Consider the following 113,475-nt stretch of genomic DNA (forward strand, 5'->3'; position numbering starts at 1 on the left):
AGGTCCGCCCTGGTTTCACGTGAAACAGAAACGCGCTGAATCAGACCTGCATGCCTAACCCCCAGGCCAGCAGCGTCGGCGCGCACTGAAAGGCTCGGCGAATGCATAGGAAGACAACATGTGGGAACGGCGAGAGCGAGAGATCAACGCTACGCATCCTGCCTTCGACAGAATAGTCACAGGTTTCCGTGCGCTTGAGGCCATGGATCGAGGGTTCATAAGCGAAACCACACCAGAAAGTAGGAGGTTGCCCTCACCGGCAGGCCCACTGTGCGAGGCATCGGACGCGTGGCGTGGAGCATTTCGGCCGAGGCCCCGCAGGACGCCTGTACAGCTTCTATCCGCCTTGCAAGGATGCCTCGGATGTCCAAGGCCCGCACCGGCGCCGTATCTCGTCAAGAGAAGTGGGGGAATGAAGACAAGACCTGTGGCCCTGCCATTCTCCCTAGGGAACCTCTTGTGCTACTGCGCCGTGGCCTACCTCTTGAGCGCATTTCTGCTAATACGCGACTGGCTGCGGCCAGTACTTTGTCTGGGACCGAGGCCACGCAGCACGTCGGTTCTCCTAACGGATTCGAAGGTTGTACTATGAGCTCCTGCGTGGCTGGAAGCCAAATCCTGGTGGGCAGTGGACACGAACAATCCCTCGCGACAGAACCGGCGAAGGCCCTTGATGTCCCCGCACTACGGATCGCACGGTTGCAGATGTGCCTAGCGTCTTTCTTCATCCTATCGTGGAAGGCGTGGACTTAGCGGCTTGCCGACCACGGCTGCATCAACGGGAACGGGAACTGTTTCACGTGAAACACGCGGCGATGTTTCACGTGAAACGGAGGTCAATGAACCGCACACGGAGCTGGAGCCGCTCAGCGGCCTCTCCTCAGCATTTCCGTCGCAAAACCTCTATGCCAACAGGCCTTCGGCCACGTGGAAGCATCATCCGCAGACTGGGCGACTACGGATCCGACGACCAAGGGTAGCGTCCTCAGCATCCGCTGGATAAGCAAGAAGTAGCATTCATTTTCTGCTTCCGTAGGAGGCGCGCACCTGGCACCGTAGGAGCTCCTTGACTGCCACGATGTCCTGTCTGGGCTCAGACTCGATCAAACCACTCCACAGCACTAGGCCTTCACAGCACTAGGTCTTCGGGAGGTGCAAGCCGTCCCGGACGCCGCTTGCCCGGAAGGACTTTGAAGTCCGGTATGAGGTCGCACTCTCGGTTCATGGCGATGGTCAGGCATTCCCCCGATGGATTGTAGCTTCGTCCTTGTCATGTCGAGGGGGCAGGTGGGCCTCTTCGCGGTCAAGAGCGCGCCAACAAGTATCCTGAAGCTGGCCGCCGACCAGTTCCTGTGGCCCCGCTTGGGGAGGAGATCATGGCTTTGTCCACAGTCTTATCCACAAGCCGCCCGACAGCTTATCCACACACTTATCCACACCTCTCCTGCTCTGTCAGGTTTGATGTTGGCGTCCGGGCTCCAGACTAAAACGCCGCAGCAGGTATCGTTACGTCGCATGTGGCAAGCTGCGCGCGACAGTTAGGACCGGGGTGCGCTGATACCTCGCAGGGGAGTAGCCGATTATCACGCTTTTCCAGTTGCTTTTCGGCGCCTAACCTGCATCCGCGGAGGTCGGCCGGTGTTTCACGTGAAACAAGACGGGGAAACGAGTAGCGCGAACACTTCGGGAGCAGAAGTGCAAGGGCAGCGGCTGGGATCGAAGCATTGTCCCTCGACTCACACATCGCTGGTTATACCCAAACTTCTCCACATTGTTATCCACAGGGATATCCACCGGTGAGATCGCCCACGTGCGGAGCGCCTGTTCGTTGATCCGGTAACTCAGAAGCGCGGTCCGCCAGCCGCCTCCGTCCTACGATGACATTCCTTAGCCCACATCAGGGCCCCCGGCTAGCTCGTCGCGTTCTAGTCGCTGCCTCATGAAGCCCCTGCTGGACTTGGGTCAGGAATGAGAAGCGTACTAACTCCGCGGACGCCGCCGCCACTCACCGTACAACGTTCTTACCTCACTTCTCCATGCGCTGTCAGGCTCGCAGCTGGCTACGGCGGTAAATAGGTCACGATGGAGCGGAGAACACAATGCCTACGGCCTCGCCAATCATGTGCGCGCGTGAGCGCACGTCCTTCGGAGAAGTAGGGCGAGATGCAGGGTTAGCGTCGTCTCCGCCGTTGAGCGATTGTCGCCCCCACAGTGATCAGCCCGGCAGCCGGCCTTAACTCTCTGGGTGTTTAGGGGACAAATAGATCTTGGGGGAGACGAGGGGCCAGCCAGGGGATGATCAAGCATTGCGATGGAAAAGAGCACTACAATCGCAGATAGCCGACAGACAAAACCCGTGTTGGAGCCGACAGTGCCGATATTGCTGAACGGACCCTGGCTGGTAAGCAACCGCACGGTTATGGGAAGGAGCATGCTCAGCAGGAGCTGTTTCACGTGAAACACTGCGCTCGACCAACGAAACAGAAATCGCAAGGCACCTTGTTTCACGTGAAACATAAGGCCGCCTTCCCGATGGTTCTGCAGACTCGTGACCCAGCGTTCGACAGGAGTCACAACCTGAGCGTCGATACTGCGACGGTGTTGAAGGCACCAGAAGTGTGATCGAGTCCGACAGAACGGCCCAGCAGTGGCGCTGCGCATTTCGGATACGGAAGACAACGGACTGGCCGACTACTTGCATCCACGAGACGCGAAACTGCCGGTGATAATGGGTCAACCAATGACTTGGGAGGCTACCCATGGGACTGCCAAAAGCCACGCCCTAAGTGCGAAGCCCATACAAGACCCCTTCCTGCTTCATGCCCTCCTCGTAAGGGTTGCGGCCCCATAGCTACCCTATAGAGCCCTCCCATACGGCCGTAACCAGCGAAGTGCGCAGGAGTCAGATGTTGCCTCCCCGCGAGCGAATAGACCGTAGGAGCGCCCGGTGCACCAGGGCGCGCTGCCGTGCGTGAGGGCGGAGTCCGCGGCAGGCAGCACCTACTGTGACCAAATCGGGGAATGCTCCCACCTCACCCAAACACGCGCTATCCCAGGAAGCGGATCCACTTCCCTCTATTCGCGCCTGCGCATTCTTGATAACCGAAAGCGACGGTGGGGCATTCAACGGGGGGGATTCAGTCGGCAAATTCCTTTTCGATTTCCTTCGCACGACGACTACCCGCACTGGTTTCACGTGAAACCATGGCAGCTGGACGTTTACGGGTTTCGCCAACGACAACAAAGCCGGGGGATCGGCGCAGAATGCAGCGCTGTCTGCTGCATTCTGAGAGCACTCATAACTGAATAGGGGATACGGGCGGTCGGAACAAGAAACGGGCAGGGGTGAAGTCAGTAGGGCTAGCCGCAAGGGTGGCGCCGTATGCAGCTCCAAGGCCCTCCGCTGCAATACGACCGTTCATCCGGCCCTGGTGTCGTAGCGCCACGGAAGGCTGTAGGCCAACTTCCAACGACCCGATTCCAAATTTAGGAGGCATTCGCCCTTCCAAGACGGCCGCCGGCACCACGAGACGGGACGATCCGGATGCTACAAGCAAAAATCGGCTTCACCAGGATGGACGTAGAAGCCCACCAAGAAAAGAAAAGGCCCGATTCGCGATGAATCGGGCCTTTCGCTGCTGGATCAGTTGGTCGAACCAGGGGCAAGTACATCCATGATTCGGTTCAAATCCTCAACGCTGGCAAACTCAATGCTGACTTTGCCCTTCCTGACACCAAGGGAAATCTTGACGTTGGTATCAAGGCGGTCGGAGAGCGACGATGCGAGATAGTCCAGACGCTCATGCCGGGCACCGGGCCGCGGAATGTTGTTCTTCGCTGGCTTGGCAGGATCCTGATAAAGAGTCACTGCCTCCTCCGTGGCGCGGACAGACATTCCTTCGGCAACAATCTTCTGCGCAAGACGCTCCATGGCGGCAGCATCGGGAAGAGACAATAGAGCCCGGGCGTGGCCTGCGGAGAGCACACCGGCAGCAACACGCCGCTGCACCAGCGGGGGGAGCTTCAACAGTCGAAGCGTGTTGGACACCTGGGGACGGGAACGCCCGATGCGGTCCGCCAACTGCTCGTGGGTGGTACCGAAGTCCTCCAGGAGCTGCTGGTAAGCAGCAGCCTCTTCGAGAGGATTCAGCTGGCTGCGGTGTAGGTTCTCGAGCAGTGCATCCCGGAGGAGATCGTCATCCGTCGTGTCGCGGATAATGGCAGGGATGGTGTCCAACCCCGCTGCCTGCACGGCGCGCCACCGGCGCTCACCCATGACGAGCTCGTACGGCTCATTATCGTTTTCGGTTGATGTCCGAACAACAATTGGCTGGAGGACACCGATCTCACGCACGGAGTGCACCAGCTCAGCCATGTCGTCTTCATCAAAGACATTCCGGGGCTGTTTGCGGTTCGGATGGATGTCGGACACCGGGATCTCCGCGAACCGCGCACCGGGAACTTCCACCAACTCAACACCGGAGTCCGCCCGTGTGTCCGCAGTGCCGGTCCTGGCCGGCTCTATGCTGTCCACGGCCGTATCCTCCGTCACCTCGGGGGCAGCCGCTGCTTCCACGACAGGGGAGGGTTCAGGCTTCTCATTCGAGCCCGCAGAAGCCTTCCTGGCAGGAGTCTTCTTCGTCGGCGTCTCATCAGCTGCAGGAGCGGACTTCTTAGCGTTACTACTCTTGTCCGAATCCGTCTTGGCAGAAGCTGCCTTGGCTGCAGACGGCCGCGCCCCAAGGGTAGCGGCGTCCTTGTCGCCTACCGTGACGTCGTCAGCTGCAGGTTGTTCCAAAGGCTCGGTCTTCTTCCGGCCCTCCGGAAAGAACAGGTCCACAGGTCGGGAAACCGCGCCACCGTTGCCGGCCCCATTGGTTGCAGCGGAACTCGGAATCAGCGCGCCAAGACCGCGGCCTAGGCCCCGTCGCTTCTCGCTCATGGGTAAATCCCTCCAGTGGTAGAGCCCCGGACCAGCCAGGCTCCGTGCGTTGCGGTATTGAAGATTTTAGCGTTCGGCTATTTCGGCAGCGGCTTCCAGGTAGGACAGTGCACCACTCGAGGACGGATCGTAGGTCATGACCGTCTGCTGGTAGCTGGGGGCCTCTGAAATGCGCACCGACCGCGGCACCACGGCCGAGAGAACCTGATCGGGGAAGTGCTGCCGTACCTCCGCTGCGACTTGTGCCGCAAGATTGGTGCGGCCGTCATACATCGTCAGAAGGATGGTGGAAACAACGAGGTCCGCATTGAGGTGCTTCTGGATCATCTCGATGTTCTTGAGGAGCTGGCTCAGGCCTTCCAAGGCGTAGTACTCGCACTGGATGGGGATCAGTACTTCACTGGCTGCGCAGAAAGCATTGACTGTCAGCAGACCCAGGCTGGGAGGGCAGTCAATGAACACGTAATCCAGTCGCTCTTCACCGTTCTTCTCGCGGGTCTTCGCGTAGACATCAATGGCGCGGCGCAACCGCTGTTCCCGGGCCACGAGCGACACCAGTTCGATCTCGGCACCTGCAAGGTGGATGGTGGCCGGGGCGCAGATGAGTTTGCCTATGTCCGGGCAGGGGGCAACAACATCGGCCAGCGGTACGTCATTGATCAAAACATCGTAGATGCTGTCCACATCGGCATGGTGTTCGATGCCCAACGCGGTGGAAGCGTTGCCCTGCGGGTCGATATCGATAACCAGGACGTTCAGTCCAGCCGCCGCCAAAGCCGCGGCAATGTTCACGGTAGTGGTGGTCTTGCCGACGCCACCCTTTTGATTTGAAACAGTGAAGATCCGGGTCTTTTCGGGCCGGGGCAGCTGGCGGCCCATCAGTCGTTCACGGCGTTTCGTTTCGTGGGCAAGCTCGCGCGCGATGGGACTTGAGTCATCAATGGCATCAATAACGTTCGAACGACCACCCGCGGTTGTTTCACGTGAAACTGCACCGGTGGAAGGCGCTGAACCAACCGCTTTAGGGTGATTTCCACCCCGACCGGGAGCCATAGCGGTGCCCGCCAACCCCGACCCAGCGACAGAACGTGCCGACCCCAAAGACACAAACGGTGGGATCCGTTGTGCGGAGGCTTCACTACTGGTCACTGGGGCACGCTCACTCTCGTTCAGCCAATTTTGCTGCCGTTGTCTAGCCTAACCGCTCCGGCCTGCTGACAGCCGTCAGCAGGCCCGCATTAGGACTTCTTTTGGGACTTGTTCACCACGATGCGGACCACCGTGGTGGGCTCCTCCAGGAGATGGTCGCCGACGGTCAGCACGGAGGTCTCGACACCACCCAGTTTGCGGATGGTCTTGGCCGCCTTTTCGATCTCCTCGCCCGCACTCCGGCCCTTGATGGCCACCACTTCACCGTGGCCCCCAAGAAGCGGGATGGTCAGGCCGGCAAGGTTGGTCAACGCGGATACGGCCCGGGCCGTCACCACGTCGGCCTCCACCTGTCCTACCGCCAGCTCAGCCCGCGTGCGCATCACCGTGACATTGTCCAGGCCGAGGTCATCGACCACTTCCTGGAGCCAGATCACGCGGCGCTCCAACGGTTCAATGAGCGTCAGCTCAAGGTCGGGACGGGCGATGGCAAGGCAAAGCCCCGGCAGTCCGGCGCCGCTTCCGACGTCGGCAACGTGGCTTCCCTGGGCAATCTCACTTTCGATGACAGCACAATTGAGCACGTGGCGACTCCACAGGCGTGGAACCTCACGCGGCCCAATCAGGCCGCGCTCCGTCCCGGACGTGGCCAGGTGCTCCACGTAGCGCTTGGCCAGTTCCAGGCGGTCGCCGAAGATCTTCTCAGCAGCGCGAAGCTCTGCTGCCGTGATGTCAACCATGGTTATCGGGTCAGCATTCTCTAGTCTGCGGAAACAACAATGTGGCGTCCGGCGCCTTCGCCCTCGGACTCACTCACGAGGCCGAGGTCGGCCACGGCGTCGTGCACGATCTTGCGTTCGTAAGCGCTCATCGGTTCCAGCGCCACAGACTTGCCGGTTTCCTTGACAGACGCTGCCGCATCTTCGGCGATCTTCTGCAAATGGCCGGTGCGTTCCTGCCGATAGCCATTAATGTCCAGGACAAGCCGGGAACGGTTCTCTGTGGCGGACAGGACAGCCAGCCGGGTGAGCTCCTGGAGGGCCTCGAGGACCTCACCGTCTTCGCCAACCAGGCCTTCAAGCCCTTCGGATTCCTCTTCGGCAACAATGGAGATATACGTCCGGCCGTTGCGAACCTCAATGTCGATGTCGCCATCGATGTCGGCGATGTCCAGCAGTTCCTCCAGGTAGTCTGCGGCCACCTCCCCCTCTTCCTCGAGGCGGCTGGCGGCAGAGCCCTTGGGGGACGAAGCATCCTGGTTCACGGACTCGTCCTGATCTTCGATCTCTTCAGAGAAGGCGTGCTCAGTGCTCTCGGCTGACATTACTTCTTCTTCCTGTTCTTGCGCTGGGGCTGGACGCGCTGTCCCTTGATCTCAACTGCGGAGGAGCCGGCGGCGTCGACTGCGTCATCCCGCTTGCCGGTGAGGACGGACAAGGCCGGCAGGCCCTTTGCGGCACGGCGCTCGGCGAGGGCCTTGGCTGCGGGGGATCCCGGCGTCGGCATGCGGCGGATCACGAAGAACTGCTGGCCCATGGTCCAGAGGTTGGTGGTGGTCCAGTAGATGAGGACACCGATGGGGAAGTTGATGCCGCCCACGCCAAAGACAAGCGGCAGGATGTACAGCATCATTTTCTGCTGGCGCATGAACGGGCTGGCCATGGCCTCTTCAGACATGTTCTTGGCCATGATCTGCTTCTGCGTGATGAACTGCGAGGCGGTCATAGCCAGGATCATCACGATCGAAAGGATCCACACAGCAACCTGGTTGCCGCCGCCGCCATGCAACAGGGATGCTGAGAGTGGGGCGCCGAAAATGCTGGACTCATCGAACTGCACCACCTGCTCGTGGCTCATGGCACCGATGCCTGCACCAGTCTGGCGCGCTGCAGTGATGCCTGACAACACCTGGAACAGGGCGAAGAAGAACGGCATCTGGATCAGCATGGGAAGGCAGGCCGAGAACGGGTTGGTCCCGTGCTTCTTGTACATGGCCATCTGTTCCTGGGCCATGGCCTGTCGGGACAGCTGGTCGGTCTTGCCCTTGTACTTGTCCTGGAGCTTCTTCAGGTCGGGCTGCAGGAGCTGCATGCCGCGCTGCGCCTTGATCTGCTTCACGAATACCGGAATCAGGGCTGCACGGATCACCAGCACCAGTCCGATGATGGACAAGGTCCAGGTCCAGCCGTTCGCAGCAGGCATCCCGATGGCGCTCAGGCCATCGTGGAATCCGATCATGATGATGGAAACCAGCCACTTGAACGGGGCCATGATTGTTCCAAAGAAGTCCATACTTATCCCTATTCGTCAGGCCGCACTGCGGCCTTCTTCATCAGTCCGAGCAACCAGGTACCGGTCCGGATTGTTCAGCACAACAATTGTGGGGGTCTGGCCTGCTGGCCATTCCCTGCGGCCGGCGGGGACGTGGTCCACTCCGCCGGCGTTCCATGGATGGCAGTGGCCAAGGCGCCGGGCCGCGAGCCAGCTCCCCTTGACGGCACCATGGACGGTGACCGCTTCAAGGGCATAGGCCGAGCATGAAGGGAAGAATCGGCAGACCTGCCCGTACAAGGGAGAAACCACCTTGCGGTAGGCCATCAGTAGAAGGATGAGGATGGTCCGGGGCAGGTTCCAGAGGAAGCTGCCGACGGCGGCGGCCAGGCTGCGGAAAAGGGCGACGACGGCGGTGGCGTTAGGCACGCGTTGTCCCCTCCTGTTTTGTACCGGCCGAACCTGTCGCGGCAGCCCGTGGAGGGCGGCCTGCCAGCCGGTTCAGCGTAGATTCCAGTGCAGCGTTGTAGTCCGACAGCAGCTGATCCCAACTGGCCGACGCGGACGCCGGAAGCGCCCGAACCACGATAGCCAGTCCCGTACGGTGCTCGCGCAACGAGGCAGCAGCTGCTTCTCTCAGTCTCCTCTTAACGAGGTTCCTGACCACAGCGTTCCCTACACTCTTGGAAACAATGAACCCGATCCGGCTGGGTTCGTCGGCAGCAATGGCTGCCGCATATAACACTACGTTCCGGCGCCCATTGCGGACACCGGAACGTACAGTTGTTGAAAAATCGGTTGAGGTCCTCAAGCGGTTGCGGGCGGCCAGCACCTTAAACTCGCAAAGGGATGTCTACCGACAAGCCAGTTATTTAGGCCGACAGTTCGGTGCGGCCCTTGCCACGACGGGCTGCCAAGATAGCACGGCCGGCACGGGTACGCATACGAAGGCGGAAGCCGTGCTTCTTGGCTCGACGGCGGTTATTCGGCTGAAAAGTCCGCTTGCTCACGTTAGTTACTCCAGTGGATCAAAGGTGCGCCCACCCGATCAGTATGGGGAAGAACTGGCCGACGCTAAGTTTTGTATATGCACGCTTCCCCCGGCTGCCCTGACGCACTGCGCCTGGGGAGTTCAGATGGGGCCAAAAAGCGGACACAAAGGACTTCACAACGTTAGGGCAATTTGCGGCTCCGAGTCAAACCGGAAGGGTCCTCCCCAGCTGTGCCCAGCTGTGCCTAAGTATCCCCAACAGCCTGTGGATGAAGTGGCTCACAGGGGCGTTTGAAGAACCACACCAGTGTAATTATCCACAGCCGGATCCCCAGCTATCTTCTAGGCTTTTCATCCCCTAGAGTGTCCCAGTAGCCGATTATCCACGCACTGTGCATAACCCTGTGGATTAAATGGGGCCAGCACCCTGGTTCCGGACTTGGGCTGCAGGCAATGCAGGCAAAGCAAGTTTTGAGGGAACCGATTGATGACAGTAGACGAAGCCAACCACGCCAATACTGTCGGAAGTTCCTGGCGCCGGGTTGTAAGCCTGCTGGAACAGGACCACCGCGTATCACCACGCCAGAGGGGCTTTGTCATCCTCGCCCAGGCACAGGGCCTCATTGGTTCCACCCTCCTGGTTGCCGTCCCCAACGAACTCACCAGGGAAGTGCTGCAGACCCAGGTCAAGGACGCCCTGGATGATGCCCTGCACAACGTCTTCTCCGAGGACATCCGCTGCGCCATCGACGTCGATACCGACCTGGTTCCCATCCACGAAGAGCCCGAGCCCGTCGTCGAACCGGCTTACGCACCCGACCAGCTGATCGAGCAGAAGCCGCAGCCAATGCTGCCCAGCACTTCGCACGAATTCGGCCGGCTGAACCCTAAGTACGTCTTCGATACCTTCGTGATCGGTTCCTCGAACCGCTTTGCGCACGCCGCCGCCGTCGCGGTAGCCGAAGCGCCGGCCAAGGCCTACAACCCACTGTTCATCTACGGTGACTCCGGACTGGGCAAGACCCACCTCCTGCACGCGATCGGCCACTACGCCCGGCGGCTCTACAGCGGAATCCGTGTCCGCTACGTCAACTCCGAAGAATTCACCAACGACTTCATCAACTCAATCCGGGACGACGAGGGCGCCAGCTTCAAGACCACGTACCGGAATGTGGACGTGCTGCTCATTGATGACATCCAGTTCCTGGCCGGCAAGGACCGGACGCTGGAGGAGTTCTTCCACACGTTCAACTCGCTGCACAACAACAACAAGCAGGTGGTCATCACCTCGGACCAGCCGCCCAAGCTGCTGGCGGGGTTCGAGGACCGCATGAAGTCCCGGTTCGAGTGGGGCCTGCTGACGGACATCCAGCCGCCGGAACTCGAAACCCGTATCGCCATCCTCCGCAAGAAGGCACTGAGCGAGGGCCTGTCGGCGCCGGATGATGCCCTGGAGTACATCGCTTCCAAGATTTCCAGCAACATCCGGGAGCTTGAAGGCGCATTGATCCGGGTGACGGCCTTCGCAAGCCTGAACCGCCAGCCCGTGGACGTAGCCCTTGCGGAAATGGTCCTGAAGGACCTGATCACCGACGACGGCGCGCAGGAGATCACGTCCGCCCAGATCCTCCAGCAGACGGCCGACTACTTCAAACTCAGCATGGAAGAACTGTGCAGCAAGTCCCGGACCCGGACGCTGGTTACGGCACGGCAGATCGCCATGTACCTCTGCCGGGAACTGACTGACATGTCGCTTCCCAAGATCGGACAGGAACTTGGCGGCCGCGACCACACCACGGTGATCCACGCCGACCGCAAGATCCGCGAGCTGATGGCCGAGCGCCGTGTGATCTACAACCAGGTGACAGAGCTGACCAACCGGATCAAGCAGCAACAACGCGACTCCTGAATCCACATCGAGCCCGCTGCTCTATACCTTATTAACAGGGGCATGTGGATAAGGCTGTGGATAGTTAAGGGGACAAGCGCGGTTAATGGGCTTAAAACCCTTAAGGCGTCTGTGGATCGTTAAAAACAGGCCTTGGCGTTGTCCCCATCCACACCCTGTTTAAAACCCAGTTAACGCACACTCCGTGAACAGGTCTTAACCGCGGAACGGCGGGGCAGGACCAGGTTATCCACAGTTTCCACAGCAGTTATTAACACTACGAATCCCAAAAAATTGAATTCCCTCAAACAACAAGATCGATGCGGGTGTCCGACGAGGGGGCCTTCCGGCCCCAAAGCGGGCCGGACCGGATCATGGGGGATGGGTTAATCCCGGATCTTCCGGCTAAGCTGTCAGCAGCGCTCCCATCCCTGGGTTTTTGTGTGGTTTCGGTCCGAACGGACCATGCACCAGCCAGGGTGCGCCCAACTTCTTCCGGAGTTTCCCCTCGAGATTCCCTGGTTTACATGGCAGCAGCAATGAAAGGCGGCACCCTTCCGTGAAGTTCAGAGTCGATCGGGACGTCCTGGCAGAAGCCGTCACCTGGACAGCCCGTTCGTTGTCTCCGCGGCCGCCAGTGCCTGTCCTCTCCGGCCTGCTTTTGAAGGCCGAAGCAGGCACAGTCAGCCTGTCCAGCTTTGACTATGAGACCTCCGCAAGGCTTGAAATTACGGCGGACATCAGGGACGAAGGAACCATCCTGGTTTCGGGCCGGCTGCTCGCCGATATCTGCCGCAGCCTGCCGTCAGCACCTGTCGACGTCGAAACGGACGGCAACAAAGTCACGCTTACCTGCCGCCGAAGCAGCTTCCACCTGGCAACGATGCCGGAAGCCGAATACCCCCCGCTCCCTGCCCTGCCGGCCATCAGCGGAACTGTTCCGGGCGATGCTTTTGCGCAGGCCGTTTCTCAGGTCATCATCGCGGCCAGCAAGGACGACACCCTTCCCATCCTCACGGGTGTGCGGATGGAGATCGAAGACGACCTGATCACGCTTCTGGCCACCGACCGCTACCGGCTCGCCATGCGGGAAGTACCCTGGAAGCCGGTGACCCCCGGCATCTCCACCAGTGCCCTGGTCAAGGCAAAAACCCTCAACGAGGTTGCCAAGACACTGGGCAACAGCGGTGACATCAACCTGGCCCTGTCCGACGACGACAGCCGGCTGATCGGATTCGAAAGCGGTGGCCGCACCACCACGTCGCTGCTGGTGGACGGCGACTACCCGAAGATCCGTTCGTTGTTCCCGGAGTCCACCCCCATCCACGCCACGGTCCAGACACAGGAACTGGTGGAAGCCGTCCGCCGTGTCTCGCTCGTTGCCGAACGCAACACCCCGGTCCGGCTCGCCTTCACCGCGGGCCTCCTGAACCTGGATGCCGGCACCGGCGAAGACGCGCAGGCGTCCGAAGAGCTTGAAGCCCAGCTTTCCGGTGAGGACATCACGGTCGCCTTCAACCCGCATTACCTGATCGAAGGCCTCAGCGTCATCGAGACCAAGTTCGTCCGTTTCTCCTTCACCACGGCACCCAAGCCCGCCATGATCACGGCGCAGGCGGATGCCGATGGTGAGGACCAGGATGACTACCGCTACCTGGTGATGCCCGTTCGCCTTCCCAACTAATCCCCATCAGCTCCCAGCCTTCGCAAGCTCAGGCAGGGCCCCTCGCCGATGGGGCCCCATTCACCGCCAACCCCGTTCCTCCCACTAGCGCAGAAAAGAGTTCCACATGCACATTGGACTGATCGGCCTCGGCAAAATGGGATTCAACATGCGCGAACGACTGCGCAACGGTGGCGTGGAGGTGACCGGCTACGACCGGAACCCCGACGTCACTGACGCCGCCAGCGTCGATGACCTGATAGCCGCTGTCCCGGCGCCGAGGATTATCTGGGTCATGGTCCCGTCAGGGGCCATCACGGACGCCGTTATTACCGAACTCAGCGAAAAACTGGAGCCGGGTGACCTGATCATCGACGGCGGAAACTCCCGGTTCACGGAAGACCAGAAGCACGGCGAAGTGCTTGCCGCCAAGGGGATCCGTTTCGCGGACTGCGGTGTTTCGGGCGGCGTATGGGGTCTCCAGAACGGTTATGGCCTGATGGCCGGCGGCGATGCCGCCGACATTGAACGCGCCCTGCCGGTCTTTGATGCGCTGCGCCCCGAAGGTGAACGCGCCGACAGCTTTGTGCACGTAGGTGGCATCGGCGCAGGCCACTACGCCAAGATGGTTCACAACGGCATCGAGTACGGCCTGATGCAGGCCTATGCCGAGGGTTACGAACTGCTGGCTGCCAAGGACATCGTCACCGACCTTCCCGGCACGTTCCGGGCCTGGCAGAAGGGAACCGTGGTCCGCTCGTGGCTGCTGGACCTCATGGTTAAGGCCCTTGACGAGGATCCGGGACTGTCCTCGATCGACGATTACGTGGAAGATTCGGGCGAGGGCCGCTGGACGGTGGAGGAGGCCATTGCCAACGCCGTCCCCGCTCCGGCAATTACCGCCGCGCTGTTCGCCCGGTTCGCCTCCCGGGAAGACACCTCTCCGGCCATGAAGATGGTTTCCGCGCTGCGCCACCAGTTTGGCGGCCACGCAACCCGTCCCGCCAAGTAGCACCCACCGGGAACCAATAGCGTTCCCAGAATTGCCGAAAACCGCGTGTATCTGGAACACCTTTCTCTGACCGACTTCCGCAGTTACGCCCAGGTTGACCTCGCGCTGGGCCCTGGCGTTACCGTCCTGGTGGGATACAACGGCATCGGCAAGACCAACCTGATGGAAGCGATTGGTTACCTGGCCACGCTCAGCTCGCACAGGGTGAGCTCAGATGCGCCGCTGCTAAGGTTCGGCACCGAGCGCGCCCTGGTGCGTGCCCGGCTGGTCCGCGGCACGCAGGTCACTGTGCTGGAGCTGGAAATCAACGCCGGCCGGGCCAACCGTGGCCGCATCAACCGCAGCAACCCGGTGCGGGCCCGGGATCTGCTCGGCATCTGCCAGACCGTTCTTTTTGCGCCGGAGGACCTGGCATTGGTCAAGGGCGATCCGGCCAACCGCCGCCGGTTCCTGGATGAGCTGCTGGCAAGCCTTATCCCGCACCATGCCGCCACGCGCAGTGACTACGACCGCGTGCTGAAACAGCGCAATGCCCTCCTGAAGTCGGCTCGGGCCGGAAAGTTCACCGCCGCGCATGAATCGACCCTTGACGTCTGGGACCAGCACATGGCGCGGGCCGGAGCAGAGTTGTTGCATGCCCGGCTTGAGCTGGTGGAACGCCTCCGTCCGCACCTTGCCCGGGCCTACGCCGAGCTCACGGACGCAACCAAGCCCGCTGACGCCACCTACCGTTCAACGCTCCAGAACCAGATGGACGACGACGGCGTCCCGGCCGGAGGCATTCAGGGTGCCCCAGCGGGAACTGCTTCGGGCGGCGCGGATGACCTGCGCCTTCTGTCGGTGGACCAGCTCACGGAACGGTATGTCCAGGCCTTTGCGGAGTCACGGAAAAAAGAACTGGAACGGGGCATATCGCTCGTCGGTCCGCATCGTGACGAACTGGAGCTGATGCTGGGCCAGGCGCCGGCCAAGGGGTATGCCTCGCACGGGGAAACATGGTCCATGTGCCTGTCCCTCCGCCTGGCCTCGTACTATGTGATGCTGGACGATGCCCGGACCGGCGGTTCGGCTCCCATCCTCATCCTGGACGACGTTTTTGCTGAGCTGGATGTCCAGCGGCGGCGTAAACTTGCGGCAATAGTCTCCGGCGCGGAACAGGTCCTGGTGACCGCCGCCGTCGACGCCGACATTCCGGAAGAGCTGTCCGGGCGGCGGGTGAAGGTCATCCCGGGAGGTATCGATGAGCAGTGACCAGGGCGGCGGGCCCCAGCCCGGCCGCGAGCCTGACAACATCGATGCCCCCCAGGCCGCGCTGAACAGGATGCGCGAAGCCGCCGCTGCACGCGGCGAAGTGCGCCGCAAGGTGGCCCGGCCGGGTTCGCAAAAGGCGAAGGGCAGCATCCGTGACACCCGCGGCTTCAGCCAGTTCCACGCCACGGGCCGCGACCCCCTGGGCCTTGGAAAGGTTGTTGGCCGGCTGGTGGCGGAGCGCGGCTGGACTTCACCGGTGGCCGTCGGTTCCGTCATGGCGGAGTGGGCCACGCTGGTGGGACCGGAAATCTCAGCCCACTGCACGCCCGAAAGCTTTACTGACACCACGCTCCATGTGCGGTGCGATTCCACGGCCTGGGCCACCCAGCTTCGACTTTTGAGCAGCAGCCTCCTCGAGAAATTCCGCCGGGAACTCGGCGACGGTGTGGTGACCAGCATCCAGGTGCTTGGTCCCTCAGCGCCCAGCTGGCGCAAGGGTGGACGCAGCGTCAACGGCCGCGGGCCGCGGGACACGTACGGATAGCCGGGACGGCAGCTCTTGAAACTGCGTCCGAGGGCGTGTAGGGCGCTGTAAGGACCGAAGCGTGTATAGGCACCCGAAGGGGGTACCGCTGGGCCGCCCTAGGCGGGGCCAAGTGCCTTGCAGAGCCATATTCCGCCACCGGCGAAGGCCCTGGAATGCGGGGATATGGGCCTGTTCGCGGTAGAATTGGGGCAGATAACTGGGCGCGGATGAAACGTTGACATCAGTCCGTTCTCCGCGCGCTTTCCGCGTGCGGAGCGTGGATCTCCAACCGTCAGCAAGTCACCGGCGCCATAAGTTTGTGCCTGTTGGCGGGTGGCTTTTCCCTGGGGAAGAGAAACCGGCCGGCCATCATCGAGAACAGAGGAGTCGCAGCGCCTGTGGCTAACGACAATACAGATATTCTGGCAGCAGATACCGCAGTCGAGGATGGCCGCACCCCTGACACCCCGGCCGCGCCAAGCACCCAAAGGGAATACGGGGCCAGCGACATCACTGTGCTGGAAGGCCTGGAAGCTGTCCGCAAGCGTCCCGGCATGTACATCGGTTCCACGGGCCCCCGCGGCCTTCACCACCTGGTCTATGAAGTGGTGGACAACTCGGTGGACGAGGCACTGGCCGGCTACTGCAGCCACATCGAGGTAGTCCTGCAGGCTGACGGCGGCGTGAAGGTCGTGGACGACGGCCGCGGCATTCCTGTGGATATGCACCCTACCGAGCACAAGCCCACCGTCGAGGTGGTTATGACCATCCTGCACGCCGGCGGTAAGTTCGGCGGCGGCGGATACGCGGTCTCCGGTGGCCTGCACGGTGTGGGCATCTCCGTTGTCAACGCCCTCTCGAGCCGGGTGGACACCGAAGTGCGGCGCCAGGGGCACGTTTGGCGGATGTCGTTTGCCGACGGCGGCAAGCCCCAGGGCAGCCTGGTCAAGGGTGAAGAGACCGACGCCACCGGCACCACCCAGACCTTTTACCCCGATCCGGCGATCTTTGAGAGCACGGAATTCGATTTCGAGACGCTGCGCGCCCGTTTCCAGCAGATGGCTTTCCTGAACAAGGGCCTGCGGATCACGCTGACGGATGAGCGCGACGCGGCCACCGACGAGGCAGACGCCGATCTCGACCTCGACGAGCTCGTTACCGAGGGTGAGGTCAAGGCCGAGCACCGCACTGTGGTGTACCAGTACAACGAAGGCCTGCTGGATTACGTCAAGCACCTGAACTCGGGCAAGAAGGTTGAGGTTGTCCACGAGGACGTCATTGCCTTCGAAACCGAGGACACCGAACGCCGCATAGCCCTGGAAATGGCCATGCAGTGGACCAGCGCGTACTCCGAGAGCGTGCACACCTACGCCAACACCATCAACACCCATGAGGGCGGCACCCACGAAGAAGGTTTCCGGGCTGCCCTGACGTCCCTCATCAACCGGTACGCCCGGGAAAAGGGCATCATCAAGGAGAAGGACGACAACCTCACCGGTGATGACATCCGCGAGGGCCTCACGGCTGTCATCTCCGTTAAGCTTGCAGAGCCCCAGTTTGAAGGCCAGACCAAGACCAAGCTGGGCAACTCCGAGGTCAAGGGCTTCGTCCAGCGGGTGGTCACCGACGGCCTTGGCGACTGGCTGGAGCGCAATCCAGGCCCGGCCCGCGATGTTATCCGCAAAGCCATTTCCGCCGCCCAGGCCCGGATGGCGGCACGGAAGGCCCGGGACAACGCCCGGCGCAAGAGCCCGCTGGAATCCTTCGGCATGCCGGGCAAGCTTTCCGACTGCTCCTCCAAGGACCCGGAAAAGTGCGAGGTCTACATTGTGGAGGGCGACTCCGCCGGTGGTTCCGCCAAGCGCGGCCGCAACCCGGAAACCCAGGCCATCCTGCCACTGCGCGGCAAGATCCTGAACGTGGAGCGTGCCCGCCTGGACAAAGCCCTGGGCAACGCTGAAGTCCAGTCGATGATCACGGCCTTCGGCACCGGCATTGGCGAGGACTTTGACCTCGCCAAGCTGCGCTATCACAAGATTGTCCTCATGGCGGACGCCGATGTGGATGGCCAGCACATCACCACCCTGCTGATGACCCTGCTGTTCCGTTACATGCGGCCCCTGATCGAGCACGGCTACGTGTACCTGGCACAGCCCCCGCTGTACCGGATCAAATGGTCCAACGCCCCCCATGACTACGTCTACAGCGACCGTGAACGCGACGCCAAGCTGGTGGCGGGACAGGCTGCCGGGCGCCGCATCCCCAAGGACAACGGCATCCAGCGCTACAAGGGCCTGGGCGAGATGGACTACACCGAACTGTGGGATACCACCATGGATCCTGATCACCGCACGCTGCTGCAGGTGACCATGGATGACGCCCTTGCCGCCGACCAGATCTTCTCCGTCCTCATGGGCGAAGACGTGGAATCACGCCGCAACTTCATCCAGCAGAACGCCAAGGACGTCAGGTTCCTGGACATCTAAGGACCCGCTCCAAAGTATTCGGAACCAGACATATACCTGAAACGGAAATTAAAGAATGAGCGACGAAACCCCCGAGATTCCCGCCCCCGAGGCCGGAACTCCGGACACCGTTCTTGAAGGCGACGTGCTGATCGACCGCGTGGAACAGGTGGACCTGCAGACGGAAATGCAGCGTTCCTACCTGGATTACGCCATGGCCGTCATCGTGGGCCGTGCCCTTCCGGACGTCCGTGACGGCCTTAAGCCCGTGCACCGCCGGGTGCTGTACGCGATGTTCGACGGCGGCTACCGGCCTGACCGGTCCTTCAACAAATGCGCCCGCGTGGTGGGCGAGGTCATGGGCCAGTACCACCCGCATGGTGACACCGCCATCTACGACGCCCTGGTGCGCCTTATCCAGGACTGGACCATGCGTTACCCGCTGGCGCTGGGTCAGGGCAACTTCGGCTCGCCCGGCAACGACGGCGCAGCGGCACCCCGGTATACCGAAACCAAGATGGCCCCGCTGGCCATGGAAATGGTCCGGGACATCGACGAGGAAACGGTCGATTTCCAGGACAACTACGATGGCAAGAACCAGGAACCCACCATCCTTCCGGCCAGGTTCCCCAACCTGCTGGTGAACGGATCCTCCGGCATCGCCGTCGGCATGGCCACCAACATCCCGCCGCACAACCTCCGCGAAGTAGCCGACGGCGTGCAGTGGTACCTGGCCAACCCCGGCGCCACCCGCGAGGAACTCCTCGAGGAACTGCTCGTGCGGGTCAAGGGTCCCGATTTCCCCACCGGTGCCACCATCCTGGGCCACAAGGGAATCGAGGACGCCTACCGGACCGGCCGTGGTTCGGTCACCATGCGGGCAGTGGTTGCCGTGGAGGAACTGCAGGGCCGCACCTGCCTGGTGGTCACGGAGCTTCCGTACCAGGCCAACCCGGACAACCTTGCCATCAAGATCGCCGAACTGGTCAAGGACGGCAAAATCTCCGGCATCGCCGACCTCCGCGACGAGACGTCGGGACGTACCGGCCAGCGGCTGGTCATTGTGCTGAAGCGTGACGCAGTGCCCAAGGTGGTGCTGAACAACCTCTACAAGCACACCGAACTGCAGAGCAACTTCTCCGCCAACATGCTGGCCATCGTTGACGGTGTGCCGCGGACCCTGAGCCTCGATGCGTTCATCCGCCACTGGGTGACGCACCAGATGGACGTCATTGCGCGCCGCACCCGGTACCGCCTGCGCAAAGCGGAGGAAGAAGCCCATATCCTCCGTGCCCTCCTGAAGGCACTGGATATGCTCGACGAGGTCATCGCCCTCATCCGCGCGTCCAACACCACCGAAGCTGCCCGCGACGGGCTGATGGAACTGCTGGACATTGATGAGCTGCAGGCCCGGGCCATCCTGGACATGCAACTGCGCCGCCTGGCCGCACTGGAACGCCAGAAGATCCAGGACCGGCATTCCGAACTCGAGGCCCTGATCGAGGAGTACAACGCGATCCTGGGTTCCGAGCAGCGACAGCGCGAGATCATCAGCGTCGAGCTCGGCGAAATCGTGGACAAGCACGGCGATGACCGGCGGACCAAGATCCTCATGGGCTACGACGGTGACATGTCCATGGAGGACCTGATCCCCGAAGAGGAGATGGTAGTCACCATCACACGTGGCGGCTACGTGAAGCGCACCCGCAGCGACAACTACCGGTCGCAGCAACGCGGCGGCAAGGGCATCAAGGGCGCCCAGCTCCGCGGTGACGACGTGGTGGAACACTTCTTCGTAACCACCACCCACCACTGGCTGCTGTTCTTCACCAACCTTGGCCGCGTCTACCGTGCCAAGGCATACGAGCTCATGGAAGCAGGCCGGGACGCCAAGGGCCAGCACGTGGCCAACCTGTTGGCGTTCCAGCCGGATGAGCACATTGCCCAGGTCCTGGACCTGAAGGACTACCAGCAGGCGCCCTACCTGGTGCTGGCCACCAAGAGGGGCCTGGTGAAAAAGACCAGGCTGGAGGACTACGACACCAATCGTTCGGCCGGCGTGATCGCGATCAACCTGCGCGACGGTGATGAACTGGTCTCCGCCCAACTTGTTTCGGAAACCGACGACCTCTTCCTGGTGTCCCGGAAGGGCCAGTCGATCCGCTTCACCGCCACCGATGACGCGCTGCGCCCCATGGGACGCGCCACATCGGGTGTTACCGGCATGAAGTTCCGCGAGGACGACGAACTGCTGGCCGCCGACGTTGTCACCGACGGTTCCTTCGTGTTCATCGTGACCGAGGGCGGCTATGCCAAGCGCACGGCTGTGGAGGAATACCGCCTGCAGGGCCGGGGCGGCCTGGGCATCAAGGTGGGCAAGTACCAGGAAGAACGCGGGCACCTGGTAGGGGCACTCATTGTCCAGGAGGAGGATGAAGTCCTGGTGGTCATGGAGGGCGGCAAGGTTGTCCGGTCCTCGGTTGCCGGTGTTCCTGCCAAGGGCCGTGACACCATGGGCGTCATCTTCGCCAAGCCGGACAAGAATGACCGGATCATTGAGGTGGCACGCAACAGTGAACGCGGTCTTGAGGACGAGGAATCTTCCGGAGATGACGTAACGTTGGCTGAAGATGGCGGGACCGCTGGGGAATCCGCCGCGCCAGCAATGGCAGAAGAATCACCGGCCGTTGAGTCAGAGGACGCCTCGGGCGACGCTGAGCCGAACGAAGACAACACGGAGGTAACGAGTGAGTAATTCCGACTCATTTCCCAAGCCGAACAGTACTGTTCCCGACGGGAACCGGCCTTCCGGGGCACCCCGGGTAAACGCCCCCGTACGTCCGCAGCAGCGGCCGGCAGCTCCTGCCGGGGCTCCAGGCCAGCGCCCCGCTGCGCCGGGCCAGCGCCCGCAGCAGGGCGACCGCCCCGCCCAGCCCGGCCAGCGTCCCTTCCAGGGCCAGCAGGGACAGCAGGGTCAGCGCCCGGCACCGGCGGGACAACGTCCTGGACAGGGGGCTCCGGGCCAGGGAACGCCCGGCCTGGTGAAGCCGGCGCCCAAGGCGAAGGTCCGGCGCGCCCGGCTGCTGATCAGCAAGGTGGACCCGTGGTCTGTCCTGAAGATGGCATTCCTGCTCTCCGTGGCCTTGGGAATCGTCACGGTGGTTGCCGCCATTGTCCTCTGGACTGTCCTGGACCTGACCGGGATCTTCGACCAGGTGGACAGCCTGCTTGGTACGCTCGCCGGCTCCGAAAGCGGCGGCTTCGAACTGAAGAAGGTGGCCTCGCTGGGACAGGTGGCCTCGTTCGCCACCATCATTGCCGTGGTCAACGTTGTCCTGCTGACGGCGCTGTCCATGCTGTCTGCCGTCCTTTACAACATTTCCGCCACCCTCGTGGGCGGCATAGGCGTTACCCTCACCGACGATTAGGAAACCATTTCCGCCGGCCGCAAACCGGTGGAAAGGCCCGATTTGAGATCGGGCCGGGATGTGCTGTAAAGTCATGTCTCGGCCCGATGAGGCATCGGGGCGTATAGCTCAGGCGGTTAGAGCGCTTCGCTGATAACGAAGAGGTCCCAGGTTCAAGTCCTGGTACGCCCACGGAACCTGTGCAGGTTTCGAACAAAGGCTTGGTCCGGATTTATCCGGAGCTTGGCTGGAACGGGGAGCATGTGAAGAAGTTGCTTGTACTGGCAGCCGCGATCGCAGGCGTCCTGGTCTACCGGAAAGCACAGGAATCCGAAGCCCGGAAAACAGTCTGGAGCAAGTCAACCGATACGGTGGACTAGCACGGACACCCACTCCCGGGGCCTGTCAGGGGCTCCGCGGTTCTAGGGTATGATGGACGGGTTGCTTCTTATGGGGGCATGGCGCAATTGGTAGCGCACCTGCTTTGCAAGCAGGGGGTTCGGGGTTCGAGTCCCCGTGCCTCCACCATAAGGAAGTCCCGGTCAGCGGAAACGCCGGCCGGGACTTTTCGCTTTCCATCTCCGTTAAGGACGAGCTTCAGGGGTGCGCCATGAACTTCTTCTTCGCTGCCCTGGGCGTCCTGGGTGTCGCCTCGTCCGGCCCTTTGATTGCAGCCACGCTCGGTGCCACCAGCGTCAGTGCCCTGGCCATTGCCTTTTGGCGCAACGCTATCGGAGCAGCCGTCATGGCCACCCCCACCCTGGTTCGTGAACCCCGCCAGTTCGGCCGGATAACCCGCCGTGAATTCCGCTGGTCGTCCCTGGCTGCCGTCGCCCTTGCACTGCACTTTGCCTGCTTCATCACCTCCCTGCAGCTCACCTCCGTAGCCGCCGCCACAGCCCTGGTTTGCCTTCAGTCAGCATGGATCGCGGTCTTCCAGCTCTTCCGCGGCACCCGCCACCGCTGGCAGGTCCTGGCCGGGCTGGGCATCGCCTTTGGCGGCGTCGTTGTCATCACCGGCTTTGACCTGGGCACCTCACCGCAGGCCCTCACGGGAGACCTGCTGGCGGTGGCCGGCGGTGCGCTGGCGGGCCTGTATACCTTGGCCGGGGGCAAGGCGCGGCAGAGCATGACCACGGGGACCTACACCACGCTCTGCTACGGGATGTGCGCCGCCCTGGTTGCCGTACTGGCCCTGTTCGCCGGCCAGCCGCTGGCCGGGTTCGAGCCCGCAGGATGGCTGGGCATCGCTGCCATTACCGTCTGCGCGCAACTGGTGGGACATACCGCGTTCAACCATCTGTTGGCCACCATGAGCCCGCTCGTGGTCTCCATGATCATCCTTCTGGAGATCCCCGGGGCTGCGCTGCTGGCGGCCGTGTTCCTGCACGAGACCCTGCCTGGCGGCACCTACGCCGGGCTCGGTCTGATCCTGGCCGGGCTCGCCGTCGTGGTCCTTGGCCAGCGGAACGCCGGCAGGCGCGGAAGGGCACCCAAGGATGAGCCGCCGTCGGAACGCCTCGCCGAGCTCGGAACCGACTAAGGCTATTGCCCGCCGCGGCGCGTGGGCTGGGCTGTGTTGACCGTGTGGATGGCCCTGAGGAGCTTGGCCGGGAAATACACCGAGAAGAAGACCACCATGGGGGCCTTCAAGGCCATCTTCCTGACATTGTGGGCCTTGTAGGTGCGGTCAAAACGGGTGACGTAGTAGCGGTAGTCGCGGGGAGAGTCTTCCAGCCGCCGCGCGGACATCCCCGACACCATTTGAGGCCAGTAGCGCACCGGAAGCTCATGGTCGGCCAGATGCAGGGACAAATCGATGTCCTCGTGCATCTCGTCCTTCTCATCCCGGCACGTTTCGGAGCGAATGGTTTCCCAGGCAGTGGCGCGCAGGGCCATATTGGAGCCGAACAGGAAGTGGTACTGGTGCTTGGCCAGCTTGAGCATCAGCTGGCGCATTTTGTCGTCGGCCTTGAGCCCAAAGCGGCGCATGGGCATGTCGTAGTAGACCACAGGTCCGGTGGCCGCCTGGACGGACGGGTCCGCGAAGGCCTTCTGCACCTGCTCCACCCAGTCGGGCTCCACGATGGAGTCCGCGTCGATACGCCCCAGGATGTCCCCCGTGGCACTGTCCAATCCGAAGTTACGTGTGGGGATGAGTCCCTGCTCCCGGTCCTGGCTGAGCAGGATGATGGGGCTTTCCGGATACTCGAGCTGCATCTGGCGGACGATGTCAGCGGTCCGGTCCTTGGAAAGGTTGTCCACCACAATGATCTCGTGGGCCGGAACAGACTGGTAGATGGCCGCGATGAGGCACTGCCTGATCACGCTCTCCTCGTTGTATGCGGGGATGACGATGGACACGCGGAGCTGTACGGCTGCGTCGTTCACGGCATCCCCAGAGGATTGATTGGCTGGCATCACTACAAATCTAGCATCCGGGCTCTGGCCTGCCCCCAGCGGTGGCTCGGTGCCGCGCTGCGCTCCGGAGAATGTGGACGGCCCGGCAGGAGGGTTTGCGGATGGCGTGGAGAGCGGTACGCAAAAGGGGCCCCGTCGTGAAACGGAGCCCCTTCGAGTGCTGGCGAAAACTAGGCCTGGCTGCTGCCCTTGTCGTCCCCCGCGTCCGTCTTGGCGTCGTTGGCTGCGCTCTTTGCCCCCTCGGCGGCATCTGCGGCCACGTGCTTGGCTTTTTCAGCGGCGTCCGCTGTCTTTTCCTTGACCGCATCCGCTGCGTCGCCGGCTTTGTCCGCAGCGGCACCCGTGGCAGATCCGGTGGCAGAAGCAGCGCTGCCGGTGCTGTCCGCGTTGCTTTCCTTGACATCGCTGACGGTGGTGGCGGGAACCGGAGCAGGAGTGGGCGTGACCGGTGAGGGCGTCTTCCAAGGGTCCTCCACCGGCTTGGATGCCTTCCATGCGGCAACACCCGCGGCCACGGCAGCAGCAACAACTCCGAAGACCAGCCATCCGCGCTTCTTGGGCTTCTCAGGCTGGGCGAGCTGAACGTCTACTGCCCGGCTGGCGCCTGCTGCGGCTGCCTTCAGCTGCGTACCGGTTGCCTGGGCCTGTTCCTGGATGGCGTGAATGATTCCCACGTCGCCCAGCTTCTGTGCCACGGCATCCACACGTGCCGGGGTGTTTTCCAGCGTGCGGTGAACTGCGCCGGAGGCCACGCCGATCTGGTCCGACAGCTTGGGCAGGTATTCCACCACTACGCGGTCGCGGGCATTCAGGACAACAGGTGTGGCCTTGTCCAAAGCCTCGTGCAGCCTGGGCGAAGCGCCGTCGACAACGTCATTGATCCTAGGGGCCAACTGGGCCAGACCGTCCTGGATCCGGGGAGTCACGGTGGCAACACCGTCAGCCAGGCTGTGCGCGGCCGTCTTCAGACCCTCCTGGATCTTGGGAGATGCGGTATCCAGGCCATGCTGGAGGCGGGGAACAGCCCAATCCACGGCAGCTTCCACCCGGGGGGCCGCCCAATCCTTGGCGTTTTCCACCGCACTGGTGACCGACTGCTCAAGGTCACGGGCAATACGATCCGATTTCTTCACAACTACCTCCCGATTAATGTGACGGTTCTGTCGCTAGCCTACGTGCCCAGATCACCACGGGCTATTCACTCTGCGGATTTTAGGGCGATTTCACCGAGCGCGGAACTGTGCCCGCAGCCGTGGCCGCCCATAACGGGCGTGGAAGAATGGGGCCTATGACTGCCATCGCAACTGCAAAAGCAACCATCCACACCAGCCTCGGCGACATCGTGGTTAACCTCTTCGGCAACCACGCGCCCAAGACTGTGAAGAACTTCGTTGGCCTTGCCACCGGCGAGCAGGCCTGGACCCACCCGGAAACCGGCGAGGACAAGACCGGCACCCCGCTCTACAACGGAACCATCTTCCACCGCATCATCAAGGACTTCATGATCCAGGCGGGCGATCCCCTGGGCCGCGGAACCGGCGGCCCCGGCTACCGCTTCGACGACGAAATCCACCCGGAACTGAGCTTCAACCAGCCCTACAAGCTGGCCATGGCCAACGCGGGCATCCAGATGGGGAAGGGCACCAACGGTTCACAGTTCTTCATCACCACCATCCCCACCGACTGGCTCCAGGGCAAGCACACCATCTTCGGTGAAGTGGCCGACGACGAATCCAAGAAGGTTGTCGACGCCATCGAGGGTGTGCGCACGGGTATGGGAGACCGCCCGGTTGAAGACGTGACCATCAACAGCATCGACATCGAACAGCTGTAACGCTCCACCATGAGTTACGGAATTCCGTCGGCCGAGCCGTCCGCCCAGGTTCCGGTCTGCCCCCGGCATCCGGACCGGCCGTCCTACGTGCGCTGCCAGCGCTGCGGGCGCCCGGCCTGCCCCGACTGCCAGCGGGCGGCCGCCGTCGGATTCCAATGCGTTGACTGCGTCAACGAAACAAAACGTACGACGCCGGAGGTGCGGACCGTCTATGGCGGTGCCGTTGCCACTGGCAGGCCATTGGTAACGTTCGGCATCATCGCAGCGTGCGCGGTGCTGTACGTGCTGCAGTGGCTGGTTCCCAATGACCTGATCTACCAGAGCCTCGGCTTTGCCAACGTATACGCGGAGCCCCGCTGGGGTGAGTTTGAACCCTGGCGGATGGTCACTTCCGCCTTCCTGCACTCGCAGGGCTTCATCCTGCACATCGCCCTGAACATGTACATGCTCTGGGTGTTCGGACAGGCCCTGGAGCCGCTTCTGGGACGCATACGCTTCCTGGTGCTCTACCTTGTTTCGGCATTCGGCGGCTCTGTGGGCTATTTGCTCCTGACACCCCTGTATATGCCGGGTCAGCCGTTGTATGGCGTAGTGGGCGCCTCGGGAGCAATCTTCGGACTCTTTGGCGCGATGCTTCTCATTCAGCGCCACCGCGGCGGGGACACGCGCCAGCTGTGGGTGCTGATCGCCATCAACGGTGTCATCGGCTTCCTGATCCCCCAGATTGCCTGGCAGGCCCACCTGGGCGGCCTCGTGGCCGGCGGCCTGTGTGCTGCGGTCTTCGCCTACACCCCTCGTAGCCGCCGGCAGGGTCTGATCCAGGCTCTTGGTGTGGCAGCAGTGCTGGCGCTGCTCATAGCGGTGAGCTGGGTCCGCGTGACGCTATAGCCCGCCGGCGCCTGTAGTTACCGATGCCCCCGACACCTTGCGGTGTCGGGGGCATCGTCGTTTTTCCACAGCGTTTATCCACAGTGTTGGTAACTTACACGGCTGTAGTTCACAGCATCGCCTCGCCATTCCCGGCCCCAGCGGGCCTTCGGGTGGAAGCTGGCGCTCGTTCTCCACATCTGTGGATAACCTGTGGGGATATCGCTGTGTGTAAGTGGATAAGCAGGGACGTTTTCCCGCCTTTTGTGGATACGGGGATGCAAAACGACGTCCAACGGCTGGTTTCACGGTTCCGCCTGCATGTTATCGACACCCTTATACACAGTGTTAATAACTGACAGATGTGTAGTTCGAACGCTGGAAGTCCCACAGGAGTAGGCTGCAGCGCCGGCAAAAGGACGATTTCCACGGCTTTACCCACAGTTGTGGATAACTTGTGGGTATTGCGATGTTGGTAAGTGGATAAGTTGGCCCGCCGCCCGCGCGACTCCTGCCTATGATGGTTGCCTGCCAAGCCTTCCAAGCGACAAGGATCCCCGTGGGCGTCACCGAGCACCTGTACCTGGACAAACAGCATCCGGCCCTTTGGAAGGCGATCAGCGGCCTGGGCCTCAAGGTGCAGGAAGCAGCAGAGGAAGCCGGAATCGGACCCGGCCTGTTGGAACTCCTCAACGTCCGGATTTCGGAGCTTAACGGCTGCGCCTACTGCCTCGACCTCCACGTGCGAAAGGCAGTCGAGGCAGGGGAAAGCGCGCAGCGGCTGGCGGTCCTGCCGGCATGGCGGGACACCGCACTCTTCACGGGCAAGGAGCGCGCAGCTCTGGCACTGGTGGAGAGCATCACGGAGCTCCCGGACCAGGAGTCACGCGAGCATGCCGAGGCCGCCGCGCGGGAGTGCCTGACGGCAGAGGAGTTTTCAGCGGTGAGTTGGGTTGCGGTGACCATGAACGCGTTCAACCGGGTCTCCATCACCAGCCACCACCCCGTGAAGCGGGACCGCTGACAGCGTCCCAAATCGCAAGCAGGAAGTTCACGCAGTCCGTCCTGACGTTTATCCACAGGTATTCCACACTGTTAATAACGGCATCTGCCCGACCGTTTAACTGGATCGGCATTGCCCGGCCAGTCAAACGCTCCGTTTTAAGCCCCCTGATGAGCTTTTCCACACTGTGGATAACTTTCCCAACAGTTGGGGATAACCGCATTCATACCGGGAACGTACTATCCGGACCAGATGCCGGACGATCCACGGCGGTGGCTGCCCAGAAGGTGGGTATCCACCATTCCCACAGCCTCCATCAGGGCAAACATGGTGGTGGGTCCCACAAAGGAAAAGCCGCGCTTCCGCAATGCCTTGGATAAGGCAACCGACTCCCTGGACTGGGTGGGGATCTCGGCAGCCACCCTCGGCCGCGGGGTGCTGTCCGGGGCGAAGCCCCATACAAAGTCCACCAGCCCGCCGTCGTTCCTTAACTCCAGCGTGGCTTGGGCATTCCTGATCGTGGCAAGGATCTTCAGCCGGTTCCTGATGATGCCCGGATCCTGCATTAGCCGCTCCACGTCCGTGCTGCCAAAGAGCGCCACAGCTTCCGGATCGAACGCTGCGAAGGCGGCACGGAACGCGGGACGCTTCCGCAGGATGGTGGCCCATGAAAGTCCTGCCTGGAAGCCCTCCAGGCAGATGCGCTCGTACAGGCCCTGCTCGTCAGTGACGGGCAGGCCCCATTCCTGGTCGTAGTAGTTCCGCATGAGCGGATCCGAGGCAGCCCACGCCGGGCGGGCCAGGCCGTCCTCGCCGATGATTACTCCGGCGGAATCGGGAGCCAGTGCAGTTCTCCTTGGAAGGTCCGCGGCTAGGAGCGCCAGCGGGTGGTCATCAGGAAGCCCACGATCGCGATGCCAAAGCCGGCCACGATGTTCCACGATTCCCAGGCCTGCACCGGGAAGCGGCCCTCACTGATGTAGAAGGTAATGATCCAGAAGAGGCCAATAATCATGAGGCCAAACATGACCGGCTTGAACCACACGGGGTTGGGCTTGTAGGCCTGGGGGGAAGCCGGTTGGGCGGTGCTGGCGGTCTTCTTGCGAGGCTTTGACTCGGGCACTGGCTCTCCTTGGCGGGCTGGGCAAGCTCGGCGGTCCGGGCTTGGTATCCTGCAAGAAGGAAATTGCCAGCGGTCTGCGCGATCTTGGTCAAATCTGGATTCTTACTAGCAGCCAATTCTAGCCGCAGTTGATGGGCAGCCTGTGCCCAGGGCAGACGCCCGGAGGAGAACGCGTGGTATTGCAGGAGAAGGCGGGGCCCGCCACTGCGCCCGCGTCCCGCCGTGCCCTGCTGCCTGGCATCATCCAGGTGCTGGGTGAGCTGTTGATAACCGCCGGCGTCATTCTCCTCCTCTTCGTCGCGTGGCAGCTGTGGTGGACCAACGTCGAGTCCGACGCCAAGCAGAGCCAGGTCATCAAGGAATTTGCCCAGGACCTCAGCAGCGCCGTTCCCTCGCCAGCAGCCCCCTCCGCACCGCCGGCCGCAGCTGAAGATTTCGGCAAACCCGTGGTGGGTACCGCCCCCGGCCATGCAGGAACGATCGGCATCATGTACATCCCGCGGTTCGGCCCCGGCTACACCCGCCCCATTGTCCAGGGAACCAGCCAGGACGTCCTGGACACCCTGGGCCTTGGCCACTACAGCAACACGGCCATGCCCGGAGCCGTGGGCAACTTTGCCGTCGCGGGGCACCGGCAGACGCACGGCGCGGTGCTGGACAACATCCACACACTGGTGCCCGGTGACAGGATCTATGTCCAGACCAAGGACGGCTATTACGTCTACGTTTTCCGGAACAACCAGATTGTGATGCCCTCCCGCACGGATGTCCTGGAGTCGGTCCCAACCAAGCCCGGCGCCACGCCCACCGAAGGCTACCTCACCATGACCAGCTGCAATCCCCGCTTCGGCGCGGAAGAACGCATCATCGCCTATGCCCTGCTGGACAGCTGGCGTCCGGCTGCTGCCGGGCCGCCGGCCGAGATCGCGGCGCAGGTCGCAGCAGCCACCGGAAGGAGCTGACCGTGTACGCCTGGATTTTCCGCCACCTCCCCGGACCGCTCTGGCTCAGGATCATCATTTCGCTGGCACTGGTCTTCATTGCCCTGGTATTGATGGTCCAGTTCCTGTTCCCCTGGATGTCCCATTTCACCCAATTCACCGACTCGACGATTGGTTCCACAGACCAGCCATGACCACAACCAAGATCCTTGTAGTGGATAACTACGACAGCTTTGTCTACACCCTGGTGGGCTACCTCCAGGAGCTCGGCGCCGAAACCACGGTTGTCCGCAACGACGACGTTACGCTGGCGGAGGCAATTGAACTTGCCGGTACCCGTGACGGCGTCCTCATCTCTCCCGGCCCCGGCAATCCTGCCGAGGCCGGCATCTGCATCGAGCTGATCAAATGGTGCGGTGAAAACAGCGTGCCCATGTTCGGCGTATGCCTGGGCCACCAGGCACTGGCCGAGGCCTTCGGCGGGAAGGTGACCCACGCCCCTGAACTCATGCACGGCAAGACGTCCCAGGTGGAGCACATCGGCACCAGCGTTTTCGCCGGGCTCCCCTCCCCCGTCACGGCCACCCGCTACCACTCACTGGCCGCGGTCCGGGAGTCCATTCCCGATGTCCTGGAAGTCACCGCGCAAACCGCGTCCGGTGTGGTCATGGGCCTGCAGCACCGGACGGCTCCGCTCTGCGGTGTGCAGTTCCATCCCGAATCGGTCCTTACCGAAGGCGGATACCAGATGCTGGGCAACTGGCTGGAATCGCTGGGCATGAAGGGCGCAGCGGCGCGGGCGGCGAAACTGAGCCCCCTCATCCAGCACTAGACGTCAGTAAGGCTGCCGGCGGCGCCTCAGCGGACCAGGAAGACGTCAGCCCTTCTTGGTGGGCGTCGGCGTCGGCTTCGGTGTGGCCGTGGGCGTCGGAGTTTCCGTGGGAGACGGCGGTGGTGGTGGCGGCGGCGCCTTGGCCACAACGATGGTGATGGTCTTTCCCTGGACGACGGCGGTATTGGCGGGGTCGCTCTGGTCGGTGACCCTGCCCGGCTCCACCTGCGAGTTTTCCGCCTCGACCACCGAAGGCACCAGGCCAAGCTCCTTCAGGGCCGCCTCCGCCTCTTCACGGGCCAGGCTCCGCAATTCCGGGACCACCACCTTGCCGGTGGAAACGATGAGCTCCACGCTGGTGCCCACGCCAACACTCTGGCCCGGTGCCGGATTAGAGGTGATGACGATCCCGGCCGGGACGGTGGCGCTGTTGGCCGTGCTGGTGGTCGGCGCACCAGCAAGTCCCGCCTGGCGCAGGATGTCCCGAGCGGCAGCTTCAGTCTTGCCGGGAAGGCTGTCCGGGACTTTCACCGAACTGGGGCCCTCGGAGATGTTGAGGATGACGTCCGCCCCCGGATCGAGTGAACCGCCCGCCGCAGGATCAGTCCCGATGGCGGTTCCCTTGGGCACCGTATCGTTTGCCGCCCGCGCAATCCTGGGGCGCAGTCCGGCGTCGTACAGTACCTGAAGCGCCGCGCTCTCCGTCATGGAGGCGACGGCGGGTATTGGGACTTTCGGTGCAGCGGGGGCCGGCCGGTTGACCGTTTGGTAAAGCCACAGGCCGCCGCCCGCGAGTACCAGCAGGGTGAAGATCACCAGGGTGGCGATCCAGGCACGACGGCGGGACTTCTGCCGCGTGCTCGGCTCACGTTCCGGAGGGAAGCCAAGCGGGAGCGGCGCAGCCGCGCTATACCCGTTCGGCCTGTATTCCTCCGGCCCGTCCTCGCCCGCAAGTTCCAGCGGAACGCTGGGTCCGCCGTCGCCATGGACCGTGGTTGCTGCAAGGCGGCCGGTGGGTGCGTCATCAAGGAAGCTTGCCCCTGTTGCGGCGAAGGCCTCGGTGGGCGGGGACGCTTGGGGAACGTGGTCGTTGGGATCAGTGGGAGCCTCGGACGCCGGCACGGCAGGGACAGGCACGCCGGCCTTCGCAGCCCTTAGGGCACGCCGGAAGGCTGCTGCATCCTGGAACCTGTCATCCCGGTTCTTCTGCAGCGCTTTGGCGAGGACGGTGTCCAGGGCCGGCGAAACCTTCGGGTTCAGGCTGCTGGCAGGCTCCGGAATTTCGCGCACGTGCTGGTAGGCGACTGACACGGGGCTGTCTCCGACGAACGGAGGACGCGCCGTCAGCATTTCATAGAGCAGGCAGGCGGCGGAGTAAAGGTCACTCCGGGCATCGACGGATTCGCCGCGCGCCTGCTCGGGTGACAGGTATTGCGCCGTTCCCACCACTGCCTGGGTCTGGGTCATGGTGGCCGAGGAATCGGCGATGGCGCGCGCAATGCCAAAGTCCATCACCTTCACCGAATTGGTGCCCGGGCAGTACATCACGTTGGCCGGCTTGATGTCCCGGTGGACGATTCCGGCCTTATGGCTGTACTCGAGCGCGCCCAGGACACCCAGGCAGTAATCGATGGCCTGGTCAATGCCGACCTCATTGGCGCGGATCAGCTCGCGGAGGGTCCTGCCCTCGACGTATTCCATCACGATGTAGGGCACCCGGACGTCTTCGCCAGTGCCTTCATGGACCAGGTGTTCACCAGTATCGAAGATGGCCACGATGGAAGGATGATTCAGGGCGGCGACGGCCTGGGCCTCCCGCTTGAACCGTGCCTGGAACTGCGGGTCCCGGGCCATGTCCGGCCGGAGCAGCTTGATGGCAACTGTCCTGCCCAGGCGGGTATCGGTTCCGCGGTAGACATCCGCCATGCCACCGCGGCCAATGAGGCTGCCCAGCTCGTAGCGGCCGCTCAGGACACGCCGGTTATCCACCGGCAGGCTGTCCTCCCGGTGCAACGGTGTGCGTGGTGACTCATTCACTGGTTGTCCCGACGATTACGGCACGCAGGTTGCGGGCGTTCCGGCCGTTTGGCCGGCCGCGCAGGTGGCCAGGGGCGAGATGGGGGTGGGACCCGCAACGGGCGACGACGTGGTGGGGGTAGGCGTCGGCTTCGGTGCCGTGGTGGTGGGGGCCGGCGATGGAGCGGTTGCATAGATCACAGTGATGAGAGTGCCTTTGGGCACGGCCCCGGTGGGATTCAGTTCCACCACTGTTCCGGGCGCATCCGTAGCGCTCTCCTGCGGAAGGACTGTCACCTGGAGCCCCAGGTTCGCAAGGGCAGTCTGGACCTGGCGGTAATCCTTGCCAAGGTAGGCGGCAGGTATCACGTTTACCGTGTCCTGCGTGGGCGCAGTGGTGGGCGTGGGCGTCGGTGTGCTGCGTGTCTGCGTGGGCGTGGCCGACGGGGTCCGGGTGGGTGTCGCCGATGAGGGGGCCGCGCTGCTGGTGGTGGTGCCCGAGGTGGGGTTGCCGGACGGCGAGAACAGGCCCATCTGGTTCAGCAGGAAACCCACCAGCGCAAACAGGAGCAGCAGGATCAGGGCCACCAGGGGCCATGTCCATGGACTGCGTCCCTTGCGCCGGGGCTCATCGGAGGGCCCGTCGTCGTACGTTTCCTCCTCCTGGTCCCAGTTCCGTTCGGCGGCCAGCGCGTTGGCGCGGGCCAATGGGCCCTTGGGCGCGTCCCCTTCGGCGGCGGCGCCTGCGGCCATGCCGGCGGCAGCACCGGCCGCCCCGGCACCGATTACCGGCAGGGCGGACGTTGCGGTGGGGGTGGAATCATGCTGGGTGCCAATGACGCCGGTGGGGGCAGTGGCGGTGTCAACGGGTGCCGTGATGGGCCCGGTGTCGGCGTCGAAAAGAAGCATTCCGGGCACAGCGGCGCGTGCTGCGCTGATGTCACCGTTGCGGATCGCCTCCGCTGCTTCGGCCAACTTGATGGCATTTGCCGGGCGGTCCTTGGGGTCCTTGGCCAGCATGGACATCAGGAGGGCCCGGACGGGGGCCGGCAGGCTTTCCGAAAGGGGAGGCGGAGCATCGTTCACCTGTGCCAGGGCGATGGCGATCTGGGATTCACCGGAGAACGGACGGTGCCCGCTGAGGCACTCGTAGCCGATGACACCGAGCGAGTAGATGTCCGAGGATCCCGTGGCGGTCTGGCCGGTGGCCTGCTCGGGTGCCAGGTACTGCGCGGTTCCCATGACCTGGCCGGTCTGGGTGAGGGGCACCTGGTCGGCGAGGCGCGCGATACCGAAGTCCGTGACCTTGACCCGGCCGTCAGGGGTGATCAGGAGGTTGCCTGGCTTGACGTCGCGGTGGACCAGGCCCTGCGCGTGGGCAACGGCCAGCGCGCGGGCGGTTTGCGCGATGATCGACAGCGTCCGGTCCGGTGACAGCACCTGTTCGTGCTCGATGATGCTGCTCAGCGGCTGGCCGGGGACCAGTTCCATGACCAGGTACGCCGATCCCTCTTCTTCGCCGTAGTCGAATACGTTGGCTATCCCCACGTGGTTCAGCAGGGCAGTGTGCCGGGCCTCCGCACGGAAGCGCTGGAGGAATCCGGGGTCCCCCGTGTACTCCTCCTTCAGCACCTTGATGGCGACGATGCGGCCCAGGACGAGGTCTTTGGCTTTCCAGACTTCCCCCATGCCGCCGATCGCAATCCGCGTGGTCAGCTGGAATCTGCCGCCGAGGGTGATTCCGGTTGTAGGCCTCACTTATTCAACACCGCCTCAAAAATCTTCTTTGCGTTAGGACTGGTCAGCTGTGCGCCGGTGGTGATGTTCACGCCTTCCATGACGATCGTGACACTCACCTGCGGGTTGTTTGCGGGGGCGAAGCCGGTGAACCAGGAGTTATTGGTTCCGTTCCCCAGCTCCGCGGTTCCTGTCTTGCCGGCCACCTGGACGCCGGGGACCGCTGCACCCTTGGCAATGCCCTCGCTGACCGCGCTTGCCATCCACTCCGTAATCTGGCCGGCGATCTGCGGGGTGGTGGAGGTGCGCAGCTGCTGCGGCTGCGGTTCGTCGATGACCCGAAGGTCCGGGGAGCGCAAAGTCTTGATGAGGTTGGGCTGCATCTGCTTTCCGCCGTTGGCGATGGCGGAGGTCATCATATTGATCTGCAGCGGCGTGGCGCGGACATCCTTCTGGCCGATTGCCGACTGCGCCAGGCCGGGCCCGTCCAGGTTCTCGGGGAACCCGTTGCCCAGCGCGTGGCCCAGCTTCAGCTGGTCACCGACGTCCTCGCCGAAGCCGAACTTCCTGGCCTGCTCGGCGATGGCATCGCGGCCAAGATCCAGCGCGATGCTGGCGAAGGGAGTGTTGCAGGACTGCTGGAGCGCGAAGGCGAAGCTGGCAGTGTCCCTGGTGTAGCAGTTGCCGCCCGCGTAGTTGGGCAGCTTGTACTGGATGCCCGGGAAGGGCATTTCGGCAGGATTGGGGAGTTGGCTGTCCTTGTTGTACTTCCCCGAAGCAAGCGCGGCGGCCGTGTCCACGAGCTTGAAGACGGAGCCCGGTGCCAGCTGTTCCCCTGTGGGACCGCTGACGTTCTGGTTCAGGTTAATGCCTGGAATCTTGACCAGTTCGTTGATGTTGGCCCGTTCGGCGGCAGCGTCCTGCGTGGCCACTGAGTTGGGGTTGTAGGAAGGCTTGGACGCCATGGCCAGGATGGCACCAGTTTTGGGATTGGTCACCACAATGGAGCCGCGCTGGCCGTCCGGAATCAGGCTGTAGGCCAGCTGCTGGACCTGGGGATCGATGGTGAGCTCCACTGACGCGCCCTTGGGCTGGTTGCCAAGGAAGAGCTGGCCCACCCGGTCCAGGAAGAGCTGGTCGGAGTTGCCCGCGAGTTCGGCGCCCATGGTTTGCTCCAGCCCGGTGGCACCGTAGTTCTTGGAGAAGTAGCCGGTGAGGCCGGCATAGAGCTCGGGCTGGGTATAGGTGCGCTGGAACTTGCAGGTCTCCGAACCGGTTTCCACCGACTCGGCGATGGGGGTGCCGCCAACGATGATGGCTCCGCGGTCGTTGCAGTAGTTCTGCAGGATGGCGCGCTGGTTCAGGGGGTTGGTCTTGAGGTCGTCGGCGCCCACCACCTGCACATAACTGATGGCACCGAACAGCAGCGCAAACATGGCCACGGCGGCCACCCATGAGTGCCGGATTGCCTGGTTCATGCCTGCTTCACCGCCTCGGTAGGAGTGTCAATGCCAGTTGCTGCTGCCGCGCCGGCCGGCGGGAGCGGGGTGGTGTCCACCGGGCCGCGGGCTGCATGGGAAATCATCAGGAGGAGCCCCACGATGATCCAGTTGGCCAGGAGGGAAGATCCGCCTGCTGCGAGGAACGGCGTGGTGAGCCCTGTCAAAGGAATGAGCCGGGTGACACCGCCAATGACCACGAAGCACTGAAGGGCCACCGCAAAGGACAGGCCACAGGCGAGCAGCTTGCCGAACGCATCGCGGGTACCCAGTGCGGCGCGGAATCCGCGGGTGACCAGCAGCAGGTACAGCAGGACGACGGCGAACAGGCCGATCAGTCCCAGTTCCTCGCCCAGGGACGCGATGATCATGTCGCTGTTGGCGAAGGGGACCAGGTCCGGGCGTCCCTGGCCAAGGCCGGTGCCCACCAGGCCGCCGTTGGCCATGCCGAAGAGGCCTTCGATGACCTGCCGGCTGCCGTTTTCATAGACGTCGGGGGAGAAGGCGTTGAGCCAGCCGTAGACGCGCTGCTGGACGTGGGAGAACACCTGGGCCGCCACGAAACCGCCGCCGAGGATCAGGGCCAGGCCGATGACCACCCAGCTGATCCTGCTGGTGGCCACGTAGATCATGACAATGAACAGCCCGAAGAACAACAGGGAGGAACCAAGGTCGCGCTGGAAGATCAGGACCCCGATGCTGACCAGCCAGGCCGTAATCATGGGGCCCATGTCCTTGAACCGGGGAAACTGCAGGGGGCCAATCTTGCGGCCGGCGAGCAGGATGAGGTCGCGGTTGGAGGAAAGATACCCGGCGAAGAATATGGCGAGGGTAATCTTTGCTACTTCGCCCGGCTGGAACGTCATGGGGCCGAACCTGATCCACACCCGTGCGCCCAGGATTTCCCCGGCGCTGATCCCCGGCACAAGGGGCAGGATCAGGAGCAGGGCCGACGCAGCCAGCGAAATGAAGGTGAACCGGCGCAGGACGCGGTGGTCCTTGAGGAAGAACACGACGGTGATGGCCACAGCCATGGCGATCAGGGTCCACCGGAGCTGGTTGTTGCCAGTATCCTCGCCCGGAGCGTCGAGGCGGTGGATCATCGCCAGGCCCAGGCCATTCAGGGCAACCACAATCGGAAGAATTACCGGATCGGCATATTTGGCACGGAAGCGCAGGACACCGTGGAACACCAGGGCGGCCACCGCCAACAGGCTGGACTGGAACCAGAAGTCCGAATCGAAGGCCTTCTCCTGGTCCACGCCCACCAGCATGTTGGCGCCGATGCCGACGGCAAGTGCCATCAGCAGGAGCGCAAGTTCAACGTTCCGGCGGGGCTTGGGCAAAGTGCTTACCTGGCTCATTTCGCCGCCTCGCAGGTGATAGTCGGAGTGGGGGAAGGAGAAGCTCCCGATGGTGCAGGTGAAGGCGCTGGCGCCGGGGCGTCCGATGCGGGCGGCGGCGGAGCGGCTTCGCTGGCCGGTGGTGCTGCACTTGCTGAGGGTGCTGTGCTTCCTGAGGGGCCGGCCGACGGCTTGGGGCATTCGTCCTCGGGCGAGGTGGTTCCTGTGAGCTCCAGGTTCTTGACGATCCGCTGGGCGTCGTAGAGATCGTTGGCAGGAACGGTCTGGCGCACCCGCTGCTGCGAGAACGGCGGGAGCGAGTCCATGCGGATCTCCGTCACGGTTTCAAGCGAGGACAGCTGGATGGGGCCGAGTCTCTGGGACACCCCGTTGTAGATGGCAACACGGGAATCGAACTCGCCCACGTAGTAGCGGGTCTGGGTCCAGGCGTACCCAAGCCATAGGCCAACGGCCACGACAACCAGGACGGCGGCTGCGACGGACCAGGCCACCCAGCGGCGGGGACGCAGCACCGGCAGGGTGTCCTCCGGCTCGCCGGCCGGTTCCGCCTTGTGCGTGAGGAGGGTGGCTGCCCGCCGTGCGACGGTACGCCCTGCCACGGTTGGAATGGAGCCGGATTCGGCTGCGGCAGCAGCGGCACCCACGAGTTCATGCGGGCGGGAGGCGAGTTCTTCGCGGAGGACTTCCGCCGAAAGATGCTCACCGAGGTGGGGGTCGGTGCTGCCGGGATCAGGAGAACCGGTTTCCCCCTCCTTGGCGCCGCCGTCAACCGGCTCCTTTTCCGGGCCCGGGTGTTGCCCGGCATTTTCCGGGTCGGAACCGGCTTTGGCGGCTTCCTTCCCGTCCCCGGGGATGGAGGATGCGGCTGTGGCGGGGCCGGCGGCACCCGCTGCCGCGGCAGCGGACTTGCTGCCCTGCACCGGCGGAACGATTTCGACGGCGGCAGTACTGACGTCGTCGGGCGTTTCCTCCACGATGTCCACCATGACCACGGTGACGTTGTCCGGGGAACCGGCCTCAAGGGTCAGCTGGACAAGGGTTTCGGCGCACTCGTGCAGGTTGTGGGTTTCCCGGACCGTCCGCTCCACGGCGTGGGCGGCAACGTAGTTCAGCCCGTCCGAGCACAGCAGCCAGCGGTCGCCCGGGCGGGCGTCGAGGGTGTCCAGATCGAGTTCGGGGCTGGCATCGACGTCCCCCAGGACACGCATGAGGACATTCTTGTGGGGGTGCGTTTCCGCTTCCTCCGGCCGGAGCCGGCCTTCGTCGATAAGCCGCTGGACGAAGGTGTGGTCCACGCTGACCTGCTTGTATTCGCCGTCGCGGAGCCGGTAGGCGCGTGAATCGCCGATGTGCGCGAAGTGCAGCTTGCCGTCAGCCAGCAGGAGCGCCGTCACGGTGGTGCCCATGCCCGCCAGCTTGGGATTGATGTGCACCAGTTCGGAGAGCAGTGAGTTGGCGGTCTGGATTTCATCGGCCAGGATCGTCCCGGCTTCGTCGCCGTGGTCCGGACTGTCGAGGTGGATCATGTCCAGGACGGTTGCGGCTGAGGCAACGTCGCCACCCGCGTGCCCTCCCATGCCGTCCGCGACGACGGCGAGGTGGCGTCCGGCGTAGGCGGAATCGTCGTTCTTGGAGCGGATCCGACCGACGTCGGACCGCGCCGCAAAGCGCATGATGAGGGGCCGCTGCCCCGGGCTGGAGCCGGTTGCGGAGTTTTCAGCCTCGGCCACGGTTACGGCCTCAATTCAATGACCGTCTTGCCGATTCTCACGGGTACCCCTGCCTCGACGGGCAGGGCACGGGTAAGTTGCTGGTCTCCCAGGTAGGTTCCGTTGGTGGAGCCAAGATCCTCGATGAACCAGCGGCTGCCCTGGGGGAAGAGCCTGGCGTGGCGGCCGGAGGCGTAGTCGTCCTCCAGCACCAGGGTGGCTTCCTGGGCGCGTCCCAGCAGGATGGGGCTGGCTGCCAGCGGCAGGGTCCTGCCCTTGAGCGGTCCTTCGACCACTACCAGTTGCCGGGCCTGCTGCTTGACGGGCTGCTGGTTCTCTGCGAGTTCCGGGTTCCGGCGGACCTGGCGGGCGGTCGGGACGCCCGAGGCGGCTTTCCGGCCCAGCATGAGATCCCGGCGCATGGCGGAGACGATGCTGAAGATGAGCACCCAAAGGAGCAGCAGGAAGCCGAACCGCAGCGCGGTGATGGTCAGGTCGCTCATGCGTGGCCACCCGGGTTGGCAGGAAGCAGGCGGAAGATGATCTTTGTCCGTCCCATCGTGATGGTGGATCCGTCTGTGAGTTCGGTGCTGCCGGAGACCTTTTGGCCGTTGACGTAGCTGCCGTTGGTGGACCCCAGGTCCACGGCGCTGGTTACGCCGTTGGCGGTGCGGATTTCCAGGTGGCGCCGCGATACGCCGGTGTCCTCGATGTGGATATCGGCCTCGGATGACCGGCCCAGGACGATGGACGGGGCGTTCAGCGAATAGCGCTGGCCCTCAATGTCCAGGACGGGCTGCAGCCGCACGGGCGCACGGTTGGGTGCTGCCGGAACGTTCGGCCTGGGCTGGTTCGCGCCGGAGCCCTGGGATTTCTCGGTGGAGGAGGCAATTTCGAAATCGCCGGGGCGAAGTGCAGTCTCGCGGCGGAAGGAAATCCGGACGGGCCCCTGGAGGATGTAGCCCTGGCTCCGGACGTGGTTGATGACCACATCGCAGAGTTCTTCGGCCAGCGGCGTGCCCCACTCCTGGGCGCGTCCGAAGTCGTCGTCGCTGAGCTGGACGTCAAAGACGTTGGGGACCAAAGTCCGTCCGGCCGCAACGGTGATCGCTTTGTGGTCCACCTCGCGGCGGAGCCTGCTGGCGATCTCCACAGGTTCGACCTGGGCTTTGGAACCGGTGGAGAAGACACCGCGGACGGCCTTTTCAATGCCACGTTCAACCTTGTCCAGCAGACCCATGGTTCTTCTCCTTTCCCCCCGGGTTCCGGGGCAGTAGTTGTTGCTGGCCAGCTCCTGCAGGGCGGTCCGGCACTGCGCGGCGTGCCCGCCGGCAGCGGCCACTCCTACACCCGATACTACTGGCCACCCCTGCGAATGACCTTAATCCACAACGGCCGGGCGCCGGCAAAAGTTCAGATGCGGCCCTGCCCGCCGTTCACTTGCCTGGGCTCCGGGGGTCAGTTTTGGGCCGGTAATCCGGCTCCTCTGAGCCGCTGTTCCGGGCGTGTGGAAGGGGCAAAGTGGGCCAATTGGTAATTTGCGGCATCTGTCCGTTATGCTTGATCTCGCTGCTTTTACGAGGCGCGGAACGGGAAACCGGACCGGTCGAGTGGAAGAAGTTGCGCGCGAGTGGCGGAACGGCAGACGCGCTGGCTTCAGGTGCCAGTGTCCGAAAGGGCGTGGGGGTTCAAATCCCCCCTCGCGCACGCAATTGGAACAGCCCCGGTCTTAGGATCGGGGCTCTTCTGTTTAATCTCTGACCGCTGGTCCTGGGCTTGTTCGCGAATCCTGGCCTTGAAGGTTCGGATCCGCGAACAAGCTTAGGTTTTGCCTTGCTGCTCCGGCACGAGGGTTACGGGCGCGCCGAAGCCTTGAACCGGCGTCGTGAGTTGGCCAGGTGGCTGCGCATGGCGGCCGCCGCGGCAGCCTGGTCACCGTCCGCGATCGCGTCCCGGATGGAGCGGTGCTCCAGCACTACCTGCTCGAAGTGGTCGCGGGCGTACTGTTCGGCGCCGGTCATCAGGCGGGTGCGCGGCATGGAGATCATGGTCTGCCCCAGGGCAGCGAGGCAGTCGGAGTAGTAGGGGTTGCCGGACGCCGCCGCCACAGCCCGGTGGAACTCAAAATCCGACTTCATGGCATGGGCGGGATGGTCCGCGCTGTCCCTGAAGGCGTCCAGCGCCGCGGTGACGGCCCGCAACTGCCGGTCAGTGCGGTTCTGCGCGGCCAGTGCGGCAGCTTCCGTTTCCACTCCCATCCGGAAGGCCAGCAGGTGCAGCCTGTCTTCGGTGCTGGCCACCGGACGGCCGCCCGCCACCCCAGGTGGCCCGTCCGTGGGGGGAGTGAGGGCGAAGCTGCCGCGCCCGCGCTCGGTCTCGACAAGCCCCTCAGCCTGGAGCCGGGTGAGGGCGGCGCGGACCACCGTACGGCTGACGCCAAAATCGCTGATGAGCGTGTTCTCGCTGGGCAGCTTCTCGCCCGGCTGGATCACGCCGTCGACGATGCGGTTGCGAAGGTCAGCGGCAAGGTCCGCGGTGAGGTTCCGGCTCATGGCTCAAGATTACGCGCCGAACTCCACGGTCTCGGTGGTCCAGGCGCGGGCCTGCTCGCTGAGAGTGACGCCGAGTCCGGGGCGGTCCGGGACGATCATGCGGCCGTCCTTGGTCTCCAGCCGCTCGTTGAACAAGGGATCCAGCCAGTCGAAGTGCTCCACCCAGGGTTCGCGGGGGTAAGCCGCCGCGAGGTGGAGGTGGATCTCCATGGCGAAATGCGGGGCCAGGCCCAGCCCGCGTTCGTCCGCGAGGGCGGCCAAGCGCAGGAATTGGGTGATGCCGCCCACCCGAGGGGCGTCCGGCTGGATGATGTCGCAACCGTTGGCGTTCATGAGGCCCTTGTGCTCAGCGACGGAGGCGAGCATCTCGCCGGTGGCAATGGGCGTGTCGAGGACCTGAGCCAGGTGGGCATGGCCTTCGAAGTCGTAGGCGTCCAGCGGCTCCTCGATCCAGACCAGGTCGAATTCCTCGAGCCGGCGTCCCATCCGCAGGGCGGTGGCGCGGTCCCACTGCTGGTTGGCGTCCACCATGAGCGGAACGTCCCAGCCGATGTGTTCGCGGATCCCGGCTACGCGTCGCAGGTCCTCTTTGCTGTCCGGGAGGCCCACCTTGATCTTGATGCCTCCGATGCCTTCCTCGATCGACTGGGTGGCCCGTGCCTTTACCTCGTCGAGGGTGGCGTTCAGGAACCCGCCGGACGTGTTGTACGTCCGCACTGAGTCGCGGTAGGAGCCAAGGAACTTCGCCAGCGGCAGCCCGGCGCGCTTTGCCTTGAGGTCGTACAAAGCAATGTCGACGGCGGCGAGGGCCTGGGTGGCGACACCGGAGCGGCCCACCGAGGCGCCCGCCCAGAGCAGCTTGGTGTAAATCTTCGCGATGTCATTGGGGTCCTCGCCAATGAGGCCGGCGGCGACCTCCTTGGCATGGGCGTACTGAGCGGGGCCGCCTGCACGCTTGGAGTAGCTGAAACCGATGCCGGAGTGCCCCAGCTCCGTGGTGATTTCCGCGAACAGGAAGACCACCTCGGTCATCGGCTTCTGCCGGCCGGTGAAGACCTTGGCGTCGCTGATGGGAACGGCCAGGGGAAGGCGGGCGGTGGACAGCTTGACGTGCCGGATCAGATCGACGGTGCTCATGAGTTACTCCTGGAAGCGGGGGACTGGGCTCCTTCGCCCACGCTCTTAGGATATAAGTGCAGTACTTGTATTACAAGTGCGTACAGGCGGTGTGCTGCTTAACTCCTGGAAGGAGAACTGGAATAGCCGCGTCCTGTTGCGCCGTTGTCGAATGCATGAAGGCAATTACCTACAGTGAATACGGAAGCCCGGACATCCTCGAATTGACCGATGTGCCCCTGCCCAAGGTGGGGCCGGGCATGGTCCTGGTCAAAGTGAAGGCGGCCGCTGTCAATCCGGTGGACTGGAAGATCATGGCCGGCTACCTGGACGCGGTCATGGACCTGCAGTTTCCCGCGATTCCCGGATGGGATGTGGCGGGGGTTGTCGAGTCCGTGGGTATCGACGCCCGGCAGTTCCAGCCCGGCGACGAGGTCATTGCCTACGGCCGCAAGGACTATGTCCATGGCGGAAGTTTCGCCGAGTACATCGCCTTGCCGGAAAGACTGCTGGCCCGCAAGCCCGCCTCGCTTGGCTGGAACGAATCAGCGGGGCTTCCGTTGGCCGGGCTGACGGCGTACCAGGTCCTGAACCGCCTGGGCCTCACGTCCGGTGAGACTGTCCTTATCCACGGCGGCGCCGGCGGGGTGGGGTCGCTGGGAATCCAGCTCGCGGTGGCACGGGGTGCGAAGGTTATTGCTACGGCCTCTGAGAAGAACCATGAATTCCTCCGCTCCCTGGGCGCCCAGCCGGTTGCCTATGGGGGCGGGGGCCTTGCTGACCGCGTACGGGCGCTGCGTCCCGGCGGTGTGGAAGTGGTTGCCGATTTCGCCGGGGGCAATCTCGACGCGACCCTGGCGGTACTGGCCGAAGGTGGAAGGCACGCATCCATCGCCGACAGCGAGGTGGAGGAGCAGGGCGGCACCTGGATTTGGGTCAGTCCGGTCGGAGCCGATCTCCAGGAACTCGCCGAACTGGTGGACCAGCGGAACATTCGGGTGGAGGTTGCCAAGGTTCTCCCGTTGGCCCAGTCCGCGGAGGCTTTCCGCCTGAACATGGAGGGGCATACCCGGGGCAAAATTGTGGTGGCCGTGGACGCCTGATTCGGGCCTTCCGGTCTCCTACGTCCGCAGCGCGCCCAAGCCGGCGATCAGGGCATCAAGCCCCAGGCTGAAGGCGGTGTCGGCAGGCCGGCCACGCTCCTGGCCGGCCGCCGAACTGCGGACCGCGGCGGAGAAGTTGGGGGTGGACCCGGCCATGGAGCCGGAATCGAAGATGTCCTCAGGGGCGGTGACGTCGTACGCCGACCCAAAGATAAAGGACTCCAGTGCCACGATGGCGGGGATGATGCGTTCCTGGGGGAACCCGGCGTCGAGGAACCCCTTGCTGACGGTTTCGTACATGGCAAGGGTCTGCGGTGCGTCCGTCACGGGCAGGACGGCGATCACGGGGATCAGCGGAGTGTGCTCGGCGAAGACATCCCGGTAGCTCCATGCCCAGGCCCGGACGGCGTCCTCCCAGCTCCCGCTGCCGAAACCCGAGAGGTCCACCAGGGACATCAGGTGGTCCTCGACCAGGAGCAATACGTCCTGCTTCGAGGCAACGTGGTTGTAAAGGGCGGAAGGCGCCACCTCCAGCACCTTTGCCAGCGCGGCCATGGTCAACCCGTCGTAGCCCTTGCGGCTGATCAGTTCCAGTGCGGCTGCCGTAATTCCGGCCTTGTCCAGTACCGCCGCAGACGGTCGGCCTGCCCGCCTCCTCTGTGCTCCGCCGTTGCTGGCGGAGCGTCCCTGTGCGGCTGATACTGCCGGCATTGCTGCCCTTTCGTCGATGTCCCCTGCATTATTCCATCCGGCTCTTCCGCTCCCGGCAGGCACCGGCTATAGTTCTAATAAATGAATGGCATTCATTTAATGTCCCCGTCACTGAGGGACGCAGAGAGGACATCATGCTGAACCTGAACCGAGACGTCGTGGTCGTCGGAGCCGGGCCGTCCGGACTCACCGCCGCCCGTGAACTGCAGAAAGCCGGCCTCACCGTCGCCGTGCTGGAGGCCCGAGACCGCGTGGGCGGCCGCACGTGGACCGATACCGTGGACGGCGCCATGCTCGAAATCGGCGGCCAATGGGTTTCCCCGGACCAGACCGCCCTCCTGGACCTGCTCCAGGAGCTGAAGCTTGAAACCTACCCGCGCTACCGCGACGGCGAGTCCATCTACGTCGGCGCGGACGGCGCACCGGTGCGCTACACCGGCGACACCTTCCCGGTGGACCCGGATACCGCCGTCGAAATGGACCGCCTGGTGGCCCTGCTGGACGGCCTGGCTGCGGAAATCGGTCCGACTGAGCCATGGGCGCATCCCAAGGCGCGGGAACTGGACACCATTTCCTTCCACCACTGGCTGCGGCAGAACTCCGCGAACGAGGAAGCCTGCAGGAACATCGGGCTCTTCATTGCCGGTGGCATGCTCACCAAACCCGCCCATGCCTTCTCCGCCCTGCAGGCCGTCCTGATGGCGGCTTCCGCGGGTTCGTTCACCAACCTGACGGACGAGGATTTCATCCTGGACCGCCGCGTGGTGGGCGGGATGCAGCAGGTCTCGCTGCTGCAGGCGCAGGAGCTGGGCGACGACGTAATCCTCGACTCCCCGGTGCGCACCATCAACTGGGAACCTGATTCTGACGGCGGCTACCGCGTCTCCGTTATATCGGACCGCGCCACGGTCAATGCCCGGTTTGTCATCATGGCTGTACCGCCGAACCTCTACTCCCGGGTCTCCTTCAACCCGCCGCTGCCGCGCCGCCAGCACCAGATGCACCAGCACCAGTCCCTGGGCCTGGTCATCAAGGTGCACGCCGTCTACAGCACGCCCTTCTGGCGGGACAAGGGACTCTCCGGCACCTGCTTCGGCGCTGATGCCCTGGTCCAGGAGGTCTACGACAACACCAACCACGGCGACCCGCGCGGCACCCTGGTGGGCTTCGTGTCGGACGAGAAGGCGGACGCCGTCTTTGAGCTCAGCACCGAAGAACGCAAAAAGGCGATCCTGGAATCGATTGCCGGCTACCTCGGCGACGAGGCCCTGGCCCCGGAGGTGTACTACGAGTCCGATTGGGGCTCCGAGGAATGGACCCGCGGCGCCTACGCTTCCAGCTACGATTTGGGCGGACTGCACCGCTACGGCAAGGACCAGCACACGCCGGTGGGCCCCATCTACTGGTCGTCCTCCGACCTTGCCGCCGAGGGCTACCAGCACGTGGACGGCGCCATTCGGATGGGCCGCATCACCGCTGCCCGCATCGCCGAGGTCGCGAAGGTGCCGGTAACCGCCGGCTGGTAAATAAGCATGCTTACTAATAGGCTGGCGGCGGGGAGCGTCCCCGACTTTCGACGAACGAGGTGAGGCATGACTGACGCCCAGAGCATCAGCAAGGTTACTGACATCATCAACGATTCCAAGATCGGGATGGTCACCACCATCAACGAAGAAGGCGCCCTCGTCAGCCGGCCGCTGGCCGTCCAGGAAGTTAAGGACGACGGCGACATGTGGTTCTTCACGGGCCTTGGCACGTCCCAGGTTGCGCATGTCCGGGCTGATCCGCGTGTCAACGTCGCCTTTGGCAAGAACACCGAGTGGGTGTCCGTGGCCGGAACCGCCGAGGTGGTCACGGACCGGGCCAAGATCCATGAACTGTGGAACCAGGCGGTTGAAGCCTGGTTCCCCGACGGCCCGGAGACCCCCGAGGTGTGCCTGCTGCGCATCGATTCGGACTCTGCCGAGTACTGGACCAGCCCGGGCGGCACGGCCGCCACGGTACTGCAGTGGGTGAAGGCAAAGGTCACCAACAGCCGGATGAGTGTTGGCGAAAGCGGCACCGTGGAGTTGTAGGGCCGGATATCGAACGGGGCGGGGCGGCTAAGGCTGCTCCGCCCCTTTCAGCGCCGCGAGTACTGCCGGCAGCAGCACATTGTTGCGCCCCCACACCGGATCAAGGATTTCCACATACCAGGAGTCCGCGAGCAGGAGGGCCAGGGCATCGTTGGTCTCATCCGCCCAGTCCCGAATCTGATCCTCCTCCACCGGGTTTTCACTGGAGCCGAGCACCGTGGTGATCTCCGGTCCGGCGAGCGTCACGGGAATGGCAGCGCTGCTTGCTTCGCCGGGTGCATGGGCCACGGTCACCAGTTCTGTGCGGGTGGACAGCGCCAGTAAGCTGCCTGCCGTGCCCGCGCTGCAGAAGCCGGTCACGTACTGCCGCTGTGCAGCATTGCCCGCCCGGATTCCCGGCTGGGACTCCTTGGTGAACAGTCCATTCCGGTTCAGTTCCGCCAGGGCCGCGGCGATCGGCTTGGTCTCCTCGTCGGAGCCGGCGGCAAAATGGCCCGGCTGGTACGAACTCCCGCCCTCCAGCCAGCGGGCCGTCAGTTCGCCGGCGGCCTCCAGGGTGGTGGCCTGGCGCCAGACTCCGCGGTCCTCCAACAGCCGGCCGTACTGATCGTGGACAGGCACTTCTTCAGGCTTCATCCTCGGATGCTATCGCCGGGCCTCCGTGCCGAACCAACGCCCGCGACACAGCAGTTAACGTCAGCGCGCCGGTTCAGCGGGCACTCCGGCGGGAATCCCGGCTGCCCGTTCCGCTGCAGCCAGGGATGCTGCCAGGCTTCCGACGGCGTCCGGGTAACCCTTGTGCGTGGCAATCCGCAGCTGGTCGGCGGTCCGCATCGCCTTAATGAGGGCGGACGTTTCCGGCAGCCGGACGTCGGTCAGTGCCGGGTAGTCGATGCTGCACGCCGGGTCCAGTTCGTAGCCCCGCCACCGGCGCAGAAGTTCGTCGTGCCGGACCCCGGCAGCTTCGTGGGCAGAAAGCCGCTGCCGCTCTTCGCTGCGGGCGGCGCGCCAGGCCAGGAACCGTGGGCTGCCGCGGTAGGCGGCGACACCCGACGCAGCAGCCGCCCCGGCCAGGACCAGTCCCGCCCACGGCGATACCAGGGCGGGGATCAACAATGCGGGAAGGGCCACGCAGGAACCAAGGAAGAGATCCCAGAACAGCTGGTCCCCACCGTCCGGTGCGCTGCTTGTGGGCGCGCTGCCTGTGGCAGCCAGGGCCCGGCGTCGTACAACAAAGACGGTGGCGGCCACGCTGGCCACCAGCACGGGGGCGCACAGCAGGACCGCCCACGCACCTTGGAGCAGTCCGTGCATCAAGGACTCCACCACGACTGACATCCTGCGCCTCCAGCATCCAATGGAAGGACCAGATCCGGCCGGCGAGCCTGGGCTGGTCCTTCCATTGGACCGTCTTCCGGGCAGAGCGTCAATGGCGGCCAAAAGGGGGAAGCGGGGTATGCCACGGACCTGCGGTTGGGCGGTAGCGTGAAGGCATGCGACTCAAGATGTGCAGCATCCACGTCCAGGACCCCGCCGCGGCCCACGCCTTCTACACGGGCACGCTGGGCTTTGACACGCTCATGGCCATGCCGGAGTACAACCTCTACATCGTCAAGGACCCGGGAGCGGACGACAGCAGCTCAGCAGGCCTTCTCCTTGAACCCAGTGACAATCCGATCGGGGCGGACTACATGAACGCCGTTCGCGAGGCGGGGCTTCCCGCGATCGTCTTCGGGGTTCCCGATGTGCAGGCGGAGTACGAGCGGCTCATGGCCGCCGGAGTCAGTTTCAAGACTCCGCCCACCACGGACCCGTTCGGGACCAGTGCGGTGTTTGACGACGGCTGCGGCAACTACATCCAGATCCACCAGGACTGACGGCTATTTAGCCTGTGCCCGGTCCTTCTTGGCCTGCTTCTTCGCGGCCTCGTCCTTGACCCGCTGTGCCTCGGCGCGGACGGACGCGTGCGTGGCGCGTTCGGTGACCAGCCACTGCGGCGGAGCCTGCAGCAGCGCGGTGATTTCCGCCGTCGTGAGCGCTTCCTCCACGCCGCCGCGGGCCAGGCCGCTGATGGACACGTTCAGCTTCTGAGCCACCACGGGGCGGGGGTGCGGGCCGTTGCGGCGGAGCTCCGCCAGCCATTCCGGTGGGTTGGCCTGAAGTTCGGCGAACTCCTCGCGGCTGATGGTTGAATCCTGGAACTCCTGCGGCGTGGCCGGGAGATAGATGCCAAGTTTCTTGGCAACGGTGGCCGGCTTCATGGACTGGGAGTTTGCAGAGGTCATGCTTCAAGGGTATCCGGGCGGCGGGTACTGTGAAGACGTGCCCGCCGACAATGCCCCCACGCCTGACGCCCCCGCCACCCCTGACGAGGCGGCCCCACGGGTGCTTCGCATAGCGTATGTAGCCGGGGTCACCCCGGGCAAATGGATCCGCCGCTGGGAAGAGCGGATGCCCCATATTCCCCTTGAAGCATTTATGGTCGACGACGGCGCGCAGCTTGGGACGCTCCGGGAGGGGCAGGCGGACATGGCGTTCGTCCGCCTGCCCATCGAGCGGGACGGCCTCAGCGCCATACCCCTCTATGAGGAGCAGCCCGTAGTCGCGGCACCGAAGGGCCACGAGATTTCCGTATTCGAGGAAGTGGCCCTCGCCGACCTGGAGCAGGAAGCGTTCCTCGACGTTGCCGCCCTGGGCGGGCCCGAGGCGGCGCTCCAGGTGGTTGCCGCCGGCGCCGGCCTGGTGATCCTGCCCATGTCGGTGGTCCGCCACTTCAACGTCAAAGACACGGTGGCGCGCAGGCTCAGCGGGGCGGACGGAACCGAAATCGCGCTGGCATGGCCCACCGAGGCAACGGATGAAGTGCTGGAGGAATTCATCGGCATCGTACGTGGCCGCACCGCCCAGAGCTCGCGCCAGCCGTCAGCGCAGCCTGAAAAGGTGAAGAAGGAACCCAAGCCTGACCGCCGGGGCACCGGTGCAAAGAAGGCGCCCAAGGTGGCCCAGCGCTATGCGCCCAACCCTGACAAGGGCCGCGGCCGCGGCTCACGCAAGAAGGGTAAACGCTAGCCGGGGCTGGCTGGCGGCCACTTTAGGCCTGACAGCAGCAAAGCCGGTCCGCAGGGTGCGGATCCGGCTTTGCCATGGTGCGTGGTTACCCACGCGGTTTAGGTGTTTTGGACGTTGTCTTTGGCGTCGGTGGCGCGGTCCTTGACGTCGGCTGCGGCCGTTTGGCCTTCGGCTTTGACGTTTTGGGCGGCGTCGGTGGCGGTGGCCTTGACGTTTTCCATGGCTTCCTGGGCTGGTTCCTTCAGGTCCTGGGCCATGTTCTTGGCGGCGTCGGTGACCTGGGTGGCCAGGGGCTGGGCTGCGGTTTTGAGTTGGTCCGCGGCTTCGCGTTCCTTCTGGCTTGCCGGGATCAGCGAGGAGACCAGCATGCCGGCGCCGAACGCGATCAGCCCGGCGGCCAGGGGGTTGCCGGCGGTTTTGGCTTTGACTTGGTCCGGGGCTGCGGAGACGGCCTGGCCGGCGTCGCTGAGTTTGGCCGAGACGGTGTCCTGTGCCTGGTGCAGGCTGTCGCCGGCGGAGTGCATGGCGTTGGTGGTGTGCCCGGCGCCGGTGGAGGTGGTGTCGTGGACCTTGGTGGTGGCGGTGTCTGCTGCTCCCATGATTTTCTCCTTCACCCCGGTCACGGCGTCTTTTACTTTGTCGGTCTGGCGGTGGACGATGTTGGACGGGGTGACTTTGTCCGCTACGGCGTCCACGTTGGTGCCCAGCCGTGCCCGGGTGGCTTCTATGTCTGCGCGGATGACGTCAGGGTTTTCGCTCATCGGTTTACCTCACCTGGTTTTAGGGTTGGGGGAATTTCTGAGAGGGTTTCCCCGGTTTGGGGCATGCCCTTGATCTGCTTGAGTTCCTTGCGGCCGATGGAGGCCAGGACCGCGGCGATGATGGCCCAGACCACCGCGACGATCAGCGCGGACCAGCCCAGGGGCATGATGGCGCCGAGGGCCCACATCAGGGCCAGGGACAGGAAGAGCAGGACGAAGTGGCCGCCCACGCCGGCGCCGGCGAGCATGCCGGCGCCTTTCCCTGCCCGGGAGGTGGATTGCTTGAGTTCGGCCTTGGCCAGTTCCACTTCCTGACGCATCAGGGTGGACAGGTCCCGGGTCACATCCCCCAGCAATTCACCCAGGGATGCGTTGTCGGCTTTCATATGCGCCTCACTCGGCGGCATCTCCGGAATCTGGCTACTCATCACAGACCACCCGTGCCGCGGCGGCCGGTGCCGGAGGTGCCTTCGCTGCCGAACGGCTCGTCGTCGTTGTAGACGCCGTTTTCGGCCCGGTAGGGGTCGTCATCAAACCGAAGCGGTGTCTCCTCGGCGGTACCTGAGGGCAGGGTGCTGGTGGAAACCGGGGCACCGCTGCCTACAGTCGGCTCAGCAAAGAGATCATCGGTTCCGGCGGCGTACACCGTCTCCTGGTGCAGTGGCGCTACCGGCGGTGACTGCACGGCGCGGTGCTGGCCCAAACCCTGCTGGCCTGAAGCCTTGACCTGCCCCTGTGATTCGGGGGCGCCTGCGGTGAGGCCGCGGGTGAGGCGTCCGGCCAGGACGCCGGCGCCGGCGGCGAGGAGCAGGAACGTTCCGGGCCGGTTGCGGGCGAACCGCTGGACCTCATTGAGGAGGTCACCCGGCTCCCGGTTCTCCAGCCAGGACGCCATGGAGGAGGTCCTATCGGCTGCCTGCCGGATGAGGTCGCTGGCCATGCCCTGCTGGTCAGGTGCGCTGGCCATGCTGTGCAGCTGGCCGGAAATGTTCCGGATGCCCTCGGCGGCCTTCTGCTGCTGCGTGCCGGCCTGGCTGGTCAGGCCCGACTTCGCCTGGTGGAGCAGGTCCTGGGCGTTGGCCTTGGCCTCGTGGGCCACGTTCGCGGCCTCGCCCTTGGCCGTCTGGGCAACTCCCTGGGCGGCAGATGCAGCTTCACCGGCAACGTTGGAAGCCTCCTCCTTCGCCGCCTGCGTCTTGGAGGTGTCGGTTGAGGACCCCGTGTAGGAGGCCTGGCCGGGCGCTGCCTCGGTTGCGCCGTAAGGATCGACGACGGCCGGGTCGGCAGTGGTGCGCGGAGTCTGGGGCCATTGGTTCTCTGTCATCATCACTCTCTTTCAGAAAGGGTTAGCTGGCGAACAAGAACCAGCAGTGCTGGCAACTTAGTAAGCAAGGTTACTAATTAGATACTAAGCACACTTCCCATTTGGATTGCAAGGGGTGGCCCCCTGCCGTTTGAAGTCAGGAGCGCCCGATGTGGGGCCGGCAGGGCGGATGGATAGTAAGCCTACTTGCGAATAGGTTGCTAAGCATGCTTATTGTAGGAGTGTAGCGACGCAGGGTGACCAGCACTTCGCCACCTACAGGAAGGCCGCGGCCGATGACCAGCAATCTCGATCCGGACGCCCGGAGCAGCTACCGCCTTATCACTTTGGCGGCGCGGCTGATCCAGCGGCGCCAGGACGATGCACTGGCCCCCCTTGGCCTCACCCGTGCCGCTGTTATTGCACTGGAAGGCCTGATGGGGGGCCCACTGAACCAGGAACAGCTCGCCGACGCGATCAGGGTCCAAAGCCAGACGCTGGGCCGGGTCCTCACGAGGCTTGAAGCCACCGGACTCATCACCAGGATGCGCCACGCTTCGGACCGAAGGCAGCTGAAGGTGGAGCTCACCGATGCCGGCGTTGCCGCCGTTGAAGCCGCACGGAAGGCAGAGGTCAACGCTTATCCGGATGACCCGGAGATTGCCTGGAATGTACTCCGGGAGGAGCTGACGAAGTTTGTCCGCGCAGTACCACCGGTCCGCGATACAGGCGTTGTCCCGTTTGCGCCGCCCGAACACCGGGCCGGGCACGGGCACGCGCACCGGCCGCAGGCCGGGCGGTCAGGCGGCGCGCGGAGCTGGGACCAGCCCCGCCAGAACTGAACTCCTTGCCGGACCGCGGTCCGGCCGGAATCATCAGCAGGAAAAAGCAGTGGCCGGACCTTTCGGACCGGCCACTGCTTCTACTCAACTCTTGTCTTCCTGCTCTTCCTCCAGCAGCCCCCGCTGCGCCAGGTCGGCGGCATCGGCTGCCTCCGGGGGCAAGGGATCCGTTGCCGGGGGAACGTCGTCCGGCGCATAATCAGCCAAGCCCGCCGCAACCCGCTCCTGTTCGACGGCCCGCTGGTAATCGTCGTCGTCCACGTCCGCCGGCATCTTGCCGTGGCCGGTGCGGGTGGGGTTTGGAAGCGCATCCTCCTCCGGGACTATCACGGTGTCGAGGACATCATCACGGTTTTCATCTGCAGTGCTCATGGTCACCTTCCACTCGTTGGGTTCCTCCAGGAACGGGGCCGTATGGCCTATTACGACGACGGGACGTCCGGTCCCGAGGACCAGCGCAGTAGAGCCGCCACGTCGACGCCCTCCGGCAGGACCGGCCCGGGAACCAGGAGAACACGGGCGTCAGTGAGGGCTGCTGCCCGCAACAGGGCGGCAGGGGCCGGAACTTCACCAAGGATTCCTGCCGCCAGGGCTTCCTCCTTGGCGGTGGCAATCCACGGTTCGGCATCCAGTGCCAGCATGGTCCGCTGGGACAAGGCGGCGTCATCGAGGATCAGGACATCCACCTGTGCCTGCTGGAGTGCGTGGACCACGGCTCCAACACCATGGGCCGCCTCCGGATTCGCCTGGCCCTCCTGAACCGCCAGCCTGTCCATCACCGACTGCTGCTCCTCAGCCCAGACCTCGGCCACCCGCTGGTTGACCTGGTCCTCCAAATTGCTGCTGTCCGCCCCGGCGGTGTGGGTGTGGGAATCGACGATGGACACCAGTGCCTGGGCAGCTTTGGAAAGTTGCTCCTGCACCAGCCCGCGGGCATGGATGTCGCCGGCGAGAACAATCAGCCGCGCACGGCTGTTGTCCGCCAGCCGGTCGATTTCGCCTGCCACTTCATCTGCGTTCCGGCGCCAGACGTCCTCCGTATGGTGCTGGAAACGCAGGTGGGACCAGCCACCGCCCTGGAACTTCTTTATGTGCTCGGACTCACCCTCCACTTCCTGAACGCTCGTGGGGGCACCGGCCCCGGCGCGGTACAGCCGGATTTCCCCATGCTCGCGGCTGACTTCAGCCACGATGTAGGCAAACTCCTCGGGCTGGTGCTTCAGCAGCGGGAGCAGGTCCGGGACGGGTTCTACAGCCAGCCGCTCCGGCAGGACGAGTTCACCCGGGAGAACCTCATTGAGTTCAGCTTTCCCGCCATGGACCAGGACAAACCTGGACACGGGGGAGGGCACTCCGGTTGCAGGTTTCAGGGCCTGTTCCATGGCGTCGACGTCAGCCGGCGCTGCACCCTGCGCTTCAAGCTGGACCCGGGTGTTTCCGGGGCGGACATCGCCGGCTTCCAGGCTGTCCACCGTTCCGGTTCCGGCGTCCACGTAGGCGGTGCACCAGGGGCCGGGGAGGCGGTACAGGTCTGCGTATTTTTGCAGGCTGGTGGTCACTGTTCCCCCTCCTCGTCGTCGAGAGGGTCTGGTGCTGCCACAGGATTCAAGGCTTCCTGCACCTCGGCGGGATCCGTGTCATCGGGGAAGGGCTCTGTTTCGCGCCATTCCTCCGCATGGGGCGGTTGGTTTCCGTGCACCACCCCCTGCGTTTCATGCTTCATCTGGTCATCCAGATTCTGGCCATGGGTGGTGTTGCCGCGTTCTGCCATGACGATCTCCTTCGCGCGTGAATTAGTATCACAGGCTTACTAGTTCGTCACTTCACCGTAGCACCAAGACGGTGCCGGCTAAAGGGGTAAAACGAGGCTTCGCCGTCAGGCCTGGCAGGCATCCTTGAGGGCCCGGACGGACTCTGTTGGCACTTGGTCGCCGGACTCCGCGATCTGGCCCAACGGCGTCGTAATTTCCGCCGGAACCCCTGCTGTCCGTGCTGCCGAAACGAGGCCTCCCAGCGCCTGGCGGTCCTCCACGCTGACCAGGCCGTCCTGTACCACCGCGCAGATTTGCCGGTTGACCTCCTGGGCGGCGGCCGAGGCAACCTTGGAGGCGGCGTCACTGGCCGCGTTGCCGGCGGCCTCCTCCACGGCACCGCATCCGGTCAGCAGCAACAGGACGGTGGACAGGGAAGCGGCGGTAACGACGGCGGCGCGGAAAGTCATGCCTCCAGCGTACTGGCGGTGGCTAGCGGCGGGCTGGGACGCCCAGGATGCCGTCCAGGAGTGCGTTCCGGAATTTACCGTCCGGATCATGGCTGGCGGCAAAGGAACGGAAGTCTGCGAATCGCGGGTACAGCGTCTCCCAGTCGTGTCCTTCCGGGGTGAACAGCTTGCCCCAATGCGGGCGGGCCCCGAAAGGCCGGAGGGCCTCTTCCAGGACCGGGAGGAAGGCTTCCACTTCCGGCTGCAGCGGTTTCCAGGTGAAATGCAGGGCCACGCTCTGCTGCCGGTAGAACGGGCTGAGCCAGAACTCATCTGCGGCGCCGGTGCGGATTTCCGAGACGAAGAGCAGGGGTGCAAGTTGGTCGGCCAGCCCACGGACTGCCTGGAGGGCGGCGGGGGCGTGCTCCAGGGGCAGGATGAACTCGCTTTGCAGTTCGTCCCCGTTGCTGGGGGTGAACTCGTGCCGGAAGTGCGGCAGCCGGTCCAGCCACAGCCCCGGTTCATCCAGCTGTGCCGTGCAGTTCTCGGCCGACATGTCCGGCAGCGGGTGCCGCGGGTTGAGGGCGGCGGTGGCGCCGAACAGGTTGGCGAGCGGCTGCTCTTCATCAAGTGCCTTGAGCCAGACCTGGTTGATCCTGTCGCCGGCGTAGTCCGTAAACAGGCTCACGCTGTAGGCGCTCGACACGATGGTGCTGAAATCCGCCAGGGCGTTGTCCCACGGAAGATCCTCCAGGACGCGCTGGCGCATCCTGAAGCTGGGACGCACGGCCAGCTCCAGTCCGGTGACAATGCCCAGGGCGCCGATGCCCACCACGCTGGCAAGGAACTCGTCCCCGTCCGCCCGGGTGAGCGTGACCTGCTCGCCGGAGGCCTGGACCAGGTCGATGGACTCCACGGCGCCGGCAAGCGAAGGGTTGTCCACCCCGGAGCCGTGCGTACCGGTCTGCACCGCACCGGCCACCGAGATGTGCGGCAGCGAGGCCAGGTTGTGGATGGCAACCCCGGACTCCTCCAACCTCCGGCACAACGCCCCGTAGCTCACCCCGCCACTGACGCGCACGGTGCCCTTGTCTGCGTCCAGTTCCACCTGCTGCGGCAGGGCATCGAGGAGGACGTGCACGCCGTCGGTATCACCTACCCTGTTGAAGGAGTGCCGGGAACCCAGGGCCTTGACCCGGGGCGCGGCCGCCACGATGTCCGCCAGTTCCGCTACGGATTCCGGCCGCCGGACGTCCGCGGAGGAGTATTCGAGGTTTCCTGCCCAGTTCTTCATTGATGGCTTTCGCTTGGGGTCGGTTTCCTCCAACTGTCAGCGCTAACAATCTCCGCTGTCAAGAAGCTTCCACGGTGCGGGCGGGGATGCACTGCCCGCACCCAGCCAGTGGCCGGGCCGCTCAAGACCGGCGGGCAGACGGGTGGAAGCGCTGCCGCGGGCGGCGGTAATTTGTGCCTGGGTGAGGAAGAGCGTGTCGGTGAGGTCGGCGTCGTCGAACCTCGCATCCCGCAGGTCGGCCCCCAGCAGGTCCGTCCCGGCAAGGTCCGCGCCCCGGAAATCCGCGGCGATCAGGCATGCGCCGCGAAGGTTGGCGCCGCAGAGCGCCACGCCGCGCAGGTCTGCTCCCGCCAGATCCGCACCAGGCTGCAGGCAGCCCAGGCGCGGGCCGTCGTCGAAGTAGCCCGCGCGGACCTCCTCGCTGACCCCGCGCAGTGCGTCGCCTACCTGAACGTGCAGGGATCCGATGTCGGCTGCGAGGACGTCATCGAGGGGACCTTCTGCAACTTCGCGGACCATGGCCTGCAGGTGGCGCACATCCCCGGCAGTATCCGGGCCGTAGGCCTTCGCCTCCGCCTGGCCAAGGAGCCACCACATTTCGTGCAGCTGGCGCAGGACTTTGAAGGCCGCGAACATGTCCGGCGCCAATGCGGGGTCCTCCCGCCAGCTGGTGCCCCCGAACAGCCGCTGGCTGACGGCCTGGCCGGCGCCGAAGCAGTCAAAGACCGTGCAGCCAACAAAACCGCGGGGCCGGAGCCGGTCATGGATGGTGCAGGAAAAGTCCGCTGCCAGGTTGGGGCATGGCGTGGCCGGCGGTTTGTCGATGGCGAAGTCCGCGGACCGGGTGAACCCGAAGGCCGTGCAGCACAATGCAAAACACTGTGAACAGTCAGGCCGAAGGGCGGCCTGGCCGGGGGAGTTGGCAACGGAAGGAGGGGTGGTGGGTTTCAAGATGGCTCCCGAGGGTGGTTCCGGTAGGGGTGCGGGACGGAGGGGAACCCATTGCTGGGTTCCCCTCCGGGACACGCGGAATCACCGTTCCTGCTTGGAATGACGGGAACTGCGGACTGCTGGACATCAAAGGCAAAGAATGAGGATCACTGCGTCCAGAGTATCCGCTGCTGCGGCGATCGGTCAGTCGTTTTTGGTATCTCCTGCGGGCGTGGTGCGCGGCGGCGCAACGCGACGGCTTCCGGTGGCCTCAAAGGCCGCCGCCAACCGGAGCAGTTGGGTGTCGCTGTAGGCCCTGCCGGCAATGGTGAGGCCCACGGGCATCCCGAGGTCGGAAGAGATGCCCATGGGAACCGTGACCGTGGGGATGCCGAGGTGGCGCGGAACCAGATTTCCGTTGGCAACCCAAACGCCGTTGCGCCAGGCGATGTCTGCAGAGCCTTCATTGACATCCGCGTCCGCTGGCGCCACGTCGGCGGCTGCCGGGAACACCACTGCATCCAGGCCCAGCCGGTCCATCCACTCCTCCAGGTCCACCCTGCGGGTCTCCTCGAGTCCCACCAGGCCTTGGGGCAGGTGCGGAATATCGGCCAGGACGGGAACCCCGTTGTCTCGGATCCAGGCAGGGTAGTCCGCGATGTCGTCGTCGAACCCGTCATACCGGTCCGGCAGCGCGCCCTCAGGGGTTGGGAAGATGGCGGAACCGTCGACGTCGGCAAGCCGGTTCAGGCCCGGGTCGCCGTTGGCCTCGAGGAAGTCATTCCACGCCCAGGCGGACAGGTCCACGATCTCCCGCCGCAGGTATTCGGGTGGCACCAGTCCTCGCGTGGCAATGGTGGGCGCACCGGGCCGGTCGCCCTCATAGTTGGACACCACAGGGAAATCCACTTCCACAACGTCCGCGCCTGCGGCTTCCAGGTCAAGGCGCGCCGCTTTCCACAGCTCCAGGATGGACGGGCGTGTTTCGATCCGCTGGCCTGTGGGGCCGCCGATGCCGGGCGCCTCCGACGTCCCGGCCTCCGGATCCGCGTTGATGTACATGCGGGGGATACCGAAGCATTTACCTGCCAGCACGCCCACGGCCTCGGAAGCGTCCCGCACCGCGAGGTCAAGGTACGACGACGGGCGGACAGCTGATGCCTTGGGTACGGGAATCCAGGGCTGGACGCGCCAGAAATCCCCACGGGTCTCGGCATCGTCCGCCACCACCACGTCCAGGACTTCCAACAGGTCCGCCATGGTGCGCGTGTGCGGAACCACCACGTCCATGGTGGGGACAAGGGGCCAGTTGCCGCGGACGGAAATGACGCCGCGTGATGGGGTGTACGCGCAGAGCGCATTGTTCGACGCCGGCGCCCGCCCTGAGGACCAGGTTTCCTCTGCGAGTCCGAAAGCGGCGAAACTGGCGGCCGTGGCGGTACCGGAGCCATTGGATGACCCGGAGGCGAAGGCCGCAGTTAGGTAATCCTCGTTGTAGGGGCTTTCCGCCCGCCCATATACTCCACGCTGCATACCTCCGTTGGCCATGGGCGGCATGTTGGTGAGTCCGATCAGGACCGCCCCGCCGGCCCGCAGCCGTTCGATGGTGAAGGCGTCCTGTTGGGCCACCAGGTCCTTGAAGGCCGGTGAGCCGGCGGCGACGGTGAGACCCTGCACCTGGTAGCTGTCTTTCGCGGTGTAGGGGATGCCGTCGAGGGGGCTGAGCGTGAAGCCGGCAGCGCGGCGCCGGTCTGACGCCTGTGCCTCGGCGATGACTTCCGGGTTCATCACCACCAGCGCGTTCAGGCGTATGCCCGAAGAGTCATACTTCTCGATGCGCGCAAGGTATAGCCGGGCCAGTTCTTCGCTGGTCACCTGGCCGGAGTCAAGGGCGGCACGCAACTGCGCAATGCCGGCCTCCACAACCTCGAATGTTTGCCTGCATGGCAGCGGAGCCTGCTTTTCGGTCAGCTTCACAGTGAGCCCCCGTCCATGGCGGCCGGCTGCTGCTGGGTAATGCAGTGGATGCCGCCGCCGAAGGCGAAGATGTCCCTGGCATCCACCAGCTCCACGGTCCTGCCGGCATAGGCGCGTTCCAGGATCCCGGCCGCAATGGCATCGTTGGGATCGCCGAAGCTGCAGAGCACCACCACGTCGTTGGCCACGTAGTGGTTGATGTAGGACCAGTCCACCCAGCCTTCCTCGTCGCGAAGGACTGTGGGTGCCGGAACGTCAATGATGCGCAGCGGGCGGCCCTGTGCGTCCAGTTGGCCGGCGAGGACGGTTTTCAGCTGCAGGTACACGGCGTGGTCGGGGTGGGCGGGATCGTCCTGGCGGTGCAGCAGGATGGTGCCTGGGCCGGCGAAGGCTGCCACGATGTCCACGTGGCCCCGGGTGCCGAACTCGTCGTAGTCCCGGGTCAATCCGCGGGGAAGCCAGATGGCTTTGGTGGTGCCCAGGGCGGCGTGCACTTCTGCTTCCACTGAATCTTTGGTAGCGCCCGGATTGCGGCCCGGATCCAGCTGGACTGTCTCAGTCAACAGGACGGTGCCTTCACCGTCCACATGGAAGCCGCCGCCTTCGTTAACCAGGGCGCTTGGCCGGACGGGGACTCCGGCGCCCGCCGCCACTGTCCGGGCCACAGCCTGGTCCTGGGTCCAGGCCGCCCACTCCTGCCCGCCCCAGCCATTAAAGATCCAGTCAACGGCAGCCAGTGAACCGTCCGGCTGATGCACGAACGTGGGGCCGCTGTCCCTCAGCCAGGCGTCATCGAGCGGAACGGCCATGACGTCGATGCCGCCGCCCAGCCATTCCCTTGCAGCTGTGGCGTCCCTTGGGTCAGCCACCACCGTAACGGGCTCGTACCGGGCGATGGTCTGGGCCACCCGTGTCCAGGCTGCACGTGCGCGGTCAAGGGTGGGGCTGCCTACGGGGCCGAAGGTGTCATTTGGTGGGGGGAACGCCATCCATGTGCACTGGTGGGCCTCCCACTCTGCGGGCATGTGGGCAGCGGTGCCGGTGGAAACGTGGTCAAGGGCGGCGTTGTCCCCGACGGTGGAAGAAATGAATACCATTCATTTATTATGGGTTCGGGGCTGGCACGGTGCAAGAGTATTTCGTTCAGCGCGTGCCCGTCCGGTCCACCGCCGCCAGGATGGCATGCGCCAGTTGGTCCGGTTTGGTGAACTGCGGCCAGTGCCCTGTTGGCAGGTCGACGAATTCCACCTCCCGCACCTTTGCCAGTTCCGCCACGAACGGATGGCCGGCCGCGATCCACTCCCGGAGCATGGCGGACGGGAATTCGCAGGCGATCACGGTGGCGGGCACGTTGTAGCGCCGCTCGTCATGCAGGTGCTGAATGCCGTACGCCACGCCCCGGGGCTCAGGAACGGCCCGGGCCCGGAAGTCCTGCCGCAGCCCGTCGCTGAGATCCACCAGGTCGGCGTCGTCAAAACTCTCCCAAGGAGGCAGCGGCACATCGTCCCCCTCCGCCGGCAGCTCATCGTTGATGACGCCGCCTTCCCCCAGCGGTCCGCTGTCCACGTAGATGGCTCGTTCCACCTTGCCCGGCCGCGCATCCACCACCCCGTGAATGATGGCACCGCCGCCGGAGTGGCCCACCAGGACGGCCTTGGCCGGCAAGCCATCCAGGACCCGCACCACGGCGTCGACATGGTCCTGCAGGCTGATACCCACGCGACTGGCCTCCGCCGATTCCTTGCCGGGAAGGGTAAGGGGGCGGGGGCGGTGCCCGGCTGCTTCCAGGGCAGGTGTCACCTCATCCCACGATGAGGCGTCCAACCAGAAACCGGGTACCAGGATGATGTCCATGACCGAACCCTACTCCCCGCCCCCGACACGGAAGCGTCTTGTCCTATCGCTTCCGCTTCCGGTCCTTCGCTCCCGTCCGGCTGCCGTGTTCGGAGGCCTCGCGCTCTGCCCAGCGTTGTGATTTGCCCGCCGCAACCACTTTCTGCTGCCATTCCCGGTGGTAGGCGCGCTGGGCGGCGACGTCGGATCGGCGTGCCAGTGCCGCAAGTTCCCGCTGCATCTTCAGATAGGAGTTCCAGCGGCGTTCGGCCAAGGCGCCGCTGTCGATCGCTTCGCGGACCGCGCAGCCGGGCTCATTACCGTGCGCGCAGTCAGCGAACCGGCAACCGGCGGCCAGTTCCTCGACGTCGCCGAACATCCCGTCCAACCCTTCGCCGGCGTCGAACAGCCCAAACCCGCGCACGCCGGGCGTGTCCATCAGCACCGTCCCGTTGGACAGCGGCACCAGCTCCCTGGCAGTGGTGGTGTGCTTGCCCTTGAAATCTCCGGACCGCACCTCCCCGGTTTCCTGGACCTGGCGCCCCGCCAACGCATTGATCAACGTGGATTTGCCGGCGCCGGAAGGCCCCAGGAGCACTATGGTCCCGCCGGGCGGAATCTGCCCCATCAGTTCGTCGATCCCGTCCCCGCTTTCGGCCGACGTGGTGACCACCTCCACACCTGCCGCCTGCAGAATGACTTTCCCGACGACGTCGTCCGCCACCTCCGCCAGGTCTGCCTTGGTGATGATCACCAGGGGAGTGGCGCCGGAATCCCATGCGGCCACGAGGGTCCGTTCCAGCCGGTTGTGCGTGAGGGGCCGGTCCACGGGCACCACCACGCCCACCGTGTCCATGTTGGCGGCCAGGACCTGGGCGGCGGAGGAGTCCTCGAAGGCCCGTTTGCGGCTAAGTTCCGAGCGGCGCGGGAGGACGGCCAGGATTTGCCGGTCGCCCGCCCGGTTGGGGCCGATCCAGACCCAGTCGCCGGTGACGGCCTGCCCGCCGGACAGGGGGTACGGCAGGTGCAGGAGCCCGTCGTCGACGGCAACGAGCAGCAGGTTGCGATCCACGCGCACCACCCGTCCGGGTGCAGTTGCCCCCGGGCAGGGGTGCTGATGGAAATAGTGTGCGACGGCGGGCGTGTAGCCGTAAGCGGACAGGCCTCCGCCTTGCATGGAAGCGCTGTTTGCGGTGCTGACTGCGTTTACGTCTGGGTTGTTGGTGGCGTCAGGGGGGTTGCCTGAAGAAGTATGCACTGTGGTTTCCTTGGATATCCCCGGTGCACTGGCAGGTGGACGCGCAGCGTCAGGAAACGCGAGTGCAGCCGGGATGGATGGTTGATGTGGTGGATGCGGGGCGCTCAGGGCGCGCGGCAACAGCAGTCATCAAAACCACCCCCATTCCCTCGTGCGGCTTCCCGTCATCCTGCCGGTAAGCGGCAAGGCGGGACCGCGTCCCACTCTAGTGGCCGCCGGCGCCGCGGGCTAGAGGTGGAAGTTTTCCGTTATCACCGGGCGGCGGTTCGCGCGGCAACGCCGGCGGGGGCAGGTCCGCCTATTCGTCGAAATGCGTGAGCAACGATGCGTTGGGTGACACGGACTCCACCACTCCGGCCGCAACGTCCCGGAGCTTGGCATTGCGTGAGCTTGAGGCTTTCCTCAGCACGGCCAGGGCAGCCTCCTGGCTGCACCGGTTCTGTGCCATGATGACGCCGACGGCTACATCGATTGCCGTGCGGCCCTTCATTGCTGCTTCCAGGTTGTCCCGCGCCTCCTGCAGCCGGGCCAGCCGCAGCCCCAGCCGGAGGGTCTTGGACGACTGCTCCGCGAACAGTTCAGCCCTGGCGATATCACTGCCCGCAAAACCATGGATCCGCGAGGCGTAAATGTTCAGCGCCGCGGTGGAAGCGCCCTCAAGCTGCAAAGGCACAGCGAGGATTGAACCCACGGCATGGTCGGCTACAGCGCGGATGTACTGGGGCCAGCGATGTTCACGGGACACATCCGGGACGTGGACGCTGGTCCCGGTCCGCATTGCCGACAGGCCCGGACCGTCGCCGAAGGCGTACTGCAGTTCGTCCATCGTCCGGGCCCTGGCCGTGCTGCAGGCCACTGTGACAGGTTTCTTGTGGCGGACCACGCTGAGGTTGCAGAAGATTTCGGCGCCCCTGGGGGACAGGAGGGAAGCGGAAAAGATTGCCAACTCCTGGAAGAACTCTTCGGCATCAGAGGTTTCCAGCACCATATCCTGCAGCCGCGAGGCGACGCTGTCCTGCAATTCCAGGGGGATGGAGAAAGCGTCCACGGCACGTCCTTAGGCGGTTCTTCAGCAACTTCCAGGTTGCGTGTGAAGACGCCCACTTCCAAACGTTCAGTTCCACCCTACCTTGCCCACCAACTTCTACCGCCGAAGCTCCAGCGCCCGCTTCTGCCGGGCGGTGATGGACGAGACATAGCCGCAGTTACTGCAGGTAATCCGGAATTTCCGCGACACCGTGAGCACTGGAATGAAGAACAGCGTGAACCTGGTGGCCTGCTCCTCCAGGAGATGGTGGACGAAGGCCCCGCAGTTACTGCAGGTTGCCGCCCTCCCGGGGAGTGCCTTGTGGACGGTCTTGAAACCGAAGAGAAGGAGCATGGCATGCCTTTCGTGGTGCCCGTGGTTAACTGCCAGCTTAGGTGGGTTTGAGGAGTGCCGGCGGGGGTACGAGGTCTTCTGCACCGTGTTGGTGGATGCAATACTTGCGTGAGCAACATCGGGGCTTTGGGGGGGCTACTGGCAGATGGTTCTGGATACGGCGACCCTGCGCATCGCTTTTGGCCTCATGGCCCTTGTCCTGGTGGTCCTCTTCTACTTTTCCGCCTACCGGTTGACGCGCTCGCCCTACAGCGCCTGGTGGTGTGGAGCCCTGCTGTTCTTCCTGTCCGGGTCAGGCTGCTTCCTCCTGGACGGCACACCCCACCAGGTGTGGGCCAACCCGGTGGGGAACACCCTGCTGGTACATGGTGGTGTTGCCGTGTGGGCCGGGGCGCGCTCCCTGCGGACCGTGCGGCCGCCCAAGTGGGCCTTCACCGGCATTCCGCTGGTTACCCTGGTGGCCTCCCTGCTGGATCATCCGGCCACCAACACCTGGTCCGGCGGCCCCGTGTTCCTCGCCGCCATGAGCCTGACCATCGGCCTGGCGTCACGTGAGCTCTGGCGCCTTGAGCCCGGTTATTCACGGGTCCGGATTCCCATGGCCGTTGCTGCCGGAGGGCTCAGCGTTTTCTATTTCTTACGCTGGCTGGCATTCCTGGTGGTGGGCCCCAATGCGCCACTCTTCGACGCCGTGTTTGGATCCGCCGTCACCACCCTGGTAACCATGGTGCTGCTGGTGGTGGTCTCCTTCAGCATGGCGGCGCTGAGCACTGAACAACAGACGCGCGCCCTGCGCGTGGTGGCCAGCCGGGACGACCTCACGGGGCTCCTGAACCGCAAGGCCTTCCTGGACCTGGCCGGGGAGCAACTGGCGGACCGTTCCATTACCGGCGGATCAGGAGCCCTGATCCTGGCCGACCTTGACCACTTCAAGACCGTCAACGACACCTACGGCCATGCCGCCGGAGACCTCGCATTGCAGGCGTTCGCTGACGCCTGCGCTGCCACCGTGCGCTCCACTGACCTGACCGGGAGGTATGGCGGGGAGGAGTTCGTCATCCTGGTGCCGGGGGCAAGTGCAGAACGGGCCGAGACGATTGCCGGGGAAATCAGCAGGCGCATGGCCGGGGCGGTTGCGCCGGAGGGAATGGACATGCCCACCGCGAGTTACGGCATTTCCACCTATGACGGCCGGACCTCGGATGTTGATGAGCTCATCGCATCAGCGGATGCCGCCCTGTACCGGGCCAAATCCCTGGGCCGGAACCGCGCCGCCCATAGCGATGGAGTGCACTAGCTCCACTGCGACGGGCGGCGCGGTTCCCGATGGCTACTTGGCCTGAAGGGCGTCCGCCTGCTCGGCCAGGACGGTCAGCGCCACGCTTTCCGGCCGCTCAACAGTGCTCTGAATGCTCACCGTCATGCCGCTGTGCGCGGCCTTCAGGACAGATTCCATGACCTCCAGGACATGGTAGGCAAGTGTCCCGCCCGCCCTGGGCTCCTTGCCCTCAGGGGTGGCGGCCAGGTCCGCGATGCCGAACCCGCGTCCGGAATCGACGTACCCTGCCGAAACGGGAAGGGTTTCCCAATCCTCGGCGCCCAGGGAGAACAGCTGGACGTCGCCGTCAAAGTGGTTGGGGTCCGGCACCACCAGGGATCCGCGCTCGCCGTGGATCTCGATGTTGGGAGACTTGGACTTCACGGCGTCGAAGCTCATGAAAAGGGTGGAGAGAGCGCCGGAGGCGTGGACCAGGATGCCCGTGACGTGGGAGTCGATGGTGACGGGCACCTTCTCACCTTGTCTTGGACCGGATCCGATGGTCCGCTCATTGCGGGTGTGGCTGGCCGCGCCCAGCACCGACACAACGGGACCCAGCAGCGTCACCAGGGCCGTGACGTAGTAGGGGCCCATGTCCAAAAGGGGACCGCCGCCCGGCTGGTAGTAAAAGTCCGGGTTTGGGTGCCAGCGCTCGTGGCCGGGGGTCACCATGGTGGCCGACGCCGAGATGGGGGCGCCGATCAGGCCATCATCGATGGCTTTGCGGGCGGTCTGGATGCCGGTGCCCAGTACAGTGTCCGGAGCACAGCCGACGACGACGCCTGCCTGGCGTGCCGCGTCCAGCACCTGGCGTGCCTCCGCAGTTGTGGCGGCCAGGGGCTTCTCACCATAGACGCTCTTTCCGGCGGCGATCGCCTTCAGCGCCACGTCCGCATGCGCTGCCGGGATGGTCAGATTCAGGACCAGGTCCACGTCATCTGCGGCGAGCAGTTCCTCCACAGACAGGGCGCGGACGCCGTCGTAATCGTCCGCCACTGCCTGGGCGCGGGCCGGATCGAGGTCCGCCACGGCTACCAGCTGGACCTGGTCCAGCCGACGGAAATTGGTGAGGTACTGCGCGATGATGGCTCCGCAGCCAATGATTCCGACTCTCAACGGCTTGCCCACAACAGGCCCCTTTCAATGATGGTGCGTACGTTCGGGTCCTGGAGGATTTCCACGCGGTGGCCTGGGGTAGCCACGAAGATGCGGCCCTTGCCCCATTGGCGGGTCCAGATGGCGGGGGATGTTACTTCCCGGTGCCAGGGGTCCCACTCACGGACTTTTTGGGTGGTGGTGGCAAGGACGTCGATGTAGTCGTCCGAGAGCACCCAGTACTGCTCGGTGACCAGGTCGAAGTCCTTGAGGCCTTTGGTGATGGGGTGTTCCGCGGCTGCAGGAAGCATGTTCACGGTGTAGGGGACGTAGTTGTCCGACTGCTCGCCGATGCGCTCGCCCGGGTGCTTGCCGGGGTGGCAGGCGAACTGGCCGCCGATCAGGTGGAGGTAGTCGGAGTTGTTCCGGTAGGAGTCGGCGATTCCGCCGTGCCAGCCGGCCAGGCCGGTGCCGTTTTCGACGGCGGCACGCAGCCCCGCGAACTCGTCCTTTTCGATGGTGGTCATGGTCATGCACTGCATGATCAGGTCCACGCCCGCCATGTATTCGGCGTCCGCGTAGACCTTGGGGGATTCCTCCACGCGGACGTCGTAGCCATTGTCCTTGAGGAAGGGGATGAAGAGCTCGGTGGCCTCGTAGGGCTGGTGTCCGTCCCAGCCGCCCCGGACCACAAGGGTTGTCTTATTCTCGGTCATGAAGTGGTTCCTTAATATGTGGAAAGTTGGCGTTGGTTTCAGCGGCTGGAAAAAGCGGCGTCGAAGGCAGCTGCCGGCGGGGCGATCCGGGCCAGGTCCTGGACCATGGCCAGCGCCTGTGGGGCGCCGATGAGGCGGTCCATCCCGGCGTCCTCCCACTCGATGCTCGTGGGGCCCTCGTAGCCGATGGCGTTCAGGGTCCGGAAGATCCTGTTCCACTGGACATCGCCATGTCCGGCAGTGACGAAATCCCAGCCGCGCCGCGGGTCCGCCCAGGCCAGATGCGAGCCGAGGCGGCCATTGCGGCCGTCGAGCTGGCGGACGGATTCCTTCACATGCACGTGGAAGATCCTGTCCGCGAAGTCCTGCAGGAACATCACCGGATCCAGGTCCTGCCAGATGAAGTGCGAGGGATCGAAGTTCAGGCCGAAATTCTCCCTATGGCCAATCGCCTCAAGGGTCCGTTTCGCCGTCCAGTAGTCGTAGGCGATTTCGGATGGGTGGACCTCCAGTGCGAACCGGACACCCTCCTCGTCGAAGACGTCCAGGATGGGGTTCCACCGGTCCGCGAAGTCCTGGTAGCCGGCGTCGATCATTGCCTGGGAAGCCGGCGGGAACATGGCGACGGCTTTCCAGATGGAGGAACCGGTGAACCCCGTCACGGTCTTGACGCCAAGCCGGGCGGCTGCCCGGGCGGTATCCTTCATGGCTTCCGCCGCCCTGCGGCGTACGCCTTCAGGTTCGCCGTTGCCCCAGACTTCCGCGGACAGGATGCCCTGGTGGCGTTCATCGATGGGGTCATCGCAGACAGCCTGGCCGGTCAGGTGGTTGGCGATAGCGAAGACTTTGAGGTTGTTCTTCTCAAGGATGTCCAGCCGGCCCTGGAGGTAGTTGTCGTCCTCGGCAGCGCGGCGGGGGTCCAGGTGGTCGCCCCAGCAGGCGATCTCCAGCCCGTCAAAGCCCCACTCGCCGGCAAGCCGCGCCACTTCCTCAAAGGGCAGGTCGGCCCACTGGCCGGTGAACAGCGTGATTGGTCGTGTCATGTGTGTTCCTTGGTTCCTCGGAGCTCGGTGTCGCTCAGACTTTTTGCCACTGGCTGGAATTTCCGGCGCTGGACTCCACTGCGGCGAGGACCCGCTGCACCTGCAGGGCGTCGGCGAAGGACGGTTCCGGCTGGCGGCCCTCGCCGATGGCGGTGACGAGGTCCACCACCTGGTGCGTGAAGCCATGCTCATACCCCAGCCCGTGGCCCGTGGGCCACCAGTTCCCGACGTATGGGTGCCCGGGCTCGGTGACGAAGATCCGTCGGAATCCTGCGTCCGGCGACTCTGCCGCGTCATAGAAGGACAGGACGTTCATCTCTTCGAAGTCAAAGGCGAGGGAACCTTTGGTGCCGTTGACCTCCAGCCGCATGGCGTTTTTCCTGCCCAGGGCGTACCGCGTGGCCTCAAAGACGCCGATGGCACCCGCGGAGGCGCCGCCGTCGAACTTTGCGCTGAAGATGGCCGCGTCATCAACGGTGACCGTCCCACGTGGGGCGTCGCTGCTGAGGTCGCCGTGGCCGCCAAGGCCCACCAGGTCACCGGCCAGCGGACGCTCCCGGACGAAGGTTTCCAGCATCGCGGACACCCCGCTGATGTTCTGGCCCGTGACCCATTGCGCGGCGTCGATGCTGTGGGCGCCGATGTCGCCCAGGGAGCCGGAGCCGGACTTGCTCTTGTCCAGCCGCCAGGTCATGGGGGCGGTTGGGTCCGAGAGCCAATCCTGCAGGTACTGGGCCCGGACATGCCGGATCTCGCCGAGCCTGCCCTGTTCCACGAACCGCTTGGCCAGGGCCAGGGCCGGGGTGCGGCGGTAGCTGAAGCCGCACATGGAGAAGACACCGTGCTTCGCGGCTGTCTCCGCCGCGAGCGTCATCCGTTCGGCCTCCTCCACGGAGTTGGCCAGCGGCTTTTCGCACAGCACATGCTTGCCGGCTTCCAAGGCTGCGATGGCAATTTCCGCATGGGTGTTGCCGGGGGTGCAGATGTCGATGAGGTCGATGTCGTCGCGCTCGATCAGGCGCCGCCAGTCGGTCTCAACCGAGTCCCAGCCGAGCTTGTCTGCCGCCGCGCGGACGCCGTCGGCATTCCTGCCGGCGACCGCGGTGAGCTGCGGCTGAAGCGGCAGGTCGAAGAACCGCGGTGCGGTACGCCAGGCGTGGGAGTGGGCGGCACCCATGAAGGCGTAGCCCACCATGCCGACCCGCAGGGGCTTTGCGGTGGTCATGGAGAGATCCTTTCTACTTGCTGAAGCCGGCGGTCAGGCCTGCCAGCAGCTGGCGGCGGCCGATGACGTAAAGCACCAGGATGGGCAGCGTGCTGAGCACCACCGATGCGAGCACGGCCGGGATATTGACGCTGAACTCACCCTGGAAAGTCCACAGGCCCAGGGGCAGGACCCTCAGGCCCGGGCTCTGGGTGAGGATCAGCGGAAGCAGGAACCCGTTCCAGACATGCAGGCCGTTGTAGATGGCAACGGTCACGATGGCAGGGCGGGTGAGGGGCAGGGCGAGCCGCCACATGGTCTGCCATTCGCTGCAGCCGTCCAGCCGCATGGACTCGAACAGCTCGTTCGGGACGTCGCGGATGAAGTTGGACAGGATCAGCACCGTCAGCGGGATGGCAAAGGCGATGGACGGCAGCATCAATGCCAGCAGGCTGTCGTACAGGTTGAGCCGGATGATCATCAGGTAAACCGGAATGATCGTGGCCTGCAGCGGGATGGCAAGACCCATGAGGAACATGCCGTTGACCAGTTTCAGGAACCGCCCGCTGCCGCGGACGATCGCGAATGAGGCCATGAAGGAAACCAGCACGGTGGGAATCACCGAACCGAGCGTGACGATGGCGCTGTTCATGAAGTACGTGGCGAAGTCCGCCTCAAGGACCAGCTGGTAATTCTCCAGCGTAGGAGAGGCGGGGAGGGCCAGGGGATTCTGGCCGAAGTACCCCGCCTGCGTCTTAAGGCTGGTGATTACCACGTAGTAGACCGGCAGGATGATGATGGCCAGCCAGATCCACCCGCCGAGGCCGCCGGGGATGTTCAACCGCCGCAGTCTTGTGCCGAGCCCCCGCTTGGGGGCCGCGGGGCCGCCCAAGCTTCCGGTCCGGGCCTCCTGCGTATTGCTTTTCAGGACGGTACTCACCCTACAAACCTTCCAATTGGCTGCCCTGCTTGTCCTTGCCGCCAAGACGCTGGAGGAACAAGGCAAGACCGAGGCCGATGATGACGAGAATGACGGCGACGACGCTTGCCGGGCCCATGAGGTTGGCCCGGAAGCCCCGCAGGTACATGTCCAGCGCCAGGATGCGGGTGGAGTTTCCGGGGCCGCCGCCGGTGAGGACGAAGATCAGGTCGAAGTAGGTCAGCGAACCCACGACCATGAGGGTGGACGAGGTGATGATGGTGTACTTCAACTGGGGCAGGGTGATGTGGAAGAACTGCTTGATGGTCCCGGCCCCATCGATCTGGGCTGCCTCATACAGGGACTTCGGGATCTGCCGCACCCCGCCCTGGTAGATAAGGGTGTGGAACGGCACGAACTGCCAGGCGATGACGAAGATCACCAGGCCGAGGGCCAGTTGCGGGACACCCAGCCAGTCCTGCGCCAGGAATGGCAGCCCCAGGCCGGTTGCCAGGCCGAAGTTGGGATCCAGCAGGGCCTTGAAGGCAATGGCGACGGCGGCGGAGGACAGGAGCAGGGGCAGGAAGTACAGCACGGCCAATGCGGCACGGTACCGCTGGCTTCCCGCCGTGAAGACTCCCAGCAGGAGGCTGATGGGGGTCTGGACCAGCCACGAGACGATCATGATCAGGAAGGTCAGGCCCAGGGCGTTGTACAGTTCCGGGTCCGCCAGCACGGAGAACCAGTTGTCCATGCCCGCCGCCCCGATGGCACCAATCCCGTCCCATTTGGCGAAGCTCAGGATGAGCACACCGGCCAGCGGGATGATGGCGAACACCACGAAGAAGAAAAGTGCCGGCAGTGTCAGCCACGCCAGGGCGGCCTTGCGCTTTTCGGTTTGCCTGGAATCCTTGATGCCGACGGCGGGCCCTCGGGCGGTGGAGATAGCGTTACTCATTTGCCCAGAGTGGCGTTCATGTTCTCGGCGAACTGCTGCGGCGTGATCGACTTCAGGAACAACTGGTCGATGTTGTTCAGCAGGGCCTCCGCGGCGGTGGGGCTCAGCGCCTGGTCCCAGGACTGCTGGAAGCTCGGCGCGTTCTTGGCCACGTCGTAGACGTAGTTGAGGAACTCCTTGTCAGGGGACGTGTTCAGCTTGTCCTCAATGCCGTTGACAATGGGCACCGAGCCGGAATTGATGTAGGCGTCAATGACGGTGTCGGTCAGGATCCCGTCCTTGAAGAACTTCTTGGCGGACTCCTTTTCCTTGTCGCTGGCCTTGGAGGAAATGGACATGTACTGGGCCGGGTTGCCGACGCCGTTCTTCGGATCACCCTTGCCGCCGGCAACGGCGGGGAACGGGACAAAGCCGAGCTTTCCGTCCTGGACGAAGTTCTGGCCCGCCTTCTTCATGGCGCCGTAGGTCCAGGAGCCGTGCAGCATCATGGCCGCCTTGCCGGAGAACAGCAGGGCCTGGTCTGCCTGGGAGTCCGCGGTGATGGAGGAGAAGCCCTTGATGAAGCCGTCCGCGGAGACCAGCTCCTGGATCTTGGTGCCGGTCTCGATCACGGCGGGGTCCATCCAGGCATTGGGCTTGCCCTCAAAGATCGCCTTGAATACCTCGGGGCCGCCGATGCGGTCCAGCAGGTATTCAAGCCACATCATGGAGGTCCAGCGTGACTGGCCGCCCAGGGAGAACGGTGCAACACCCATGCCATTGAAGGTCTTCACCAGCGACATGATGTCGTCCCAGGTCTTGGGTGGCTGGACGCCTGCCTTCTGGAAGAGTTCCTTGTTGTAGAACAGTACGATCGGTGCGACGTACTGGTTGGGCAGGGCATAGATCTTGCCGTTGACGGTAGCTGCGCCAAACACGGACGGGAAGAACTTCTTCTTCAGGTCCGGGTTCTGGTCAAACCAGCTGGTCAGGTCCTCCACCTGGTTGGCCTCGGCGTAGGTCTTCAGGCCACCGCCACCCCACCCGTAGATGATGGTGGGTGCCTGGTTGGCACCGATCGCGGTCTTGATCTTGGTCTTGTATGCGTCGTTCTGGAAATAGGTGACCGTGATCTTGTCGGCGGAGTTTGCCGAATTGAAGGCATCCACGGCTTTCTGCATGGTGGTCTGGTTTGGCTCGCCGGTCAGGTACCACATGCTGGCGCCCCCGCCGCCGCTGGAGGCGCCCGGGCCGGACGTCCCGCAGGCACTGGTTGCGGCAACGGCAAAGGGAGTAAGGGCAGCGAGGGCGAGGAAAGAGCGCCGGGAGGTCTGGGGTTGCTTCATTGCTTCTCCATAGTGATTTTGCAGTCGGATCCCGGGCGTCATCTTCGACGTTCGATCGAAATATTTCGACCCGGTGATATAAGTCACGGTCTAAACTAAAGCGTGAAAAAGCCGTGTGGTCAAGGGATCGTAGAGGATCTTTTTCCGCCGACACCCGTGTTCCGGATAAGCCTTGACCCCAGAAGGGCGCGTTCTGCACAATGAAAACGTTTCCTCACCTTCGAAAGATTGCGAACCCATGACGACCAGATTGCCTGAGCGGACCAAACCCACGCTCGCCACAGTGGCGAGGCAGGCAGGGGTTTCGGCGCCCACAGTGTCAAAGGTGGTGAACGGCCGCGACGACGTTGCCCCCGAAACCAGGGCCAGGATTCTTGCCGCACTGGAACAGGCCGGGTACCAGTCCCCACTGCAGCGACGGGCGGCTGCGGAGAGCGGGACCGTGATTGAAGTGGTCATCGACGTGCTCGACTCCGCTTACACCATCCAGGTCCTGAACGGCATTCTTCAGTCCGCGGCCGGCGCCGACGTCGAAATCCTGGTCAGCGTGACCGGTCAATCCACCCCTGGCCGCCACACTCCGGAGCGCCGGGCGCAGCGGATGCTGGAAGAGGGCCGGGCCGGGATGATCGTGGTGACCTCTGCCTTCAGTGAAGCGCAACTGCATGCGTTCAGGCGCCGCCAGATTCCCGTCGTCGTCATCGACCCCCTCAACCCGCCCTCAGCCGACGTCGTCAGCGTTGGGGCCACCAACTGGGCGGGCGGAAAAGCCGCCACTGAGCACCTCTTGGGACTGGGCCACCGCCGTATTGCATACATCGGCGGCATAGAGGGTGCTGAATGCAACCAGGCGCGGCTGCACGGCTACATGGCCGCCCTCATGGCACAGGGCATCAAGGTGGACCCCAGCTACATTGTGTCCGGCGGCCGGTTCCGGACCGAGAGCGGGGTCAGGGGGTTGAAGGAGTTGCTGAAGCTTGACGCCCTCCCCACGGCCATCTTTGCCGCCAGCGACGCCATTGCCCTGGGTGTCCTGAGCGAAGCGCGGCACCATGGGATCAGGGTTCCCGAAGACATCAGCCTCATCGGTTTCGACGGCACCAACCAGGGTGAGCAGTCGGTGCCATCGTTGAGTTCGGTGGCCCAGCCCCTTGAGGAAATGGGCCGGGCCGCCCTGAGGTCGCTCCTGCGCCAGGTGCGCGGCGAAGTCCTGGACTCCCACCGGGTGGAACTGGCCACCCAGGTCATCGTCCGCGAATCCACCGCCCCTCCCGCCGGCTGAAAGACGTCACATGAAAATAACCAACCTCGATACCGTGGTGGTGGACTTCTACCGGACCAACCTCATCTTCGTCCTGCTCACCACCGATGAAGGCCTCACCGGTCTCGCCGAGGCCACCCTCGAAGGGCAGGAACACGCAGTCCGTGGCGCGGTGGCCGTCCTCGCCGATGCCGTCCGGGGCAAGGACCCCACGCGGATCACGCAGACAATTTATGAGGTGAACCGGGACGCCTATTGGCGTGGTGGTCCCGTATCGATGACCGCCCTCAGCGCCCTCGAAATGGCAATGTGGGATGTTTCGGCCCGCGCCCTTGGGGTCCCGGTGCACCGGATGCTGGGTGGGCAGGTCCGTGACAGGGTCCGGGCCTACGCCAACGGCTGGTTCTCCGGAGTCAAGACGCCTGAAGAATTTGCCGAGGCAGCCATACAAACAGTTGCGCAGGGTTTCCGTGGACTGAAGTGGGACCCGTTCGAGGCTGCGGACCTGATCCTCGGGCCTGGGGACCTCCGGCGCATGCTTGAGCCCGTTGCCGCGGTGCGGGAGGCGGTGGGCGATGACGTTGAGCTCTTCATAGAAGGACATGGCAGGTTCGACGTCCCCACGGCTATCCGGGTGGCGCGTGAGCTGGAACAGTTCCAGCCCGTGTTTTTCGAGGAACCGTGCCCTCCCGACGGACTCGACGCACTCATCGAGGTTCGCAGCAAGTCCCCGGTTGCCATTGCCGCGGGCGAGCGGTGGATGGGTCGGAACGTTTTCATCCCCGCCCTGGCACGCAAGGCTGTGGACTATATCCAGCCGGACGCCACGCACGCAGGGGGACTGCTGGAACTGTCCTTCATTTCAACGCTGGCGGCAGCCCACTATGTACCGTTCGCACCCCATAATCCGAGCGGGCCCCTCAGTACTGCGGCAACGCTGCAGCTTGGCGCGGCGCTGCCGAATTTCCGGTACCTGGAAATCATGGCCACAGACGTACCATGGCGCAGCGACATCTCCAATGAACGCCTCCGTCTGACGGAGGATGGCGACGTCATGATCCCCGAAGGCGTTGGGCTGGGCATCGACCTGGACTTTGACGCGATCGCGGAGCACCCATTCACACCGCATCCCATGCGGATTTTCAGCGACGTGGTGGCTGATATCCGGCCATCGGACGCGCGGTCCTACTTCAACCTGGCACATGCAACGCCAAGCGCGTCCGACGCGTGACGGGCTACACCCCGATCTTCGAGCTAACGGTGGGCGCTGCTGACGGTCAGTAACAGGCACAGCAGAAGGCGGCCTGGAACATGTTGTTCCAGGCCGCCGTTGGCTGTTCAGGAAATTGCTACTGCTGGTAGGCGGGGTGGTGGGCGTCGCGCTGCTCTCCGCCCGGGTTTGCCTTCAGGAGCGTGGACTGCAGCGCGTAGTACGAAGGCTTGCGGGTATAGTCCTCCCACATCACGGTGGCCTCGCCCTGGCCGCTGAAGAAGACGGGAACCCACGAGTACTTGTCATTGAAGCCCCAGATGGTGAAGGACTTGCAGTCCTCGACGTTCAGGCATGCTTCCAGTGCCTGCTGGTAGTAGCTGGCCTGCTTGGCCAGCTGTGCTTCAGTCGGCTTGGTCCCTGCAGCAATGTTCATGCGGACATCGATCTCGGTCACTGCAGTTTCCAGGCCGAGGTCATCGAAGCGCTGGAGGTTCGCCTTCAGGTCGCCGGGGAAGCCGTACTGGGTGCTGAGATGGCCCTGTACGGCGAAACCGTCCACCGGGACGCCTTCGGCGAGGAGCTTCGAAATGAGGTCTACGTACGCAGTGCTCTTGGGGTTGATGCTTTCCACGCCGTAGTCATTGAAGAAGAGCTTGGCGGCAGGATCGGCTTCGTGCGCCCACCGGAAGGCGTCCGCGATGATCTCCGGACCAAGTTCACGGATCCAGATGTTGTCCGCAGTCCGGAGGGTCCCGTCACCGTTCAGGATCTCATTGGCGACGTCCCACTGCTGGATCTTCCCTGCGTAGCGTCCCACAAGTGTGGTGATGTGGTCCTTCAGGATGGAACGCAGTTCGTCCTTGCTGAAGTTGCCCTGCTCCAGCCAGGCCGGGTTCTGGCTGTGCCAGAACAGCGTGTGGCCGCGGACCACTTGGCCGTTCTGCTGCGCGAATTCAACGATCGCATCCATTTCAGCAAAGCGGTACTGGTCGCGCTGGGGGTGGATGAATTCCCACTTTGCCTGGTTCTCAGGGGAGACGGAACTGAACTCCGAGGCCAGCACGTTGCGGTACTGCTGGTCAAAGGTGAACGGGTTGGGGTACGGCATGGTCTCATGGTGCCCGCCGCCGGCAACTGCGGTGCCGATCCGGACGTCCTTCGGCGCAGCCCAGCGCAGCGTGTCCTGCTTGGTCAGACCCGGTGCCTGCGGCTTGTCATTCTCCCCGGCGACTGCGGGCAGTGCGCTGGGGAGGACAAACGCCGACGCAAGAATGGCGGCGGCTACAGTTTTGGCAACCTTCATCAAGAGCTCTCCTTTGAGGTGCGAATAATCGATGCGCCAATGGCACCGAGACTTCCGGAAGTTTCCGGAAATGGGTGGTTGTAGACTAGAAACCTTCCGGAGGGCACGTCAAGGGTTTCGATAAAAGTTTCGCGCTGGAGCCAGCGTGCGAGAACCTATAGAGGCAGCGAAACCAGGAGGAATGCGTGCACGAGACCCAGCGCCCGGCAGTGACAATCTCCGCTATTGCGGCCGAGGCCGGTGTGTCCGTCCCCACGGTGTCCCGGGTGCTCAACGGCCGCAGTGACGTGTCCCCGCGTACCAGGGAAAGGGTGGAAGCGCTGCTGCGCGAGCATGGCTACCAGCGGCGGGGCAGCCGGCCAGCTGTACGCTCAGGCCTCATCGACCTCGTGTTCAACGACTTGGACAGCCCCTGGGCAGTTGAAATCATCCGCGGAGTGGAGGAGGCGGCCAACGAGGCCGGCGCGTCCACGGTGGTCTCAGCGATCCACCGCAGCGCAAGCACCACTTCAACCCGGCAGTGGCTGGACAATGTCAGCGCCAGGGCCAGCGACGGCGCAATCCTGGTTACTACGGAGCTGGACTCATCCTTACGGGCTGAACTCCAGCGGCTTGATGTCCCCGCGGTGGTAATAGACCCTGCAGGGGTACCTGATCTGGACGTGCCTACCATCGGGGCCACAAACTGGACCGGGGCTGTGAGCGCAACTGAACACCTGACCGGTCTGGGCCACCAGCGAATTGGCTTTGTTGCAGGGGTGCCGGGCTTGTGGTGCAGCCGTGCCCGCCTGGACGGCTACCGGGCCGGCCTTGATGCTGCCGGTATAGCCTTTGATCCCGCATTGGTGGTTGAGGGTGACTTTGATTATGAGTCCGGATTCCGGGCGGGACAGACCCTGCTGGAGTTGGCCAGCCCACCGACGGCGGTCTTCGCTGCCAGTGACCAGATGGCCCTCGGCGTATACGAGGCAGTACGCAAGAAAGGCCTAAGGGTGCCCGAAGATGTCAGTGTTCTGGGCTTCGACGATCTTCCCGAAGCCCGCTGGGCCTCTCCTCCGCTCACTACAGTGCGGCAGCCGCTTGCCGACATGGGCAAGCTGGCGGCGCGCACGGTGCTTCGGATGGTGCACGGCGAAGCCGTCGACAGTCCCCGGGTGGAACTGGCCACCAGGCTTGTAACCAGGGAGAGCACCGCGGCGCCCCGCAGGAACTGATTGCGTCTTTGCCGGTTCGGCTGCTTTGCACCCTTGACGGAGCCCCGGCTCGATACCTAGGCTGAGCACATTTCCGGAAACTTCCGGAAACTTCCGGAATTTTACGGTTTCTCCGAAGAGGTAGCGATGAAGATGCCACGCCCACGCCCCTACGCCTTGCCCAAGGCAGTCCTGCCCCTGGCTGCCCTCGCCTTGGCCGCGGCCGCCACTGTTCCCGCAGGCCTTGCCGGCGCAGCTCCCGCCCTTGCTGACCAGGCCACGCCGGCCATCGTCGATTCGACCCGGCACGAGGGCAAATACCTGAGCCTGACGTTTGACGACGGCCCAGACCCCGTCAACACCCCCAAGCTGCTCGCTGTGCTCGAAAACCACCATGTCAAGGCGACCTTTTGCCTCTGGGGCGACCATGTGAAACAGCACCCTGAAATCGTCCGCCAGATAGCTGACGCCGGGCATGCGCTCTGCAACCACACCATGCATCACGACAACATGTCTGCCTGGAGTGCCGAGGCGATCAGGGCGGACCTGGAAGAAACCAGCACCCTCATCCGTCAGGCAGCTCCGGATGCCCCCATCAACTATTTCCGGGCACCTTACGGCAGCTGGGGGCCGACGCCGCAGGTGGCCGCCGACATGGGAATGCAGCCTCTTGGTTGGCGCCTTGCGATTGGTGACTGGGAGCCGCCGGGAACATCCGAGCTGGTCCGGCGTCTTGAGGAGGGCATCACTCCGGGTGCCGTCATCCTCATGCATGACGGCGGTGGGGACCGGAACCAAACGGTGGAGGCCGTCGACCAGATCATTCCAAAACTGCGGTCAGAGGGTTGGCGTTTCGACAAGCCCGCCCGGCGTGGCTGACATCAGGCCGTAGGTGCCCGGTCCTTTGGAGATTTGGTGCCTCCAGCAGCAAGCGCCGGACGGCCTCGAAAAAACGGCGGCTGCCGCCCTCGGGGGATGGACTGGTAGGCAGCCGCCGTTGCGGATTGTGTGCTAGGCCTTTACGGCTTCCAGCCCGGGCATGTCCGCTGCCGCAGTCCGGCATGGCCCCACAGAACCCCGGCGCACCAGGGTGGCCGTGAACTGCGCAGGAGCGGCAGGTGGCAGCCCCTCCATCTGCCGGATCAGCGCCTTGGCTGCTGCAACGCCCATGTTGTAGACCGGCTGGGCGATCACGGTCAGGGGCGGCGCGGTGAGCCGGGTCCATGCGAAGTCGTCGTACATCAGGAATGAAACGTCGGCCGGAATGGACAGGCCCAATTGCTGGATCGCTTCCACCACGCTGAGGGCAATCAGGCCGTCCGAAGCCACCACTGCCGTAGCCCGGTCCGGCCCGCGGAGCACCTCGCGCGTGATGCTGCGGATTGAATCGGCGTCGCCGGCATTCAATCTGACCAGGTCCTCCGGAAAGGGCAGCCCCGCCTCCAAAAAAGCCTGCCGCATCCCCTCTATGCGGTCCGCAATCTGGGAGGACTTCAGGGTGATGCCCGTGCTGTACGGGGCGTCCGTCCGCAAGGTGGAGATGAAGGCGATGCGCCGGTGCCCGGCCTCGAGCAGATACTGCGTGGCCTCCCGGGAAATCCGGGCCATGTCCACTGCCATGGTCTCCACCTGGAGGTCCCCTGCGGTGCGGTCGATGAAGACCAGCGGGCGGCCGGAGCGGTGCACCTCCTGCAGGTGTCCGGTGTCCACGGATGAGGCCGGTGCGACGATAAGTCCGTCCACCCGCTTGTCCAGCAGGACCCGCACCGCGTCCACTTCCGCCGCCCGGTCCTCATCGGTGTTGACCAGGATGACGTTGTAGCCGGCTTTCTTCGCCGTGTCGGTGATGCCGCGCGTAGCAAGGCCGAAATGCGGGTTTTCGATGTCACCCACCACCACCCCAATGGTGTGGGATTTCCCCGTGTTCATGCTTCGGGCCAACTCGTTCGGCCGGTAGGAGAGTGCCTCCGCGGCAGCGAGGACGCGCTCGCGGACGTCGTCGCTGACGGCCCCGTAATTGCCCAGCGCACGGGCAGCCTGGGCCTTCGAAACCTGCGCAGCCTTTGCGACGTCAGCAACTGTTACGTCCCGGCGTCGTGCTCCATCACCGTTCATCTTCACCTTTCGACGGGGCTGTTGACGCCCCGTGTGACTTCAGCTACATTTCTATCCATCGATGTGAGTCCGGTCTCAATCCTAGGGTATGAGACCGGACTCAACAAGAGCATCGGCGACTTTCTTCGGCGGCCCTGACAGCACCGCCTTCCCACCAACGATTGGACAACGCTGTGAAGAAAAAGAATCTCCGACCTGCCGGAATTGCCGCGGCAGCCCTGGCCGCCGTCCTGGCGCTCTCCGGCTGCAGCTCCACCTCCGCCGCCTCCACCACCGAGAACAACCCCTACGGACTGATCCAGCCCGGCACCGTCCGGGTGGCAAGCCTGGGTGACTCCAAGCCCTACACGTTCGCCGACGCCTCCGGGAACTTCACCGGCTTCGACGTGGAACTCTTCAAGGATGTGGCCCACCGGGCCGGTGTGGACAACGTGGTCTTCACCGGACAGGACTTCTCGGGCCTCCTTGCCGCGGTTGCCAACGGGCAGTTCGATGCCGGTGTTGCAGCCATCGGCATCACGGACAAGCGGAAGGAAACCGTGGACTTCTCCGACGGTTACCTTGCCGGCTACCTGACCGTCATCACCACCAAAACCTCCGGCATCACCGGTGCGGACGGGCTGGCAGGCAAACGCCTGGGCGTGGTCCAGGGAACATTGCAGGAAGCCTACGCGGTCAAGAACTTCACTTCGGCCAGCCTGGTCCGCTTCCCCGACAACAACACCGCCATCGCCGCGGTGAACAGCGGAACCGTGGACGCGCACTTCCTGGACTACGAGGCCGCCAAGGCCTACCAGGAGCAGCACGGCCTGGTCAGCGCCGCTGACATCCCCTCCTTCGATGCTCCGGCAGGGTTCGCGGTAGCCAAGGGCAAGACGGCCTTCAAGGAAGCCCTGAACACGGGGTTGGCCGCAGCCATGGAGGACGGCACCTGGAAGAAGCTCTACCAGAAGTGGTTCCCGGGCTCGCCGATGCCCGAGCAGTACCTGCCCAAGGCCGAACAGACCGCGTCGCCCACACCGGCCAAATAGGCACCGGCCAAATAGGCACCAGGCCAAATAGGCACCAGGCCAAATATGGCCAGGCACGTAAGCGCCTGGCCAGCAGACCCTTTGGCCACCTGACCGGGCGGGCCGCCCTCCGCGGCCCGCCCGGCACCTCCCATCATCTACCTCTGAGAGCAACCATGGACTGGCTCAACACCATCATCCGTACCTTCTTCGACTTCGGCGCTATGGCCGAGGTCCTGCCCCAACTCCTGGCGGTCGGCCTGCTGAACACGCTGATCATCTCCATTGCCGCCACCGTCCTTGGCACGGTGCTGGGCATGGTGGTGGCCGTCATGGGCATCTCACCCTCCAAATGGCTGCGCGTCCCGGCCAGGATCTACACGGACCTGTTCCGGGGCCTGCCCGCCATCCTCACCATCCTGCTGATCGGGCAGGGCTTTGCCCGGCTCAGCCAATCCATCTTCGGCCCGTCGCCCTACCCGCTGGGCATCATCGCGCTGAGCCTGATCGCCAGCGCCTACATCGGCGAGATCTTCCGCGCCGGGATCCTCAGCGTGGACAAGGGCCAGGGCGAGGCCTGCCGTGCCCTGGGCATGAGCTACGCCAAGTCCATGGCCCTGGTGGTGGTGCCCCAGGGCGTCCGCCGGGTCCTTCCGGCCCTGGTGAACCAGTTCATCGCCATCGTCAAGGACTCCTCCCTGGTGTACTTCCTGGGCCTGCTGGTCACCGAACGCGAACTCTTCCGCGTGGGCCAGGACGCCGCGGTGCTGTCCGGCAACCTTTCACCCCTGGTGGCCGCCGGCCTCCTCTACCTGGTGATCACCGTCCCGCTGACGCACCTGGTGAATTACTTCGACAACAAGTTCCGCACCGGCCGCCGCCGCGCCGCACCGCCCACCAGCGGCCTGAAGGAAGTCAAGGAACTCGACGCGGCCTCGCCGCTCACAGCCGGGAGCAACACATGAACACCACAACCCCCACCACCCTGAACACTGCCACCCCTGAGACCCAGTCGTTCCACGGTTCAAGCCTGGAACTGCGCAACCTCACCATGGCCTACGGCGATATCGAGGTCCTCCGCAACGTCAGCCTAACCGTGGCCCCTGGTACCACCACGTGCATCATCGGCCCCTCCGGATCCGGCAAGTCGACGCTGCTGCGCGGCGTCAACCGGCTTCACGAACCCAAGAGCGGGAACGTGCTGCTCGCCGGTGAGAGCACCTTGGGCGCCAACCCGGACACCCTGCGCACCCGCATCGGCATGGTGTTCCAGCACTTCAACCTCTTCCCGGACCATACGGCCGAAGAGAACGTGGCCCTTGCCCTCTGGAGCGTCAAGGGCATGCCCAAGGCCCAGGCCATGGAACGGGCCCGCAAGCGGCTCGCCGAGGTTGGACTCGCCGAACGCGCGGACCACCGCCCCCGCGACCTCTCCGGCGGCCAGCAGCAGCGCGTCGCCATCGCACGTGCCCTGGCCATGGAACCCGAAGTGATGCTCTTCGACGAGGCCACCAGCGCCCTGGACCCCGAGCTGGTCAAAGGCGTCCTGAACCTCATGGCCGGACTGGGCCGCCGCGGCATGACCATGCTCGTGGTCACGCACGAGATGGGCTTCGCCCGCAAAGTGGCCGACCAGGTGGTCTTCATGGACGAAGGCGAGGTAGTGGAGGCGGGAACCCCTGCCCAGCTCTTCGACAACCCCCGCAGCGAACGCCTCCAGCGCTTCCTCTCGGAGGTGCTCTGATGCGTACGGTTGCAGCGGCACCCATCCGGACCGCCGTCGTCGGCTTTGGAATTTCCGGCAAGGTCTTCCACGCATCCCTGCTCACTGCCAACCCGGACTTCTCGCTGGACGTCATCGTCACGGCGCAGGCGGAGCGTGCGGCGGAGGCAGCACACCTTTATCCGCAGGCACGGATTGTTGGCACCGCGGATGAGCTTTTCGCCCTGGCCGAGGACCTCGACCTGGTCATTCTGGGCACCCCGCCGCACACGCACTACGGGCTGGCCGCAACGGCCATCGCCCATGGCCTGAACGTGGTGGTGGACAAGCCGTTCGTGCCCACGTCCGCCCTGGGTGAGAAGCTGATCAGCAGGGCTTCCGACGGCGGGGTGCAGCTGACGGTGTTCCAGAACCGCCGGTGGGATGCCGACTTCCTCACCCTGCAGAAGGTGCTGGCGTCCGGAGGCGTTGGCGAGGTGACCAGCTTCGAGTCGCGGGTCGAATGGTGGCGGCCCGAAGGCTTCGGCAACTGGCGGGACACGGTGTCCCTGGCTGAGGGCGGCGGCATCCTGCACGACCTTGGCGCGCACCTGATCGACCAGGCCATCCAGCTGTTCGGCCCGGTGGACACGAGCTACGGCGAGACGGCCAACCGTGGCCCGCATCCGGATGCTGCGGACACCGAAGCCTTCGTGTCGTTGCTGCACGCCTCCGGTGTCCGCACGCGGCTCTGGATGAACGGCATGGCCGCGCAGGCCGGGCCCCGCTTCCACATCCTGGGCACCCGGGCCGGCTACACCAAGTGGGGACTGGACGGACAGGAACCCGCGCTCGCTGCCGGGATGCCGCCGTCGGACCCTGCCTATGGCGTGGACCCCCAGGAGCATTGGGGGCTCCTGGGGGTGGACGGGGCAACCACTCCGGTACCTGCCGAACGCGGCGCGTACCCGGAGTTCTACGTCCAGCTGGCCGCCGCCCTGCGCGGGAACGGTCCGCTCCCCGTCGATCCTGCCGAACCCCTTGAGGTGCTGAAGGTCATCGAAGGCATCCACGCCCTGGCCTGACGCCCCCTCCGATTCTTTTCCAGGGACGCGCCGTCCGCGTCCATCCCACCCACGTATTTCATAGAAAGTGATCCTCATGTCCCCTGCACCAGCCACCAAGCGCGTCGCCGTCATCGGCGGCGGCATCCTCGGCGTCTCCACCGCGGTCCACCTGCTCCGCGAAGGAGCCTCCGTGATCCTGCTGACCGAGCGCGGCCTCGCCAGCGAAGCCAGCGGCCGCTCGCTGTCCTGGCTCAACTCCGCCGGCGAACGGTCCACCCCCTACCACCAGCTGCGCGTGGCCGGCGTGGACCGCTACCGCACCCTTTTCGCCTCGGACCCCAGCCGCGAATGGCTGCAGTTCGGTGGTGGCCTGATGTGGAACGCCGCGGGGCAGCGCGAGGCCACCGAGGCCCGGCACGCCTACGAAAAGTCCATCGGCTATGACTCCAAGCTGGTTGCTCCAGGCGAAATCTCGTCCGTTACCCCGGGAATCGATGCGGGCGCCGTGCCGGAGAACGCCATCTTCAATCCGGGCGAAGGCTGGGTCAGCCTGCCGGACCTGATCGACTTCCTCATGGAGGAATTCCACGCCAGGGGCGGCGAACTGGTCCTCAACGCCGGAAAGGCGTCCGTGATGGTGGAGGACGGCCGGACCTCGGGTGTGGAGACGGCGTCCGGCGGGACGTACCCGGCCGACGCCGTCCTGGTGGCGTGCGGCGCGGCGACGCCCGCCGTCGTCGAACCCCTGGGGGTGCACATCCCCAACGGCTCACCCGTATCCATGCTGGTGGTGACCAAGCAGGTGCAGCACGACGTGGCCGCGGTGATGAACACCCCGCGCGCAGCCGTGCGGCCCAACCCGGGCGGCACGTTCGCCCTGGACCACGACTGGTACGAAGAACACATCACCGAACATGCGGACGGCTCCTTCAGCATCCCGGACGAGGTGGTGCAGGAACTCGCGGATGAGGCGTCCAAACTGGTCGCCGGCAACCCGGAACTCAAGCCCGCCTCCTGGAAGATGGGCTACAAGCCGATTCCCGGTGATGGCGAACCGGTGCTGGGCGAACTGGGCCAGGTGCCCGGATGCTACGTCGCCTTCACCCACTCCGGCGCAACCCTTGGACTCATTGCCGGTGAGCTCCTCGCCGGCGAGATCCTGACCGGCAGCAAGCACCCCATGCTGGCCACCTTCCGGCCCGGCCGCTTCTCCTAAACCGTCATGACAACAGGCGGGGCCAAGTGGCCCCGCCTGTTTTCGCGCCCGGGCATGCGTCCGGGCATGGTCTGGGCCGGGAGGGTGGCCGCTTAGGACCCCAGATGTCCGGTGAGCCGGCGGTGGAAGCCGGTGCTGCGTTCATCCAGGCCTTCGATGGTTACAGCGGCCCCATGGTCGGCGTACTTGGTTTCGATGGAGTCGAGGGCGGCCACGGTTGAGGCGTCCCAGATCTGGGCACGGCTGAGGTCGATGGTCACCAGGGCGGGATCGTCGGCATAGGCGAACTGCTCCACGAGGTCGTTGCTGCTCCCGAAGAACAGAGGCCCCACCACGTCGTAGCGGACGCTCTGGTCATCCCCGGCCGGGGTCCGCTCCACCGTGATGACATGGGCCACCCGGCGCGCGAACAGCACCATCGCCAGGACCACGCCCACCAGGACACCGTAGGCGAGGTTCCCCGTCAGGACCACGACGGCCACCGTGACCACCATGACCAGGGTCTCCGGGATGGGCATCCGCTTCAGGGTGGAGGGTTTGACGCTGTGCCAGTCCACTGTGGTGACAGCAACCACCATCATGACCGCGGCAAGGGCCACCATGGGGATCTGCCCCATGACCGAGCTGAGGCCGGTCACCAGGGCCAGCAGGAACAGCCCGGCCACGACCGTGGAGATGCGGGTGCGGGCCTGGCCGGTCTTCACGTTGAGGACCGTCTGGCCGATCATGGCGCAGCCGGCAATGCCGCCGTAGAAACCGGCCAGGATGTTTGAGACGCCCAGGCCCCAGGACTCACGCCCCTTGTGCGAGGGGGTGTCAGTGATGTCGTCGACGAGTTTCGCCGTGAGGAGGGATTCCATGAGTCCCACGAACGCCACGCTCAGCGCGGTGGGCAGCACCAGCTGGAAGGTGTCCAGGTTCACCGGGACGAGGAACGGGGTGATTCCGGGCAGCTTGCCGGTGAGGGGACCTTCGTCCAGGACGTCCGGCACGGCGAGGCCGGCGATGATGACGATCGCCGTGACGACGACGATGGCCACCAGCGGCGACGGCACCACCTTGGTGAACCGCGGAAGGATGAAGATGATCGCGAACGTCAGGGCGAACAGGACGTAGGCGGGCCAGGGGACATTGAGGACATGGGGCACCTGCGCCATGAAGATCAGCACGCCCAGGGCATTGACGAACCCGATCATCACCGACCGCGGGATGAAGCGCATCAGCCTGGCCAATCCAGCGAGGCCAAACACCACCTGGATCACGCCGGCGAGGAGCACCGCGGGCAGGACGTACTGGACACCGTGCTGGTGGACCAGCGGGGCGATCACCAAGGCGACGGAACCGGCTGCGGCAGTGACGACGCCGGGCCGCCCGCCAAGGACCGACATTGCCAGGGCCAGCACGATGGAGGCGACAAGGCTCACCATGGGATCCACCCCGGCCACGATGGAGAAGGAGATGACTTCCGGGACCAGGGCCAGGGTGGTGACCATGCCGGCCAAGACCTCGCGGGACAGCTGCCGCGGAGAGCGCAGCGCAGTGAGGACGGTGATGGGCTGCCGAAGAGGGCGGGTGCGGTGGGCGACGGCCAAGGAGCGGCTCCAGGGGACTTGGCTCTCCTGGGAGAGCGGGGGGTGTGCGACGTTTCTGCGCGCCACGATGCGCACGGGTCCAGCCCAGCGACGGAAGACAATGGGTGGAATGGGACTCCGCCGGTGACTTTCGGCTGCGTAGGCAACATTACCGTCAAACCGTCCGGCCCGGCCGGGGTTGCAGCAGGCACGGCTGATAAAATGGCCGGGTTGCAGGGCGGCCTTTTTGAAGCTGGGGCGAGCAGTGCCGTAACAAGGTAGGGGACCACAATCATGACGGCAGGCGGGTCACACCTCAGGATGTCGGAGAGCCGGCCGGGCACACCGGCCGGGATTTCCGCGCCCGCCAAGGGCCGTGCCTACCTGGCAACCATCGAAGGTTTCATCGGCGCCCTCATGATGTTCGTCGGCTCCATCGGGACGGGCTGGATCGCCAATGGCTCGCCCATGATCCGCCAGCCCGTGGTGATTGCACTCCGCACCGAAGGCTGGGGCGTAGCGGTGTCCACCGTGCTGCTGACGGCAGGCGCGATGCTCCTGATGCGCTCCTGGCTCCGGCTGGGCCAGCGGCTGGGGGACTGGGGACAGTCATCGCTGCGCTCGGTGGTGGTGGCCATTTCCGCCTGGTCCCTGCCGCTGCTCTTCTGCGTCCCGGTGTTCTCCCGTGACGTGTACGCGTACACCGGCCAGGGCCGCCTGGTCCAGGAGGGGCAGAACCCCTATGAGGTGGGCATTTCCACCCTCAACAACTGGTTCTCCCTGGGTGCAGATCCCGCCTGGGCGGAAAACCGCACTCCTTACGGCCCGTATTTCCTGTGGCTGGCGCGCGCGGTGGTGGGGCTGACCGGAGCCCAGCCGGACGCGTCCGTCCTGCTGTTCCGCCTCCTGGCCGGCGTCGGCGTGCTGCTTTGCGTCATCTACGTGCCCAGGCTCGCCGAACTGCACGGAATCAACGGCGCGCGGGCGCTCTGGATCTCCGTGGCCAACCCGCTGTTCCTCATCAGCTTTATCGCCAGCGCCCACAACGACGCCCTGATGGTTGGGCTCGCCGTCGCCGGTGTCTACCTGGCCGCCACCCGCCGCTACCTGCTGGGTGTTCTCCTGGTTACCGCCTCCATCGGCATCAAGCCCATCACGGTGCTGCTGCTGCCGTTCATCGGGGTCATGTGGGCCGGCCCAGGCGCCTCCTGGCCGCGCAAATTCCTGATGTGGGGCGCCACCGCCGGCATCAGCTTCGGCGTCCTGGCCCTCAGCGGCATCCCCTACAACCTTGGCATCGGCTGGACCTGGGCCATCATGGACCCCACGCCGGGCTATACGGGCTACTCACCGTCGGGCTTCCTGGGCCAGCAGGTGGAGATGCTCGCCAACGCCCTGGGGCTGCCCGGCGGAACGCTGGCCACCTGGCTGCGGACCGGCATGAAGTGGGCGGCAATCGCACTGGTCCTGCTGCTGATGTTCCGGGGCGACTACTCGCGGGCGGTGCGCCGGATGGCGCTGGCGTTCACCGCCGTCGTGATGCTCTCACCCATCATCCAGCCCTGGTACATCCTGTGGTTCCTGCCGTTCCTGGCCGTCACCGGAATCCGGGACGACTGGCAGATCCGCTCGCTCTACGTGGGCGTGACGTTCTTTGTGGTGTTCGGGGCCCAGGACCAGCTGTCGGTCTGGTCCTTCGTGGAACTGCCCATCGACGCCTCGTCCCTGGCGTTCTTCACGGCCCTGGCCTTCACGTTCTACCTGCTGGTCCTGGACGTCCACACGCGCAAACTGCTCATCGAGGGCAAGCCGCTGGACCTTGCCCGGCAGGCCTGGCGTTGGATGGCGGAACGCAGGGCGGCGCGCCGGGCCGACGCAGGTAGCGCCAGCGACGCGCCCGAACGCCGGTAACCGCCGGAGCGGCTACGCTCCGGCCGGCACCCGGGCGGAGGTCTTCCGGCCCAACTCCGCGGTGCGCTTCACCGACCACCACAGCAGGACCACCAGGAGCACGTTGCGGGTGGTGAGGATGGCCGCCATGACCGGGTGGGCGTGGATGAGCGGCGTGTAGAACAGCGGGTAGATCACGAACGTGGTCATCGCGATGCCCATGAGCAGGGCCGCCGGGACCTTCCAGCGCTCCCAGTCGTGCGTCAGTCCGGCGATGATCACCGGCGCCAGCCAGATGATGAACTGCGGCGATCCCACCTTGTTGAACACGATGAACGCGGTGACCATCATGAGCGATCCCTCAAGGAACAGTTCCTCACGCTCCGCGCCGCGGCGCATGGCCCGCACCAGCAGGATAGCAGCGGTGATGGCAGCGAGGATCAGCAGCGGCTGCATCAGGAACGCTGCTGTGCCGGCTCCCGGGCCGTAGACCTCGGTGGAGTTGATGGCCGTGTTGTCCGCCATCTTGGAGCCGGCGATGTGGAACACGCTCAGCCAGACCCAGGGCGTGGAGAAGGTGGCTTCCAGCTGCATGCCCCGTTCGCCCTGGTTGAGCAGGAAGTCCATGATGTGCGGCAGGCCGCCGGTCAGCCAGGTGCCCACACCCACGACGGCGGTCACGGCGGCACCGGCGAGCACCACCTGGAGGCGCCTGTGGCTGGCGATGACGATGGGAACCAGGACGGCCGCGGGCCAGACTTTGATCCAGGTGGCGATGCTGAGCAGGACGCCAGACACGACGGGCCGTTCGGCCGCGTACAGCAGGGCGATCAGCACGATGGGCGCGGTGATGCCCTCCACCCGGGCGAAGCTCAGGTAGCCCATGAAGACCGTGAAGAACAGCCACCACCAGGCAGGGGCGATGCCGGTCACCTTTCGCGGGCCGCGGGTGAGGTAGACCAGGCCGACGGCGTTCAGCGCCGTGATGATCAGGAACCAGACCAGCAGGTAGAGGCTGGGCCCGGCGACATTGGCCAGGAAGATGGGGATCTGCGCCAGCACCGGGTAGACCCAGGGGCTGATCTTGCCGGTCAGGTCCGACGGGTTGTAGCCGGCCGTGGCCCACTGCCGGTACTGCTCGGTGTCGCTGAAGGTATCGCCGTTCAGGAAGAAGGATGCCATCCAGCTCAGGAAGTACACATGGACGACGGCGAAGCCCCACCAGACGCTTGAGGGGCGGGCAAACCAGTCCACCACTTTTGCCGGGAGCAGCTTGGTGCGGACGGTCACCAGGCGGTCAAAGAACCTCGTGGAAATCTTAGGTCTCCTTGAGCGCGGGGGCGGGAGCGGTAGTCTTCTTGCCCAGGGAATAGAGGCGCCGGACGCTCCACAGGAACAGGACCACGAGCAGGACGTTGCGGATGGTCAGCACCAGCGCCATCCAGGGGTTGTTGTGGCTCAGGGCGTCGTAGAAGAGGGGGTAGATGAAGTAGGTTGCCACCGCAATGGCGATCAGCATTGCCGCCGGTACCCGCCATTCACGCCAGCTGTGCGCCAGGCCCACCGCGACGGCGGGGCCAAGCCAGACCATGAACTGGGGCGATCCCACCTTGTTGAAGACCACGAATGCGGTGGCCAGGGTCAGGGCGCCTGCCAACAGCAGTTCGGTGCGGTCCATGCCGCCAGCCACCTTGTGCTGCTTTCCGTTGTGGAGCGCCCAGAACGTCAGCCCGGCCACCAGGAGGGCGGCCAGGACCAGGAGGGGCTGCATTAGTACGGACATCGTGGCGGTGCCCGGGCCATCCACCTGCATGGAGTTGATGTCCGTGTTCATGTACATGCGGGAGCCGCCTACGTTCAGGACGGAGAGCCAGAGCCAGGGCGTGGTAAAGGTGGCCTCGAGCTGCATGCCGCGGTCGCCCTGCTGGGTAAGGAAATTCAGGAGCTTGGGGACGCTGCCCAGGGCTGCCGCCAGCGCAACCACGCCCGCCGTCGTCGCGATTCCTGCCAGGACCACCAGCAGGCGGTTCTTCACGACGGCGAAGAGGGCCAGCATGACGGCCGCGGGCCAGACCTTCACCCAGGTGCCGACGGCCAGCAGGACCGACGCGGTGAACGGGCGCTTGACGCCGTAGGCAAGGGCCACGAGGACCAGCGGGGCGGTGAGGCCGTCCACGCGGGCGAAGCCCAGCCAGCCCATCAGGAAGGTGAACGCCAGCCACCACCAGCCGGCCGGGATGGCGCTGGTGTTGCGGCCCCGCTCTGTCAGCTTCAGCAGCGCCCAGCCGTTGAGGAGCGTGGTCATGAGGACCCAGAGGAAAAAGAACGGTCCGGGTCCTGCCAGGCCTGCGACGGCCATGGGGATGAGCGCCAGGATGGGGTACACCCACGGGCTGGGACCGCCGCTGAGGTTCGCGTCGTTGAACCCCGCCATGGCCCAGTCACGGTAGATGAAGGTGTCGCTGAACGCCTCGCCGCGAAGGGACAGGGAGGCGGCGAAGACCAGGAAGACGAGGTGCACCACAATGAAGCCGCCCAGGAGGCCGCGCCCGGTGTTCAACCGGTTCCGCACCGGGGTGGGAAGGATGACGTTGCGGATCCTGGTGAGTTTGCCGAAGAGAGCGTCGGTGGAAATGGCGGATCCTTGTCGGGTTGTGGCACACGGTGCAGTGCTGGTGGCTGGGTCTTGCCGCATGGATGGTTCAGGGGCATCGGAGCCGTCCGGAAACAGCTTCCACTCCTGTCCAACTCTAATTCACGGCCCTTTGGCGCCCGTAATTGCTGGGCCTGGCCCGAGCCGTCACACTCTTGACCTGCGGCGACTCATTACTTGATTTTTCAAGTTGCTGGTGATCCATTACTCGGGCATCATGAACTGGGCACGAAAGTGCCCACCGCCTATGCAGCCAGGGGGAGCGCTGGGCGCACGCCCACCCACCCCTCGAAAGACACAGGCCCCACTCATGAACTTCCCGCTGACCCTCACCGTGTCCGACCGCCAGAGCATGGACCGCGAGCTGGACGCCGCAGTTGCAGCCGCCAAGGCCCAGGCACTGGACGGCAAGAGCCACGGCATCCTCGTCACCCGGCATGGCGTGGACAAGTTCACCGTTGCCCTCAGTGACGCGGTTCCCTTCGGCCTCACCCGCGAACAGCAGGCCTGGTAGGTCCTCTCCGGCTTAGCTTCCGGAACTGTCCCCTTCTCCGGAAACCCGGTTGCTGCGCTGCTGCAGCCGGTCGATGTGCTTGGACGCCTCCGCCTTGCTCAGGTCTGCGGGGAGTTCTTCCCCTGCCTCCCGTGCCAGCGTATCGAGGTAGCTGCGCTGCGCCGCGGTCATGGGTTCATCTCCGGTAACCCAGTCTTCAGGGTCCCTGTTGAGGCCTGCATTGGGCTCGGGTTCCGGGCTGCCGATGGTTTCCTGGTTGCTGTCGCTCATGGGTACGAGTCTAGGGCGGAGCCCTGACTTTCGGCAGGAACGGGATTCCGCACGGCACCGGCTTTGGTCAGGCACCCGCGGGGAAACTGCCGCGCGGGTGCCTGCCCGCCACTCTTATTGCCGCGCCTGCTACTGCAGGGACTTTTCCACCGGCGGCAGGTCCTTCCTGCTGCCGGCTTTTGGCCACAGGGGCTCCAGGGCGTCGAGTTCTTCCGGCGTGGCATTCCGGAACGGCGGTTCTGCCGGGACCGGCGGATCGTGCGGGCCCGTGCGCCGGGTGGCGATGAGGCTCGCGCCGATCGAAACGCCCAGGATGGCGGTAATGACGGCGAGGGAGACCGGCGTCGGGATGTAGTAGACGTCGATCTTGAGCGCCATCTTGATGCCCACCCAGATCAGCACCAGCGCCAGCCCTGCCTTCAGGTACACGAAGCGGTGGATGAGGTCCGCCAGCAGGAAGTACATGGCGCGCAGGCCCAGGATGGCGAACGCGTTGGCCGTGAACACCAGGAAGACCTCGTCCGTGACCGCGAAGATGGCCGGGATGGAGTCGACGGCGAAGATGATGTCCGTGACTTCAACCAGCACCAGGACCGCCAGCAGGGGAGTGGCAAGCAGGACGCCGCCCTTCCGGATCAGGAAGCGCTGGCCGTGGAAGGCGTCCGTCATGGGCACGTGCCGGCGGAACAGCTTCAACGCACGGGACTTCCCGGGGTCGATGTGTTCATCACGCTGCCGAAGCATCCGGTAGCCGGTGAAGAGCAGGAATGCCGCGAACAGGTAGAGGACCCAGCCGGCGCCGGCGATGATGGCCGAGCCTGCTGCGATGAACAGGCCGCGGAACACCAGCGCGCCCAGGACGCCGAAGAAGAGCACACGGTGCTGGTACTCGCGGGGGACGGCGAAGAACGTGAAGATGATCGCCCAGACAAAGACGTTGTCCACGGCGAGTGACTTCTCGATGAGGTATCCCGCGAAGTATTGATGGCCGAACTCCGCGCCGTACAGGAACCAGACCAGTCCGCCGAAGGCTACGCCGAACAGCACCCACACCGCGGACCAGGCGGCGGCCTCGCGGACGCTGATGACGTGGGCGCGGCGGTGGGCCACGAGGTCGATGGCGAGCATGAGGAGGATGAATCCGATGACGGCGAACCACATCCATAGGGGCACGTTCATGGGGTACCTGCTTCCAGTCGGTAACTACCAACTGGAGGTCTCTCCCGGCCAACGCCTGGCCCGTCCACCGGAAGGCGCAGGGGCCTCCGTACTGACGATGGACTGAAGTAGGGGATACTCCCCTCCGTATGAATAATGTACAGAATCATTGGCACGTTGGGTAGGCAAGGAAGAACCAAACCTGGAACCGGAAGGCTGATTCGATGGATGCGAAGCTCAAAGTGGCTGTGCTCGGGACGGGAATCATGGGGGCGGCCATGGCCCGGAACATCCTGCGGGCCGGCCATGACGTTTCAGTGTGGAACCGGGACCCGGCCAAGACGGAACCGCTGGTTGCCCAGGGTGCCCGGCGTGCCGCCACCCCTGCCGACGCTGTGGGGGCAGCCGAGGTGGTCCTGACCATGCTCTACGATGCCGCCGCGGTGGAAGAGGTCATCCGGAGTGCAGCGCCCGGCGTGCGGCCCGGCACGGCCTGGATCCAGTCCACCACGGTAGGGGTGCAGGATGTCCCCCCGTTGGCCGCCCTGGCTTCGGAGCTTGGTCTGGACCTGGTGGAGGCGCCTGTTTCCGGAACGCGGGCCCCTGCCGAGGCCGGCCAGCTCCTGGTGCTTGCCGCCGGTCCCGGGCCAGTGCGGCACCGCGTGGCGCCCGTCCTCGATGCTGTCGGCGCGCGGACCATCTGGACGGGTGACGACCCCGCCACGGGTTCGGCAGCCCGCCTCAAACTGGTGGTCAACAGTTGGGTCATCGCAGCCTCCAACGCCGCCGGTGAAGCGGTTGCCCTTGCCCGGGCGCTGGGCGTCGATCCCCAGCAGTTTCTTGGCGTGCTCGACGGCGGTCCGCTTGACCTGCCCTATCTGCGCACCAAGATGGACCTCATCCTGAACGACGGGCTGGAGCCTGCCTCCTTCGCCGTGGACACTGCGTGCAAGGACGCGCACCTCATCGTCGACGCCGCCGCCGAGCGTGGCTTGAGGCTGGATGGCGCTGTTGCGTTTGCTGCCCGGCTTGACCGGGTGTCCGGGCAGGGGCGCGCCAAAGAGGACATGGCCGCGGCTTATTTCGCCAGCTACTAAAGTCCGCGGCACAAGGCTGGCCAGCTACTGGGATAGCGCTTGCCATTGACGTAATCCGCGTCACCTTCTATATTTGATGAATCGATTCAAAGAGCTGATGCCCCAAGGCTAATAAGGCCGGTACGAGCAGAACGCCCCCGGGCGCGGACAACACCATTGAACAGCGTGAAACCCACCGGTTCCGGTTCCTTGCCAATGAAGACGAAGGACAAATGCACATGAGCACCACCCCAACCCTCGTTCCCATCAATAGCCAGGGAGCTGGAACAGGTCCGCGTGACCCGAGGAAAGCGGCGATGAGCGGCTGGATCGGAAGCGCGCTGGAGTACTACGATTTCGCGCTGTACTCCCTTGCGGCCACGCTGATCTTCCCCACGATTTTCTTCCCCTCGGAGAACCCCACCGTTGGAATCATCGCCTCCCTGGCAACATACGCCGTCGGGTATGTTTCCCGTCCCGTAGGCGCACTCGTCCTCGGAGCCTACGGTGACCGGCACGGGCGCAAGAAGGTCCTCGTCTTCGCGATGCTGCTCATGGGCTTTGCCACCTTCGCTGTAGGACTCCTGCCCACCTATGGACAGGTGGGACTCCTGGCGCCCGCCCTCCTGGTACTCCTCCGGCTGATCCAGGGCTTTGCCGTGGCCGGCGAGCTCGGCGGTGCCAGCGCCATGATCGTGGAGCACTCGCCCGACGCCAAGCGCGGATTCTTTGCCAGCTTCAGCCTCCAGGGCACCCAGGTAGGCTCGATCCTCGCCACCGCCGTCCTGCTCCCGCTCGCCGCCATCCTCCCGGCTGACCAGTTCGGCACCTGGGGCTGGCGCATCCCGTTCCTGCTCTCCGCCGTCGTGATCCTGGCCGGCTACTTCATCCGCCGCCGGGTGCAGGAACCGCCCGCCTATGCAGCGCAGTCAGGCAAGCCGGAAAGCAAGCGATTCCCGCTCGTTGAACTCCTGCGTACCCGGCCGGGCGCCCTGGTCCGCTGCATCGCGATGACCTTCACCAATGTCATCGGCATGGCCACCCTCATCTTCGGCGTCTCCTACGCCACCCAGAAGGGCTACGGCAACGGCTTCTCCAGCAGCGAGTTCCTGTGGGTGACCCTCGTGGCCAACATCGCGGCCGTCGCCACCATCCCGCTGTTCGGCGCGCTGTCCGACAGGATTGGCCGGCGGATGCTCATGGCGGCCGGCGGTGTCATCGGCGGTCTGTTGGTGACCGGGTACCTGTGGGCCATCGAACAGGGGAGCCTGCCGCTGGTCTTCGTGTGCGTCGTCATTGTGCAGGGCATCTTCTTCCAGATGTGGAATGCCACCTTCGCCACGTTCTTCCAGGAGCAGTTCCCCATGCGGATCCGCGTGACCGGTTTCGCCGTCTCGCAGAATATCGGGCTCATGATTGCGTCGTTCTTCCCCAGCATCTTCACCGCCACAGCGCCTCCGGGCTCCAGCAACGTCCCGCTCACCATCGGGTTGACCACACTGGGCATCTGCCTGGTCTCCGCCGTGGCCACCCTGATGTCCCCGGACACCAAGGGCAAGTCACTTGAGGACCTCGAGGTGCAGAAAACGGCGAAGGCCGGGGCATAGCCCAGCCGAGGCACACAACTGCAGGTTCAGGAGGGGGCAGCGCATGCTGCCCCCTCCTTCGTTATGTCCCACCCCAATGCCCAGATGTATAGATGTATAGATGTATACAAGTATGATGGCAGGTGGAGGAACACCCATGCCAGAAACACCTGCCCGGAACACCGGCGCGCACTTTGCCTACGCGGAACTGAAGCGGCGGATCCTTAGCCTTGAGCTGAAGCCGGGGGAACGCCTCTATGAGCCGGCCATGGCGTCGGCCCTGCAGGTGAGCCGCACACCGCTCCGGGAGGCCATCAGGCGGCTCATCTCGGAGAGCCTGCTGGAACAGCAGCCCACCGGGGGAGTGCTGGTGCCGGCGCTGGATGAGGCCGCCATTTCCGAACTTTATGAAGTCCGCGCGGCCATGGAGTCCCTCATGGCCCGCAATGCCTGCCTGAAGGCGACACCGGCCGACATCGAAGCCCTCCAAGGCATTCTTGAACGCAATGCGGCCATGGTGAAGTTTGCCGACGACGCCATGCAGCAGGGCATGGCACTGCACGCGAAGATCGCCACCATCGCAGGGAACTCCTGGGCCCGCCGGTTCCACAGCCAGATTTCCAGCCAGATGGAACGCTACCGGCACTTCACCAACAGCACCCAGGAGCGCCGGGACCAGGCCCTGGCCCAGCACCGGACCCTGGTGGAGGCCCTGGCCGGCGGCGACCCGGACAAGGCAGCCAAGATCGCGTTCGACCACGTCATGGGTGCCCGCGATGCCGCAGTCCGGGCCATCTCCGGCAACAGTGCCGCCAGCTCATGATTGGTGAGTTGGGGCGGCGTTCGGCCACTGCCCTGCTGGTCCATTCGGCGCTGATCCAGGCTGTGACTTTCCTGGTCCGGCCGGCAGCCACCTACCGCGCACTGGAGCTGGAGGTTCCGGACTTCGCCCTGGGCCTGCTTGCAGCCAGCTATGCTGTCTTTCCCTTGCTGCTCGCCGTCCCCACGGGCAGCCTGGTGGACCGCCTGGGTGAGCGGCGGCTGATGGCCATCGGGTCCGGCGTCGTCCTTTCCTGTTCTGCCTTCCTGCTGCTGTGGGGTACGTCGATCGTGGCCCTCGTGGCCGGGACCGCGCTGCTTGGCGCCGGGCAACTGGCCTGCGTAGTGGGGCAGCAGGCGGTGGTGGCCAACAATGCCGCCTCGTCCCGGATGGACTCCGCGTTCGGATACCTGACGTTTGCCGCGTCCCTGGGCCAGGCCCTCGGGCCGCTGGCGATTTCCCTGGTGGGCGGCGCCTCGGTCCGGCCCGACACCCAGGCCATCTTCCTGCTCTCGGTGGTCATGAGCCTGGTGCTCTTCGTAACCACCTTCGTCCTCCCGGCGCACGTCAGCGTCCGGCGGAAGAAGGGCGCGGCCGCCACCAAGGGCAGCGCCGTTTCGCTGCTGAAGGCCCCCGGCGTGGCCCGCGCGCTGGCTACCAGCGCCACCGTGCTTGCCGTGGTGGACCTGACCATGGTGTACCTGCCGGCGCTGGGCGCCGACCGGGGGCTCACTGCGGCAACGGTGGGTGCCCTGCTGACCGTGCGGGCCGTGTTCTCCATGGTTTCCAGGCTCCTGCTGGGCCGGGTGTCCCGGAGGATCGGCCGGATGCGGCTGCTGGTGGTGAGCCTGGCCCTGTCCACGTTTGCGTTGGCCGTTGTGGCCATCCCGATGCCCGTGTGGCTGCTGTTTGCCGTCATGGCGGTGCTCGGGCTGGGGCTCGGCATTGGCCAGCCCCTGACCATGTCCTGGCTCTCGGCGCAGGCGCCGGCCGGGCAGCGTGGCAGGGCCCTGGCTTTGAGGCTCGCCGGGAACCGGGTGGGACAGGTTGTCCTGCCGAGTGCCATTGGCAGCGTGGCGGCCGGGCTGGGCTCGGGCGGGGTGTTCCTGGCCTCTGCGGTGGTGGTGGGCGGGACGCTCCTGCTGCTCCGGGGCGTGCAGCTGGACTGACTGCGCGCATGCTTTGCCGTCACGCCGGGCAGGCTTTCGGGGAACGGACGACGGCGGGACCCGGGTTTCCGGGGCTTCCCCGCCAAGGGGGGGCCGAAAGCGTGCCGTGCGTGACGCCGTCGGCCGTCACATGCGATTCCGCTGGACAGAATCCGTCATTGCCAGCCACCCGTCCGCTGGGCAGGCTGTGTGCATGACGAAGCTGCAGCCCGCCGCCAACTATTCAGGCCTCGACGCCACTGCGGTTACCGCCGGCATCGAGCCCGACCCCGCCGGAGTCATCGCACTGGAACCAATGCTGGCCGGGATCTGGGAACTGGCCGCTCCGTACTTGACGGTCCGGGACAACGACGCCCACACCCTGTATGCCTTCGGCCTGGCCCGCGCCCTCCTGGACGCCCATCCGGAAGCGGATGCCGCTGTGGTCCTTCCCGCGATCATGCTGCACGACATCGGCTGGTCGCAGGTCCCGCCCGGCGACGTCCTTGCAGCCATTGCGCCGGGCGGCGGCAGGCCCGACCTGGTGCTGCTGCACGAAAAGGAGGGGGCGCGCCTGGCCGCGGACATCCTCGCGGAGCGCCGTTACGACCGCACCAGGATCCCCGCCATCCTGAACATCATCGACGGCCACGATTCCCGGCGGGAGGCCCTCTCCATTGAGGACGCCATCGTCAAGGACGCGGACAAGACCTGGCGCCTCAGTCCGCACGGCATCGACACCGTCATGGACTGGTTCGGGCTGGACCGCGGGCAGGCCCTCCGGCTGTGCTCCCAGCGCGTGCACGGCCACCTGTTCACTGCAGAGGCGCAGGCCATGGCGCGGGCACTGTCAGCACTGGAATCGGTCACCCTCTGGCCGCAGCGGCAACGCCTGCTTGGCTGAGCTGGACACCGGCGCGGCCCGGAGCCGTTCCCGCGCTTAGACTCTTTCCGGACGCTGCCGGCACCTTGGGCCCAGCGCCAGGAGCGAGGAGGCCCCCATGGCCGGCGGAAGCCGCGACCCCGGTCGCACCGTGACGTCCAAAGTGCTGTCCATCCTGGAAGCCTTCGAGACCTCCCGCGGCGCCCTGAGCCTGACCGACATCGCGGACAAATCCGGGCTCCCGCTCAGCACCGCGCATCGGCTGGTGAACGAACTGACCGACTGGGGATTCCTGTCGCGGGAACCGAACGGCCGTTACCAGCTGGGGATCCGGCTGTGGGAGCTGGCGCAGAACACCGGCCGCCAGCTGCGCGATGCCGCCCACCCCTACATTCAGGACCTGTTCTCGCTGACCGGCGAGACGGCACACCTGGCGATCCGGGCCGGCAATGAGGTCCTGTACATCGACCGGGTCTACGGCTCCAAGCGCGTGCCCCGCGCGTCCCGGGTGGGCGGCCGCCTTCCCATGCACGCCACCGCCGTTGGAAAAGTCATCCTGGCGTTCGAAGACGACTGGGTGCGCGACGCCTACCTGCACCGGGACCTGGAACGCGCCACCGCCCACACACACATCGACCCGCAAAAATTCACCGCCGAGCTGGCGGACATCCATGCGCAGGGCTACGCCACCACCCTTGAGGAAGTGCGGCTTGGCTCCTGCTCCATAGCCGTCCCGGTGTTCCACACCGGTCGGATCGGCGCCGCCATCGGCCTGGTGTTGCCCACCACGCAGGCGTCCACCATGATCAGGTACCTTCCCGTCCTCAAGGGCATATCGGCCCAGATCGAAAAGGCCACGGCGCGGATCCCCCTGGAGACCCTGATCGGCGTGCACAAAGGCACGCGCGGCTGACGTTCGTTTCCGTCCAGTGGAAGCGGACGCTGTCCCCGCCCGGTGATGTGGACCACACTGGTCACTAAGAAACCCCTGCCACCCTGAAGTGCCGGGCGGAGCCAAGTCACCAGGAGTCAACATGTCATCGTCGACAGAAACGGCTGGCCGCTGTCCTTTCGGGTACGGCGCCGAAGCCCCCGCCGGGCACCACGGCTACGAACCCTTCCAGATGAAGGATCCCTTCACCGCCTACGCAGAGCTCCGGGCCGAGCAGCCCGTGATGTTCGATGAGCGTACCGGCCTGTACGTCGTCTCCCGCTACGACGACATCAAAGCCGTCTTCGAGGACTGGGAAACGTTCTCCAGCGAGAACGCCCAGGCCCCGGTCCGGGAGCGGGGAACCGCCGCGAAAAAGATCATGGAAGAGGGCGGCTTCACCGCCTACTCCGGCCTGTCCGCCCGCCGTCCGCCGGAGCACACCCGCATCCGCGCCGTGGTGCAGAAGGCCTTCACGCCGCGCCGGTACAAGGCCTTGGAACCGTTCATCCGGCAGAACGTGGTGGACCTGCTCGAAAAGATGCTTGCCCGCGAAGAGCGCCGCGGGGACCTGGTCAAGGACCTGGCCTACGACGTTCCCACGATCACCATCCTCACCCTGATCGGGGCCGACGTTTCCCAGGTGGACACGTTCAAGCGCTGGTCCGATTCCCGCGCCGCCATGACCTGGGGCGACCTCAGTGACGAACAGCAGGTCCCGCACGCCCACAACCTGGTGGAGTACTGGCAGGAATGCCTGCGCCTGGTTCGGGTGGCCCACGAACAGGGCGGCGACAACCTCACCGCGGACCTGGTCAAGGCCCAGCAGGACGGCGCCGAGATCTCGGACCACGAGATCGCCTCGGTCCTCTACAGCCTGCTGTTTGCCGGGCACGAGACCACCACCACCCTGATCTCCAACGCCCTGCGCGAGCTGCTGGCGCGTCCGGAGCAGTGGCAGCAGCTGGTGGAGGATCCCAAGAAGATCCCTGCCGCCATCGACGAGGTCCTCCGCTACGCCGGCTCGATTGTCGGTTGGCGCCGCAAGGCCCTGAAAGACACAGAGGTGGGCGGCGTGCCCATCGAAAAGGGCTCGCAGTTGCTGCTCCTCATGGGCTCGGCCAACCGCGATGAATCCAAGTTCACCGCCGCCGAGGACTTCGACATCACCCGGCCGAACGCCCGCGAGCACCTCTCTTTCGGGTTCGGCATCCACTACTGCCTGGGCAACATGCTCGCCAAGCTGCAGGCGAAAATCGCGCTCGAGGAAGTGGCCCGGCTCGCGCCCGCGCTGCAGCTCGACGCCCCGGAGGACATCGCCTTCCGTGAAAACCTCTCCTTCCGTGTTCCCGAGACCGTTCCTGTCACTTGGAAGGCCTAAGCACTATGCAAAGCAACGATTACGTCCAGTTCTACGACGGCGGTATCGAGCCGAAGCTTGAAAACCTCGGCGGCAAGGGTGCGTCACTGGTCACTATGACCTCCGCCGGCATGCCCGTTCCGCCCGGCTTCGTCGTCACCACCGCGCAGTTCGATGCCTTCATGGACGAAGCCGGGATCACGGCGAAGATCCACGAACTGCTCGCCGGGCTGGACCCGGAGGACACGCGGCAGGTTGACCAGGTGTCCGCAGCCATCCGCGAGGACATCTGCTCCCGCCCCGTACCTGAAAAACTGCGCAGCATGACCATCGCCGCCTACGAATTCCTGATGGCCCGCTTCGACGCACCCGTCCCCGTGGCCGTCCGCTCCAGCGCCACCGCCGAGGACCTTCCGGACGCTTCCTTCGCCGGCCAGCAGGACACCTACCTTTGGCTGGACGGCGTCAAGGCAGTCACCGACCACATCCGCCAGTGCTGGGCGTCGCTCTACACGTCCCGCGCCATCATCTACCGGCTCAAGAACAGCATCCCCAACGAAGGCCTGTCCATGGCCGTGGTGGTGCAGAAAATGGTCAACTCCAGGGTTTCCGGCGTGGCCATCACCATGGACCCCACCAACGGCGACCGGTCCAAGATCACCATCGATTCCTCCTACGGCGTGGGCGAGATGGTGGTCTCCGGCCAGGTCACCCCGGACAACATCGTGCTGGACAAGGTGACGCTCGCCGTCGTCAGTGAACACCTGGGTGACAAGCACGCCGAGCTGGTCCCGGACGCCGGTGCCAAGGGGCTGGTTGAACGCGAGGTCGACGACGAACGCCGCGGCCGCCGCAGCCTCACCGACGCCGAGCTCACCGCCGTCGCCCAGATGGCCAAGCGGGCCGAGAAGCACTACAAGTGCCCGCAGGACATTGAATGGGCCCTCGACGCCGACCTCCCCGACGGCGAAAACCTGCTCCTCCTGCAGTCCCGGCCGGAAACGGTTCACTCCTCCAAGCCGTCCCCGGTGACCGCGCCCCAGCCCGTCGTCACGGGCGGCTATTTCAGCGGATTCAGCACCCCCGCGCTCAAGCCCACGGCCTGACCCCCATCAGAGGCTTCACCCCCACCAAGGCTCACCGCCGAGCCCTCCTGAAAGGACCGCCATGTCCATGAAGTCGTTTCCCAAGCCCTCCGAGCTGCCGGTTCCCGCCGGCGCCGAAGGTTGGGAAAAGCTCTACCCCTACTACCTGGTTTTCCAGGACAAGCTCAAGGAGCAGGAGGACGCCAAGTTCTGGTTCTGCGACAGCCAGCACTGGCCCACCGTGTTCAAGCCCTTTAAAACCATTGGCGGCGAATTCGCGGTCAAGTGCCTGGGCCAATACAACGCCCGCCACCTGATGATCCCCAACGCCAACGGCATCGAGTTCCGCATCCACCTGGGCTACCTCTACATGTCTCCCATTCCCGTCCCGGAGGACCAGATCGCCGCCCGCGTGCCGCTGTTCGAGCAGCGCGTCGGCCACTACTTCCAGAACTGGGAGCAGCTCCTCAAGGACTGGCACGTCAAGGTCAAGGACACCATCGCCGAGATGGAAACCATCTCCTTCCCCAAGCTGCCGGACATGGTCCCCCTGGAGGACATCACCTCCGGCAAGGGCAAGGACGGCTCCGAGAAGCTCCTGGAAAGCTACGACCGGCTCATCCAGCTGGCCTACCAGAACTGGCAATACCACTTCGAGTTCCTGAACCTGGGCTACATCGCCTACCTGGACTTCTTCAACTTCTGCAAGCAGGTCTTCCCCAACATCCCGGACCAGTCGATCGCCAGCATGGTCCAGGGCGTGGACATGGAACTGTTCCGCCCCGATGACGAGCTCAAGCAGCTCGCCAAGCTCGCCGTCGAACTGGGCCTCCAGCCCCACTTTGGAAACACGGACGACGTCGAGGCTACTTTGGGTGCCATCGCCGCCGCCCCGGGCGGGGACCGCTGGCTGGCCCAGTACGAAGGTGCCAAGGACCCGTGGTTCAACTTCACCGTGGGCAACGGCTTCTACGGCCACGACAAATACTGGAACGTGAACCAGGAAATCCCACTGGGCTACATCGCCGACTACATCCGCCGCGTGGACGAGGGCCAGGAAATAATGCGTCCCGTCGAGGCCCTCATCGCCGAACGCGACCGCATCATCGAGGAATACCGCGACCTCCTCGAAGGCGACAACCAGGCCGTCTTCGACGCCAAGCGCGGCCTCGCAGCCACCGCCTACCCCTACGTGGAGAACCACAACTTCTACATCGAACACTGGACCATGGGCGTCTTCTGGCGCAAGATCCGCGAACTCTCCCGCATGATGCATGCCGAGGGCTTCTGGACCCAGCCGGACGACCTGCTCTACCTGGGCCGCAACGAGGTCCGCGACGCCCTCTTCGACCTGGTCACCGGGTGGGGCGTGGGTGCCAAACCCATCGGCCCCGACTACTGGCCCGAGGAGATCGAACGCCGCCGCGGCATCGTGGACGCCCTCAAGACTGCCCGCCCCGCGCCCGCCCTGAACACCCCGCCCGCGTCCATCACCGAACCCTTCACCCGTATGCTCTGGGGCATCACCACCGAACAGGTCCAGCAGTGGCTGGGAGCCGGTGAAGAAGTGGAAGGCGGCGGACTGCGCGGCATGGCCGCCTCGCCCGGCGTGGTGGAAGGCCTGGCCCGCGTGGTCACCGACGCGGACCAGCTCTCCGAGGTTCAACAGGGGGAGATCCTGGTGGCCACGGTGACGGCGCCGTCCTGGGGTCCCATCTTCGGCAAGATCAGCGCCACCGTCACGGACATCGGCGGCATGATGAGCCACGCCGCGATCGTGTGCCGTGAATACGGTTTGCCGGCCGTTACCGGCACGGGCTCCGGGTCCACCACGATCAAGACCGGCCAGCGGCTGCGCGTGGACGGCACCAAGGGCACGGTCCAGATCCTGGACGCCGAGGACGACCTCGTGGTTGCCGGACCCGGCGCCCACAGCCACAGCCATGTCTGAACGGGCCATGCTCCCAGGAGAATATTCCGCTCAGGGCATGAGTGAGAAGACTGTCCTCATCACGGGCGCCGCCGGCGGGTTGGGCAGGGCGTTCGCGCTCGGCTTTGCCGGCCGTGGATACCAGGTGGCGGTGGCGGACATCAACCTCGAGGGCGCCGAACAGACCGCCAAACTGGTCCGTGAAGCCGGCGCCCACGCCGCTGCCTTCGCCGCAGACGTGACCGACATGGATTCCACGGAGCAGCTCGCCGCCAGCTGCGCGGAGTTCGGAAACGGACGCATCGACGTCGTCCTCAACAACGCCGCGGTTTACGCGGGGGTGACCCGCAGCCGCTTCGAGGACATCGATCCGGCCGAATGGGACCTGGTCATGAACGTCAACCTCAAGGGACCCTGGCTGGTGACCCGCGCCGCGAGCCCCTACCTGGCGGAAGGCGGCCGCGTCATCAACCTCTCCAGCGCCACGATCTTCAGCGGCTCCGAGCAATGGGCGCACTACGTCGCCTCCAAGGGCGGCGTGGTGGCACTCACCCGGGTCATGGCCAAGGAACTGGGCCGCCGGGGGATCACGGTGAACGCGATCGCCCCGGGCTTCACGCTCACGGAAGCCAGCTACGGGCTGATGGAGAACGCCGAGAACTACGGCGTGGACCGCGGGGCCATCAAACGCGCCAGCCAGCCCGAGGACATCGTGGGCGCCGCCCTGTTCCTCGCCGGGCCGGACAGCTCCTACTACACCGGCCAGACCATGGTGGTGGACGGCGGCCGGCAGTTCATCTGACCGGCCACCCCCGCCACCATCGAAACCAACTTCAATCAAGGAGGACCACAATGCCAACGGTTCACTTCACCGACGCAGAAGGCACCGTCCGGGACGTCGAAGGCAATGCAGGCGATTCGGTCATGGAAACCGCGGTGCGCAACGGCGTCCCCGGCATCGTGGCCGAATGCGGCGGCTCGCTGTCCTGCGCCACCTGCCACGTCTTCGTCCGCGAGGACTGCGCCTCGCAACTTCCTCCCATGGAGGACATGGAGGATGAGATGCTCTACGGCACCGCCGTGGACCGTGGAGACAACTCCCGGCTGTCCTGCCAGCTCCGCCTGACGGAGGAGCTCGAACTGTTCGTCACCACCCCCGAAACCCAGGTGTAGCCATGAGAACGCAGGCAGTGGAGCAGGAAACCGGAATGGCCACGGTCCCCACCAGGACCGGGCTCCTGATCATCGGCGCCAGCCAGTCCGGCGTGCAGCTGGCCGTATCGCTCCGGGCGCTCGGCTTCGACGAACACATCACCCTGTTGGGGGACGAGGACCACCGGCCCTACCAGCGGCCTGCGCTGTCCAAGGAGTTCCTGCAGGGCACCGTGGAAAGCGAATCCCTCATCTTCCGGTCCAACGACTACTGGGCCGAGCACAACGTGGACCTGGTCAAGGGCGAATACGTCGTGCGGATCGACAAGGAAGCGGACGGCTCCGGGGTGGCACATGCGTCCTCGGGCCGGGAGTTTCCGTTCAAGCGGCTGGCCCTCACCGTGGGCGCCCGCGCCCGGAAGCTGGAGATTGACGGCAGCGGCCTGGACGGCGTGCTCTACCTCCGCAACGCCGACGACGCCCTGGCACTGAAGGCGAAGGTGGGCGACGCCACGGATGTGGTGGTGATCGGGGGCGGGTTCATCGGCCTCGAGGCCGCGTCCAGCCTGCAGAAGATGGGGAAAAATGTCACCGTGCTCGAGTTCGGGCCGCGGCTTGTGGGCAGGGCCGTGGGGGAGCAAACCGCCGAATACTTCCTGCAGGCCCACCGGTCCCGCGGCCTGGATATCCGCCTCAACACCAGCGCGTCGCGCTTTACCGCTGACGACGGCGGCACCCGGGTAGCCGCCGTCGAACTCCAGGATGGGACGGTGCTGCCGGCACAGATCGTCCTGATCGGCATCGGCGTCATTCCCAACACCCAGCTGGCCGAACAGCTGGGCCTCACCGTGGATAACGGCGTGGTGGTGGACCGGTTCGCGCTGGCCTCCGACGGCACCACGGTGGCCGTGGGGGACGTCGCCAACATGCCCAACCCCGTTCCCGGCTCCGAGCCCGGGGAGCGGATCCGGCTGGAAAGCGTCAACAACGCCATCGAGCACGCCAAGGTGGCCGCGTATTCGCTGACCGGACGGCGCGAGGAGTACGCCGGAATCCCGTGGTTCTGGTCCAACCAGGCGGACCTCAAGCTGCAGATCGCCGGCCTGTGCAACGGCTACGACCAGACCGTGGTCCGGGACGACCGGGAACGCGGGAAATTCAGCGTCCTCTACTACCGGCAGGACCGCATCATCGCCGCGGACTGCGTCAACGCGCCGCTGGACTTCATGGCCGTCAAGAACGCGCTCGCCAAGGGCCTCAACATTCCCGCTGATGCCGTGGCAGACCCCGGCATCCAACTCAAGACCATCACCACGGACAGCTGACTGCACCCAGACAGTAGGTTGGCCAACCCGAAGGAGCATTATGAGCACCCCCAAGACGCCGTTTGCCCCGGCGGGGCCCGGCACCGCCGCTGGTAGCGCGCCCGGCACCGCACCGGACACCGGCGACGCCCTGGCCGATGCTTTCGCCGCGGAGTACAGCGTCCGCCCCATCCCAGCCCCCGGACCCGTGGACACCACCCCCATCGCCGGCACGCCCGCGGCCCTGGACTCGCTGGACGCGCTCTGGAAGGCAGTGGTCCACGAAACCAGGACCCGCGGCAACGACATCCACTTGCCCATCTCGCTGGCCTTCGCCGAGCGGCTGTGCCGGGCCTACCCGGACGCGGATGCCGAACTGGTGCGGGTGGCCACGCTGCTGCACGACACCGGCTGGGCGCACGTGGATGAGTCCCGGATCCTCTCGGAAGGCTTCACGGGGGACTGGCGAAAGGCCACCATCCGCTATGAGCACGAGAAGCAGGGCTGCGACGTGGCCCGCCGGGTCCTTCCCGGCCTGGGCTATTCAGGCAGATTCGTGGAACAGGTCTGCGAAATTATCGACGGCCACGACACCCGGCCCGTGGCCCGCTCACTGGAGGACGCGCTGATGCGTGACGCCGACAGGCTGTGGCGGTTCGACCACGCCGGCATCGCCCTGGCCTCCTCCTGGTTCGGGATGGATCCCGCCACCTACACCGACCGGCTGGCCACCGAAATCGTCCCGGAACTCATCACCCAGGCTGCCGTGGAGATGGCCACCGCGGACCTCTGCCGGTCCAACGCCCTGCTGAAGACGGCGGTGATCCGATGACCTCCGCCACGCACGACGCACCGGCCCTGGCCACGCGGTCCGGCCTGGCCCTGCCGCACACCCACGTGGACACCATCTACGTTGACGGCGCCTGGCAGCGGTCCCGGGGCACCGGCCGGAACCCGGTCACCGACCCCGCCACCGGCGAAATTTGGGGCTCGGTCCCGGACGGCACGCCGGAGGATGTTGACGCCGCCGTCGGCTCCGCCCAGAAGGCCTTCGACGGCGAATGGCCCCGGCTGGCACCATCCGAGCGGGCCGCTTACCTGCTCCGGATCGCCGACGAAGTGGAGAAGCGCGCCGACGAACTCTCCCTGACCAACTCGAGGGAGAACGGATCCCCCGTAGCTGAGTCGTCCGGTGCCGCCGCCAACGCCGCCGGCATCCTCCGCTACTTCGCCACTCTGGCCGGATACCTGGAACAGGAGGATATCCGCCCCTTCCCGCGCGGCGGCGGCGAATCGGTGGTGCGGCGCGATCCCCTGGGCGTCTGCGCCCTGATCGCCCCGTGGAACTTCCCCATCAACCTGGTGATGATCAAGCTGGCGCCGGCGCTGCTGGCCGGCTGCACCGTGGTGATCAAACCGGCGTCCCCCACCCCGCTGTCCATCCGGGTGATCATCGACGCCATTGCCGCAGCAGGCGTCCCGGCCGGCGTCGTCAACCTGGTCACCGGCTCCGGCCGCCTGGGTGACGTGCTGGTCAAGCACCCTGGAGTGGCCAAGGTGGCGTTCACGGGGTCCACGCCGGTGGGCCGCAAGATCGCCGCGGCCTGCGGCGAGCTGCTGCGCCCGGTCACGCTGGAGCTGGGCGGAAAGTCCAGCGCCATCGTGCTGCCGGACGCGGACCTGGACGCGATGTCCCGGGTGCTCATCAAGTCCTCCATGCGCAACACCGGGCAAACCTGCTACATCTCCACCCGCATCCTGGCCCCGGTCAGCCGCTACGACGAAGTGGTGGACATGGTTACGGCCACCATCGCCGCCGGGAAACAGGGTGATCCGCTGGATCCCGAGACGGTGTTTGGCCCCTGCGCCACCGAATCGCAGTACCGGACGGTGCTGGAGTACGTGGAGTCAGGGCTGGCCGAAGGCGCCCGGGCCACCACCGGCGGGCGCGCGGCCTCGCTGGCCGGGGGGCTGGAGAACGGCTACTTCGTGGAGCCCACGGTGTTCGCCGACGTCACCCCTGACATGCGGATAGCCCGCGAAGAGATTTTCGGTCCGGTGATCACCATCCTCAAATACAACGACGCCGGCGGCAGCGTCGAGGAGGCAGTGGCGCTGGCGAACAACACCGAATTCGGCCTGGGCGGCCTGGTGTTCGGCCGGGACGAGGACGCCGCGCTCGCCGTGGCGGACCGCATGGACACGGGATCGGTGGGACTGAACTTCTTCGCCTCCAACCACTCCGCCCCGTTCGGCGGCCGGCACGACTCCGGGCTGGGCACCGAGTACGGGATCGAGGGCCTCAACGCCTACCTGAGCTACAAGTCGATCCACCGGAAAAGGTAGGCATTCTGCGTCACGCCGGGCAGGCTTTCAGGCAGCGCACGACGGCGGGAGCCGGGTTTCCGGGGATTCCCCGCCCAAAGTGGGCCGAAAGCGTGCCGTGCGTGACGCCGTTGTCCGTCTTACGTCTTGCGAGGGCGTCCCACTAGCGCAGGCTTGCTAGGGCAGCCTGGAGGGCCGGAGGACGCTCGCCTCGCCTGCCCGCGCAGGGTCCAGCGGCACTGGGCTGACCAGCACGGCAGGACCCCGGTGCAGGAAGCCGCTGGAGACGGCCCGGCAGCGGATGCCGCCGCGGCCGCGCATGGCTGGATGTGCGCCGGGGGCGAGCATTTCGTTCATCCATGCGCAGGGCTGGGCATGCCGCCCGCCGTGCAGGGTCACCGAGGAGCCGCCGGATTGCAGCACAAAGTCCTGTCCCAGCAGCGGTGCCAGCTGGGCTCCGCGCAGCACCACGTTCCGGCGGGTCAGCAGGGGATCGAACGGAGCTGCGCCCAACTCGGCGGCGATGGCCTCGAGGGACTCCACGGCGAACAGGGTCACCGCAGCGTCCATGTGCGCGGCCTTGCCGAAGAACCGGTCGCCCGCGATGCCCTTGCCGGCCACCACCTCCGCCTGCCCGGCATCGGTGGTAGGGACGTCGGCGGCACCGTCGCGGGCACGGCCAAAGTAGGCATGCGCGGGGGATACCAGCAGGTGCAGGATCTCGACGTCGTACCGGAACTTTTCGGGCATATGGCCAGCGTAGGCCAGCCCGGCATTGAAATCCTGCCGCCGGATGGAAGGATCAGGAACCATGAATATCTCGCCTGCCGGCCAAGCCAGCCCGCTGCCCAGGAAACGGACGGCTCTTTTCTGGGCATCGGCGGGGTGCGCCGCCGCCCTGATGGGGGTTGCGCTGTGGATGCTTGCCGGGAACCCCGCCGTCCTGGGCGGCCACCCGCTGCTGCCGGGCATCCTGCTGGCCGCGGCAGCCGCCGGTGCAGCCTGGGCAGCCCTGCTCTGGCTCCGCCGGGATGTCCCCCGGCCCCGCTCCCGCGTCCGGGCCGTCGGGGCATGGGCCGGCAGCCTGGCCGTCCTGGCGCTCGCTGCCGGGCTGGCCTGGCTCAGCCCCTTTGCCTACCAGCCGGGCCCGACGGCGGAGGCCGGGCCGGCATCGGACCTCACCGTCACCGAAACTCCCACCGCCATCACCATGTCACCCGATGGCGGCACGACCAAGGGTCTGGTCTTCTACCCGGGCGCCCGGGTGGATGCCCGCGCCTACCAGGACATCCTTGCCCCGGTCGTCGGCGCCGGATACCGGGTGGTCATCCTGAAGGAGCCGCTCGGGCTCAGCCTGCTGGACGGCAATCAGGCCCGGTGTGCCATCGAGGCGAACACGGACGTCACCAGCTGGGCGGTGGGCGGCCACTCCCTGGGCGGGGTGTCGGCCTCCTCGTTCGCCCTCAACAACACCGATGCCACTGGCCTGGTGCTCTACGCCTCCTATCCCGTGGAATCGCTGCGGGAACGGACCGGCCTTTCCGTCCTGTCCGTCTCCGGGACCAAGGACGGACTCAGTACGCCGGACAAGATCCAGGCCTTCCGGGAACTCCTGCCCCCGGACACGGAATTCGCCGCCGTCCAAGGCGGTGTGCACGCGTTCTTCGGTGACTACGGTGCACAACCCGGCGACGGCGAGCCCGGCATCAGCCGCAGCGCGGCACAGCAACAGGTCGCCGCCGCCACGATCAGCTTCCTGGAGCGGCTGCCGGGAAGCCGCTGACGCAGCGTCCCCAGCAGACTCAGCCGCCGGCTTCAGGCCCCGACGTACGCCGCCAGGTGCTGCCCGGTGAGCGTCGCCCGGCCGGCCACCAGCTCGGCCGGGGTGCCCTCGAAAACGATCCTGCCGCCGTCGTGCCCTGCTCCGGGACCGATGTCGATGATCCAGTCGGCGTGTGCCATCACCGCCTGGTGGTGCTCGATCACGATCACCGACTTGCCCGAATCCACCAGCCGGTCCAGCAGGCCCAGGAGCTGTTGGACGTCGGCCAGGTGCAGGCCAACGGTTGGCTCATCCAGGATGTAGACGTCGCCGGTCTCCGCCATCTGCGTGGCGAGCTTGAGCCGCTGGCGCTCGCCGCCGGACAGGGTGGTCAGCGGCTGGCCGAGCGTGATGTAGCCCAGGCCGACGTCCGCAAGGCGTTCCAGGACCTTGTGCGCGGCCGGGGTCCTGGCCTCGCCCTCGGCAAAATACGCCAGCGCTGCGTCCACGGACATGGCCAGCACGTCCGCGATGTTCTGGCCGCCCAGGGTGTACTCCAGGACGGCGGGCTGGAAGCGGCGGCCCTCGCAGTCCTCGCAGGTGGATTCGACCGTGGCCATCACGCCGAGTTCGGTGAAGATCACGCCCGCGCCGTTGCACGTGGGGCAGGCGCCTTCGGAGTTGGAGCTGAAGAGTGCCGGCTTCACGCCGTTGGCCTTGGCGAAGGCCTTGCGGACGGGCTCCAGCAGGCCGGTGTAGGTGGCCGGGTTGCTGCGCCGGGACCCCTTAATGGCGCCCTGGTCGATCACCACCACGCCCTCGCGCATGGCCAGAGAACCGTGGACCAGCGAGCTTTTGCCGGACCCGGCCACGCCCGTCACCACACACAGCATGCCAAGCGGGACATCCACATCCACGTTGTGGAGGTTGTTCGTCGAGGCGCCGCGGACCTCCAGTGCCCCCGTCTGCTGGCGGAATGAATCCTTCAGCCGGGCGCGGTCGTCCAGGTGGCGTCCGGTGATGGTGTCGCTGGAACGCAACCCGTCCACGTCACCCTCGTAGACAATCTCGCCGCCGCCGGTGCCGGCCTTGGGGCCGAGGTCGACGACGTGATCGGCGATGGCGATCATCTCCGGCTTGTGCTCCACCACCAGGACAGTGTTGCCTTTGTCCCGGAGCTGCAGCAGGAGGGTGTTCATCCGCTCGATGTCGTGCGGATGGAGCCCGATGCTGGGCTCATCGAAGACGTAGGTGACATCGGTCAGGGAGGAACCAAGGTGGCGGATCATCTTGGTCCGCTGCGCCTCGCCGCCGGAGAGGGTGCCGGCCGGGCGGTCCAGCGAGAGATAGCCCAGGCCGATTTCGGTGAAGGACTCGAGAAGGTCTTTGAGGCCCACGAGCAGCGGGCGGACGGAGGGTTCGTCCAGGCCACGGATCCATTGCGCCAGGTCGCTGATCTGCATGGTGCAGAGGTCCGCGATGTTCTTGCCGTTGATTCGTGCGTTGAGCACCTCCGGAGTGAGCCGCGTTCCGCCGCAGTCAGGGCAGGTGGCGAAGGTGACAGCCCGTTCCACGAACCGCTTCACGTGCGGCTGCATGGCCTCCACGTCCTTGGAGAGCATGGACTTCTGGATTTTGGGGATGATGCCCTCGAACGTGAGGTTGACGCCCTCCACCTTGATCTTGGTGGGCTCGGCGTACAGCATCGTGTCCAGCTGCTTCTTGGTGAATGTGGCGATGGGCTTGTCCATTGGCAGGCCCATGCCTTCGAACAGGCGCCCGTACCAGCCGTCCATCGAGTAACCGGGGACGGTGAGCGCTCCCTCGTTCAGGGACTTCGATTCGTCATAGAGGGCGGTCCGGTCAATGTCGCTGATGTTGCCCATGCCCTCGCAGCGGGGGCACATGCCGCCGAGGTAGGTGACCTGGCGGACCACGTTCTTTTCCACCCGGCCGCCCTTTTCGGTGCTCATGATGCCGCTGGCTTTGCGGGTGGGAACGTTGAAGGAGAAGGCGGTGGGCGGACCCACATAGGGTTTGCCCAGGCGGCTGAACAGGATCCGCAGCATGGCGTTGGCGTCGGTTGCGGTGCCCACGGTGGAGCGCGGGTTGGCGCCCATCCGCTCCTGGTCAACGATGATCGCGGTGGTCAGCCCTTCCAGCCGGTCCACATCGGGGCGGGCCAGGTTGGGCATGAAGCCCTGCACGAACGCACTGTAGGTCTCGTTGATCATCCGCTGCGACTCGGCGGCGATGGTGGCGAACACCAGGGAACTCTTGCCCGAGCCGGACACGCCCGTGAACGCAGTGAGGCGGCGCTTGGGCAGCTCAAGGCTGATGTCCTTGAGGTTGTTCTCCCGCGCGCCCTGGACGCGGATCAGGTCGTGGGTGTCAGCGATATGGGTCCCGGTGTTCTCTGTGTCCGCGTCCGTGGTGATGTCCGTGCTCAAGGTGTCCCCCTCTTCCTGGAGCGGCGCCCACGGGAGGCTGCGCTGGCAGCCTCCCGTCGGCGTCGCCCGTTATATACGTGGCTGGTTACATGCCTACTGCTGCTGGTTGATCCGGACCGTGTTCCCGGCCGGATCGCGGAAGGCACAGTCGCGGATTCCGTACGGCTGGTCGATGGGTTCCTGGACCACGTCGGCGCCGCTCGCCTCGACTTTGGCGAAGGCGGCGTCCACATCAGGAGAGGAAAGAACGATGGTGGCGTAGGTGCCCTTGGCCATCATCTCGGTGATGGTGCGGCGTTCGTCGTCGGTGATCCCGGGATCCACAGCCGGCGGGTGCAGGACGATGGAGACGTCCTTTTGGCCGGCGGGGCCAACGGTGATCCAGCGCATGGTGCCGCGGCCCACGTCATTGCGGATTTCGAAGCCCAGGGCGTCGCGGTAGAAGGTCAGCGAAGCGTCGGGGTCGGTAGCGGGAAGGAAGGTTGAGGAAATGTTGATGTCCATGGCGGTCATGCTAGTAACGGCTCGGTGGCCGGCGCTTCTCGATTCCTGACCGGTCTGGTGACCTGCTTGGCCACGCAGGCGGGGATTCCCGCCGTCGCGCTTTGTGCTTCCTGTTTATAGACGCTGGGCGGCATGCCCACCAGTTCGCTGAAGCGGGTGCTGAAGGTCCCCAGGGAGGAACAGCCGACGGCGAAGCACACGTCAGTGACGCTGAGGTCACCGATGCGCAGCAGCGCCATGGCCCGTTCGATGCGGCGGGTCATGAGGTAGCTGTAGGGGGACTCACCGTAGGCCAGCTTGAAGCGCCGGCTGAAATGACCCGCGGACATGTGGACATCCCGGGCGAGGGATTCGACGTCGAGGGGCTGCGCATATTCCCGGTCCATCCGGTCCTTGACGCGCCTCAGCTGGGTGAGTTCGCGGAGGTAGGGATCAGATACGGGGCTGGTGGTCACAGCTCTGATCGTGCTACGCGGCAAGGGTCTTGTCCACCCTTCAGGCAGCGGGGAACGGCGCGTCAAATGAGCGCTTCGGTGCGGGGTATGATTATGCCGCCGCCAGCGAATGAGGTCCTCGCCCTAACAGGGCTCGAGGCAACGCAGACCTGGATGCTGCCGGTCCTTCCAGGACGGCATCCGGCGCAAACCAAACCTTGAATTACCCATCTTCAGCCCTGCCCATACTGCGCAGGGACCACTTTGGAAGGACGCCATGGAACTGCTGTGGGAAATTGCCGGCTGGGCAGGCGCGGCGGCGATACTGAGTGCGTACCTCGCCGTTTCCATGGGCTGGCTGAAGGCCGGCAAGGGTTTCCAGACGGCGAACCTTTTCGGCTCCGTGGCCTTCATCATCAACGGCACCCTGCACGGGGCGTGGCCCTCGGTGGTCACCAACGTGGCGTGGTTCCTGATCTCCGCAGTGGCACTGGTCCGCATGCGCTCCGAAAGCCCCGTTGCTCCCGTTGAGCCGGCGCAGGTTCAGTACCCCGGGGTCTCTGACACCACCGGCCAAATGGCTGTTGTGGAGGCCCTGAACGGTTCCATACCGGTTGTAGCTTCCAGGCCTGCTCTTGCTTCCGCGCCTGTTGTGGCGGACGGGCCGCGCCTCGCGTTGTAGGATTCGACGGCGG

At 65.0% G+C, this 113,475-nt stretch carries 108 protein-coding genes and 3 tRNA genes; 53 read left to right on the forward strand and 58 right to left on the reverse strand.

From position 1 onward, the window contains the following. Window positions 1-3,643: 3,643 nt before the first annotated feature. The 8 genes from FBY36_RS08775 to rpmH all read right to left on the reverse strand — a co-directional run bounded on the left by FBY36_RS08775 (window position 3,644) and on the right by rpmH (window position 9,372). Window positions 3,644-4,942: a ParB/RepB/Spo0J family partition protein gene (locus FBY36_RS08775; protein ID WP_142118627.1), complete on the reverse strand. Its 1,299-nt coding sequence runs from the start codon at window positions 4,940-4,942 to the stop codon at window positions 3,644-3,646. 66 nt (window positions 4,943-5,008) lie between these two features. Continuing rightward, on the reverse strand, window positions 5,009-6,091 hold the full coding sequence (locus FBY36_RS08780; RefSeq protein ID WP_235008765.1) for a ParA family protein: 1,083 nt from the start codon (window positions 6,089-6,091) through the stop codon (window positions 5,009-5,011). 89 nt (window positions 6,092-6,180) lie between these two features. Then, window positions 6,181-6,831, reverse strand: coding sequence for a 16S rRNA (guanine(527)-N(7))-methyltransferase RsmG (gene rsmG, locus FBY36_RS08785; RefSeq protein ID WP_142118631.1), 651 nt, complete (start codon window positions 6,829-6,831; stop codon window positions 6,181-6,183). Window positions 6,832-6,851: 20 nt separating this feature from the next. Then, window positions 6,852-7,415: a Jag family protein gene (locus FBY36_RS08790; RefSeq protein WP_142118633.1), complete on the reverse strand. Its 564-nt coding sequence runs from the start codon at window positions 7,413-7,415 to the stop codon at window positions 6,852-6,854. Further along, window positions 7,415-8,383 carry a membrane protein insertase YidC gene (gene yidC / locus FBY36_RS08795; RefSeq protein ID WP_142118635.1) on the reverse strand — a complete coding sequence of 323 codons (969 nt, stop codon included), beginning with the start codon at window positions 8,381-8,383 and terminating at the stop codon, window positions 7,415-7,417. The genes FBY36_RS08790 and yidC overlap by 1 nt, the downstream gene beginning before the upstream one ends. A gap of 15 nt (window positions 8,384-8,398) precedes the next feature. Next, on the reverse strand, window positions 8,399-8,791 hold the full coding sequence (gene yidD, locus FBY36_RS08800; RefSeq protein WP_200830466.1) for a membrane protein insertion efficiency factor YidD: 393 nt from the start codon (window positions 8,789-8,791) through the stop codon (window positions 8,399-8,401). Beyond that, on the reverse strand, window positions 8,784-9,194 hold the full coding sequence (gene rnpA, locus FBY36_RS08805) for a ribonuclease P protein component (RefSeq protein WP_142118639.1): 411 nt from the start codon (window positions 9,192-9,194) through the stop codon (window positions 8,784-8,786). Before rnpA ends, yidD begins: the two co-directional genes overlap by 8 nt. Before the next feature lie 40 nt (window positions 9,195-9,234). Next, the gene (gene rpmH / locus FBY36_RS08810) at window positions 9,235-9,372 is read right to left on the reverse strand and encodes a 50S ribosomal protein L34 (protein WP_003800212.1); all 138 of its coding nucleotides are present in this window, start codon (window positions 9,370-9,372) and stop codon (window positions 9,235-9,237) included. 468 nt (window positions 9,373-9,840) lie between these two features. Between rpmH and dnaA the strand changes: the two genes are divergently transcribed. The 12 genes from dnaA (at window position 9,841) to FBY36_RS08865 (ending at window position 23,108) form a co-directional block, all read left to right on the forward strand. Then, window positions 9,841-11,262: a chromosomal replication initiator protein DnaA gene (gene dnaA, locus FBY36_RS08815; protein WP_018769876.1), complete on the forward strand. Its 1,422-nt coding sequence runs from the start codon at window positions 9,841-9,843 to the stop codon at window positions 11,260-11,262. Window positions 11,263-11,800: 538 nt separating this feature from the next. After that, window positions 11,801-12,925, forward strand: a complete 1,125-nt coding sequence (gene dnaN, locus FBY36_RS08820) for a DNA polymerase III subunit beta (protein ID WP_142118641.1) — start codon at window positions 11,801-11,803, stop codon at window positions 12,923-12,925. A 106-nt stretch (window positions 12,926-13,031) separates the two neighbouring features. Beyond that, window positions 13,032-13,916, forward strand: coding sequence for a phosphogluconate dehydrogenase (NAD(+)-dependent, decarboxylating) (gene gnd / locus FBY36_RS08825; protein WP_142118643.1), 885 nt, complete (start codon window positions 13,032-13,034; stop codon window positions 13,914-13,916). A 45-nt stretch (window positions 13,917-13,961) separates the two neighbouring features. Continuing rightward, window positions 13,962-15,167 carry a DNA replication/repair protein RecF gene (gene recF, locus FBY36_RS08830; RefSeq protein WP_142118645.1) on the forward strand — a complete coding sequence of 402 codons (1,206 nt, stop codon included), beginning with the start codon at window positions 13,962-13,964 and terminating at the stop codon, window positions 15,165-15,167. Further along, the gene (locus FBY36_RS08835) at window positions 15,157-15,711 is read left to right on the forward strand and encodes a DUF721 domain-containing protein (RefSeq protein WP_142029577.1); all 555 of its coding nucleotides are present in this window, start codon (window positions 15,157-15,159) and stop codon (window positions 15,709-15,711) included. The genes recF and FBY36_RS08835 overlap by 11 nt, the downstream gene beginning before the upstream one ends. A 380-nt stretch (window positions 15,712-16,091) precedes the next feature. Next, window positions 16,092-18,179 carry a DNA topoisomerase (ATP-hydrolyzing) subunit B gene (gyrB, locus tag FBY36_RS08840; protein ID WP_142118646.1) on the forward strand — a complete coding sequence of 696 codons (2,088 nt, stop codon included), beginning with the start codon at window positions 16,092-16,094 and terminating at the stop codon, window positions 18,177-18,179. 55 nt (window positions 18,180-18,234) lie between these two features. Then, the gene (gyrA, locus tag FBY36_RS08845; RefSeq protein WP_142118647.1) at window positions 18,235-20,913 is read left to right on the forward strand and encodes a DNA gyrase subunit A; all 2,679 of its coding nucleotides are present in this window, start codon (window positions 18,235-18,237) and stop codon (window positions 20,911-20,913) included. Then, on the forward strand, window positions 20,906-21,586 hold the full coding sequence (locus tag FBY36_RS08850) for a DUF3566 domain-containing protein (RefSeq protein WP_142118649.1): 681 nt from the start codon (window positions 20,906-20,908) through the stop codon (window positions 21,584-21,586). The genes gyrA and FBY36_RS08850 overlap by 8 nt, the downstream gene beginning before the upstream one ends. Before the next feature lie 97 nt (window positions 21,587-21,683). Next, window positions 21,684-21,757 (forward strand) — tRNA-Ile (locus FBY36_RS08855). A 71-nt stretch (window positions 21,758-21,828) separates the two neighbouring features. Then, on the forward strand, window positions 21,829-21,945 hold the full coding sequence (locus tag FBY36_RS20835; RefSeq protein ID WP_229748488.1) for a DLW-39 family protein: 117 nt from the start codon (window positions 21,829-21,831) through the stop codon (window positions 21,943-21,945). A 72-nt stretch (window positions 21,946-22,017) separates the two neighbouring features. After that, window positions 22,018-22,093: transfer RNA gene (locus FBY36_RS08860), tRNA-Ala, on the forward strand. A gap of 82 nt (window positions 22,094-22,175) precedes the next feature. Beyond that, the gene (locus tag FBY36_RS08865; protein WP_142118651.1) at window positions 22,176-23,108 is read left to right on the forward strand and encodes a DMT family transporter; all 933 of its coding nucleotides are present in this window, start codon (window positions 22,176-22,178) and stop codon (window positions 23,106-23,108) included. 2 nt (window positions 23,109-23,110) lie between these two features. On the opposite strand, the gene FBY36_RS08870 is transcribed toward FBY36_RS08865, so the two are convergent. Together FBY36_RS08870 and FBY36_RS08875 are read right to left on the reverse strand one after the other, a co-directional pair. Further along, entirely contained in the window at window positions 23,111-23,986 is an 876-nt protein-coding gene (locus tag FBY36_RS08870) for a glycosyltransferase (protein ID WP_142118653.1), read from the reverse strand. A 170-nt stretch (window positions 23,987-24,156) separates the two neighbouring features. Beyond that, on the reverse strand, window positions 24,157-25,119 hold the full coding sequence (locus FBY36_RS08875; RefSeq protein WP_142118655.1) for a hypothetical protein: 963 nt from the start codon (window positions 25,117-25,119) through the stop codon (window positions 24,157-24,159). 155 nt (window positions 25,120-25,274) lie between these two features. On the opposite strand from FBY36_RS08875, the gene FBY36_RS08880 reads away from it, so the two are divergent. From FBY36_RS08880 to FBY36_RS08890, 3 genes are all read left to right on the forward strand, one after another. After that, complete coding sequence (locus tag FBY36_RS08880; RefSeq protein ID WP_013599179.1) at window positions 25,275-25,820, forward strand: peptidylprolyl isomerase; 546 nt, start codon at window positions 25,275-25,277, stop codon at window positions 25,818-25,820. 9 nt (window positions 25,821-25,829) lie between these two features. Further along, entirely contained in the window at window positions 25,830-26,708 is an 879-nt protein-coding gene (locus FBY36_RS08885; RefSeq protein WP_142118656.1) for a rhomboid family intramembrane serine protease, read from the forward strand. Window positions 26,709-27,246: 538 nt separating this feature from the next. After that, on the forward strand, window positions 27,247-27,711 hold the full coding sequence (locus FBY36_RS08890; RefSeq protein ID WP_142118658.1) for a carboxymuconolactone decarboxylase family protein: 465 nt from the start codon (window positions 27,247-27,249) through the stop codon (window positions 27,709-27,711). A gap of 218 nt (window positions 27,712-27,929) precedes the next feature. Here the strand turns inward: FBY36_RS08890 and FBY36_RS08895 are convergent, their stop codons facing one another. Together FBY36_RS08895 and FBY36_RS08900 are read right to left on the reverse strand one after the other, a co-directional pair. Next, on the reverse strand, window positions 27,930-28,535 hold the full coding sequence (locus FBY36_RS08895) for a DNA-3-methyladenine glycosylase I (RefSeq protein ID WP_142122556.1): 606 nt from the start codon (window positions 28,533-28,535) through the stop codon (window positions 27,930-27,932). Between the two features lie 26 nt (window positions 28,536-28,561). Next, window positions 28,562-28,813, reverse strand: coding sequence for a cell division protein CrgA (locus FBY36_RS08900; RefSeq protein WP_142118660.1), 252 nt, complete (start codon window positions 28,811-28,813; stop codon window positions 28,562-28,564). Window positions 28,814-28,986: 173 nt separating this feature from the next. Between FBY36_RS08900 and FBY36_RS08905 the strand changes: the two genes are divergently transcribed. From FBY36_RS08905 to FBY36_RS08910, 3 genes are read left to right on the forward strand one after another with little or no spacing between them, the layout of a single operon-like run. Then, window positions 28,987-29,775: a class E sortase gene (locus FBY36_RS08905; protein WP_142118662.1), complete on the forward strand. Its 789-nt coding sequence runs from the start codon at window positions 28,987-28,989 to the stop codon at window positions 29,773-29,775. Window positions 29,776-29,777: 2 nt separating this feature from the next. After that, window positions 29,778-29,948 (forward strand): hypothetical protein, encoded by a 171-nt coding sequence (locus FBY36_RS20690; RefSeq protein ID WP_200830467.1) that lies wholly within the window; start codon window positions 29,778-29,780, stop codon window positions 29,946-29,948. Further along, window positions 29,945-30,586: an aminodeoxychorismate/anthranilate synthase component II gene (locus FBY36_RS08910; RefSeq protein WP_056336041.1), complete on the forward strand. Its 642-nt coding sequence runs from the start codon at window positions 29,945-29,947 to the stop codon at window positions 30,584-30,586. Before FBY36_RS20690 ends, FBY36_RS08910 begins: the two co-directional genes overlap by 4 nt. Window positions 30,587-30,631: 45 nt before the next feature. On the opposite strand, the gene pknB is transcribed toward FBY36_RS08910, so the two are convergent. From pknB to FBY36_RS08945, 7 genes are read right to left on the reverse strand one after another with little or no spacing between them, the layout of a single operon-like run. Next, a complete protein-coding gene (gene pknB, locus FBY36_RS08915; RefSeq protein ID WP_200830468.1) occupies window positions 30,632-32,623 on the reverse strand; it encodes a Stk1 family PASTA domain-containing Ser/Thr kinase in 1,992 nt (663 codons plus the stop codon). A 15-nt stretch (window positions 32,624-32,638) separates the two neighbouring features. After that, complete coding sequence (locus tag FBY36_RS08920) at window positions 32,639-34,360, reverse strand: protein kinase domain-containing protein (protein ID WP_142118664.1); 1,722 nt, start codon at window positions 34,358-34,360, stop codon at window positions 32,639-32,641. After that, window positions 34,357-35,817 carry a penicillin-binding transpeptidase domain-containing protein gene (locus FBY36_RS08925; protein ID WP_142118666.1) on the reverse strand — a complete coding sequence of 487 codons (1,461 nt, stop codon included), beginning with the start codon at window positions 35,815-35,817 and terminating at the stop codon, window positions 34,357-34,359. The genes FBY36_RS08920 and FBY36_RS08925 overlap by 4 nt, the downstream gene beginning before the upstream one ends. Next, a complete protein-coding gene (locus tag FBY36_RS08930; RefSeq protein WP_142118668.1) occupies window positions 35,814-37,202 on the reverse strand; it encodes an FtsW/RodA/SpoVE family cell cycle protein in 1,389 nt (462 codons plus the stop codon). The genes FBY36_RS08925 and FBY36_RS08930 overlap by 4 nt, the downstream gene beginning before the upstream one ends. Continuing rightward, on the reverse strand, window positions 37,199-38,932 hold the full coding sequence (locus FBY36_RS08935; protein ID WP_442858236.1) for a PP2C family protein-serine/threonine phosphatase: 1,734 nt from the start codon (window positions 38,930-38,932) through the stop codon (window positions 37,199-37,201). The genes FBY36_RS08930 and FBY36_RS08935 overlap by 4 nt, the downstream gene beginning before the upstream one ends. Window positions 38,933-38,934: 2 nt before the next feature. Beyond that, on the reverse strand, window positions 38,935-39,414 hold the full coding sequence (locus FBY36_RS08940) for an FHA domain-containing protein FhaB/FipA (RefSeq protein ID WP_142118670.1): 480 nt from the start codon (window positions 39,412-39,414) through the stop codon (window positions 38,935-38,937). Then, a complete protein-coding gene (locus tag FBY36_RS08945; RefSeq protein WP_142118672.1) occupies window positions 39,411-40,151 on the reverse strand; it encodes an FhaA domain-containing protein in 741 nt (246 codons plus the stop codon). Before FBY36_RS08945 ends, FBY36_RS08940 begins: the two co-directional genes overlap by 4 nt. A gap of 384 nt (window positions 40,152-40,535) precedes the next feature. On the opposite strand from FBY36_RS08945, the gene FBY36_RS08950 reads away from it, so the two are divergent. Further along, window positions 40,536-40,618 (forward strand) — tRNA-Leu (locus tag FBY36_RS08950). A 146-nt stretch (window positions 40,619-40,764) separates the two neighbouring features. Here FBY36_RS08950 and FBY36_RS08955 read toward each other — a convergent pair. Together FBY36_RS08955 and FBY36_RS08960 are read right to left on the reverse strand one after the other, a co-directional pair. Further along, window positions 40,765-41,463 carry a FadR/GntR family transcriptional regulator gene (locus tag FBY36_RS08955; RefSeq protein ID WP_142118674.1) on the reverse strand — a complete coding sequence of 233 codons (699 nt, stop codon included), beginning with the start codon at window positions 41,461-41,463 and terminating at the stop codon, window positions 40,765-40,767. A 9-nt stretch (window positions 41,464-41,472) separates the two neighbouring features. Then, window positions 41,473-42,600 (reverse strand): L-talarate/galactarate dehydratase, encoded by a 1,128-nt coding sequence (locus tag FBY36_RS08960; RefSeq protein ID WP_142118676.1) that lies wholly within the window; start codon window positions 42,598-42,600, stop codon window positions 41,473-41,475. 155 nt (window positions 42,601-42,755) lie between these two features. On the opposite strand from FBY36_RS08960, the gene FBY36_RS08965 reads away from it, so the two are divergent. Next, the gene (locus tag FBY36_RS08965) at window positions 42,756-43,682 is read left to right on the forward strand and encodes an NADP-dependent oxidoreductase (protein ID WP_142118678.1); all 927 of its coding nucleotides are present in this window, start codon (window positions 42,756-42,758) and stop codon (window positions 43,680-43,682) included. Window positions 43,683-43,700: 18 nt separating this feature from the next. Here FBY36_RS08965 and FBY36_RS08970 read toward each other — a convergent pair whose 3' ends face one another. Further along, window positions 43,701-44,393 carry a TetR/AcrR family transcriptional regulator gene (locus FBY36_RS08970; RefSeq protein WP_142118680.1) on the reverse strand — a complete coding sequence of 231 codons (693 nt, stop codon included), beginning with the start codon at window positions 44,391-44,393 and terminating at the stop codon, window positions 43,701-43,703. Window positions 44,394-44,470: 77 nt separating this feature from the next. Here FBY36_RS08970 and FBY36_RS08975 point away from each other — a divergent pair, with 77 nt between their 5' ends. Next, a complete protein-coding gene (locus tag FBY36_RS08975) occupies window positions 44,471-45,919 on the forward strand; it encodes a flavin monoamine oxidase family protein (protein ID WP_268815571.1) in 1,449 nt (482 codons plus the stop codon). 66 nt (window positions 45,920-45,985) lie between these two features. Next, window positions 45,986-46,468, forward strand: coding sequence for a pyridoxamine 5'-phosphate oxidase family protein (locus FBY36_RS08980; protein WP_142118684.1), 483 nt, complete (start codon window positions 45,986-45,988; stop codon window positions 46,466-46,468). A 27-nt stretch (window positions 46,469-46,495) separates the two neighbouring features. On the opposite strand, the gene FBY36_RS08985 is transcribed toward FBY36_RS08980, so the two are convergent. Both FBY36_RS08985 and FBY36_RS08990 read right to left on the reverse strand, forming a co-directional pair. After that, complete coding sequence (locus FBY36_RS08985; protein ID WP_142118686.1) at window positions 46,496-47,104, reverse strand: DUF6919 domain-containing protein; 609 nt, start codon at window positions 47,102-47,104, stop codon at window positions 46,496-46,498. Between the two features lie 60 nt (window positions 47,105-47,164). Then, window positions 47,165-47,782 (reverse strand): hypothetical protein, encoded by a 618-nt coding sequence (locus FBY36_RS08990; protein ID WP_235008766.1) that lies wholly within the window; start codon window positions 47,780-47,782, stop codon window positions 47,165-47,167. A gap of 179 nt (window positions 47,783-47,961) precedes the next feature. Here FBY36_RS08990 and FBY36_RS08995 point away from each other — a divergent pair, with 179 nt between their 5' ends. Continuing rightward, entirely contained in the window at window positions 47,962-48,345 is a 384-nt protein-coding gene (locus tag FBY36_RS08995; protein WP_142118690.1) for a VOC family protein, read from the forward strand. 3 nt (window positions 48,346-48,348) lie between these two features. On the opposite strand, the gene FBY36_RS09000 is transcribed toward FBY36_RS08995, so the two are convergent. Further along, complete coding sequence (locus tag FBY36_RS09000; RefSeq protein WP_142118692.1) at window positions 48,349-48,753, reverse strand: DUF5997 family protein; 405 nt, start codon at window positions 48,751-48,753, stop codon at window positions 48,349-48,351. Between FBY36_RS09000 and FBY36_RS09005 the strand changes: the two genes are divergently transcribed. Further along, window positions 48,752-49,537 carry a LysR family substrate-binding domain-containing protein gene (locus tag FBY36_RS09005; protein ID WP_442858260.1) on the forward strand — a complete coding sequence of 262 codons (786 nt, stop codon included), beginning with the start codon at window positions 48,752-48,754 and terminating at the stop codon, window positions 49,535-49,537. The genes FBY36_RS09000 and FBY36_RS09005 overlap by 2 nt on opposite strands. 98 nt (window positions 49,538-49,635) lie before the next feature. Here FBY36_RS09005 and FBY36_RS09010 read toward each other — a convergent pair whose 3' ends face one another. The 3 genes from FBY36_RS09010 to FBY36_RS09020 are packed head-to-tail and all read right to left on the reverse strand — an operon-like array spanning window position 49,636 to window position 51,622. Next, complete coding sequence (locus FBY36_RS09010; protein ID WP_142118696.1) at window positions 49,636-50,298, reverse strand: DUF3618 domain-containing protein; 663 nt, start codon at window positions 50,296-50,298, stop codon at window positions 49,636-49,638. Further along, on the reverse strand, window positions 50,295-50,726 hold the full coding sequence (locus FBY36_RS09015) for a phage holin family protein (protein ID WP_200830469.1): 432 nt from the start codon (window positions 50,724-50,726) through the stop codon (window positions 50,295-50,297). The genes FBY36_RS09010 and FBY36_RS09015 overlap by 4 nt, the downstream gene beginning before the upstream one ends. Then, a complete protein-coding gene (locus FBY36_RS09020; RefSeq protein ID WP_235008767.1) occupies window positions 50,726-51,622 on the reverse strand; it encodes a hypothetical protein in 897 nt (298 codons plus the stop codon). Before FBY36_RS09020 ends, FBY36_RS09015 begins: the two co-directional genes overlap by 1 nt. A 275-nt stretch (window positions 51,623-51,897) precedes the next feature. On the opposite strand from FBY36_RS09020, the gene FBY36_RS09025 reads away from it, so the two are divergent. After that, window positions 51,898-52,443 (forward strand): MarR family winged helix-turn-helix transcriptional regulator, encoded by a 546-nt coding sequence (locus FBY36_RS09025; RefSeq protein WP_142118700.1) that lies wholly within the window; start codon window positions 51,898-51,900, stop codon window positions 52,441-52,443. A gap of 84 nt (window positions 52,444-52,527) precedes the next feature. Here FBY36_RS09025 and FBY36_RS09030 read toward each other — a convergent pair whose 3' ends face one another. The 12 genes from FBY36_RS09030 to FBY36_RS09085 all read right to left on the reverse strand — a co-directional run bounded on the left by FBY36_RS09030 (window position 52,528) and on the right by FBY36_RS09085 (window position 63,316). Further along, entirely contained in the window at window positions 52,528-52,815 is a 288-nt protein-coding gene (locus tag FBY36_RS09030) for a hypothetical protein (RefSeq protein ID WP_142118702.1), read from the reverse strand. Between the two features lie 50 nt (window positions 52,816-52,865). Next, entirely contained in the window at window positions 52,866-54,002 is a 1,137-nt protein-coding gene (locus FBY36_RS09035) for a baeRF2 domain-containing protein (protein ID WP_142118703.1), read from the reverse strand. Continuing rightward, window positions 53,999-54,214 (reverse strand): hypothetical protein, encoded by a 216-nt coding sequence (locus tag FBY36_RS09040; protein ID WP_142118705.1) that lies wholly within the window; start codon window positions 54,212-54,214, stop codon window positions 53,999-54,001. The genes FBY36_RS09035 and FBY36_RS09040 overlap by 4 nt, the downstream gene beginning before the upstream one ends. Before the next feature lie 105 nt (window positions 54,215-54,319). After that, on the reverse strand, window positions 54,320-54,664 hold the full coding sequence (locus FBY36_RS09045) for a hypothetical protein (protein WP_142118707.1): 345 nt from the start codon (window positions 54,662-54,664) through the stop codon (window positions 54,320-54,322). Window positions 54,665-54,686: 22 nt separating this feature from the next. After that, complete coding sequence (locus FBY36_RS09050; RefSeq protein ID WP_142118709.1) at window positions 54,687-55,937, reverse strand: D-arabinono-1,4-lactone oxidase; 1,251 nt, start codon at window positions 55,935-55,937, stop codon at window positions 54,687-54,689. A 42-nt stretch (window positions 55,938-55,979) separates the two neighbouring features. Further along, window positions 55,980-56,888: a pentapeptide repeat-containing protein gene (locus FBY36_RS09055; protein WP_142118711.1), complete on the reverse strand. Its 909-nt coding sequence runs from the start codon at window positions 56,886-56,888 to the stop codon at window positions 55,980-55,982. A gap of 183 nt (window positions 56,889-57,071) precedes the next feature. Next, window positions 57,072-58,844, reverse strand: a complete 1,773-nt coding sequence (locus FBY36_RS09060) for an amidase (RefSeq protein WP_200830470.1) — start codon at window positions 58,842-58,844, stop codon at window positions 57,072-57,074. Continuing rightward, window positions 58,841-59,941, reverse strand: a complete 1,101-nt coding sequence (locus tag FBY36_RS09065) for an agmatine deiminase family protein (RefSeq protein ID WP_142118712.1) — start codon at window positions 59,939-59,941, stop codon at window positions 58,841-58,843. The genes FBY36_RS09060 and FBY36_RS09065 overlap by 4 nt, the downstream gene beginning before the upstream one ends. A gap of 46 nt (window positions 59,942-59,987) precedes the next feature. Continuing rightward, window positions 59,988-60,698, reverse strand: a complete 711-nt coding sequence (locus FBY36_RS09070; protein ID WP_142118714.1) for an alpha/beta fold hydrolase — start codon at window positions 60,696-60,698, stop codon at window positions 59,988-59,990. 43 nt (window positions 60,699-60,741) lie between these two features. Continuing rightward, window positions 60,742-61,935 (reverse strand): ribosome small subunit-dependent GTPase A, encoded by a 1,194-nt coding sequence (rsgA, locus tag FBY36_RS09075; protein WP_235008768.1) that lies wholly within the window; start codon window positions 61,933-61,935, stop codon window positions 60,742-60,744. Window positions 61,936-62,233: 298 nt separating this feature from the next. Beyond that, on the reverse strand, window positions 62,234-62,983 hold the full coding sequence (locus FBY36_RS09080) for a GAF and ANTAR domain-containing protein (protein WP_235008769.1): 750 nt from the start codon (window positions 62,981-62,983) through the stop codon (window positions 62,234-62,236). Window positions 62,984-63,079: 96 nt separating this feature from the next. Then, window positions 63,080-63,316, reverse strand: coding sequence for a zinc-ribbon domain-containing protein (locus tag FBY36_RS09085; protein WP_142118716.1), 237 nt, complete (start codon window positions 63,314-63,316; stop codon window positions 63,080-63,082). Between the two features lie 145 nt (window positions 63,317-63,461). Between FBY36_RS09085 and FBY36_RS09090 the strand changes: the two genes are divergently transcribed. Further along, complete coding sequence (locus tag FBY36_RS09090; protein ID WP_142118718.1) at window positions 63,462-64,613, forward strand: GGDEF domain-containing protein; 1,152 nt, start codon at window positions 63,462-63,464, stop codon at window positions 64,611-64,613. A gap of 33 nt (window positions 64,614-64,646) precedes the next feature. On the opposite strand, the gene FBY36_RS09095 is transcribed toward FBY36_RS09090, so the two are convergent. From FBY36_RS09095 to FBY36_RS09125, 7 genes are read right to left on the reverse strand one after another with little or no spacing between them, the layout of a single operon-like run. Then, window positions 64,647-65,762, reverse strand: coding sequence for a Gfo/Idh/MocA family protein (locus FBY36_RS09095; protein ID WP_142118720.1), 1,116 nt, complete (start codon window positions 65,760-65,762; stop codon window positions 64,647-64,649). Further along, window positions 65,747-66,445 (reverse strand): ThuA domain-containing protein, encoded by a 699-nt coding sequence (locus FBY36_RS09100; protein WP_142118722.1) that lies wholly within the window; start codon window positions 66,443-66,445, stop codon window positions 65,747-65,749. The genes FBY36_RS09095 and FBY36_RS09100 overlap by 16 nt, the downstream gene beginning before the upstream one ends. A gap of 38 nt (window positions 66,446-66,483) precedes the next feature. Then, the gene (locus FBY36_RS09105; RefSeq protein ID WP_142118723.1) at window positions 66,484-67,488 is read right to left on the reverse strand and encodes a sugar phosphate isomerase/epimerase family protein; all 1,005 of its coding nucleotides are present in this window, start codon (window positions 67,486-67,488) and stop codon (window positions 66,484-66,486) included. Window positions 67,489-67,522: 34 nt separating this feature from the next. Next, complete coding sequence (locus FBY36_RS09110) at window positions 67,523-68,713, reverse strand: Gfo/Idh/MocA family protein (RefSeq protein ID WP_142118725.1); 1,191 nt, start codon at window positions 68,711-68,713, stop codon at window positions 67,523-67,525. Window positions 68,714-68,726: 13 nt separating this feature from the next. Beyond that, window positions 68,727-69,632 carry a carbohydrate ABC transporter permease gene (locus FBY36_RS09115; protein ID WP_142118727.1) on the reverse strand — a complete coding sequence of 302 codons (906 nt, stop codon included), beginning with the start codon at window positions 69,630-69,632 and terminating at the stop codon, window positions 68,727-68,729. Window position 69,633: 1 nt separating this feature from the next. Continuing rightward, entirely contained in the window at window positions 69,634-70,569 is a 936-nt protein-coding gene (locus FBY36_RS09120) for a carbohydrate ABC transporter permease (protein ID WP_142118729.1), read from the reverse strand. After that, window positions 70,566-71,894, reverse strand: a complete 1,329-nt coding sequence (locus tag FBY36_RS09125; protein WP_142118731.1) for an extracellular solute-binding protein — start codon at window positions 71,892-71,894, stop codon at window positions 70,566-70,568. Before FBY36_RS09125 ends, FBY36_RS09120 begins: the two co-directional genes overlap by 4 nt. Window positions 71,895-72,132: 238 nt before the next feature. On the opposite strand from FBY36_RS09125, the gene FBY36_RS09130 reads away from it, so the two are divergent. Together FBY36_RS09130 and FBY36_RS09135 are read left to right on the forward strand one after the other, a co-directional pair. Next, window positions 72,133-73,176, forward strand: coding sequence for a LacI family DNA-binding transcriptional regulator (locus tag FBY36_RS09130; RefSeq protein ID WP_142118733.1), 1,044 nt, complete (start codon window positions 72,133-72,135; stop codon window positions 73,174-73,176). A gap of 10 nt (window positions 73,177-73,186) precedes the next feature. After that, window positions 73,187-74,386, forward strand: coding sequence for a mandelate racemase/muconate lactonizing enzyme family protein (locus FBY36_RS09135; protein ID WP_142118735.1), 1,200 nt, complete (start codon window positions 73,187-73,189; stop codon window positions 74,384-74,386). Between the two features lie 118 nt (window positions 74,387-74,504). Here the strand turns inward: FBY36_RS09135 and FBY36_RS09140 are convergent, their stop codons facing one another. After that, entirely contained in the window at window positions 74,505-75,671 is a 1,167-nt protein-coding gene (locus FBY36_RS09140) for an endo-1,4-beta-xylanase (protein WP_142118737.1), read from the reverse strand. Window positions 75,672-75,856: 185 nt separating this feature from the next. On the opposite strand from FBY36_RS09140, the gene FBY36_RS09145 reads away from it, so the two are divergent. Continuing rightward, window positions 75,857-76,885, forward strand: a complete 1,029-nt coding sequence (locus tag FBY36_RS09145; RefSeq protein WP_142118738.1) for a LacI family DNA-binding transcriptional regulator — start codon at window positions 75,857-75,859, stop codon at window positions 76,883-76,885. Window positions 76,886-77,011: 126 nt separating this feature from the next. Further along, window positions 77,012-77,743 carry a polysaccharide deacetylase family protein gene (locus tag FBY36_RS09150; protein ID WP_200830471.1) on the forward strand — a complete coding sequence of 244 codons (732 nt, stop codon included), beginning with the start codon at window positions 77,012-77,014 and terminating at the stop codon, window positions 77,741-77,743. Between the two features lie 132 nt (window positions 77,744-77,875). On the opposite strand, the gene FBY36_RS09155 is transcribed toward FBY36_RS09150, so the two are convergent. Next, window positions 77,876-78,979 carry a LacI family DNA-binding transcriptional regulator gene (locus FBY36_RS09155; RefSeq protein WP_142118740.1) on the reverse strand — a complete coding sequence of 368 codons (1,104 nt, stop codon included), beginning with the start codon at window positions 78,977-78,979 and terminating at the stop codon, window positions 77,876-77,878. 173 nt (window positions 78,980-79,152) lie between these two features. Here FBY36_RS09155 and FBY36_RS09160 point away from each other — a divergent pair, with 173 nt between their 5' ends. From FBY36_RS09160 to FBY36_RS09180, 5 genes are all read left to right on the forward strand, one after another. Continuing rightward, a complete protein-coding gene (locus tag FBY36_RS09160) occupies window positions 79,153-80,010 on the forward strand; it encodes an ABC transporter substrate-binding protein (RefSeq protein WP_142118742.1) in 858 nt (285 codons plus the stop codon). A 155-nt stretch (window positions 80,011-80,165) separates the two neighbouring features. After that, window positions 80,166-80,954, forward strand: a complete 789-nt coding sequence (locus FBY36_RS09165) for an amino acid ABC transporter permease (protein WP_056338086.1) — start codon at window positions 80,166-80,168, stop codon at window positions 80,952-80,954. Continuing rightward, window positions 80,951-81,733, forward strand: a complete 783-nt coding sequence (locus FBY36_RS09170) for an amino acid ABC transporter ATP-binding protein (protein WP_142118744.1) — start codon at window positions 80,951-80,953, stop codon at window positions 81,731-81,733. Before FBY36_RS09165 ends, FBY36_RS09170 begins: the two co-directional genes overlap by 4 nt. Beyond that, entirely contained in the window at window positions 81,733-82,776 is a 1,044-nt protein-coding gene (locus tag FBY36_RS09175) for a Gfo/Idh/MocA family protein (RefSeq protein ID WP_142118746.1), read from the forward strand. The genes FBY36_RS09170 and FBY36_RS09175 overlap by 1 nt, the downstream gene beginning before the upstream one ends. 76 nt (window positions 82,777-82,852) lie before the next feature. Then, window positions 82,853-83,974 carry an NAD(P)/FAD-dependent oxidoreductase gene (locus FBY36_RS09180; protein WP_142118748.1) on the forward strand — a complete coding sequence of 374 codons (1,122 nt, stop codon included), beginning with the start codon at window positions 82,853-82,855 and terminating at the stop codon, window positions 83,972-83,974. Between the two features lie 92 nt (window positions 83,975-84,066). Here FBY36_RS09180 and FBY36_RS09185 read toward each other — a convergent pair whose 3' ends face one another. After that, window positions 84,067-85,566: a SulP family inorganic anion transporter gene (locus tag FBY36_RS09185; protein ID WP_142118750.1), complete on the reverse strand. Its 1,500-nt coding sequence runs from the start codon at window positions 85,564-85,566 to the stop codon at window positions 84,067-84,069. A gap of 273 nt (window positions 85,567-85,839) precedes the next feature. Here FBY36_RS09185 and mptB point away from each other — a divergent pair, with 273 nt between their 5' ends. Beyond that, window positions 85,840-87,456, forward strand: a complete 1,617-nt coding sequence (gene mptB / locus FBY36_RS09190) for a polyprenol phosphomannose-dependent alpha 1,6 mannosyltransferase MptB (protein ID WP_142118752.1) — start codon at window positions 85,840-85,842, stop codon at window positions 87,454-87,456. Window positions 87,457-87,468: 12 nt separating this feature from the next. Here mptB and FBY36_RS09195 read toward each other — a convergent pair whose 3' ends face one another. After that, the gene (locus FBY36_RS09195) at window positions 87,469-88,725 is read right to left on the reverse strand and encodes a glycosyltransferase 87 family protein (RefSeq protein WP_142118754.1); all 1,257 of its coding nucleotides are present in this window, start codon (window positions 88,723-88,725) and stop codon (window positions 87,469-87,471) included. 28 nt (window positions 88,726-88,753) lie between these two features. Continuing rightward, window positions 88,754-90,130 carry a glycosyltransferase family 87 protein gene (locus FBY36_RS09200; RefSeq protein ID WP_235008770.1) on the reverse strand — a complete coding sequence of 459 codons (1,377 nt, stop codon included), beginning with the start codon at window positions 90,128-90,130 and terminating at the stop codon, window positions 88,754-88,756. Between the two features lie 268 nt (window positions 90,131-90,398). Here FBY36_RS09200 and FBY36_RS09205 point away from each other — a divergent pair, with 268 nt between their 5' ends. Then, complete coding sequence (locus FBY36_RS09205) at window positions 90,399-90,602, forward strand: hypothetical protein (RefSeq protein ID WP_142118756.1); 204 nt, start codon at window positions 90,399-90,401, stop codon at window positions 90,600-90,602. A 12-nt stretch (window positions 90,603-90,614) separates the two neighbouring features. Here FBY36_RS09205 and FBY36_RS09210 read toward each other — a convergent pair whose 3' ends face one another. Together FBY36_RS09210 and FBY36_RS09215 are read right to left on the reverse strand one after the other, a co-directional pair. Further along, window positions 90,615-90,872, reverse strand: coding sequence for a DUF3072 domain-containing protein (locus FBY36_RS09210; protein WP_110542195.1), 258 nt, complete (start codon window positions 90,870-90,872; stop codon window positions 90,615-90,617). A gap of 129 nt (window positions 90,873-91,001) precedes the next feature. After that, window positions 91,002-92,051, reverse strand: a complete 1,050-nt coding sequence (locus tag FBY36_RS09215) for a TerC family protein (protein ID WP_142118758.1) — start codon at window positions 92,049-92,051, stop codon at window positions 91,002-91,004. A 203-nt stretch (window positions 92,052-92,254) separates the two neighbouring features. Between FBY36_RS09215 and FBY36_RS09220 the strand changes: the two genes are divergently transcribed. From FBY36_RS09220 to FBY36_RS09285, 14 genes are all read left to right on the forward strand, one after another. Further along, window positions 92,255-93,127: an NAD(P)-dependent oxidoreductase gene (locus tag FBY36_RS09220; protein ID WP_142118760.1), complete on the forward strand. Its 873-nt coding sequence runs from the start codon at window positions 92,255-92,257 to the stop codon at window positions 93,125-93,127. 218 nt (window positions 93,128-93,345) lie between these two features. Further along, window positions 93,346-94,713, forward strand: a complete 1,368-nt coding sequence (locus tag FBY36_RS09225) for an MFS transporter (protein WP_142118762.1) — start codon at window positions 93,346-93,348, stop codon at window positions 94,711-94,713. Window positions 94,714-94,849: 136 nt separating this feature from the next. Continuing rightward, the gene (locus tag FBY36_RS09230; protein ID WP_142118763.1) at window positions 94,850-95,515 is read left to right on the forward strand and encodes a GntR family transcriptional regulator; all 666 of its coding nucleotides are present in this window, start codon (window positions 94,850-94,852) and stop codon (window positions 95,513-95,515) included. Further along, window positions 95,512-96,681 (forward strand): MFS transporter, encoded by a 1,170-nt coding sequence (locus tag FBY36_RS09235; RefSeq protein ID WP_142118765.1) that lies wholly within the window; start codon window positions 95,512-95,514, stop codon window positions 96,679-96,681. Before FBY36_RS09230 ends, FBY36_RS09235 begins: the two co-directional genes overlap by 4 nt. Window positions 96,682-96,874: 193 nt before the next feature. Then, window positions 96,875-97,564: an HD domain-containing protein gene (locus tag FBY36_RS09240; RefSeq protein WP_142118767.1), complete on the forward strand. Its 690-nt coding sequence runs from the start codon at window positions 96,875-96,877 to the stop codon at window positions 97,562-97,564. A gap of 97 nt (window positions 97,565-97,661) precedes the next feature. Beyond that, a complete protein-coding gene (locus FBY36_RS09245; RefSeq protein ID WP_142118769.1) occupies window positions 97,662-98,456 on the forward strand; it encodes an IclR family transcriptional regulator in 795 nt (264 codons plus the stop codon). Between the two features lie 121 nt (window positions 98,457-98,577). Then, window positions 98,578-99,855, forward strand: a complete 1,278-nt coding sequence (locus tag FBY36_RS09250) for a cytochrome P450 (RefSeq protein ID WP_142118770.1) — start codon at window positions 98,578-98,580, stop codon at window positions 99,853-99,855. 5 nt (window positions 99,856-99,860) lie between these two features. After that, window positions 99,861-100,940 (forward strand): PEP/pyruvate-binding domain-containing protein, encoded by a 1,080-nt coding sequence (locus tag FBY36_RS09255; protein WP_142118772.1) that lies wholly within the window; start codon window positions 99,861-99,863, stop codon window positions 100,938-100,940. 67 nt (window positions 100,941-101,007) lie between these two features. Continuing rightward, complete coding sequence (locus tag FBY36_RS09260) at window positions 101,008-102,870, forward strand: PEP-utilizing enzyme (protein ID WP_235008771.1); 1,863 nt, start codon at window positions 101,008-101,010, stop codon at window positions 102,868-102,870. 37 nt (window positions 102,871-102,907) lie between these two features. Beyond that, entirely contained in the window at window positions 102,908-103,651 is a 744-nt protein-coding gene (locus tag FBY36_RS09265; RefSeq protein WP_235008772.1) for an SDR family NAD(P)-dependent oxidoreductase, read from the forward strand. Between the two features lie 50 nt (window positions 103,652-103,701). Continuing rightward, a complete protein-coding gene (locus tag FBY36_RS09270) occupies window positions 103,702-104,022 on the forward strand; it encodes a 2Fe-2S iron-sulfur cluster-binding protein (RefSeq protein ID WP_142118777.1) in 321 nt (106 codons plus the stop codon). Window positions 104,023-104,024: 2 nt separating this feature from the next. Then, on the forward strand, window positions 104,025-105,326 hold the full coding sequence (locus FBY36_RS09275) for an NAD(P)/FAD-dependent oxidoreductase (protein WP_235008773.1): 1,302 nt from the start codon (window positions 104,025-104,027) through the stop codon (window positions 105,324-105,326). Window positions 105,327-105,366: 40 nt separating this feature from the next. Further along, window positions 105,367-106,137: an HD domain-containing protein gene (locus FBY36_RS09280; protein ID WP_142118779.1), complete on the forward strand. Its 771-nt coding sequence runs from the start codon at window positions 105,367-105,369 to the stop codon at window positions 106,135-106,137. Further along, the gene (locus FBY36_RS09285; protein ID WP_142118781.1) at window positions 106,134-107,651 is read left to right on the forward strand and encodes an aldehyde dehydrogenase family protein; all 1,518 of its coding nucleotides are present in this window, start codon (window positions 106,134-106,136) and stop codon (window positions 107,649-107,651) included. Before FBY36_RS09280 ends, FBY36_RS09285 begins: the two co-directional genes overlap by 4 nt. Before the next feature lie 156 nt (window positions 107,652-107,807). Here FBY36_RS09285 and FBY36_RS09290 read toward each other — a convergent pair whose 3' ends face one another. Further along, a complete protein-coding gene (locus FBY36_RS09290) occupies window positions 107,808-108,380 on the reverse strand; it encodes an MOSC domain-containing protein (RefSeq protein WP_142122566.1) in 573 nt (190 codons plus the stop codon). A 61-nt stretch (window positions 108,381-108,441) separates the two neighbouring features. On the opposite strand from FBY36_RS09290, the gene FBY36_RS09295 reads away from it, so the two are divergent. After that, window positions 108,442-109,413, forward strand: coding sequence for an alpha/beta hydrolase (locus FBY36_RS09295; RefSeq protein ID WP_142118783.1), 972 nt, complete (start codon window positions 108,442-108,444; stop codon window positions 109,411-109,413). A gap of 32 nt (window positions 109,414-109,445) precedes the next feature. Here FBY36_RS09295 and FBY36_RS09300 read toward each other — a convergent pair whose 3' ends face one another. The 3 genes from FBY36_RS09300 to FBY36_RS09310 all read right to left on the reverse strand — a co-directional run bounded on the left by FBY36_RS09300 (window position 109,446) and on the right by FBY36_RS09310 (window position 112,801). Further along, window positions 109,446-111,842, reverse strand: a complete 2,397-nt coding sequence (locus FBY36_RS09300) for an ATP-binding cassette domain-containing protein (RefSeq protein ID WP_235008775.1) — start codon at window positions 111,840-111,842, stop codon at window positions 109,446-109,448. 93 nt (window positions 111,843-111,935) lie between these two features. Beyond that, the gene (locus FBY36_RS09305; protein ID WP_142118785.1) at window positions 111,936-112,355 is read right to left on the reverse strand and encodes a VOC family protein; all 420 of its coding nucleotides are present in this window, start codon (window positions 112,353-112,355) and stop codon (window positions 111,936-111,938) included. Next, window positions 112,352-112,801 (reverse strand): helix-turn-helix transcriptional regulator, encoded by a 450-nt coding sequence (locus FBY36_RS09310; RefSeq protein WP_142118786.1) that lies wholly within the window; start codon window positions 112,799-112,801, stop codon window positions 112,352-112,354. The genes FBY36_RS09305 and FBY36_RS09310 overlap by 4 nt, the downstream gene beginning before the upstream one ends. Before the next feature lie 256 nt (window positions 112,802-113,057). Here FBY36_RS09310 and FBY36_RS09315 point away from each other — a divergent pair, with 256 nt between their 5' ends. Continuing rightward, window positions 113,058-113,462 (forward strand): CBU_0592 family membrane protein, encoded by a 405-nt coding sequence (locus FBY36_RS09315; RefSeq protein ID WP_142118788.1) that lies wholly within the window; start codon window positions 113,058-113,060, stop codon window positions 113,460-113,462. Window positions 113,463-113,475: the final 13 nt, after the last annotated feature.

The organism is Arthrobacter sp. SLBN-122, assembly GCF_006715165.1.
Classification (GTDB): domain Bacteria; phylum Actinomycetota; class Actinomycetes; order Actinomycetales; family Micrococcaceae; genus Arthrobacter.

Excerpts from the sequence above, each read along its gene's own strand:
- FBY36_RS08775 (WP_142118627.1), bottom strand. The coding sequence starts at position 4,942 with ATGAGCGAGAAGCGACGGGGCCTAGGCCGCGGTCTTGGCGCGCTGATT.
- rsmG (WP_142118631.1), bottom strand. The coding sequence starts at position 6,831 with ATGGTTGACATCACGGCAGCAGAGCTTCGCGCTGCTGAGAAGATCTTC.
- FBY36_RS08790 (WP_142118633.1), bottom strand. The coding sequence starts at position 7,415 with ATGTCAGCCGAGAGCACTGAGCACGCCTTCTCTGAAGAGATCGAAGAT.
- yidC (WP_142118635.1), bottom strand. The coding sequence starts at position 8,383 with ATGGACTTCTTTGGAACAATCATGGCCCCGTTCAAGTGGCTGGTTTCC.
- dnaA (WP_018769876.1), top strand. The coding sequence starts at position 9,841 with ATGACAGTAGACGAAGCCAACCACGCCAATACTGTCGGAAGTTCCTGG.
- gnd (WP_142118643.1), top strand. The coding sequence starts at position 13,032 with ATGCACATTGGACTGATCGGCCTCGGCAAAATGGGATTCAACATGCGC.
- FBY36_RS08835 (WP_142029577.1), top strand. The coding sequence starts at position 15,157 with ATGAGCAGTGACCAGGGCGGCGGGCCCCAGCCCGGCCGCGAGCCTGAC.
- gyrA (WP_142118647.1), top strand. The coding sequence starts at position 18,235 with ATGAGCGACGAAACCCCCGAGATTCCCGCCCCCGAGGCCGGAACTCCG.
- FBY36_RS08865 (WP_142118651.1), top strand. The coding sequence starts at position 22,176 with ATGAACTTCTTCTTCGCTGCCCTGGGCGTCCTGGGTGTCGCCTCGTCC.
- FBY36_RS08870 (WP_142118653.1), bottom strand. The coding sequence starts at position 23,986 with ATGCCAGCCAATCAATCCTCTGGGGATGCCGTGAACGACGCAGCCGTA.
- FBY36_RS08880 (WP_013599179.1), top strand. The coding sequence starts at position 25,275 with ATGACTGCCATCGCAACTGCAAAAGCAACCATCCACACCAGCCTCGGC.
- FBY36_RS08885 (WP_142118656.1), top strand. The coding sequence starts at position 25,830 with ATGAGTTACGGAATTCCGTCGGCCGAGCCGTCCGCCCAGGTTCCGGTC.
- FBY36_RS08910 (WP_056336041.1), top strand. The coding sequence starts at position 29,945 with ATGACCACAACCAAGATCCTTGTAGTGGATAACTACGACAGCTTTGTC.
- FBY36_RS08925 (WP_142118666.1), bottom strand. The coding sequence starts at position 35,817 with ATGAACCAGGCAATCCGGCACTCATGGGTGGCCGCCGTGGCCATGTTT.
- FBY36_RS08930 (WP_142118668.1), bottom strand. The coding sequence starts at position 37,202 with ATGAGCCAGGTAAGCACTTTGCCCAAGCCCCGCCGGAACGTTGAACTT.
- FBY36_RS08940 (WP_142118670.1), bottom strand. The coding sequence starts at position 39,414 with ATGAGCGACCTGACCATCACCGCGCTGCGGTTCGGCTTCCTGCTGCTC.
- FBY36_RS08945 (WP_142118672.1), bottom strand. The coding sequence starts at position 40,151 with ATGGGTCTGCTGGACAAGGTTGAACGTGGCATTGAAAAGGCCGTCCGC.
- FBY36_RS08955 (WP_142118674.1), bottom strand. The coding sequence starts at position 41,463 with ATGAGCCGGAACCTCACCGCGGACCTTGCCGCTGACCTTCGCAACCGC.
- FBY36_RS08960 (WP_142118676.1), bottom strand. The coding sequence starts at position 42,600 with ATGAGCACCGTCGATCTGATCCGGCACGTCAAGCTGTCCACCGCCCGC.
- FBY36_RS08965 (WP_142118678.1), top strand. The coding sequence starts at position 42,756 with ATGAAGGCAATTACCTACAGTGAATACGGAAGCCCGGACATCCTCGAA.
- FBY36_RS08970 (WP_142118680.1), bottom strand. The coding sequence starts at position 44,393 with ATGCCGGCAGTATCAGCCGCACAGGGACGCTCCGCCAGCAACGGCGGA.
- FBY36_RS08980 (WP_142118684.1), top strand. The coding sequence starts at position 45,986 with ATGACTGACGCCCAGAGCATCAGCAAGGTTACTGACATCATCAACGAT.
- FBY36_RS08985 (WP_142118686.1), bottom strand. The coding sequence starts at position 47,104 with ATGAAGCCTGAAGAAGTGCCTGTCCACGATCAGTACGGCCGGCTGTTG.
- FBY36_RS08990 (WP_235008766.1), bottom strand. The coding sequence starts at position 47,782 with ATGCACGGACTGCTCCAAGGTGCGTGGGCGGTCCTGCTGTGCGCCCCC.
- FBY36_RS08995 (WP_142118690.1), top strand. The coding sequence starts at position 47,962 with ATGCGACTCAAGATGTGCAGCATCCACGTCCAGGACCCCGCCGCGGCC.
- FBY36_RS09005 (WP_442858260.1), top strand. The coding sequence starts at position 48,752 with ATGCTTCAAGGGTATCCGGGCGGCGGGTACTGTGAAGACGTGCCCGCC.
- FBY36_RS09000 (WP_142118692.1), bottom strand. The coding sequence starts at position 48,753 with ATGACCTCTGCAAACTCCCAGTCCATGAAGCCGGCCACCGTTGCCAAG.
- FBY36_RS09010 (WP_142118696.1), bottom strand. The coding sequence starts at position 50,298 with ATGAGCGAAAACCCTGACGTCATCCGCGCAGACATAGAAGCCACCCGG.
- FBY36_RS09015 (WP_200830469.1), bottom strand. The coding sequence starts at position 50,726 with ATGAGTAGCCAGATTCCGGAGATGCCGCCGAGTGAGGCGCATATGAAA.
- FBY36_RS09020 (WP_235008767.1), bottom strand. The coding sequence starts at position 51,622 with ATGACAGAGAACCAATGGCCCCAGACTCCGCGCACCACTGCCGACCCG.
- FBY36_RS09025 (WP_142118700.1), top strand. The coding sequence starts at position 51,898 with ATGACCAGCAATCTCGATCCGGACGCCCGGAGCAGCTACCGCCTTATC.
- FBY36_RS09030 (WP_142118702.1), bottom strand. The coding sequence starts at position 52,815 with ATGAGCACTGCAGATGAAAACCGTGATGATGTCCTCGACACCGTGATA.
- FBY36_RS09040 (WP_142118705.1), bottom strand. The coding sequence starts at position 54,214 with ATGGCAGAACGCGGCAACACCACCCATGGCCAGAATCTGGATGACCAG.
- FBY36_RS09045 (WP_142118707.1), bottom strand. The coding sequence starts at position 54,664 with ATGACTTTCCGCGCCGCCGTCGTTACCGCCGCTTCCCTGTCCACCGTC.
- FBY36_RS09050 (WP_142118709.1), bottom strand. The coding sequence starts at position 55,937 with ATGAAGAACTGGGCAGGAAACCTCGAATACTCCTCCGCGGACGTCCGG.
- FBY36_RS09065 (WP_142118712.1), bottom strand. The coding sequence starts at position 59,941 with ATGGTATTCATTTCTTCCACCGTCGGGGACAACGCCGCCCTTGACCAC.
- FBY36_RS09070 (WP_142118714.1), bottom strand. The coding sequence starts at position 60,698 with ATGGACATCATCCTGGTACCCGGTTTCTGGTTGGACGCCTCATCGTGG.
- FBY36_RS09085 (WP_142118716.1), bottom strand. The coding sequence starts at position 63,316 with ATGCTCCTTCTCTTCGGTTTCAAGACCGTCCACAAGGCACTCCCCGGG.
- FBY36_RS09090 (WP_142118718.1), top strand. The coding sequence starts at position 63,462 with ATGGTTCTGGATACGGCGACCCTGCGCATCGCTTTTGGCCTCATGGCC.
- FBY36_RS09100 (WP_142118722.1), bottom strand. The coding sequence starts at position 66,445 with ATGACCGAGAATAAGACAACCCTTGTGGTCCGGGGCGGCTGGGACGGA.
- FBY36_RS09105 (WP_142118723.1), bottom strand. The coding sequence starts at position 67,488 with ATGACACGACCAATCACGCTGTTCACCGGCCAGTGGGCCGACCTGCCC.
- FBY36_RS09110 (WP_142118725.1), bottom strand. The coding sequence starts at position 68,713 with ATGACCACCGCAAAGCCCCTGCGGGTCGGCATGGTGGGCTACGCCTTC.
- FBY36_RS09120 (WP_142118729.1), bottom strand. The coding sequence starts at position 70,569 with ATGAGTAACGCTATCTCCACCGCCCGAGGGCCCGCCGTCGGCATCAAG.
- FBY36_RS09125 (WP_142118731.1), bottom strand. The coding sequence starts at position 71,894 with ATGAAGCAACCCCAGACCTCCCGGCGCTCTTTCCTCGCCCTCGCTGCC.
- FBY36_RS09130 (WP_142118733.1), top strand. The coding sequence starts at position 72,133 with ATGACGACCAGATTGCCTGAGCGGACCAAACCCACGCTCGCCACAGTG.
- FBY36_RS09135 (WP_142118735.1), top strand. The coding sequence starts at position 73,187 with ATGAAAATAACCAACCTCGATACCGTGGTGGTGGACTTCTACCGGACC.
- FBY36_RS09140 (WP_142118737.1), bottom strand. The coding sequence starts at position 75,671 with ATGAAGGTTGCCAAAACTGTAGCCGCCGCCATTCTTGCGTCGGCGTTT.
- FBY36_RS09150 (WP_200830471.1), top strand. The coding sequence starts at position 77,012 with ATGAAGATGCCACGCCCACGCCCCTACGCCTTGCCCAAGGCAGTCCTG.
- FBY36_RS09155 (WP_142118740.1), bottom strand. The coding sequence starts at position 78,979 with ATGAACGGTGATGGAGCACGACGCCGGGACGTAACAGTTGCTGACGTC.
- FBY36_RS09165 (WP_056338086.1), top strand. The coding sequence starts at position 80,166 with ATGGACTGGCTCAACACCATCATCCGTACCTTCTTCGACTTCGGCGCT.
- FBY36_RS09170 (WP_142118744.1), top strand. The coding sequence starts at position 80,951 with ATGAACACCACAACCCCCACCACCCTGAACACTGCCACCCCTGAGACC.
- FBY36_RS09175 (WP_142118746.1), top strand. The coding sequence starts at position 81,733 with ATGCGTACGGTTGCAGCGGCACCCATCCGGACCGCCGTCGTCGGCTTT.
- FBY36_RS09180 (WP_142118748.1), top strand. The coding sequence starts at position 82,853 with ATGTCCCCTGCACCAGCCACCAAGCGCGTCGCCGTCATCGGCGGCGGC.
- mptB (WP_142118752.1), top strand. The coding sequence starts at position 85,840 with ATGACGGCAGGCGGGTCACACCTCAGGATGTCGGAGAGCCGGCCGGGC.
- FBY36_RS09200 (WP_235008770.1), bottom strand. The coding sequence starts at position 90,130 with ATGCGGCAAGACCCAGCCACCAGCACTGCACCGTGTGCCACAACCCGA.
- FBY36_RS09205 (WP_142118756.1), top strand. The coding sequence starts at position 90,399 with ATGAACTTCCCGCTGACCCTCACCGTGTCCGACCGCCAGAGCATGGAC.
- FBY36_RS09210 (WP_110542195.1), bottom strand. The coding sequence starts at position 90,872 with ATGAGCGACAGCAACCAGGAAACCATCGGCAGCCCGGAACCCGAGCCC.
- FBY36_RS09215 (WP_142118758.1), bottom strand. The coding sequence starts at position 92,051 with ATGAACGTGCCCCTATGGATGTGGTTCGCCGTCATCGGATTCATCCTC.
- FBY36_RS09220 (WP_142118760.1), top strand. The coding sequence starts at position 92,255 with ATGGATGCGAAGCTCAAAGTGGCTGTGCTCGGGACGGGAATCATGGGG.
- FBY36_RS09225 (WP_142118762.1), top strand. The coding sequence starts at position 93,346 with ATGAGCACCACCCCAACCCTCGTTCCCATCAATAGCCAGGGAGCTGGA.
- FBY36_RS09230 (WP_142118763.1), top strand. The coding sequence starts at position 94,850 with ATGCCAGAAACACCTGCCCGGAACACCGGCGCGCACTTTGCCTACGCG.
- FBY36_RS09235 (WP_142118765.1), top strand. The coding sequence starts at position 95,512 with ATGATTGGTGAGTTGGGGCGGCGTTCGGCCACTGCCCTGCTGGTCCAT.
- FBY36_RS09240 (WP_142118767.1), top strand. The coding sequence starts at position 96,875 with ATGACGAAGCTGCAGCCCGCCGCCAACTATTCAGGCCTCGACGCCACT.
- FBY36_RS09245 (WP_142118769.1), top strand. The coding sequence starts at position 97,662 with ATGGCCGGCGGAAGCCGCGACCCCGGTCGCACCGTGACGTCCAAAGTG.
- FBY36_RS09250 (WP_142118770.1), top strand. The coding sequence starts at position 98,578 with ATGTCATCGTCGACAGAAACGGCTGGCCGCTGTCCTTTCGGGTACGGC.
- FBY36_RS09255 (WP_142118772.1), top strand. The coding sequence starts at position 99,861 with ATGCAAAGCAACGATTACGTCCAGTTCTACGACGGCGGTATCGAGCCG.
- FBY36_RS09260 (WP_235008771.1), top strand. The coding sequence starts at position 101,008 with ATGAAGTCGTTTCCCAAGCCCTCCGAGCTGCCGGTTCCCGCCGGCGCC.
- FBY36_RS09265 (WP_235008772.1), top strand. The coding sequence starts at position 102,908 with ATGAGTGAGAAGACTGTCCTCATCACGGGCGCCGCCGGCGGGTTGGGC.
- FBY36_RS09270 (WP_142118777.1), top strand. The coding sequence starts at position 103,702 with ATGCCAACGGTTCACTTCACCGACGCAGAAGGCACCGTCCGGGACGTC.
- FBY36_RS09275 (WP_235008773.1), top strand. The coding sequence starts at position 104,025 with ATGAGAACGCAGGCAGTGGAGCAGGAAACCGGAATGGCCACGGTCCCC.
- FBY36_RS09280 (WP_142118779.1), top strand. The coding sequence starts at position 105,367 with ATGAGCACCCCCAAGACGCCGTTTGCCCCGGCGGGGCCCGGCACCGCC.
- FBY36_RS09285 (WP_142118781.1), top strand. The coding sequence starts at position 106,134 with ATGACCTCCGCCACGCACGACGCACCGGCCCTGGCCACGCGGTCCGGC.
- FBY36_RS09290 (WP_142122566.1), bottom strand. The coding sequence starts at position 108,380 with ATGCCCGAAAAGTTCCGGTACGACGTCGAGATCCTGCACCTGCTGGTA.
- FBY36_RS09295 (WP_142118783.1), top strand. The coding sequence starts at position 108,442 with ATGAATATCTCGCCTGCCGGCCAAGCCAGCCCGCTGCCCAGGAAACGG.
- FBY36_RS09305 (WP_142118785.1), bottom strand. The coding sequence starts at position 112,355 with ATGACCGCCATGGACATCAACATTTCCTCAACCTTCCTTCCCGCTACC.
- FBY36_RS09315 (WP_142118788.1), top strand. The coding sequence starts at position 113,058 with ATGGAACTGCTGTGGGAAATTGCCGGCTGGGCAGGCGCGGCGGCGATA.